At 45.1% G+C, this 115,343-nt stretch carries 93 protein-coding genes, 1 tRNA gene and 2 pseudogenes (2 of these 96 running past the window's edge); 26 read left to right on the forward strand and 70 right to left on the reverse strand.

Annotated features, from left to right (window positions below; all coding sequences use genetic code 11):
• From ACESPU_RS11820 to ACESPU_RS11830, 3 genes are all read left to right on the forward strand, one after another.
• Nucleotides 1-226, forward strand: partial view of a hypothetical protein gene (locus tag ACESPU_RS11820; protein ID WP_005866912.1) — the 3' end only. Its footprint begins 425 nt before the window's first position; 226 of the gene's 651 nt are visible here — the last part of the coding sequence; the start codon falls outside the window, past its left edge; its stop codon occupies nt 224-226.
• Nucleotides 227-395: 169 nt separating this feature from the next.
• Complete coding sequence (locus ACESPU_RS11825; RefSeq protein ID WP_158532571.1) at nt 396-3,566, forward strand: TonB-dependent receptor; 3,171 nt, start codon at nt 396-398, stop codon at nt 3,564-3,566.
• Nucleotides 3,567-3,604: 38 nt separating this feature from the next.
• On the forward strand, nt 3,605-5,023 hold the full coding sequence (locus ACESPU_RS11830) for a calcineurin-like phosphoesterase C-terminal domain-containing protein (protein ID WP_373133379.1): 1,419 nt from the start codon (nt 3,605-3,607) through the stop codon (nt 5,021-5,023).
• 1,074 nt (nt 5,024-6,097) lie between these two features.
• Here the strand turns inward: ACESPU_RS11830 and ACESPU_RS11835 are convergent.
• From ACESPU_RS11835 to alaS, 4 genes are all read right to left on the reverse strand, one after another.
• Nucleotides 6,098-9,019 carry a DUF6383 domain-containing protein gene (locus ACESPU_RS11835; protein WP_373133380.1) on the reverse strand — a complete coding sequence of 974 codons (2,922 nt, stop codon included), beginning with the start codon at nt 9,017-9,019 and terminating at the stop codon, nt 6,098-6,100.
• A gap of 866 nt (nt 9,020-9,885) precedes the next feature.
• Nucleotides 9,886-9,960: transfer RNA gene (locus ACESPU_RS11840), tRNA-Pro, on the reverse strand.
• Between the two features lie 36 nt (nt 9,961-9,996).
• Entirely contained in the window at nt 9,997-11,058 is a 1,062-nt protein-coding gene (aroB, locus tag ACESPU_RS11845) for a 3-dehydroquinate synthase (protein WP_005866899.1), read from the reverse strand.
• A 154-nt stretch (nt 11,059-11,212) separates the two neighbouring features.
• Nucleotides 11,213-13,834 (reverse strand): alanine--tRNA ligase, encoded by a 2,622-nt coding sequence (alaS, locus tag ACESPU_RS11850; RefSeq protein ID WP_036615111.1) that lies wholly within the window; start codon nt 13,832-13,834, stop codon nt 11,213-11,215.
• A 98-nt stretch (nt 13,835-13,932) separates the two neighbouring features.
• Here alaS and ACESPU_RS11855 point away from each other — a divergent pair, with 98 nt between their 5' ends.
• From ACESPU_RS11855 to ACESPU_RS11870, 4 genes are all read left to right on the forward strand, one after another.
• Nucleotides 13,933-14,916: a M23 family metallopeptidase gene (locus tag ACESPU_RS11855; RefSeq protein WP_005861279.1), complete on the forward strand. Its 984-nt coding sequence runs from the start codon at nt 13,933-13,935 to the stop codon at nt 14,914-14,916.
• Between the two features lie 14 nt (nt 14,917-14,930).
• Nucleotides 14,931-15,287: a MerR family transcriptional regulator gene (locus ACESPU_RS11860; RefSeq protein ID WP_005861277.1), complete on the forward strand. Its 357-nt coding sequence runs from the start codon at nt 14,931-14,933 to the stop codon at nt 15,285-15,287.
• Between the two features lie 79 nt (nt 15,288-15,366).
• Nucleotides 15,367-15,768, forward strand: coding sequence for a DUF3127 domain-containing protein (locus ACESPU_RS11865; RefSeq protein WP_005866893.1), 402 nt, complete (start codon nt 15,367-15,369; stop codon nt 15,766-15,768).
• A gap of 6 nt (nt 15,769-15,774) precedes the next feature.
• Entirely contained in the window at nt 15,775-16,725 is a 951-nt protein-coding gene (locus ACESPU_RS11870; RefSeq protein ID WP_005866891.1) for a calcium/sodium antiporter, read from the forward strand.
• A gap of 45 nt (nt 16,726-16,770) precedes the next feature.
• On the opposite strand, the gene ACESPU_RS11875 is transcribed toward ACESPU_RS11870, so the two are convergent.
• The 6 genes from ACESPU_RS11875 to ACESPU_RS11900 form a co-directional block, all read right to left on the reverse strand.
• Nucleotides 16,771-19,056: a bifunctional (p)ppGpp synthetase/guanosine-3',5'-bis(diphosphate) 3'-pyrophosphohydrolase gene (locus ACESPU_RS11875; protein ID WP_005861271.1), complete on the reverse strand. Its 2,286-nt coding sequence runs from the start codon at nt 19,054-19,056 to the stop codon at nt 16,771-16,773.
• A gap of 118 nt (nt 19,057-19,174) precedes the next feature.
• Nucleotides 19,175-20,140 (reverse strand): radical SAM protein, encoded by a 966-nt coding sequence (locus ACESPU_RS11880; protein WP_005866887.1) that lies wholly within the window; start codon nt 20,138-20,140, stop codon nt 19,175-19,177.
• A 119-nt stretch (nt 20,141-20,259) separates the two neighbouring features.
• Nucleotides 20,260-21,372 (reverse strand): GTP-binding protein, encoded by a 1,113-nt coding sequence (locus ACESPU_RS11885; protein ID WP_122144752.1) that lies wholly within the window; start codon nt 21,370-21,372, stop codon nt 20,260-20,262.
• 26 nt (nt 21,373-21,398) lie between these two features.
• Nucleotides 21,399-22,211, reverse strand: a complete 813-nt coding sequence (locus ACESPU_RS11890; RefSeq protein ID WP_005866878.1) for an MIP/aquaporin family protein — start codon at nt 22,209-22,211, stop codon at nt 21,399-21,401.
• Nucleotides 22,212-22,506: 295 nt separating this feature from the next.
• Nucleotides 22,507-22,842, reverse strand: coding sequence for a helix-turn-helix transcriptional regulator (locus tag ACESPU_RS11895; RefSeq protein WP_005866876.1), 336 nt, complete (start codon nt 22,840-22,842; stop codon nt 22,507-22,509).
• A 110-nt stretch (nt 22,843-22,952) separates the two neighbouring features.
• Nucleotides 22,953-23,414 (reverse strand): Lrp/AsnC family transcriptional regulator, encoded by a 462-nt coding sequence (locus ACESPU_RS11900; protein ID WP_005866874.1) that lies wholly within the window; start codon nt 23,412-23,414, stop codon nt 22,953-22,955.
• Between the two features lie 181 nt (nt 23,415-23,595).
• Between ACESPU_RS11900 and ACESPU_RS11905 the strand changes: the two genes are divergently transcribed.
• Nucleotides 23,596-24,882 (forward strand): O-acetylhomoserine aminocarboxypropyltransferase/cysteine synthase family protein, encoded by a 1,287-nt coding sequence (locus tag ACESPU_RS11905; RefSeq protein ID WP_005866872.1) that lies wholly within the window; start codon nt 23,596-23,598, stop codon nt 24,880-24,882.
• A 178-nt stretch (nt 24,883-25,060) separates the two neighbouring features.
• On the opposite strand, the gene ACESPU_RS11910 is transcribed toward ACESPU_RS11905, so the two are convergent.
• The 31 genes from ACESPU_RS11910 to ACESPU_RS12060 all read right to left on the reverse strand — a co-directional run bounded on the left by ACESPU_RS11910 (nt 25,061) and on the right by ACESPU_RS12060 (nt 63,464).
• Nucleotides 25,061-26,332: a PQQ-binding-like beta-propeller repeat protein gene (locus ACESPU_RS11910; protein ID WP_005866869.1), complete on the reverse strand. Its 1,272-nt coding sequence runs from the start codon at nt 26,330-26,332 to the stop codon at nt 25,061-25,063.
• 28 nt (nt 26,333-26,360) lie between these two features.
• Nucleotides 26,361-27,644, reverse strand: coding sequence for a PQQ-binding-like beta-propeller repeat protein (locus tag ACESPU_RS11915; protein ID WP_158532566.1), 1,284 nt, complete (start codon nt 27,642-27,644; stop codon nt 26,361-26,363).
• 11 nt (nt 27,645-27,655) lie between these two features.
• Nucleotides 27,656-28,918 carry a glycosyltransferase family 4 protein gene (locus ACESPU_RS11920; RefSeq protein ID WP_122378455.1) on the reverse strand — a complete coding sequence of 421 codons (1,263 nt, stop codon included), beginning with the start codon at nt 28,916-28,918 and terminating at the stop codon, nt 27,656-27,658.
• Between the two features lie 14 nt (nt 28,919-28,932).
• Complete coding sequence (locus ACESPU_RS11925; protein WP_309431157.1) at nt 28,933-32,037, reverse strand: FtsX-like permease family protein; 3,105 nt, start codon at nt 32,035-32,037, stop codon at nt 28,933-28,935.
• A gap of 14 nt (nt 32,038-32,051) precedes the next feature.
• Nucleotides 32,052-32,723 (reverse strand): ABC transporter ATP-binding protein, encoded by a 672-nt coding sequence (locus tag ACESPU_RS11930; RefSeq protein ID WP_122144747.1) that lies wholly within the window; start codon nt 32,721-32,723, stop codon nt 32,052-32,054.
• Nucleotides 32,724-32,740: 17 nt separating this feature from the next.
• Entirely contained in the window at nt 32,741-33,889 is a 1,149-nt protein-coding gene (locus ACESPU_RS11935; RefSeq protein ID WP_373133381.1) for a PQQ-binding-like beta-propeller repeat protein, read from the reverse strand.
• A 15-nt stretch (nt 33,890-33,904) separates the two neighbouring features.
• A complete protein-coding gene (locus ACESPU_RS11940; RefSeq protein ID WP_122382565.1) occupies nt 33,905-34,873 on the reverse strand; it encodes a 2Fe-2S iron-sulfur cluster-binding protein in 969 nt (322 codons plus the stop codon).
• Between the two features lie 4 nt (nt 34,874-34,877).
• Nucleotides 34,878-37,268, reverse strand: a complete 2,391-nt coding sequence (locus ACESPU_RS11945; RefSeq protein WP_122144745.1) for an NAD(P)H-dependent oxidoreductase subunit E — start codon at nt 37,266-37,268, stop codon at nt 34,878-34,880.
• A 1-nt stretch (nt 37,269) separates the two neighbouring features.
• A complete protein-coding gene (locus ACESPU_RS11950) occupies nt 37,270-39,066 on the reverse strand; it encodes a PQQ-like beta-propeller repeat protein (RefSeq protein WP_057326010.1) in 1,797 nt (598 codons plus the stop codon).
• Nucleotides 39,063-40,346 (reverse strand): 4Fe-4S binding protein, encoded by a 1,284-nt coding sequence (locus ACESPU_RS11955; RefSeq protein WP_158532564.1) that lies wholly within the window; start codon nt 40,344-40,346, stop codon nt 39,063-39,065. Before ACESPU_RS11955 ends, ACESPU_RS11950 begins: the two co-directional genes overlap by 4 nt.
• 4 nt (nt 40,347-40,350) lie before the next feature.
• A complete protein-coding gene (locus ACESPU_RS11960; protein ID WP_057326011.1) occupies nt 40,351-40,926 on the reverse strand; it encodes a ferredoxin in 576 nt (191 codons plus the stop codon).
• An 8-nt stretch (nt 40,927-40,934) separates the two neighbouring features.
• Entirely contained in the window at nt 40,935-41,978 is a 1,044-nt protein-coding gene (locus tag ACESPU_RS11965) for a hypothetical protein (RefSeq protein ID WP_158532563.1), read from the reverse strand.
• 39 nt (nt 41,979-42,017) lie between these two features.
• Nucleotides 42,018-43,439, reverse strand: a complete 1,422-nt coding sequence (locus tag ACESPU_RS11970) for a PQQ-binding-like beta-propeller repeat protein (RefSeq protein ID WP_057326013.1) — start codon at nt 43,437-43,439, stop codon at nt 42,018-42,020.
• Between the two features lie 8 nt (nt 43,440-43,447).
• Nucleotides 43,448-45,166 carry a prenyltransferase/squalene oxidase repeat-containing protein gene (locus ACESPU_RS11975; RefSeq protein WP_057326014.1) on the reverse strand — a complete coding sequence of 573 codons (1,719 nt, stop codon included), beginning with the start codon at nt 45,164-45,166 and terminating at the stop codon, nt 43,448-43,450.
• The gene (locus tag ACESPU_RS11980; RefSeq protein WP_158532562.1) at nt 45,163-46,035 is read right to left on the reverse strand and encodes a hypothetical protein; all 873 of its coding nucleotides are present in this window, start codon (nt 46,033-46,035) and stop codon (nt 45,163-45,165) included. Before ACESPU_RS11980 ends, ACESPU_RS11975 begins: the two co-directional genes overlap by 4 nt.
• 13 nt (nt 46,036-46,048) lie before the next feature.
• Nucleotides 46,049-47,605, reverse strand: coding sequence for a polyprenyl synthetase family protein (locus tag ACESPU_RS11985; RefSeq protein ID WP_158532561.1), 1,557 nt, complete (start codon nt 47,603-47,605; stop codon nt 46,049-46,051).
• Nucleotides 47,606-47,618: 13 nt separating this feature from the next.
• Complete coding sequence (locus tag ACESPU_RS11990; RefSeq protein WP_158532560.1) at nt 47,619-48,836, reverse strand: radical SAM protein; 1,218 nt, start codon at nt 48,834-48,836, stop codon at nt 47,619-47,621.
• Nucleotides 48,833-49,552, reverse strand: coding sequence for a ferredoxin family protein (locus ACESPU_RS11995; RefSeq protein ID WP_227154213.1), 720 nt, complete (start codon nt 49,550-49,552; stop codon nt 48,833-48,835). Before ACESPU_RS11995 ends, ACESPU_RS11990 begins: the two co-directional genes overlap by 4 nt.
• Before the next feature lie 169 nt (nt 49,553-49,721).
• On the reverse strand, nt 49,722-50,120 hold the full coding sequence (locus ACESPU_RS12000; RefSeq protein ID WP_005866829.1) for a hypothetical protein: 399 nt from the start codon (nt 50,118-50,120) through the stop codon (nt 49,722-49,724).
• Nucleotides 50,121-50,432: 312 nt separating this feature from the next.
• Nucleotides 50,433-51,188, reverse strand: a complete 756-nt coding sequence (locus ACESPU_RS12005) for a LytR/AlgR family response regulator transcription factor (protein WP_373133382.1) — start codon at nt 51,186-51,188, stop codon at nt 50,433-50,435.
• A 6-nt stretch (nt 51,189-51,194) separates the two neighbouring features.
• A complete protein-coding gene (locus ACESPU_RS12010) occupies nt 51,195-52,214 on the reverse strand; it encodes a sensor histidine kinase (protein WP_005866824.1) in 1,020 nt (339 codons plus the stop codon).
• A gap of 109 nt (nt 52,215-52,323) precedes the next feature.
• On the reverse strand, nt 52,324-53,871 hold the full coding sequence (locus ACESPU_RS12015) for a lytic transglycosylase domain-containing protein (RefSeq protein WP_005866823.1): 1,548 nt from the start codon (nt 53,869-53,871) through the stop codon (nt 52,324-52,326).
• Between the two features lie 5 nt (nt 53,872-53,876).
• Nucleotides 53,877-54,587, reverse strand: coding sequence for a DUF5683 domain-containing protein (locus tag ACESPU_RS12020; protein WP_005866821.1), 711 nt, complete (start codon nt 54,585-54,587; stop codon nt 53,877-53,879).
• Complete coding sequence (locus ACESPU_RS12025) at nt 54,584-55,471, reverse strand: ParB/RepB/Spo0J family partition protein (protein WP_008773872.1); 888 nt, start codon at nt 55,469-55,471, stop codon at nt 54,584-54,586. Before ACESPU_RS12025 ends, ACESPU_RS12020 begins: the two co-directional genes overlap by 4 nt.
• Nucleotides 55,459-56,238 carry a ParA family protein gene (locus ACESPU_RS12030; RefSeq protein ID WP_005861254.1) on the reverse strand — a complete coding sequence of 260 codons (780 nt, stop codon included), beginning with the start codon at nt 56,236-56,238 and terminating at the stop codon, nt 55,459-55,461. Before ACESPU_RS12030 ends, ACESPU_RS12025 begins: the two co-directional genes overlap by 13 nt.
• 196 nt (nt 56,239-56,434) lie before the next feature.
• Nucleotides 56,435-56,854 (reverse strand): DUF6575 domain-containing protein, encoded by a 420-nt coding sequence (locus tag ACESPU_RS12035; protein ID WP_005866817.1) that lies wholly within the window; start codon nt 56,852-56,854, stop codon nt 56,435-56,437.
• 78 nt (nt 56,855-56,932) lie between these two features.
• Complete coding sequence (locus ACESPU_RS12040) at nt 56,933-57,079, reverse strand: hypothetical protein (RefSeq protein WP_226766666.1); 147 nt, start codon at nt 57,077-57,079, stop codon at nt 56,933-56,935.
• Between the two features lie 855 nt (nt 57,080-57,934).
• Entirely contained in the window at nt 57,935-61,297 is a 3,363-nt protein-coding gene (locus ACESPU_RS12045) for a DUF6383 domain-containing protein (protein ID WP_057326018.1), read from the reverse strand.
• Between the two features lie 690 nt (nt 61,298-61,987).
• Entirely contained in the window at nt 61,988-62,740 is a 753-nt protein-coding gene (locus ACESPU_RS12050) for a biotin--[acetyl-CoA-carboxylase] ligase (RefSeq protein WP_158532559.1), read from the reverse strand.
• A complete protein-coding gene (locus ACESPU_RS12055) occupies nt 62,727-63,086 on the reverse strand; it encodes an MmcQ/YjbR family DNA-binding protein (RefSeq protein ID WP_005866809.1) in 360 nt (119 codons plus the stop codon). Before ACESPU_RS12055 ends, ACESPU_RS12050 begins: the two co-directional genes overlap by 14 nt.
• A gap of 12 nt (nt 63,087-63,098) precedes the next feature.
• Nucleotides 63,099-63,464 carry a YraN family protein gene (locus ACESPU_RS12060; RefSeq protein ID WP_008773876.1) on the reverse strand — a complete coding sequence of 122 codons (366 nt, stop codon included), beginning with the start codon at nt 63,462-63,464 and terminating at the stop codon, nt 63,099-63,101.
• Between the two features lie 69 nt (nt 63,465-63,533).
• On the opposite strand from ACESPU_RS12060, the gene ACESPU_RS12065 reads away from it, so the two are divergent.
• Nucleotides 63,534-63,761 carry a hypothetical protein gene (locus ACESPU_RS12065; protein WP_005861242.1) on the forward strand — a complete coding sequence of 76 codons (228 nt, stop codon included), beginning with the start codon at nt 63,534-63,536 and terminating at the stop codon, nt 63,759-63,761.
• Nucleotides 63,758-64,198, forward strand: a complete 441-nt coding sequence (locus ACESPU_RS12070; RefSeq protein WP_005866805.1) for a nucleoside deaminase — start codon at nt 63,758-63,760, stop codon at nt 64,196-64,198. Before ACESPU_RS12065 ends, ACESPU_RS12070 begins: the two co-directional genes overlap by 4 nt.
• Nucleotides 64,199-64,201: 3 nt before the next feature.
• On the opposite strand, the gene ACESPU_RS12075 is transcribed toward ACESPU_RS12070, so the two are convergent.
• The 5 genes from ACESPU_RS12075 to ACESPU_RS12095 form a co-directional block, all read right to left on the reverse strand.
• Entirely contained in the window at nt 64,202-64,480 is a 279-nt protein-coding gene (locus ACESPU_RS12075) for a DUF4834 family protein (protein ID WP_008773877.1), read from the reverse strand.
• 56 nt (nt 64,481-64,536) lie between these two features.
• Nucleotides 64,537-65,238: a phosphatidylcholine/phosphatidylserine synthase gene (locus ACESPU_RS12080; protein ID WP_048927943.1), complete on the reverse strand. Its 702-nt coding sequence runs from the start codon at nt 65,236-65,238 to the stop codon at nt 64,537-64,539.
• The gene (locus tag ACESPU_RS12085; RefSeq protein WP_005861238.1) at nt 65,235-65,897 is read right to left on the reverse strand and encodes a phosphatidylserine decarboxylase family protein; all 663 of its coding nucleotides are present in this window, start codon (nt 65,895-65,897) and stop codon (nt 65,235-65,237) included. Before ACESPU_RS12085 ends, ACESPU_RS12080 begins: the two co-directional genes overlap by 4 nt.
• A gap of 72 nt (nt 65,898-65,969) precedes the next feature.
• The gene (locus ACESPU_RS12090) at nt 65,970-69,137 is read right to left on the reverse strand and encodes an exodeoxyribonuclease V subunit beta (protein WP_005866800.1); all 3,168 of its coding nucleotides are present in this window, start codon (nt 69,135-69,137) and stop codon (nt 65,970-65,972) included.
• A gap of 12 nt (nt 69,138-69,149) precedes the next feature.
• Nucleotides 69,150-69,494 carry a translation initiation factor gene (locus ACESPU_RS12095; RefSeq protein WP_008773880.1) on the reverse strand — a complete coding sequence of 115 codons (345 nt, stop codon included), beginning with the start codon at nt 69,492-69,494 and terminating at the stop codon, nt 69,150-69,152.
• A 183-nt stretch (nt 69,495-69,677) separates the two neighbouring features.
• Here ACESPU_RS12095 and ACESPU_RS12100 point away from each other — a divergent pair, with 183 nt between their 5' ends.
• Nucleotides 69,678-70,811 (forward strand): 6-bladed beta-propeller, encoded by a 1,134-nt coding sequence (locus tag ACESPU_RS12100; protein ID WP_057326020.1) that lies wholly within the window; start codon nt 69,678-69,680, stop codon nt 70,809-70,811.
• A gap of 861 nt (nt 70,812-71,672) precedes the next feature.
• Nucleotides 71,673-73,979 carry a PAS domain-containing sensor histidine kinase gene (locus tag ACESPU_RS12105; protein WP_057326021.1) on the forward strand — a complete coding sequence of 769 codons (2,307 nt, stop codon included), beginning with the start codon at nt 71,673-71,675 and terminating at the stop codon, nt 73,977-73,979.
• Here ACESPU_RS12105 and ispF read toward each other — a convergent pair.
• The 5 genes from ispF to ACESPU_RS12130 all read right to left on the reverse strand — a co-directional run bounded on the left by ispF (nt 73,948) and on the right by ACESPU_RS12130 (nt 80,406).
• A complete protein-coding gene (ispF, locus tag ACESPU_RS12110; RefSeq protein WP_005866785.1) occupies nt 73,948-74,433 on the reverse strand; it encodes a 2-C-methyl-D-erythritol 2,4-cyclodiphosphate synthase in 486 nt (161 codons plus the stop codon). The genes ACESPU_RS12105 and ispF overlap by 32 nt on opposite strands.
• 6 nt (nt 74,434-74,439) lie before the next feature.
• Entirely contained in the window at nt 74,440-75,636 is a 1,197-nt protein-coding gene (porV, locus tag ACESPU_RS12115; protein ID WP_057326022.1) for a type IX secretion system outer membrane channel protein PorV, read from the reverse strand.
• A gap of 91 nt (nt 75,637-75,727) precedes the next feature.
• Nucleotides 75,728-79,141: a type IX secretion system sortase PorU gene (gene porU / locus ACESPU_RS12120; RefSeq protein ID WP_009018356.1), complete on the reverse strand. Its 3,414-nt coding sequence runs from the start codon at nt 79,139-79,141 to the stop codon at nt 75,728-75,730.
• Nucleotides 79,138-79,752: a fumarylacetoacetate hydrolase family protein gene (locus ACESPU_RS12125; RefSeq protein WP_005861219.1), complete on the reverse strand. Its 615-nt coding sequence runs from the start codon at nt 79,750-79,752 to the stop codon at nt 79,138-79,140. The genes porU and ACESPU_RS12125 overlap by 4 nt, the downstream gene beginning before the upstream one ends.
• 3 nt (nt 79,753-79,755) lie before the next feature.
• Nucleotides 79,756-80,406, reverse strand: coding sequence for a redox-sensing transcriptional repressor Rex (locus ACESPU_RS12130; protein ID WP_005866780.1), 651 nt, complete (start codon nt 80,404-80,406; stop codon nt 79,756-79,758).
• A 337-nt stretch (nt 80,407-80,743) separates the two neighbouring features.
• Between ACESPU_RS12130 and ACESPU_RS12135 the strand changes: the two genes are divergently transcribed.
• Nucleotides 80,744-81,583: a Bro-N domain-containing protein gene (locus ACESPU_RS12135; protein ID WP_057326026.1), complete on the forward strand. Its 840-nt coding sequence runs from the start codon at nt 80,744-80,746 to the stop codon at nt 81,581-81,583.
• A gap of 180 nt (nt 81,584-81,763) precedes the next feature.
• On the opposite strand, the gene ACESPU_RS12140 is transcribed toward ACESPU_RS12135, so the two are convergent.
• Nucleotides 81,764-85,336 carry a DUF6383 domain-containing protein gene (locus ACESPU_RS12140; RefSeq protein ID WP_057326027.1) on the reverse strand — a complete coding sequence of 1,191 codons (3,573 nt, stop codon included), beginning with the start codon at nt 85,334-85,336 and terminating at the stop codon, nt 81,764-81,766.
• Between the two features lie 1,301 nt (nt 85,337-86,637).
• On the opposite strand from ACESPU_RS12140, the gene ACESPU_RS12145 reads away from it, so the two are divergent.
• Nucleotides 86,638-87,459, forward strand: a complete 822-nt coding sequence (locus ACESPU_RS12145) for an Rpn family recombination-promoting nuclease/putative transposase (RefSeq protein ID WP_022192533.1) — start codon at nt 86,638-86,640, stop codon at nt 87,457-87,459.
• A 91-nt stretch (nt 87,460-87,550) separates the two neighbouring features.
• Here the strand turns inward: ACESPU_RS12145 and ACESPU_RS12150 are convergent, their stop codons facing one another.
• Together ACESPU_RS12150 and ACESPU_RS12155 are read right to left on the reverse strand one after the other, a co-directional pair.
• Nucleotides 87,551-89,005, reverse strand: coding sequence for an aminoacyl-histidine dipeptidase (locus ACESPU_RS12150; RefSeq protein WP_005866769.1), 1,455 nt, complete (start codon nt 89,003-89,005; stop codon nt 87,551-87,553).
• A gap of 50 nt (nt 89,006-89,055) precedes the next feature.
• Nucleotides 89,056-90,069, reverse strand: coding sequence for a lysylphosphatidylglycerol synthase transmembrane domain-containing protein (locus ACESPU_RS12155; RefSeq protein WP_057326028.1), 1,014 nt, complete (start codon nt 90,067-90,069; stop codon nt 89,056-89,058).
• A 95-nt stretch (nt 90,070-90,164) separates the two neighbouring features.
• On the opposite strand from ACESPU_RS12155, the gene rsmA reads away from it, so the two are divergent.
• The 8 genes from rsmA to ACESPU_RS12195 all read left to right on the forward strand — a co-directional run bounded on the left by rsmA (nt 90,165) and on the right by ACESPU_RS12195 (nt 96,110).
• A complete protein-coding gene (rsmA, locus tag ACESPU_RS12160; RefSeq protein ID WP_005861207.1) occupies nt 90,165-90,965 on the forward strand; it encodes a 16S rRNA (adenine(1518)-N(6)/adenine(1519)-N(6))-dimethyltransferase RsmA in 801 nt (266 codons plus the stop codon).
• Between the two features lie 15 nt (nt 90,966-90,980).
• A complete protein-coding gene (mgtE, locus tag ACESPU_RS12165; protein ID WP_005861206.1) occupies nt 90,981-92,327 on the forward strand; it encodes a magnesium transporter in 1,347 nt (448 codons plus the stop codon).
• A 111-nt stretch (nt 92,328-92,438) separates the two neighbouring features.
• Nucleotides 92,439-92,777, forward strand: coding sequence for a CidA/LrgA family protein (locus ACESPU_RS12170; RefSeq protein ID WP_005861203.1), 339 nt, complete (start codon nt 92,439-92,441; stop codon nt 92,775-92,777).
• A 3-nt stretch (nt 92,778-92,780) separates the two neighbouring features.
• Nucleotides 92,781-93,485 (forward strand): LrgB family protein, encoded by a 705-nt coding sequence (locus ACESPU_RS12175; RefSeq protein WP_005861201.1) that lies wholly within the window; start codon nt 92,781-92,783, stop codon nt 93,483-93,485.
• Nucleotides 93,486-93,585: 100 nt separating this feature from the next.
• Entirely contained in the window at nt 93,586-94,152 is a 567-nt protein-coding gene (gene efp / locus ACESPU_RS12180) for an elongation factor P (protein ID WP_005861200.1), read from the forward strand.
• Nucleotides 94,153-94,237: 85 nt separating this feature from the next.
• Entirely contained in the window at nt 94,238-94,945 is a 708-nt protein-coding gene (gene radC / locus ACESPU_RS12185; protein WP_005866762.1) for a DNA repair protein RadC, read from the forward strand.
• 71 nt (nt 94,946-95,016) lie between these two features.
• Nucleotides 95,017-95,334, forward strand: coding sequence for a metal-sulfur cluster assembly factor (locus tag ACESPU_RS12190; RefSeq protein ID WP_005861198.1), 318 nt, complete (start codon nt 95,017-95,019; stop codon nt 95,332-95,334).
• Nucleotides 95,331-96,110 (forward strand): UDP-2,3-diacylglucosamine diphosphatase, encoded by a 780-nt coding sequence (locus ACESPU_RS12195; RefSeq protein WP_373133386.1) that lies wholly within the window; start codon nt 95,331-95,333, stop codon nt 96,108-96,110. Before ACESPU_RS12190 ends, ACESPU_RS12195 begins: the two co-directional genes overlap by 4 nt.
• A gap of 47 nt (nt 96,111-96,157) precedes the next feature.
• On the opposite strand, the gene ACESPU_RS12200 is transcribed toward ACESPU_RS12195, so the two are convergent.
• Both ACESPU_RS12200 and ACESPU_RS12205 read right to left on the reverse strand, forming a co-directional pair.
• Complete coding sequence (locus tag ACESPU_RS12200) at nt 96,158-96,976, reverse strand: PstS family phosphate ABC transporter substrate-binding protein (protein ID WP_005861193.1); 819 nt, start codon at nt 96,974-96,976, stop codon at nt 96,158-96,160.
• Between the two features lie 85 nt (nt 96,977-97,061).
• On the reverse strand, nt 97,062-98,348 hold the full coding sequence (locus tag ACESPU_RS12205; RefSeq protein WP_129984396.1) for a hypothetical protein: 1,287 nt from the start codon (nt 98,346-98,348) through the stop codon (nt 97,062-97,064).
• A gap of 255 nt (nt 98,349-98,603) precedes the next feature.
• Between ACESPU_RS12205 and ACESPU_RS12210 the strand changes: the two genes are divergently transcribed.
• A complete protein-coding gene (locus ACESPU_RS12210) occupies nt 98,604-99,674 on the forward strand; it encodes a nitronate monooxygenase family protein (RefSeq protein ID WP_005861189.1) in 1,071 nt (356 codons plus the stop codon).
• 60 nt (nt 99,675-99,734) lie between these two features.
• Here the strand turns inward: ACESPU_RS12210 and ACESPU_RS12215 are convergent, their stop codons facing one another.
• The 10 genes from ACESPU_RS12215 to ACESPU_RS12260 all read right to left on the reverse strand — a co-directional run bounded on the left by ACESPU_RS12215 (nt 99,735) and on the right by ACESPU_RS12260 (nt 110,454).
• Nucleotides 99,735-101,183 (reverse strand): DUF3868 domain-containing protein, encoded by a 1,449-nt coding sequence (locus tag ACESPU_RS12215; RefSeq protein ID WP_217772372.1) that lies wholly within the window; start codon nt 101,181-101,183, stop codon nt 99,735-99,737.
• An 18-nt stretch (nt 101,184-101,201) separates the two neighbouring features.
• Nucleotides 101,202-101,768 (reverse strand): DUF3575 domain-containing protein, encoded by a 567-nt coding sequence (locus tag ACESPU_RS12220; RefSeq protein ID WP_005861186.1) that lies wholly within the window; start codon nt 101,766-101,768, stop codon nt 101,202-101,204.
• Nucleotides 101,769-101,939: 171 nt separating this feature from the next.
• On the reverse strand, nt 101,940-102,551 hold the full coding sequence (locus tag ACESPU_RS12225) for a response regulator transcription factor (RefSeq protein ID WP_005866756.1): 612 nt from the start codon (nt 102,549-102,551) through the stop codon (nt 101,940-101,942).
• Nucleotides 102,552-102,561: 10 nt separating this feature from the next.
• On the reverse strand, nt 102,562-103,251 hold the full coding sequence (locus ACESPU_RS12230) for a hemerythrin domain-containing protein (protein WP_010185248.1): 690 nt from the start codon (nt 103,249-103,251) through the stop codon (nt 102,562-102,564).
• 82 nt (nt 103,252-103,333) lie between these two features.
• Nucleotides 103,334-104,488 carry a Rid family hydrolase gene (locus ACESPU_RS12235; protein ID WP_008778471.1) on the reverse strand — a complete coding sequence of 385 codons (1,155 nt, stop codon included), beginning with the start codon at nt 104,486-104,488 and terminating at the stop codon, nt 103,334-103,336.
• A gap of 11 nt (nt 104,489-104,499) precedes the next feature.
• The gene (locus ACESPU_RS12240) at nt 104,500-105,207 is read right to left on the reverse strand and encodes a hypothetical protein (RefSeq protein WP_005866753.1); all 708 of its coding nucleotides are present in this window, start codon (nt 105,205-105,207) and stop codon (nt 104,500-104,502) included.
• Between the two features lie 9 nt (nt 105,208-105,216).
• Nucleotides 105,217-106,452: a porin gene (locus tag ACESPU_RS12245; protein WP_005866751.1), complete on the reverse strand. Its 1,236-nt coding sequence runs from the start codon at nt 106,450-106,452 to the stop codon at nt 105,217-105,219.
• Nucleotides 106,453-106,474: 22 nt separating this feature from the next.
• Nucleotides 106,475-107,881 carry a di-heme oxidoredictase family protein gene (locus ACESPU_RS12250; protein WP_005866749.1) on the reverse strand — a complete coding sequence of 469 codons (1,407 nt, stop codon included), beginning with the start codon at nt 107,879-107,881 and terminating at the stop codon, nt 106,475-106,477.
• A 17-nt stretch (nt 107,882-107,898) separates the two neighbouring features.
• A complete protein-coding gene (locus ACESPU_RS12255) occupies nt 107,899-109,110 on the reverse strand; it encodes an imelysin family protein (protein WP_008778472.1) in 1,212 nt (403 codons plus the stop codon).
• Nucleotides 109,111-109,140: 30 nt separating this feature from the next.
• The gene (locus tag ACESPU_RS12260) at nt 109,141-110,454 is read right to left on the reverse strand and encodes a porin (RefSeq protein WP_258919249.1); all 1,314 of its coding nucleotides are present in this window, start codon (nt 110,452-110,454) and stop codon (nt 109,141-109,143) included.
• Between the two features lie 329 nt (nt 110,455-110,783).
• On the opposite strand from ACESPU_RS12260, the gene ACESPU_RS12265 reads away from it, so the two are divergent.
• Both ACESPU_RS12265 and ACESPU_RS12270 read left to right on the forward strand, forming a co-directional pair.
• On the forward strand, nt 110,784-111,044 hold the full coding sequence (locus ACESPU_RS12265; RefSeq protein WP_036615281.1) for a type II toxin-antitoxin system HicA family toxin: 261 nt from the start codon (nt 110,784-110,786) through the stop codon (nt 111,042-111,044).
• 11 nt (nt 111,045-111,055) lie between these two features.
• A complete protein-coding gene (locus tag ACESPU_RS12270; protein ID WP_005866743.1) occupies nt 111,056-111,397 on the forward strand; it encodes a type II toxin-antitoxin system HicB family antitoxin in 342 nt (113 codons plus the stop codon).
• Between the two features lie 333 nt (nt 111,398-111,730).
• On the opposite strand, the gene ACESPU_RS12275 is transcribed toward ACESPU_RS12270, so the two are convergent.
• The 4 genes and pseudogenes from ACESPU_RS12275 to ACESPU_RS12290 all read right to left on the reverse strand — a co-directional run.
• Nucleotides 111,731-112,384: a transcriptional regulator gene (locus ACESPU_RS12275; protein ID WP_373133388.1), complete on the reverse strand. Its 654-nt coding sequence runs from the start codon at nt 112,382-112,384 to the stop codon at nt 111,731-111,733.
• 9 nt (nt 112,385-112,393) lie between these two features.
• Nucleotides 112,394-112,663 (reverse strand): hypothetical protein, encoded by a 270-nt coding sequence (locus tag ACESPU_RS12280; protein ID WP_195300763.1) that lies wholly within the window; start codon nt 112,661-112,663, stop codon nt 112,394-112,396.
• Between the two features lie 696 nt (nt 112,664-113,359).
• Nucleotides 113,360-113,633 (reverse strand): annotated as a pseudogene (locus tag ACESPU_RS12285) (transcriptional regulator); the annotation flags it as partial.
• Between the two features lie 8 nt (nt 113,634-113,641).
• Nucleotides 113,642-113,806 (reverse strand): annotated as a pseudogene (locus tag ACESPU_RS12290) (AAA family ATPase); the annotation flags it as partial.
• 367 nt (nt 113,807-114,173) lie between these two features.
• Here ACESPU_RS12290 and ACESPU_RS12295 point away from each other — a divergent pair.
• Nucleotides 114,174-115,343, forward strand: the 5' portion of a protein-coding gene (locus ACESPU_RS12295; protein ID WP_373133389.1) for an arylsulfatase. Its footprint extends 378 nt past the window's final position; the window shows 1,170 of its 1,548 coding nt (coding positions 1-1,170); it begins with the start codon at nt 114,174-114,176; the stop codon falls past the right edge of the window.

Genomic DNA, 115,343 nt, shown 5'->3' on the forward strand with positions numbered 1-115,343 from the left:
GCTGGTATTAAACCAGCATTATCTTAAATGGCAAGACCAACCGTTGCGCACACTTTTCCATATCGTCAGCTATACCCTATTCGATAAAGATAAAAACGAGGTATATCGGGGGAATAACTTCTTTACCTGTATGAATCTTGAGAATCCGGATAAACTCAGAAAGAGCAGCCGCAAGAGTTCATCCAAGATAGCATCTAGCATTATCAAAACGTTGGATGAGGACTAACCTTCTTCTTTATAGACACATTTATAATTTTCTCGTTGAGCCTAATGGATATCCTTCATTAGGCTTTTTTCTTTATTTAAACCTACACACGGATGTAATCTCTTTGCAAAACGGGACACTTACTTTTGCGCCGTAAAAGATATTTAGGTTTAATTTTAAAAAGATTGTTATGAGGATGTTTAACAAACGCATTACTTGCAGGTTACTTGCCTGTTTGTTATTTTTTAATTGCTTACCGGCTCTCCTATTCGCGCAAGGAACGCAAGCCATTATCACCGGTACGGTCGTGGATAATAAAGGGGAATCAGTGATCGGGGCCACGATCCAAGTCAAGAATGAATCTACCGGATTCTTCACGGGCTCTATCACGAACGATAAAGGAGAATACACCATCAAGCAGCTTCCGCTAGGTTCTCCTTATACCGTTACAGCTTCTTATATCGGTTATGGGGAACAGAAAAAGACAGGATACGCATTGAACCAAGGGGATATGCTTCGAGTGGATTTCAAGCTAGCGGAGGAATCGGTGGAGATCCAAGCTGTCGAGGTAGTCGCTAATTCCTTGAAGAACATGGTTCCGAAGATCGGCGCGGCAACATCTATCTCCGCTCAAAATATCACGAAGCTTCCGGTAAACGGCCGTAACTTCACATCCCTGATGGATCTCTCGCCATTGAGTAGCGGAGGAAATATCGCCGGGCAATTATCATCCTCAACGAATTACACCATCGACGGTATGACGGCTAAAGGAACCGTAGCGAGCGGAACGACTTCCGGCGCTTATACGATATCCATGGAAGCCGTCCGCGAGTTTGAGGTGGTAACCAATCAATATGACGTGACCAACGGACGTTCCGGGGGCGGTACCGTGAGCGCTGTTACGAAATCAGGAACCAATACTTTCACCGGAAGTGTATTCGGATTCGGTCGTGCCGATTGGTTATCCAGCTCCTATGATATACGGGGAAATAAATCGACTTCCGACTTCTCTACCTATCAATATGGTTTCTCTTTGGGAGGTCCGATCGTGAAAGACCGTGCGCATTTCTATGTCGTATGGGATCACCAACAGGATTCCCGTCCGATTTATATAGCGGATATCAAGACGGCGGTGGACGAGTCTCGCTATAATGTCACTCAATCTACGCTAGACCGTTATCTGGATATCGCCCGTACTAAATACGGAGTCTCAAATGACCCTCAATTCGGGGAGTTCGGTAAGAAGAAGCAGACGAACGCGGTCTTCGCACGTATCGACTGGCAGTTAAACGCAACCAACTTGTTAACCATTCGCAATAATTTCATCAACGAGGATAATAAACAGAGCGAGAGCGATAACTCCAGTATCAATCTTTACGAGGTTTGGATCGACCGCAAATCGCATAACAACAGCTTACTCGCTACCTTACGCTCGGTATTAAGCCCAAAGCTGACCAACGAGTTGAAGCTTCAACATTTCTTGGTTTACGAGGCCACGACTCCGAACAAGCAATTGCCAAGCTCTAATATCCCAAGAGCAATCGTAGAGAACGTGGAATCTATATCTGGTGACAAGAGCATGTACACTTCCATCCAACTTGGAGGTCAACGCTACGCTCCCGAACATTTCAAGGATAATGTACTTCAATTGGTAGACAATATGTATTATAATACGGACCGCATCAACTATACATTCGGAGCGGACTTCATGTACACCAATATGAAATCACTCTACGGCAGTGAGATGAACGGACGGTTTTATTTCACGGGACTGGATAATTTCGAGAATATGACTCCTTACCGCTATGCCCGGGAAATCGCCTTGGTAGATGATCCTACCGTAAAGATGAATACCTTGAACTCCGCTATCTACGGACAATTACAAACGAAGCTTTTCACCGGATTCGAGGTCATGGCCGGTATCCGTGCGGATTATACCCGCTATTTCAACCACGCGAACTTTAACCAGACCGTTTATGACGAACTAGGCTTACGTACGGACAACGTAATCTCCACCTTCCAGTTGCAACCCCGCGTTCAATTCACGTGGGACGTGAATGATAAACATCAAGATATTATCCGCCTTGGCGCCGGTATCTTCGGTTCGGATTTAAACAACTATTCGATGATCAACAATATGCTGTTCGATGGTACGAAGGTAGCGTCCGTGGATATACAAGGCAATTTGGTTCCGACACCGAATTTCCCGGCATACCGAAAAGACCCTTCTACCGCTCCGGGCGTTGATTTATTCAACAACCCGAATATCCAAAAGATCAGCACGATCAATATGAATAGTAAGGATGCCCGTGTACCGGTAGTATATAAGTTGAACGCCAGCTACACGCATTTCTTCTCCGATCGCTTGCGGGTAGGTATCAGTGCTTACGCCAACTGGGCACGCCATAATTATATGTACGTAGACCGTAATATGGTGGACGAGCCTTACTTCCGTATCGCTGCCGAGGGGAATCGTGGCGTGTTCGTCCCCGCCGAGAGTATCAATACCGAGAACGGAGCGACCGACTGGATGCAAGGACGTAAAAGTGATAAGGTAGGCCGTGTGCTGGAATTAATCAGCGATGGAAAAATCAACCAATACGCGTTCGTTGTAGATGGAACTTGGCGTTATTTCAAGGATGGCGAGCTTTCTTTCAGCTATACGTGGAACGATTCCAAGGATAACACCTCTTACAACGGTAACGTAGCGAATACAGCGACCCTAGCCTTGATGGTAAAAGATGATCCTCGTGATTTGAGTACCATGACTTACTCGGACAACCAATTCCGCCATAAGGTCGTATTCTACGGTACGGCTCCTTCTTTCTGGGGAATCAGCGTAGGCTTGCGTTTCTCCGGGATCGGTGGAACCCGCTACTCTTTAGCGGTTAGTGGTAATATGAACGGTGATTTCGTATCATCCAACGACTTGGCTTATATTTATGACCCGAACGATAGTAATACGCCTCAATATCTTCGTGAGGGTATCCAAGCGATCTTGGACAATCCGGAAGCGGAGAAGAGCGTAAAAGATTATATCCGTAAAAACTATGGGAAGGTTGCCGAGCGTAACGGTGGCGTAAATGGCTTCTACGGTACTTTCGATTTGCGCTTGAACAAGAACTTCAAGATCTATAAGACTCATTCCATCGAGGCCTCGATAGACTTTTTCAATTTCCTGAATATGCTGAACAAGGACTGGGGTGCCGGACATAATCTAGGCAAGCAGAATATCTACTCCATCAAGAGTTTTGACGCGGAGAAGAAGCAATACGTATATAACGTAAACAAAAACACGGGTGTATCCAATATGAACGGAAACCCTTGGCAGATTCAAATCGGCGTACGTTATAAATTCTAACTAACATATTCTATATTCAAATCATAAAAAAAATTACGATGAAGAGACAATTCTTATCATTCACGCTTTTACTTGCGTTATCCACTTGGATAGCGCAAGCCGCTACCGTAAGAGGCATCGTATCCGATACGGCAGGTAAACCGCTACAAGGCGTAGTCGTTACGGATGGTTATAATTTCACGCAAACAAATGAGCGGGGAGAATATAGCCTAGATTCGAATCTGGACAAAAGCCGCTTTGTCTACCTCTCCGTACCGGGTGACTACGAGATCGAGCAAACAAAAGGTATACCGGATCTTTTCTATCAGCAACTTGATAAAAGTAAGGAGATCAATGAACATGATTTTACGCTCACCCCTAGGAAACAGCCAATCGACGGGTTTGTCTACTTGGCAATCTCCGATCCTCAGACCATCGACGAACGGCAGATGAAACGTTTCCGTGAAGAGACCATCCCCGACTTGAAGCAGACTATAGAGCGCTACCAAGGAAAAGAGGTCTACGGTATGGCGCTGGGAGACATTACTTGGGATCGCATGGATTTATTCACTCCTTATAAGGAAGCGGTCTCGGTCTTAGGCATCCCGATGTTCTCCGTGATCGGCAATCACGACCACGACTTACGTTACCCGGCCTTATCCAATCAAAAGGTAACCGAGGAGAGCTATGCGGAGCGTATCTACGAGGATCATTTCGGCCCTTACAATTATTCGTTCAATGTCGGGGATGCACATATCATCACCTTAAAAGATATTGATTATTATAAAGACAAGAAATATGACGAACGCTTCGGAAAGGAACAACTGGAATGGCTGAAAAACGACCTGAGTTACGTTAAACCCGGAACACTTGTATTTATCAACGTACATGCCCCGGTATTCAACCAGACGGATAAAGGGGGAGGAAACGCCGAGGACGCTGAGAGCCTGAAAGAGATCGTCAGCCCTTATAATGTCCATATCTTCGCCGGGCATACGCATTTCTTCGAGAACAACCAAGTCACACCGAATCTGTACGAGCATAATATCGGAGCCGCTTGCGGAGCTTGGTGGGCCGGCCATGTAAATCGGTGCGGCGCCCCGAACGGTTATCTGGTCGTTGAGGTGAAAGGGAATGCCGCTACTTGGTATTATAAGGCAACCGGCCATGATTCGGATTATCAATTCAGGGTTTATAGGCCGAATGAGTTCAAATCGCAAGCGGATTACCTAGTGGTGAACGTATGGGATTGGGACCCGACCTACCAAGTTACATGGAGCGAAAACGGCATAGAGAAAGGTTGCATGGAGCAATTCGATGATGAAGACCAAGACTATATCGACATGCACGGAAAACCTTCCGGATATCATACATCGCACTTATTCCGTTGCCACCCTTCAGCCGGAGTCAAAGACGTACAGATCAAGGTTATCAACCGATTTGGCGAGACCTTTACTAAAAATGTAACACTCCCGTAATCAAATCGTAACAAGTGGCATTTACTTTTGTATCGATAAAATGTAGAAAACTCTCATTACATATTAATGTTAAAATCATTACAAAGGAACAAACCAAACCTTATTCCTAACTTTGAACGGCAACTCGGCTTTCGGCGGAAGGCGGTTGCCGTTATTTTTTTGAGGGTATATCCCATTCTTAACGGGAAAAGTTTCGAGTTCATTCGAAACTTTTGTACTTTTACGCAAAAGTTTCGAGTATGGACGATAGATTTAAGACATTAGAGAAGTATAACCTATGGGGTGGAAACGATTTTCCAACAGGCTATAAACGGCAAGATTATTTAGATAGGATATTATCCTACATCCTATAAACTCATAAACGGAGGCCTTGGCATTTTGTCAATTTGTAAACTCAACTGCCAGAGAATCACTTTTTTCGGGCAAACGTACAGCTTATCCCCAAATACGAGAAAAAATATTAGCAATCATTTGTCTTATACCGCATTAATTAAAAACAGCCTTTTATCCTAGCGAATTTAATTCATCCTAATTCATATCCTATAGCTTATCCGGGCTATCTCATTGAGTTACGACAGGGATATAACAGGGTTACGATGCCCATTCATGAGTACTAACAACCCTATTCATGACTGTTTACGATGCCCAACGGCACTACTGGCGTTGCCAAACACCACTAGTCGTGTTGCCTTTTACCGCCTGTCGTGTATAAAAAGCGGTCCTTTTGTATGAAAAAGGCTATTTATACCCCTCCGATCTCCCCTACTTTATACCTCTCTCAAAAATGGTGTGTCACGATATCTGCCTTATATCGATTAAAAAGATCGAATACCGTCCATTTCGCTAACAAAGCCCTTACCCATCCTTATCAACAAATAAGGGGAAACAGTGTAATACCGTCTCCCCTTGTCTTTTATCCGTTTCCATCCTCACGGAAGTACTTACGGATGAACTTTAATTTATTACTTTAGTATTAATATTAATCCATTCCCGCCTGTTCGCCCTCTCGGGGTACTTGGATAATCCGCACGGGAATGATTTTCGATTTATCTTTTCATTATTCCTTTACATGTCTTATTTAACGACAACCTTTACAGTCTCGTCGCCAACCGTTACAAGAACGATTCCAGCAGGAACAGCGATCGTAGCGTTATCGGAAGTGACAACTGTCTCTGCCAACGGCATACCCAACAAGTTGCGAACATAAGCAGTCTCGCCTTGAGCGCCTTGGATCGTTACGGAACCGGCGTTGCCTGTTACTACGATAGAAGAAGACGCAGAGTTATCGATAGACTCATTAGATGTAGGATTACCCTCACCTACTGTTACCGGCAACGCTTTAGAAGTATCAGTAGTAAAGCCTAACTTACCGTTCAACGCATACAAATATTTTGTAGGTTGATCTACCGGTCTCACCGAGTAAGCACCATCCAACTTCGTGATATAAAATTTGAAGTTATTTATACCTCCAAGGCAAACATCTTCCTTAGCTTCTGCCGCAACAACCACATTCTTTCCGTTTACAGTTGTATTGATCGTATCGACACCTGCTAAAGTGGCCGGACGGAAAATGGCTTTAACATCTGTATTCTCATCAGCTTCAGCTCCATAAGTACCTTCCAAACCATAGTTCTCATCATAAGTAAACTCAGCATGAGCCTCATTCCAATAACGTAATGAGTCTTGAGCGAAATACAAGAAATTTCTTACCGGAGCAACGGAGTCACCTTCAGCGATACCTTTAGAGATATAGAAAGAAGGAAGCTCTGCCTTACTATCTGCCGTATCCAACCAGAAAGTCAGACCTTCTGCGCCAATGATACCCTCAAGGATACCATTCTTATTTTCCTTCAAGGAGATTGAACCTTCCTCACTATCCAATGTCGCATGTCTCGGAACAGCATCCAAGCTAGCACCCATCTGGAAGAAATCTACCACTACTTTCGCATAATCCGCCTTTTCCGCACCAACTAGAACTTCATCGAAGCTAGGAGTATTCACATCCACTTTCAACATTTTAGCGTCAGCCTTGACAACGTCATTATAATTATCGGCAGCCTCGTCAGCGTTAAGAGCATCATCCAAGCAAATTACGGAATAAGTGCCGTCAACGTTCTTCTTGAATACCAAGCGAGAAAGATTGTCCGCTTTCTTATCGTTGTGATCAACCAACTTATAATCAGAATTCTCATGCTTCAAACCCTTCTTATCGTCAACCAAATAGTAAGCTTGAATAGTCAACATATCCGCTTTCTTCTTAGCCACCTCGTCATCCTTCAAATAGATGTACTCAACATTATTTTTAACAGCCTCTGCCTTCTCCAAGCTCCAAGCGTAGCTCTTAGCGGCATCACTTACCGGCTCAAATTTAGAATCATTGGTATTATAGTTCATATACACTTTCTCTACGGCAACAGAGGATTCGCCATTAAATACCAACTGAGCCTTTTGCTTCAATTGAGCGTCAGAAAGAGCCAAGAAGCCATCATTAGCGCTTACGGCAACTAATTTGATATTCTCGGCAGGAATATCACCAACCGAAGTCTTTACGGCTTGATAAATTCCAGCCTTGTCTGTCTTATACAAATTAGCATTAAACGTTTCATTCGTCTCAAGATTCTTAAACGTAACAGCACCGGACCCCTGCATACTTACAATTACCCATTGTGCAACAGGAGCCTTCAAGTCAACCTTAGCAGGAGCCAAAGCCTCCTTAGAGAAAGAAGCGGTAGCACGAGGCTCTTCAGTTTTCGCATACGTAGAAACCAAATATTTACCATACAAAGACTCACCTTCTTCACCATCGGCAGGTTTAGTTCCTGTGAAGTAGATATTATAGATAGCGGCACCGTCAGTCTTCAACAGATCAGAAGCCTTTGCCCATGTATTTCCTGTAGTCTGGGCCAAGGAAAGCTTATCAGTGGAACCCTTCGTAGTGATATAAGTCTTCAAACCACCAGTGGTCAAGGAATAAGCTCCTACATAAACAGCTAACTCTGAACCAAAGTTCTCATCTGTGCCCTTCGTTACCTTCACACCTGTCATCTTGATCGTATATTGACCAGCCTTGTTTGCCAAGTCATTTTCAGAAACACTATAGATAGCGTTCATGAAAGCGATTTTACCGTCTTTCTTAACATTGGTAGCGTTCAGTTTCTCGCCCTTTACGGTAGTGAAACCGAAACCCTCACCTTTAGCAGCATCCAAGCTCGTGATACCGAATGTAGCGTTCGGGTTCAATACGATGAAAGTAGCGGCTTTCAAGTTATCCGCGGTTACACCACCCTCTTTAGCCAACTTCAAACCGGCTGCGTTAGCTACAACGAAACACTCGCCGGAAACCTCAGTCTCACCTAACTCCAATGTAGAATTAACAGTAGAAGCGTCGATAGCGAACATCTGCTCTCCAAACGGATTCACGTCAGCCTCGGAAGCGGCGTTCGGGAATTTAAAAGAGAAACCCTTACCGGAAAGATTGCTGTTCAAATCACTAGAGGTTGTTCCTTTTTTAGCGATAAGCATTTTTGCTACATTTGCGGCAGTAGCCATATCATAAGCCAAAGTTTTACCTCCTAATGTAATTTTATCATCATTATAGTTATCAGAGGTATTATTGTCATCATAAGTAAACCAACAATAACCTTTCTTCACATCATCCTCGCCAGCGGCCTCAACAACCGTGGATCCTTCCTTACCATAAACCACCTTTCCAGCAGCGTCTACCAGTTTAAACATCAATTTACCATTCTCGGTCTTTACGCCTGTAACCGTGAAGACACCAGCTTCGCCTTCTGTAACGGTATTCGCAAACTTATAAGCAGCGTCCGTCACTTTCGCAGATTTCAAGAAAGATGTACCCTCTTCATTTCCCAAATAGACTTTCAGACCTTCTGTTGGCTTAGCTTCTTTCTGAGAATAAGTAGTTCCATCCGCAGCAAACGCCACACCTGCCATAAGCAAGAACGACGCAAACATAGTAGAAATTCTCTTGTTCATAATCTCTAATTTAAATATTAATAATAGTGTTAATTAAATATCTCTCAACTCTTTAATTATCCTTCGCCATACCAAAACGACTAGTCTAGACCATCGTCTAAATCTTGCGTTTTTCGAGGAGTAAAAAGAGAAGTTCGTTGAAGGAATCGGTTGTTTCGTAAAGGATAGGCTATCCTATTGATAAGAAAGAGAATAAGGGATGAAAAAAATAGCCCGGAAGGGTTGCAGGTATCAAAGAAACGCGTACCTTTGCAAATGACGAATTAAAACGATCGTTTATACTAGCCGTTTTATTAGATAAATCAGTCCTTGATATTATTGGTATGTATTACTAAAACCTATTCACATATATCATATTCTTTAATGTACGTGTACATATATAATATAATTTCCAAAAATCCTCCTCTAGGTTAGCGCATACTTGATTTCGCAGGCCGTAGAAGGCTTTCCAAGTGATCAGTTATTCACTTCCCGAGCCGTTAGTTAGCGGCTATATATAGCCGCTAGTTATTCATTCGACAAACCGTTAGTTATTCACTTCAGCAGCCAATGGCACTCTATCAAACAGCTAGGCCTCCCTACTCCGATAAACAATCGTGACCCAAAAGACTTTGAACTCACAGAGCATGCACCGATAAGTCGGCACTAAGCAACCATTAACAGAAATAATGGCTAAAATAGGCTGGAATGACCGCACTAAATTCAAAGGGAAATATATCAATTTTAATCTGTTGTCATGATTTAAGGCTATCCCCCATGAATATCGGATGAGTCGGAATTTCTACTGCCTCATTGTTTTAGGAAAGTGGTAGAGAGCAAAAAAAGGAGTTAAGCCATAGACTTAACTCCTTTTATCTCAGCTTTAGTCGGGATGACTGGATTCGAACCAGCGACCACACGCCCCCCAGACGCGTACTCTAACCGGGCTGAGCTACATCCCGCTTTTATTTTACGGGTGCAAAGGTAGTTTTTTTCCGTTAAATGCCAAAACTTTCACGATAAAAATCAAGAGACTCCAAGATTTTTTCCTTGGTGACCGATTGGTTGATACGGACATCTCCTACATTTTTCAGTAAAGTGAAGTTGATGATACCGCCCTCATTCTTTTTATCATGTGTCATTAACTCATATAAGGTATCGTAGTCCGTGCAGTCAAAGAAGAGCGCCGGATAATACTCTTTTATATAATAAACGACTTGACTCAATTTCTCCATCGGGAAGCCACACTGCTTATGCGAGAGGTAAAGCTCGCTCACGATACCCGCCGCTACCGCATGACCATGCAAGATCGGACGCATTTTCAGGAAAGACAAGCTCTCGAAAGCGTGGCCGATCGTATGACCGAAATTCAATGCCTTACGAATACCTTGTTCCTTGGGATCTTCCTCTACGATCCGCTCTTTCACGGCGACCGACTGGCCTACCAAACTATTCAAATACGAATAATTCATGGTGTCAATATCAAAAAGCATGACAGACGCATAATTCTCCATCGAACTAATCAACCCGTGCTTGATCATCTCCGCATAACCGGAAAGGATATTATCGCGATCCAACGTGCGCAAGAAATCGCAATCGATGAATACACACAAGGGGGGATAAAAAGAACCGACCTCGTTCTTCAACCCATTGAAGTTTATACCTGTCTTACCGCCAACCGCAGCATCGACGGACGCCATCAAGGTCGTAGGGATATTGATCGTACGGATGCCCCGCTTGAAAGTAGCGCCGGCAAAACCACCCATATCCGTAATCATACCGCCACCCAAATTCACCAGCAAGGAGTTACGGGAAGCCCCCTCATTCGACAAAGCTGTCCATATCTGGGCTAAAGAGACAAAACCCTTATTCATATCACCCGCTTCCATCACGAGAATCGGCGCCTTTTGAAAGGCCGGTATATCCTCTACCAAGGGAAAACATTTCTCTTTGGTATTCGTATCCATAAGGATGAACAACTTATCGTATTTTAGAGAGAAGAGAAAATCTTGCAGTTCCGATTTCAGGTCCTTGCAAATAACCACTTTTTGCTCTGACATATCTTTTTTATTTAAAACCTTAGACCACAAAGGTAAAACATGTATTCCGATTATCAAAACGACATAAAAAAATTCCTTCGGATGGAATTCTTATTCGATCCGAAGGAATCTATCATTGCGTCCGAAAGAAAAGTCAATTTCTTCCGAACCGATTTTATTGTACTCCAACAGCCTCTTTCACAGCGCCAACCGCAATAGAAAGGCCCTCCATGTTCTTACCGCCGGCCGTAGCGAAATGGGGTTGTCCACCACCACCGCCTTGGATATGCTTAGCGGCCTCTTTTACGATCTTACCGGCATGCAAGCCCTCTTTCACCAAATCATCGCTTAACATAAGCATGAGCGTGCATTTGTTATCGTCAATGATACCGGCAACAAAGACAAAGCTATCGGTTGTCTCCGCCTTGATCTGGAAAGCCACGTTCTTCATAGCGTCCGCATTTGCCTTACCAACGAACTGCATAACCTTGATACCATTGCTCTCCGAAGCTTTCGCCACGATCTCCTCTTTCAAACGCATAGACTTCTCACGAATATAATCCTCGATCTGTTTCTTCATCTCCGCGTTCTCCTCGATAGACTTTTTCATCGCTTGCGCCAAATTCGGCATATGGTTCATCAACGCACGCAACTCACGGATCAGATCTTGCTGGGCATATACGAATTGCTCGGCGCCCTCGGCCGTAACCGCCTCTATACGACGGACACCTGCGGCGATAGAGCTCTCTCCTATCACGTGCAAAGAACCGATCATACCGGTTGCCGGGATATGCGTACCACCACATAGCTCCACGGAGCTTCCGTATTTCACGACACGTACCTCATCGCCATATTTCTCACCGAACAAAGCCATAGCCCCTAGCGCCTTTGCTTCGGCGATTGGCATATTGCGATGCTCTTCCAACGGGAAGTTCGCACGGATCTTCTCTCCAACCAATATTTCCACCTTACGGATTTCCTCGTCCGTCACTTTTTGGAAATGAGAGAAGTCGAAACGTAAAGAATCAGGCGAAACATACGAACCTTTCTGCTCTACGTGCGTACCTAATACCTCACGCAACGCCTCATGCAAAAGGTGCGTGGCAGAGTGGTTACACTCACACTGGATACGCTTTTTCTCGTTGATCTTCGCAGTAAAAGTAGCTGTCACATCTTTCGGGAGTTTCGCTACCAAATGAACCGGCAAATTATTCTCTCGTTTCGTATCGATCACGTCGATCTTCTCGTCGTCGGCGATCAACCAACCCGTATCACCGACCTGTCCACCCATTTCCGCATAGAACGGGGTTTGATCCAGAACGATCTGGTATAATACTTTATTCTTTTGTTTGATCTGGCGATAACGCAAGATCTCTGCCTCGCATTCGAACAAATCATAACCCACGAACTTACATTCACCCTCTTTCAGCGTGATCCAGTCGCCTGTCTCGATAGCGGCGGCGTTACGGGCACGCTCTTTCTGCTTCTGCATAGCCTTATTGAACTCCTCGATATCGGCTTCCATGCCGTTCTCACGAAGAATCAATTCCGTCAAGTCCAACGGGAATCCGTAGGTATCATATAATGTAAAGGCATCTACGCCATTCAAGACTGTCTTGCCCGCAGCCTTCGTCTCCTCCATTTTCTTATCCAGCAAACGGATACCGGTTTCCAAGGTACGAAGGAAAGATTCTTCCTCCTCCTTGATAACCTTCTCAATCAAGGTTTTCTGAGCGATCAATTCCGGATAAGCGTCGCCCATCGTCTCGATCAATACGGGCAAAAGCTTATACATAAACGCTTCCTTGCGATCCAAGAACGTATAACCGTAACGAACGGCACGCCGCAAGATACGACGGATTACATAACCGGCCTTAGCGTTGGAAGGCAACTGTCCGTCCGTGATAGCGAAAGCGATCGTACGGATATGATCGGCGATCACACGCATAGCGATATCTTGCTGTTTATCCGTACCGTAAGTCGTACCCGCCATTCCCGCGATTACCTTGATAATCGGTTGGAATACGTCCGTATCATAATTTGAGGTCTTACCCTGCAATGCCATGCACAGACGCTCGAATCCCATACCGGTATCGATTACCTTAGCCGGCAGCGGTTCCAAAGAGCCGTCGGCCTTGCGGTTGAATTGCATGAACACAAGGTTCCAGATCTCGATTACCTGCGGATGATCCTTATTTACCATATCGGCGCCGCTGACCGCCGCACGCTCCTCGTCCGAACGAAGGTCGATATGGATCTCGGAACAGGGACCGCAAGGACCCGTGTCCCCCATTTCCCAGAAGTTATCATGTTTGTTACCGTTCAGAATATGATCTTTCGGTAAATATTGCTCCCAATAACCAGCAGCTTCGTTATCACGATCTAAGCCTTCGGCAGGGCTTCCCTCGAATACGGTGGCATATAAACGCTCCGGATTCAGCTTCAATACCTCTACCAAGTATTCCCAAGCCCAGTTGATCGCCTCTTTCTTAAAATAATCTCCGAACGACCAGTTTCCGAGCATCTCAAACATCGTATGATGATAGGTATCATGCCCTACCTCCTCTAAATCGTTATGCTTACCGCTAACACGAAGACATTTCTGAGAGTCCGCGACACGAGGATACTTACGGGGCACGTTGCCCAAGATAATATCTTTAAACTGATTCATTCCCGCGTTCGTAAACATCAACGTGGGGTCACCCTTTACCACCATTGGAGCGGAAGGCACGATCTGGTGTTCCTTAGAAGCGAAGAATTGCTTGAAGGATTCACGGATTTCTTTTGCTGTCAACATAATCTATTTATATAGTTCTCGTTAATATTCTGAAAAACAATTTGCAAAAGTACTGCAAATTATTATTTTTGCGTGCATTCAGATAACAAAAAATGTAGATGAAACTCTTTAAAAGTCGCAAAACATACTATTTATACAATCCGAATACACTCAATTATGAGCGTGTATACCCATCTAGCAAAGACCGGCTGTTCACCGTTCTCCGCCATTTAAGCACCGGAATAGCGTTCGGCGTAGCCACTTTTTTCGTCATGATGCATTTGGTGGACTCTCCGATGGAATCTCAGTTACGTAAAGAGAACCGCCTATTGCAAACTCAATACGAGGTACTTTCCCTTCGCTTAAATAACGCGTTGGACGTATTGGATGATATCCAACAGCGTGATGAGAATCTGTACCGGGCGATCTTCCAAGCCGAGTCCATCCCCGAGTCCGTTCGGAAAGCCGGGTTTGGAGGGACAAACCGTTACGAGCATTTGATGAGCCTGTCCAATCCGGAGCTTGTTGTCTCCACGACCCAAAAGATGGATATGCTACGTAAGCAATTATATATCCAATCCAATTCCTTGGAAGAACTGATCTCCCTAGGAAAGAACCAAGAAGAGAGAAGTAAATGTATCCCGGCTATCCAGCCGATTTCCAATAAGGATCTGCGTCGTACCGCTTCCGGCTATGGCGTGCGTATCGACCCGATTTACCGTACACCTCGTTTCCATTCTGGAATGGATTTCTCGGCTAAAGTGGGAACGGAGATCTATGCGACAGGTAATGGCGTTGTCACTTTCGCCGCTTGGAAACAGGGATACGGAAATTGTTTGATTATCGATCATGGCTACGGCTATCAGACTTTATACGGTCATATGAGTAAGTTCAAGAAACGTGTCGGACAAAAGGTTACTCGTGGAGAGGTGATTGGCGAGGTTGGAAATACCGGGAAATCTACCGGCCCTCACTTGCATTATGAGGTAATCGTACGAGGGAAGTATGATAACCCATCTAAATACTATTACATGGATCTCTCACCTGAGGAATATGACCGTATGATCCAGATTGCCGAGAATCATGGTCAGGTTATGGATTAAACTTCATTAGCAGTATGAGTCTAAAAAAGAATAAAGATCTCAAACTCTATTTTTCCATCAGCGAGGTGGCGCAGATGTTCGACGTGAACGAGTCCACCCTTCGCTTTTGGGAGAAGGAGTTCGATATCATCAATCCAAGGAAGACGAGCAAAGGTACCCGTTTTTATAAGCAGGAGGATATCGACGCGGTACGCCTCATCTACCACCTGGTTAAAGAGAGAGGGATGACCTTGGCCGGCGCACGGCAAAAACTGAAGGACAATAAAGAGACGACGATCCGGCAAGAAGAGATCGTAAACCGCCTGAAACAGATCAAAGAAGAGCTGTTAGCTATGAAAGACGCATTTGATGCTTTTGCCCCGAAAGTGTGATTATTCTGTTGATAAAACCAGAACAAAACCGTACCTTCGTCCCCAATTAAATAAAACATAAGCAAATAAAATACAAGACATGGAAATTACAGGAAAAATTATTCAAGTCCTACCGGAAGTAGGCGGTGTCAGCAAAGCCGGAAACGAATGGAAAAAACAAGAGTACGTATTAGAGACACACGATCAATATCCCAAGAAAGTATGCTTCCAGATATTCGGAGCGGATAAGATCGCTCAAGCGGCCATTCAGCCGGGCGAGGAATTGACAGTCTCTTTCGACATTGACAGCCGTGAGTACCAAGGCCGCTGGTTCACCAGTATCAACGCATGGAAAGTAGACCGTCCGATGGCGGCAGCTTCTCAAGCCGCTCCGATGGGAGTAACTCCGGATAATTTCGCTCCGGCTTCCGCTCCTACGGCTCCAGCCTCATCCGCTCCTGATTTCGGACCGGCCAATCCTATCGATGATTTGCCATTCTAAAGACTAATGGATATCGTATTACTAATTGGCGGTTTACTACTAATTTTAGTTGGGGCTAACGCCTTGACGGATGGTGCCGCCTCGGTAGCCAAACGCTTCAATATTTCCAGCTTAGTAATCGGGCTAACTATTGTGGCGTTTGGGACTTCCGCACCGGAATTAACGGTCAGTGTCGTATCTGCCTTGAAAGGAAGCTCAGATATCGCTATTGGTAATGTAGTAGGAAGCAATATATTTAACGCCTTGATGATTGTCGGCTGTACGGCCGCTATCGTACCGATCAGCGTCACGAAAGGTACGTTGAGCAAAGAGATCCCTCTTTGCGTGCTTGCCTCAATCGTATTATTTATTTGCGCGAATGACGTTTTGATCAACGGCGCATCGCAAAATAGTATCAGTAGTAGCGATGGAATGTTACTATTATGCTTCTTCGCCATTTTCCTTGGCTATACATTCGCGATCGCACATAATGGAGAGGAAAATGGAGAGAGCACGATTAAAATAATGCCCATTTGGAAAGCGAGTTTATTCATCATTGGTGGATTGGCTGGTTTGATTTACGGAGGACAATTTTTCGTGGATGGAGCTTCTGGTATCGCCCGTGGACTGGGTGTCAGCGAATCTATTATCGGTTTGACTTTAGTGGCCGGAGGAACCTCTCTTCCTGAGTTAGCGACTTCCGTCGTGGCCGCCTTAAAGAAGAACCCGGAGATGGCGATCGGAAATGTTATCGGTTCCAACCTCTTCAATATATTCTTCGTATTAGGTTGTAGCGCGACAATCACGCCGATGAACATACAAGGCATTACCAATCTGGATTTGGGCGTCATGATCGGTTCATGCGTATTGCTTTATATTTTTGGCCTTTTCTTCAAGAAACGGACCATCACTAGGCCGGAGGGAATCCTATTGATCGCTTGTTATATAGCTTATATAACTTATTTGATTGTCGGCTGATAAAGCTTTTATAAAACAAAAGTGTAGCGAAGCACTTCGCTACACTTAATCCGCTACACGTCCGACAGATTTAATATTCTGTATCTTCGACAAAGTCACGCACATTTTCTGGATATCTTCTACGTCATGAACTTTCATCTTTATCTTACCTTCGAACACGCCGTCTTTCGCCTCGATCAGCAAGCGCATGATGTTCACGTTGAAATCCTCGGAAATCGTTTTCGTGATCGTATTCAGTACGCCTATCGAGTCTATACCTTTCACCTCTAGCGTGGCCTCAAAAGAAGCGTTCATATGGCTGCTCCAAACCGTATTCAAGATACGTTCGCCAAAGCTACTTTTCAAGCGCATGGCGATCGGGCAGGAACGTTTATGAACCACTACGTTACCATCGTCATTGATAAAACCTAAAGAGTCATCTCCCGGAATCGGCTTACAACATTCGGCAATTACATAATTACGCTCAAAAGCCTCCTCTTTCAATAAATAAGGCTTTTTCTTATCATATTTAGGCTTCTCTTTCTTGGCTTCCTCCTCTTCGGGTTGTTTCACCTTCTTGGAAGCGACACCCAACGCCTGTTTCACATACTTAAACAAGACATTATCCGTCTTCTCCTTCAACAGCTTCTTTAAATTCTCGGGCAAAACCACATCCCCCTTCTCTACCGCATAAAAGAATTCCTCGCGTTTCGAGAATCCAAAGTACATACCTAATTTATCCAGATTGGATGTACTCGCCTCAAGCTCCGAACGCTTGAAGGCATCAAGAACTTTTATCTCTCCATACTTAGCGACCTCTTTACGGACACGCTTTAATACGGCATCGATCTTCGCACGAGCCTTAGCGGTAGTCACGAAGTTCAACCACTCCGGTTGCGGCTCCTGAGAACGGGAAGTCAAGACCTCCACCTGATCTCCACTGGACAGCGGATGACTCAATGGCACCAAACGATGGTTTACCTTAGCACCAATACATTTATTACCGATATCGGAGTGAAGCGCATAAGCGAAATCCAAGGCGGTAGCCCCTTGGGGCAATGTCTTTATATCTCCTTTCGGAGTGAAAACAAATATCTCGGAAGTAAATAAGTTCAGTTTGATCGTATCCAAGAAATCCAGCGCATTCGGGTCCGGACTCTCCAATATCTCGGTAATGGTTTGTATCCATTTATCCAATTCCGTATCCTCCTCCACGTTGGATTCCTTGTATTTCCAATGGGCAGCGAAGCCTTTCTCTGCGATATCATCCATACGGCGGCTACGGATCTGGATCTCTACCCATTGTCCATCCGGTCCCATAACGGTCAGATGAAGCGCTTGATAACCGTTCGCTTTCGGACGGCTCACCCAATCACGGATACGGTCGGGACGAATCCGGTAAATATCCGTAATAGCCGAGTAGATATCCCAACATTGATTTTTCTCGTCCACACCGGGAAGCGGGTCAAAAATAATGCGGACCGCATAAATATCATAAATATCCTCGAAAGCGACACCCTTGCTTTCCATCTTATTCCAAATGGAATAGACCGATTTCACACGGGCACGCATCTCATACTGAAGTCCCATCGATTTCAGCTTCTCGTCCACAGGGGCGGCGAAACGTTCGAATAATTTATTACGGCTCTCTTCTGTCGCTTTCAACTTAGCGCTGATGAAATCGTATTCTTGCGGATGCTCGTATTTAAAACTCAAATCCTCCAGTTCCGTCTTGATCGAGAAGAGACCCAGACGATGCGCCAGAGGAGCATACAAATAAAGAGTCTCACCTGCGATCTTAAATTGCTTGGCGGGAAGCATGGAACCCAAAGTCCTCATATTATGAAGACGGTCTGCGATCTTGATTAGAATCACCCGTATATCGTCACTCATAGTCAGCAGCAACTTACGGAAGTTCTCGGCTTGAGCCGAGGCCTGTTCCCCAAAAATGCCACCGGATATCTTCGTCAAGCCATCCACGATCTGGGCGATCTTGTCTCCGAACATATCCCGGATATCCTCCACCGTATACTCGGTATCTTCCACGACATCATGCAATAGCGCAGAGCAAATAGAGGTAGAGCCCAAACCCATCTCCCGGCACACGATACGAGCCACGGCGATAGGATGCATTATATAAGGTTCGCCGGAACGCCGTTTCACTCCGGCGTGCGCTTGATTAGCGAAATTAAAAGCTTTCGTGATTCGTTCGACCTTACGGCGGTGGTTTGACTTCAAATAATCGTTCAACAACGCATTGAACCCATCTTGTATCATCTGTTCGTCCGCAGAGAGAACGGACGCAGCCTCGCCCGTTTCTTTTATATCTTTTGTGTCCTTTGTATCGTCCATGGTTTTACACCTCCCATTTTTATACTGTATAGCCACAAATATATACAAATATTTGGAAGGAAACCCTAACAAAAGACAAAAATAGGATGCCTGCAACTTATTTACGCTTCTCCGGGAGTCAATAAGCAGATGAGACGTATCCAAACTCCCTCAATAAACTCCATGCTCCCTCCGGATTAAATCCCCGATTTTGTTCCGTATGGCTTTCTGTGTCACGAGGATTTGCCCCGACTTCAGCATACAATTGGTTCACGCCTGCCAGCATAGCTAATTTGATGGGTTCATGTACATTCATCGATCGAGATGGGTTGACTGCCAGATTGGATACAGCGACAATTTTCGTCAGCTCCAAGTCTGAAATTTGCCCTTTCTCATAAAGAGGAGTTCCTTTCACCGGAATCCGACGCATAGCGGCCATTACATCTATTTTCAAATCCTTGGCTCTTAGGATCTCTACTGCCAGCTCCTCATAAGAATGTTCCGGGCCTATGGGTTCTATACAATAATAAAGCTCCAGGCCAGCCTCTTTAATCGCTCGCATAGTCGCCTCCCGGTCTTCCGTTTTCGCCATCGTATCCTCACCCTCTCGCAAACGGTTGATATGATAGACACCAGTGAAACCGACCTCTTTCAATTTCAAGGCAGTATCCAAACCAAAATCACCGATATTAGCCACCATTTTTTGATCCTTTCTTAATAGTCCCCTCACAGACCGCCCCACAGAGATAAATTCCTCTATCGGATAGTTGGCTGTTGTCATCATGAAAAAGTCATCAAAATAAGACTTTTGCAGAAATTGCACTTCCTGACATATATCCTCCACCGATTTCTTCCATTTATCGTTCAATGAATAATGGGTAGCGGCCATAGAGCAAAAGTTACAATTAATCGGACAAGGCTCCGCATTAATCCCTATTTGCGTAAACACATATCCCCGGTTCCCGAACTTCCGCCGAGATAAGGCGTTCGAGGCCGCTAGCAAATCATAATATTCGCTACTAAAATTATTTATACGTAACAACTCTATGATCTCATCTTCCGATAAATCAATATTTCCAGCCTTAATCTTTTCTATCGCTTTCATTTATAATATATATTAAACAGACAATTAACACTCACCCCTATTTCCAATAAACACTTGTCAGAATAAACCTTCCATTCTATTTTCGTTCCTCCATAGATGTATACAACTTGAAGAAATCATCATTGATCTGATCGCAGATACGACGGAACTCGCTCATAACGATGGGTCGGGTTGGGACGACCGGGCTGCAAGAAACGCCAAGCCACGACCTCTTCCTCATACTTACCGTCTATCATACCGATCAACACCTCCCGGACCATCTGATCCAATAACTCAGGTGTAGTCTCAACCCGGGCATTAATGATCAACTTCAGATCTTCCCCCGCTCCGGCAGAGCCTCTCAACGATAAGGTATCCTGTTTCCCGGTCAGGTTGCCCACGGCGAAACGCTTACCATTCTCCGCGATCACTTTCACATGTCCTACGGCGCAACCCGCCTCATCGAACTTAACGGCAAAACCCTTCATCAGCGTTTTCAGGAAATCATCCCAATCATCACTCACGCCATGCAACTGAAGCGTCCCGTTCAACCAGCCCAACACAGCCTCGCCGTGGGCGTAGGTATCATAATCTATCTCCAATAAGCGCTTGCCCGCATCTTGGCGGCTCATCACGGCCTCGATCCATTTGTCCATGCCCTCACCGGTCTGGGCACTCGCCGATAAAACCGTCGCACCCGGAAACGCGTCCGATAAACGTTGTCTCAAGACCGCGGTCTCTTCCCGTTTCAACACATCCGACTTACTCAGCAAGATGATATCGCTTTCCTCCAATTGTTTCTTATAAATATAAGCGGCATCCGGATGCAACCCCCCATTCCCCCCATTCAAGATAGAAACCAAGCGATTCGGGTCCGCCAAGACCGTCAGCGGGGAAATCTTCAACTCCGTATTCCAATATTGCTTCAAAGGTTGCATGATCGTAGCCGACAAATCCGTGCAACTACCCACCGGCTCAGCGATAATCACGTCGGCCGAGGCTTCGGCACGAATCTCCTTGATCGCATCCGTGAATCCGTTAAAATTACAGCAGAAACAACTGCCACTTACCTCGGCAACCCGCAGATCCGACAACTTCAGCAACTCGCTGTCCACAAGTTCCGGAGCTTGGTCGTTCGTAATCAAACCTACACGCAGCCCTTTATTCATCAATCGCACGGCAGTTTCCCATAACAGTGTTGTTTTTCCCGCTCCCAAAAAACCTCCCACTAAGATCAATCTCGTTTGTTTCATATCCGTTTCGTTTATTATAATGATTACTATTTCTCGCACTCACACGAACCGTCTCCCTGCTTGATCAGCGGCTCTATCACATAGGTTAGCGCATAAGCCGCTACCGCCCCTCCCAAGATAGGGGCCAGAATATAGACAAAGAAGAAACCTCCGCAACAAGCATCCGGGAAAGCCACCTCACCCCAGCCCGCCAGCCAAGAGACCAAACGAGGACCAAAGTCGCGGGCAGGATTCAGCCCCGCCTGTGTCAATGGAGCGATCAAGCAAATGATGGAAGAGACCGACAGCCCGATAAACACCGGAGCCATCGTATCGCTCGGCCGTCCCACGTTACAACCTTCCGTCAAGGCGAAGATAAACATCACCAGCAAGAACGTGCCGAACCCCTCGGCAACCATCGCCAAAGGCATCGAGACAACCGCCATACTATCGCCGGGATTCGGATAGAACTCACCGAACATACGAGCTGTATCGATCGAGGCCTCCGTACCGCGCACGATGCCATGCGCCAGCTCATAAGCGGAAATTGTAGGCGCTAATAATCCATACAATACGGCTCCGGCGAGAAACGCCCCCGCAAACTGGGCCAATAGGTAAGAAAGCAGTTTATCGGCTTTCATCCGTTTACTCAGCACCATGGCCACTGTAACGGCCGGATTCAAATGCGCGCATGATAAATGCCGGGTTAAGTAAATAGCGAGCGTAACGCCAATCCCCCAAACCAACGCGATCTGGAATATGCTTCCATACTCTCCGAACAATACCGCTACGGCTACAGATCCGCAGCCAAATAGCGTCAAAACAAAAGTTCCAATCAGTTCTCCTACAAATGCTTTCATCTGGTATCTTATTTTTTCGTTAGATAATCGTGGTTTAAAAAATAAGTAACGCAAATATAAAAGACCTGTAGAAGCAAGAAACCTTAATGCTCCTTAAAACGAAAATAACGGGTATAATCACGAAATACACAAGAGAGGTTTTATGATCGTAAAACAACGAACAACTAATTCATAGTCAATAGATATAGTACTTGATTTTATTATATAATTCTAGACAAATAACGGTCTTCCCAGTATTGTTAAACGGTCATTAATTCGCAATAACACGAACAATAACACATAAGACATACCTCATTCAATCATCGCAGCACGTCTCCTTCTTTTTCACGCAATCCGCAAAGAAATTCGCGAACAACTGCCGGGCGATCTCCCAGTTTACCCGGTTGATACAATACTTCACCTTGGGAGTCTCTATCTCTCCTTGTATCAAGCCGGCATCTTTCAACTCCTTCAGATGCTGGGAAACGGTAGCCTTCGCTATCGGCAATTCCTCATGTATCGCCCCAAAATAACAGGCCTCCCGCTTTGCCAGAAAATGCAGGATAGCGACCCTAGCCGGATGTCCTAACGCCTTAGCGAAACGAGCGATCTGCTCCTCTTTAAGGGTATAATCATTCTTTTTATCTTCCATTTATCTCTTAATATTCATTTGTTGTACAAAGTACGGACATATTACCGGAAAAACAATCTTCGCAAGGAATCTTTAACAACATACGAAGACTTATCTGCCGGATCATCCCATCAGATATGGATGCCATACTCGTGTTTGACCTCATCCATCACGAAAGTGCTTCTCAGCGAGCCCAAGCTATCGATCGTTCCCAGCACGTTCAAGATAAATTCTTGATAGTGCTTCATATTGGGAGCGTGTATCTTGAGCAGATAGTCATAGTCGCCGGATATGTTATAGCACTCCGTGACCTCCGGGATATCTTGGATGATCCGGGTAAATTCCGACGCGATATCCTTGTTCAGCCGGGTCAGTCTCACGCTACAAAACACGACGAAACCTTGATTCAGCTTCTCCGCATCCAGTACGGCTATGTATTTTTTTATATAACCATTGCTCTCCAATCGTTTAAGCCGCTCAAACACGGGAGTCGACGATAGGCTTACCCGGGCGGCAAGTTCTTTGGTTGTCAGCCGGGAATTATCCTGCAAGATACGGAGGATCTGTAAATCTGTCTTATCCAAAGAGTCCATAGATAAATATTCTGTTACAAGGTTCTTTTTATCTTCCTTACAATCGTTACATTCTTATCAAGATCACAAAAATAGATTTATTTTCCATATTTTCAAAAGATATTGTTCGATATATCCCCATCATATACTTTTGCTGGAAAATAATTCAAGGACAAACAAACAATTAAAGCATAAGATCACAATGGAAACAAAGAATTTGCATTTCGAGACTTTACAACTTCATGTCGGACAAGAGCAAGCCGATCCAACAACAGATGCCCGTGCGGTACCCATCTACCAAACGACCTCCTACGTATTCCATAACTCGGCCCATGCCGCCGCTCGTTTCGGCCTGCAAGATCCGGGAAATATCTACGGACGGCTGACGAATCCCACGCAAAGCGTCTTCGAGCAACGCATTGCCGCCCTCGAAGGAGGCGTAGCCGCGTTAGCGGTAGCATCCGGGGCAGCGGCCATCACATACGCTTTCGAGAACATCACACGTGCGGGTGATCATATCGTAGCCGCCAAGACGATTTACGGAGGTAGCTATAATCTGCTGGCGCATACACTGCCGGCGTATGGCGTGACGACCACGTTCGTAGACCCGCACGATCTCTCGAACTTCGAGAATGCGATCCAAGGAAATACCAAAGCGGTCTTTATAGAGACCTTAGGCAATCCGAACTCGAATATCATCGATATAGAAGCGGTTGCAGCCATAGCGCATAAGCATCACATCCCATTGATCATAGATAATACCTTCGGAACGCCTTACCTGATCCGCCCGATCGAGCATGGAGCGGATATAGTGGTCCATTCGGCCACGAAGTTTATCGGTGGGCATGGAACCTCATTAGGGGGAGTTATCGTAGATTCCGGCAAGTTCGACTGGGCAGCTTCCGGCAAGTTCCCTCAACTGACCGAGCCAGACCCTAGCTATCACGGCATACGCTTCGTAGATGCCGCCGGCCCCGCCGCTTACGCCATCCGCATCCGTGCCGTATTGTTACGCGATACAGGAGCGGCAATCAGTCCGTTCAACACGTTTATATTACTGCAAGGCCTAGAGACACTTTCCTTGCGTGTGGAACGCCACGTGGCCAATGCTCTTAAGGTTGTGGGATTCCTGAAGAACCACCCGAAAGTAAAGAAGGTAAACCATCCGGCGCTAGCCGATCATCCGAACTACGATCTTTACCAGCGATATTTCCCGAACGGAGCAGGATCGATCTTCACGTTCGAGATACGGGGCGGGCAAGAGGAAGCGCACCGCTTTATCGATAATCTGGAGATATTCTCCCTGCTGGCGAACGTAGCGGACGTGAAATCGCTGGTTATCCATCCGGCTAGCACCACCCATTCGCAACTCAACGCCGAGGAACTGACGGAACAAGAAATCTATCCGGGCACGATTCGCCTTTCCGTCGGGACAGAACATATAGACGACCTGATCGCGGATCTGGAGCAAGCGCTCGCTAAAATATAGAGAAACCTTAGTCGTTTCCTCTAGGGAGTTTAACGTTTTTGTCTTGTCTCATCGATCATCCAACGGCTGTTAGAAGATCGTCCAACAGTTGGTGCATGATCATCCAACGGCTGGTGGACGATCATGCACCAGCCGTTAGAAGATCAACACATCAAGAAGAAAGCCCTAATACATTCTTTCATTTTACCTTATACGCCATCAAGGCGAACCCATGACGGATATATAGCACGCCATTCACGATAACCGGGTGCGCCCAATGCGGCCCCACGCCCTTCGTGATACGGAACTCGCTGACAATATCGAACTTCGCGGGATCGGGATTCACCAAAGCTACAGCCCCCCTACGCTCGTCATAGCAATACAGCATGCCATCGGCGGCGATGATAGAGCCTTTACCCTTGCCGCCCGTCCATGTGGTCTCATAGCCTTTAGCACCCGTATTCCAATCGATTGCGCACCAATTCCCTTGGTTGTTATTGATCCAGTTGGAGCCATAGATCGTGCCGTTCACCTCTACATAGCCGCCATGGTGCGTATCCAGCACATCGGTGCGCCAAACAACGGAGACACTCTTCAAGTCATCGCTCAATTGAAGCATAACGCCATTGATGTTATATCCATGGCAGAAAAAGATCTTCCCATCCTTATACAACGGGGTGTTCGGGGCGATGTTGGCCCATTTGCCCTCTTTAGGTCCCCAATCAGCAAACGACCATTCCACCGTCCCGTTATCCGGGTTCACGCCAATCACATGCTTCGCCGTAGAGCCGATAATCTGGCGTTTCCCTTTATAGGATATCAATATCGGAGAGACATAAGCGCCCGTATCGCCAAACGATTCGGTCTTCCAGATCAATTCCCCCGTGTCCTTGTTAAGAGCGACCATCGTCGTCTGGTCGCCCGCAGGCGTATAAATCACCTTATCATCATATACCAAAGGACACTCGGAGGTTCCCCAGTTGCCAGTCTTCCGTCCATAGATATTGCCACCGTCCACTTTCCAGACGATCTTGCCATCCTTGATATCCAAGCAAACGATCTCACCGGAACCGCTGATCACATAAGCCTTGTCTCCATCGATAGCCGGCGTGGTGCGTGTCTCCGGATAGGTATCGCCCCAAGGCGCGCTATAGGCCACCTCATACACTTTCTTCCCGTCCAAGGTATAAGCGGAAAAGATCTCTTGGGTCTCATCCTCGTTCATTCCCGTGAGATACAGGCGATCGCCTACGATCACCGGACTGGAGTATCCCTTGCCGGCATCCATCGTTTCCCATAACAACTTAGGGCCTCCGGCGGGCCATTCTTTCAGCAAACCCGTTTCCGGATAAGTACCGCTTCGCTCCGGTCCCCTCCATCCGTACGGCGTCTGGGCGGTCGCTCCTACCCACGCGAAACATGCGAAAGCGATCCCCAGACCATACAATCTCATCTTTTGTACTGTAATCATACTCATTCTTTTTTTAGGTGATATTTTGTCATTTAATTTTGAAAGCCATCAACGCGTTCCCATGACGTATATAAAGCACTCCCTCATGGATAACAGGATGCGCCCAATGCGGGCCTACTCCCTTCGTGATCCGGAACTCACTCACTACGTCGAACTTTTCGGGGTTAGGGCGAATCAAGCCTACCGTTCCACGGCGCTCGTCATAACAATAAAGCATATCGTCCGCAGCGATGATAGAGCCTTTTCCCTTACCCCCCGGCCAAGGCGTGTCAAATTTAGTCTCGCCCGTGTTCCAATCCACGGCCACCCAGTTCCCGGAACCGTTATTGATCCAATTAGAGCCATAAATCACGCCATCCACCAACACAAAACCGCCGTGATGCGTATCGAGATCGTCGTTCCTCCATACCAGATCCGCTTTCGTAGCATCTACGTTCAAGCGGAGCATAAAAGAACCCATGTTATAACCGTTACAGACGAAAAGGCGCCCGTTATCATAAAGCGGGGTATTGGGGGCGATCGATTCAAATCCTTTCGCCATATCTTCCGGAGACCGTCCCCAGTCACGGAAAGTCCACTCGATCTTGCCTGTTTCCGGATTCACCCCAAACACGCTCTTTCCGGTCACGCCCACGATCTTTATTTTACCGTTATTCATTACCAAGAGCGGAGAAGTATACGAACTGTGCTCACCCAAAGGCTCGCTTTTCCATACGGTCTCTCCCGTCTCCGCGTCCAAGGCCACCATTGTCGTCTGATTTCCACCCGGCGTATAAATAACCTTGTTATCGAAGACCAGCGGACACTCGGACGTGCCCCATTTTCCGGTCATACGCTCGAACTTCTTGCCTCCGTCCACTTTCCAGACGATCTTGCCGTCTGCCGTATCCAAGCAGACGATCTCGCCCGATCCGCTGATGACATAAGCCTTCCCGTTCTCGATCGTAGGCGTGGTACGGGTCTCCGGGTAGGTATCCGTCCAAGGTACACCATAAGCGGTTTGGTACAATTTCTTCCCGTCCAAGGAATAGGCGAAGAAAATCTCCTGCGTCCCTTCCTCATCCATACCCGTTATGTACAAACGGCCATCCACGATCACGGGGCTGGAATATCCCTTACCCAACTCCATGGTTTCCCATAATAACTCAGGTCCTTCCGAAGGCCACTCTTTCAACAAGCCATTCTCAAAATAAACGCCATCCCGCTCCGGTCCTCTCCAACCATAAGGAGATTGAGCATACAAAACCCCGGTGGCGACAAAGGCCATACAGACAGAGGCGCAAAGAAGTTTTATTAGCTTTAATGTTTTCATTTTTTATCGAATTAAATTAGACATTGATACATATTTGATAATCTCTCCCCCAAAACCCAGTCATTATACCGGGAAGAAGACAGTAGAAGCGCATTCTCACGGCACTGCCTCAGCAAGACCTTATCCGTCAGTAAAGTCTCCAAAGCGGTAGCAAGGCAATCGCTATCATTCCATTCGTAAAGAATGCCGGCTTTATCCACAATCTCCGGGAAAGACCCGGTAGCGGGCTCCACCGCAGGCCGCCCGGCGGCAAAAGCCTCACACAGATAAAGTCCGACTCCTTCCTCAAACCTCAATGGGACCGACAGGACACTAATCTCCCGATAGAACCGGGCGTGTTCTTCCATTCTGTACCCTTCATCTATCACCACATAATCTTGATAAGGATCGAGAATCTTCCTTATTTTTCGGAGAAAAGGCTTATCCTTTCCCGTATAGCCTCCTCCGATCCTCAAACGGAGATTCGGTACCGTATCCTTTTTCTTCAGCTTAACGAAAGCTTCCGCCAGCAGATCCAAACCGTTCTCCTCATTCATCCGGTAAAAAAAGCCGATAACCGGATCTTCCGGATAATCGAACGATCTATATTTATCCCAGTCTACTCCCGGATAAATCACCTCGATATCCCGCAATCCGGGAAGCCGCCGAATAAGAATCTCCTTATAGAAATGGCTGGTTGTCACGAAACGATCTATATAGCGGGAATTCTCCTCTATTCCCCGCCAAGCCTCCGGAATACAACGCTCGTCCAAATTATCAATCCATACCTCCTCATCTTGTACGGAACATACGATAGGCGTATCCAAATACCGCTTGATCTCTTTGGCGATACCAATCAACAAGGTGCTCGATAAATGAATGATATCCGGCTTCTCCCGATCTTTCACCCAGCAGATCAACTGATCCACCATATCCAAGAAAGCGGCATCCTTGCCGGTAATCATCGCTAACGTCATTTCTTCCAATCCTTCCGCCGAAGTGGAACCGGACAAGGAAGAAGCTACATTTAATAAGGTATCCGAACCAGTAATCCTTTTTAACCAATCCGGCATTTTCCGTTTACCAAAGAATTTTTGTGCCGTATAGAATGTCGTGGCAGGGAAAAACAAAGGAGTATCCGCTTGGAACGAGCGGTGTCTCAAAGGTAGATAAAGAGGCATCACGATCACCTCGTGACCGGCTTTCCGAAGAGCCGACGCCTGAAGGTTATCCCGGAAGCAGTTCCCGCAATAAAAAGAATCTCCCGAACCCGGAACTATAAACAATATCTTCATAAGCCTCTATCTATTTAAAGTTTGGAACTCCCGATTTCCCGCTTTACCAACCTGCGGACAAAAATCATCACACATCCGGTAAAGAATAACATGAAACCCAAGGCCAGCGACCAAGCTCCGGTTCCCGCATTCGAGAAATTAGCACTCACGCTTATCAAAGCCCCGATCACTCCGGTCAAGATCGCATATAACGGGACGAGGATATTCTCCTTATAGAAAATCCGTCCGATCTGCCCGTCCGTGAAACCTAGCACACGATACAGGCGAATCTCATCCCTTCGCATCGCTAGGTTCTTACGGATCACGATGATAAAGCTCAAGATTCCCAATAACAATCCCAGACCTCCTAAGGTCATGAAGATTGTGAGATACGTATCCGTTACCGTATTGAACTGTCTCAGACGATCATTCGTGGTCATCACCCGTACGCCATATTCACTCAAAGCTTGGGAAATAAGGTTTTTCACCTCCTCCCTCTCGGATTCTCCTGTTTTTAGCAAGAACACCTCGCTACCGGTCGTTTCCGTCCAGATCTCAGAGAACAGCGCTTGATCCACCAATATATTTCCTTGGAACACGGAGTTGGATAGGGTACCTACCAACCGTATTGCGATCGGTAGTCCTTGATCATTCTTATAATAAAGCGTATCTCCCAAGTTCATGCCGATACCCCAAGTCAATACCGTAGCATCCACCAAAGCCGGATATACGGAATTTGTACGTTCTCGCACTCGTTCGAAAACGACTTCCCGGTCTTCCCCATAAATCGTTTGCTCGATCTGGAAATCGCTATTTGACAACGCTTTCATATTTATCCCTAATACCGTAGGGGTCGTTACCTTATTCAAGTTTAGGCAACTGGCATCATCCGCGTTATAGCGCAAGCATTGCAGAACTTCCGTATCCTCCGGCAAATCGGAAAGAGATAACTTCGCTTTGCCTGAGGACGTAGACAAATCGTAATAAACAGGAACACTGCTTTCACACCAAAGACTGTATCCTCCCGTCCCAATGCGTATCTGTGAGCTATCCGCAAATCCTTTCCGGTTCAAACCGACCGAAAACACGATAAAGACCCCGATAGAGAGAGCGAAAAAAGATAATAAGGATTGTTTCCTGTTCGCATATATAGTAGCCCAAATCAATTGGCTTCGATTGAACAAAGAAGGATGCACCGAACCGTTCTTCGCAACCCGATAGTCACCCCATAATGCCGCCGTCACGATCCATGCGGCACCGATAACCATGAAAAGAGGCACTGAATGTAAAACCCATACATTCACGCCGATCATAGCTACCGTCATCATACCCGACACGATCATTCCGAGCCTTTTCTTCCGCAAAGAAGATCCAGACGAATAAACCTTATGGCTTTCTTCTCGTAATGCCCGTATAATCGCCCATCGAAGAAGCCCCAAGGAGAGTCCGACACTAACCAATGTACCGGCGATAAGCGTCCATGTACCCGGATAAACCCCAAAGCCATCCGTTTGCGTAGCCCCTTGCCACACTCCCCCTAAAAGCCACATGATAAGCCTCGTATATAATAGCCCCATAACGACTCCTACCACGGAAGCTCCCCCTACGACCGGGACAGATTCCATCCATAACATACCTTTGATACGTTTCCGGGTATAGCCCATCGATCTCAGTAAAGCGATCTCATGACGCCGTCGGTAAAACATCTCCGATAAGGGATTCAACATCAGCAACACGGCGGAGACAATAATAAAGAATCCCAAGGCAAGAAATAATCCCGCAAAATCCACCCCGTTCCGGGCGGCATAGATTCCAGCTTCCCGGGGATGAATCAGTTGGATACCAAACATCTCCGGTCTAAGTCCCGTCAAATCAGGCCTCGCATTTGGAATCCGGATCGCCGTCGCGCTTCCATAGGCGTTCCCCCAATCCCCGACTACGGCATCATAGGCTATGATCGCTTTCGGGGTACTACGAAACAAATCCCAATACCGCTCATCCTCATCGGTAATCAAGTCCATTTGAATCGGCAGGTCACTATCCCAATCCGTACATCTCTCCACGTTGGAAAGTCCCGGGAAATCAGCGCTTAAGGAGCCATCAGACACCCATTCAGACAAAGGAACGACCCGTCCTACCTTAAATTGACGGGCATCCGTATCCAGTCTCTTCAATCCTTCCGATTTATAATAGCTTACCCGAATAGTATCACCCACCCGTGCCCCCAAGCGATTAGCGGCATAATCGGAAAGCAGTATCTCATCTTTCCGAAGGATATGCCCTTTATATCTATCCATAGCGGTTATGAACGAATAAGGAATTGAATTTCCTTCTCGCTCAATGGAATTGACTAAATAGGAAAATAGCCGATCAGACGCTAAGTTATCCTGACAGATCGTCTCCACGACCTTCTCCTGCAAGAATACCCGCCCGGAGGTTATCTCCGTGAAATCCGCTTTCCGCCGTACCACCAAGCCGGACAACTCTTGATTCCATATATCGCCTAAATCCGTAGAAGAAATCTGTCTATCTGTCAATACCAAGTTAATCTTTCCCTCTACATTCAATGCCTCCGCTAAATCACTCCGGCGCACGAAAACATTAAAGGGAAGCACCTGCTCATTCTTTAGGTTTATGTTACCCCCACTATCCACCGGGACAAGCCCCTCATAGGACAGGCGCAAACCAACCGTATAATTCTTGGTCACGAAAAGAGAGCCGGAAGGCACCAGGCCTGTCGCCGGTAAACGTAGCACTATATCTTCCGAAGCCTCCAATCCGAGTTCCTCCGACAAAGCCGGGTTGATTTTGGCCGAACCTTCCGATAACGAAAGATCATCGACACCCCACACAAATACAGGAACCAGCTTACCATTCCGGGATATAAAGCCATCGGTCAACAAAACACCCCTAGCGGACTCTCCCAATAAAGAAACAGACAAAATCGAATCGGAAATAAAAGAACTCCGGGAAAAGATAATGGTCTCAGTATTTCCCAAACGCTCCGTAACCCGTCTCACCAATGTCATGCGAACCGAATCGCCTACGACCAAACTGCCCACAATTACGGCAACAGTGATTACCACCGCCATCGCCACCAACCGGTAGTAACGGGCGAAATACCGTATATTCCTATGCAAAAGCCACCTTATATTCACTCTAAGATCCCTCCATTAAGCTTAAGTATCCGGTGAGCGAAAGACGAGGTCTCATCCGAATGTGTCACCATCACGATCGTCGTTCGCATACGCAGGTTGATCTCGGAAAACAGCGAGGCTATATTCCGGGCGTTCTCCTTATCCAATTGTCCCGTAGGTTCATCAGCCAATACTAACAAAGGCTTCCGGATCAAGGCACGGCAAACTGCTACCCGGCTCGCCTCACCTCCGGATAACGTATGCGGATATTGCCCCGCCAATTTAGATATATGCGTCAACTCCATCAGTTGATGAGCATATTCTATTTCCTCTCGTGTACATCGGGAAGCTGTCGCCAAAGCCGGTAAAAGGATATTCTCAAGGACTGTATATTGCGGCATCAGACGATGATCTTGGAAGACAAAGCCTATTCGACTATTACGTATCGTAGCAAGATCGATGCCATCAGTCGTCATCTCCATACCATCCAGCAAATAAATTCCGCTATCCGGCCGGAGTATCGTTCCTAAGATCGACAATAAAGTGGTTTTTCCGGAACCGGAAGGTCCTTCGATCGCGATAAACTCTCCCTTCTCCACCTCCATATTTATTCCGCGGAGCACGTTGTTCTCACGGTCTTCCCCATCTTGAAAACTCTTCTCTATATTTGATAATCTAATTAATGCCATATTCCTCTATGATTTGTCTACCGTCCTTTCCCAAAACAAAAAAGCGTACCTTTCGCGGTAAGAATAAAGAAATGATCTTTTATAACAGCCGGCGAACCGACGATCTGCTCTCCCGTATCGTACTCCCATTTCAAATCCCCACTCTCCGTATCCAGAATCGAGACAATACCCGTCTTCGTACAAACAATCACCTTATCGAAACAAACAACCGGAGAACTCTCTCCAACCTTTCCTTTCAACATATACTTCCATTTTATCGTCCCGTCAATACGATCGATCGAATACAAATAACGGTCATTAGACAAGACAAACAGCCTGTTATCCGTGATGGCGGGAACGGATACGAATGAACCTCCCTCATCCGTGGCCGCCAAAATCTTCCGTTGCCGGACGATCTTTCCTCCTTCCAGATATAACTCATAAATATTTCCGGCATAATCCCCCACATATACATAATCCCCCATAATAGCAGGCGAAGCAGGTACATAGGAATCCATCAACAATGAATCCGTCTGCAAACCCGTCTTACAATTAATGACCCGTATCCAAGAGTCGCACCCGCCAAACAAAACGTGCTTTTTCCACAAGGCCACAGCCCCATTCAGATAATAGCCGGACTCAAACCGGTTAATCTCCTGCCCGGTGCGCTCGTCCACGCAATAAAGATAATTATCATAACTACCGAACACGATCGCCTTCCGCCCCTCAAAACCAACCCGGTTCGGCGAGGCGGAGATTTGTCCCATCGTCTCGAAATTCCAAAGCGTATCTCTGGATTCCAAGGAAATAGCGCTCATCCAACCATCTAACCTACCTATATATAATACTGAATCATAAACCATCGGGATAGCCTCTACGGGCGTGTCCAAGTCATATCCGAAAACAGGCTCCCCTTTTAGGTCAATCCCCCATATATGACCTTTCTTGTCACACCAGTAAGTAGTTCCTAGATGGACGATTGGAGAAGAAACCGTACGTACGCCACTTTTATAGCTCCACAATAAGGAAGGTTTCTTCGGTAAAGACCGGTCCGTATATCCACTCAAAGAGGCATCTCCCCGGAACAACGACCAGTTCAGGCTATTCCCATCGTCCACCGTATCCTCATTTCCCTCACAGCCAACCAATAGACCGACCATGCACATAAATAAGCTCACCCATTTCATAATTCCAGATTTTTCTTAGTCTACTAAATACAAAGCTCCTGTAGGACAAAGTCCGGCCAGTTCCTCCTTTACATTCGTCTTACTCTCCTCGGGAATTACGACCTGCATGCCAAATCCCCTGTTCTTAAAGGTAAAACCATTCTCACTATTGTAAACACATAAGCCGCAACGGATACACTTAGCCGGTTCAAACCACATCCGGCCTTTCACATGTATCTTCTCCTTTACCGGTAACATGGAAGAAACCTCATACCGGGGACGTTTGATACCAGCCTCTGTAGCGTATAGGCGTAACTTGCAATCCGCTTTCCCTCCACAGGCGCAATGCAAGCAACCGGAAGGAGCGGACGTAGTCTCTTTTAACCACTCTTTTTCCTTCATGGTAAAACGCCCCAAGCGGGAAATAAACACATTCTTATCACGTTTATCCACCACATGATAATCATCCCCGACAGGTAAGTCTACCCTCCCGGCCAATTCTTTGATTATGGCGCGGATCTCAACGGCCTTATCGACCGTACCCCTACGGCAAGCTTTCTCGCAAGGAGCCTTACAGGTATCACAACCTACCGCAGGCAAGGGGAATACAGCCGCCAACAACGAACGGGCTTCCCCATAACGTCCCGCATCATATAAATACAACATACGTTCCACATCCAAGCCTTGAGTACAAACCAAGGTACACGGAGCCTCGCAATCAGCCCGATGATCACTTAACAAAAGTTCCAATGATAACGCACGAAGCCGAGATACCTCCTCGCTATCCGTCTCTATACGCATCCCTTCCACCGGATACGTGGAGCAGGAAGGGATCATTTGCCCGGAGACACTATTCCTCACGACACATACCATACAAGACGATTTATGCTTTGCTTCTTTCGCATAGCACATGGAAGGGACCCGAAAACCTGCCCGGCGAGCTACCTCAATCAAGGTTTCTCCCTCCAATACCTCTATTTCTTTATTATTGATTGTTATCACCATAGCCTTAAGATTTTAAAGAGACCTTCCGTATAGCGTCAAAACTACATTCATCTATACATAAACCACACAAAACACATTTCTCTATATCTATCGAATGTTTCTCATACGGGGTATAAGGGATCGCATCCGAAGGACAAGCTTTGGAGCACTTCGTACATCCCACGCAGTCATCCGTGATCATCAGTCGCACCATATCCTTGCAAGTACCGGTGCGGCAAATGCCCCTTACATGTTCCTCATATTCTTCCCTAAAATATTTCAAGGTAGCCAACACGGGATTCGGCGCCGTCTTCCCCAATCCGCAAAGAGCCGCTTTCTTCACGCTCAAGGCCAACTCCTCCAGCTTATCAATATCCGCCATCTCCGCTTTCCCGGTACATAATTTATCCAGTATATCCAACATCCTACGAATGCCGACACGGCAGAATGTACATTTCCCGCAAGACTCATTACAAGTAAACGCCAAGAAATAACGAGCCACATCCACCATACAATTGCTCTCGCTCAATACGACCATTCCCCCGGAACCCATAATCGCTCCCATTTGGGTAAGTGCGTCAAAATCCACCTTCGCGTCACATAGATGAGCGGGGATACAACCACCCGAAGGGCCACCGATCTGTACGGCCCTCAATTTCTCGCCGCCTTCCACACCACCGCCTATATCCTCGATGATTTGGTTCAAGGTCGTCCCCATCGGCACCTCTATCAAACCACCATGACGAACCTTACCCGCCAAGGCGAATACTTTCGTACCCTTGCTATTCTCAGTACCGATCTTCCGATATTCATCAGCCCCATGATTGACTATATACGAAACTTGGCTCAAGGTTTCTACATTATTGATCAAGGTAGGACGCTTGTTCAATCCCTCCACGGCCGGATAGGGCGGCCGTTGCCGCGGAAAACCTCGCTCCCCTTCAATGGAGGCGATCAAAGCGGTTTCCTCTCCACAGACAAAAGCGCCCGCTCCCTCAAATATCGAAATCTCAAAAGAAAAGTCACTTCCAAAGATATGATCTCCCACCCAATTTCTCTCCCGACACAACTCTATCGCTTTCCGGGTACGGATAACAGCTTGCGGATATTCCGCACGGATATAGAATATTCCTTCCTTCGCACCTACGGCATATCCGGCTATAATCATACCCTCTATAACCCTTAATGGATAAGATTCCAGAAGTATACGATCCATAAACGCACCCGGATCACCTTCGTCTCCATTACAGATCACGTATTTTTTAGGCTGATCCGAAGCCGCCACGAGTTCCCATTTACGACCGGTCAAGAAACCGCCGCCGCCCCGTCCACGAAGACCACTCCGTAAAATCGTATCGATAATCTCTTGACGACTTTTCGACGTAATCGCCTTTTTCAATGCCTCAAAACCTCCTCGTGCGATATACTCATCAATATCCAACGGCGACATCAGTCCATATCCTTCCGTAGAGACCCGTTTTTGTCCAGACAAGAACGTGTTGATCGCACCAGTCCGTTCCTGTTCTGATTTCCAGAGAATATTATCCCAAGTCGTATCCGTATGAAACATGTCTATATGATTCAAGATCGAATTCTTTAAACGCCTCAAACGGCTTGCCGGTTGGAAATGGTGTAATAAGATTTCTTTGATCTCCTCCGGCCTTACGTTCGGATAACGTTCGATAGAACCATCCGGATGAGCTACATCGATCAAAGGCACTTGGTTGCAGGCTCCAACACAAGATACCGGCTTGATATTGACCTCGATCCCCAACTCATCGGAGGCCTTGATAACCGCCTGATAAATCTCTGATGTCCCACTTGCCTGACAGCAGTTCTCCATCCCTAAACGGATCTCCCCCACGATCTGACGAGTAGCATTTCCTTCCTCTTCCCGCTCATGTTCTTGGTTATATATCCGGAACTCATCGAGCACCTCATTGACCCTACCCGGTTGTACATGCCCGTAAATCTTCTCGTCGATCTGCACGACCGGAGCCAAGGCGCAACATCCTAAACACGCGATCTTTTCTATCGAATATTCCTGATCGGCTGTCGTTATACGATCCTCTTCCATCTTCAATTCCCGACGGAAAGCGTCATATACATTATTCGCACCCTTTACATGGCAAGCCGTACCGGTACAAACCTTAATGATATGTTTCCCATAAGGGACATGGCGAAACTGGGAATAGAAGGTAGAGACGCTTATCAACTGGGCACGATCGATCTCCGTCCGTTCATATACACGCAATAATGCATCTGAAGGCAGGTAACTAAACTCATCCTGCAAAGCCTGCAATAGTGGTATAATATCCCGTCGTGACGTACCGATCCGGTCGATGATCGCATCTACCCGGGCTGTCATCGCCTCTTTTGTCCGGATCCCGTTATTTTTACAATTATCACATGCCATATTAATTCATCGCTACACAATAAATACTCTTTTCCGTACGCACCACGATCTTTCCATCCGTAAAAGCAGGAGTAGCCATCGTACGTTCTCCGGTCTCAAAAGAACTCAACAGGTTAAATTCATTATCCGTGGAGAAAATATGCATCTTCCCGTCATTACTGAAAAGATAAAGCTTGCCTTCCACGATCATCGGGGAAGAGTAAAACTCTACATTCAACTCATGTTCTTTAGCCAACGCACCGGTCTTTGTATCATAAGCCGCAAGGACGCCATAACTCGTCGCCACATACAAATGATCTTTTGTCGCTACCGGGCTGGATACCTCTGGCAGATAATCCGAGCTTTCCCACAGAACCTTTCCGTCCGCGCCATTAATCGCCACTAGCTTGGCGTATTCGTTAGCTCCGAATATCACCCCGTCGATACTACACGGACAGGAACATACCTCGCCTCCCATACAATCCACCTGCCACAATTGCTCACCGGAATTCGGGTCGTATGCGGTTATCGCTGGGTTACCCATTAGAATCAACTGGGGCTTCCGATTCACGTAAGCGATAGAGGGAGAGCTCCAACAGATTTTTCCCGGCCGGTTCTTCACCCAACGCTGGTTACCGTTAGCTACATCCAACGCGATCAGTTTCGGATCTTTATTATTATCGTATTGTATGAAAAGCGTATTGCCGAAAATAAGGAGAGAGGATACGAAACCATAATGATTATCCGGAACCCCCAGATTCTTAGCCCATAACTGTTTACCATCCATATCCGCACAAACCACATCACCGGTAGCGAAGATAGCGCATACCCGATTTCCATCGGTCGCTACGGAAGAGGAAGCCAAGCCCGTGTCTTCCGTCACCTTCGGCATCACGGAGGGCGAACCCGGAATATTCGTAGCCGCCAAACTCCATCGCTGCTCACCGGTTGTCAGATCATAGCAATACAGCTCACGAGCTTGCTCGTCCGCTCCTGTAAAAAACACATGATTACCGTTAATGACTGGCGAGTTATGGCCGGGTCTGGGTATTTCCTTTTTCCAAGCGATATTGGTACCACTACTCAAATCCCATTTCACCGGTATCCCCTTAGCCGCAGACACACCGTTTGAATAATTCCCCCTAAACGCATTATGCGTAATTTTAGGGACTACCGGCTGAGGCTCTTCACTGGTTGCGGGAAAAGCCTCTTCTACCGGAGTCACATCATTAGTGGTATCTATAATTACTTCATTCATCGGCTCTTCGATATCTATAGCCGGTTCTATCACCTCACTATCAGGCTCAACTTGCGTACTCTCGGCTATTAGTGTTTCCTCCGCCACACTCTCGGTCTTCTCCGTTGCTAAGAAAGGAGATGATAAGAACACGAAAAATAAAGAGACTCCGACCAACCCGAACATACTCCATGTTATATATTTACGGGATTTAGACTTCAGCATCCATTCGTCGATCGGATCGATTTCCTTATCCGGGATATGCATCTCCCCCTTAAAATAAAAACGCAAGCAGACAACGAACACGGCTACCATGCCCAATAAGATATAAACACCCAACTTCAAATGATCCTCTTGTATAAAATAAGCCCTGCGAGCTAATAAATCCAATTGGCGTATCTGTTCTTGCAATTCCGGATTATCCGGATTCGTATCGTTCAGTAGCTTCAAGGTCTCCACCACCTCGGTCTGAAGCGGCGTAACGCCCCTCACTTGAAAATAATTCGTGATCAACATGACCGACAACGAAATAATAAAGATAGCCGTAACCGCAGCTATATTTCTGTAAATATCCTTATTCATGATTCTGATGATTTACGCAGTTCAACACTATTCTTATTCTGAGGGCAATAACTGAAACACAGGGCACAAGCCACGCAAGCCGCATGATTGATCTCATATTGCTTACGGGTACGCTTTACGGACAAGCGGATCAAGGCCAAACCTATTACCAAACCGATCAAACCTCCCGCTATCGTGGAATAAAAACGAAATTCGTCCAATTTCGCCTCATACGCACTCGTCAGCTCTTCCAAGGTACGCCCTTGTCCGTAAAAAGCCTCCAATTCTAAAGAAAGCTCCTCTTCCGGATTCGCCTCATGCCGTTCCACCATATCATACAAACGCACATCCTTATTTGCCCGACTCAAATCCGAGCTTGCCGAACGCATCAAGAAAGCCCCCGCCGCGATCATCAACGGCAATACGACCAAATAACCTAAAAGTCTCCGTACACCTTCTTTCCGGCTCTCTTTTACCTTGTTCGCATAAGGAGAGCGGATCGCATCCACAGGACACGAATTATGGCAAAGTTCGCAATTGATACATGCTTTTCGGGAAAGACGAATTTTCCAGATAGACACCGAAGAGAAAAGACTTAATAACGCTCCGTAAGGACATAAGAAACGACAAAACGGCCTCCCTGTGAAAACAGATAAAATCAGCAACAAGGCCCCGAACAAAAGAAGTCCCACATCTCCTCCTAAACGGAAGATACCAATAAACGGGTCGAACTGACAGATGATAAAACGGCTTCTCGTCACAGCGTATAAAACGGCGAATATAAGATATAACCAAGGGATTATTCCCAACGCAGCCGTAACTGCTTTCGAGATTCGGTAGTTCTTGACGTTCACCAATTCTTGTAGGGCCCCAAACGGACATACACCCGCACAGAATACCCGCCCGAACAAAAAAGCAAATAATATTGGCAAGATAAAAAATAACAATACCGTCAACGGTAAATGATAAGTAGAATCCACCATGGCCAACGCTATATTCTGTATCGAGCCGATGCTACAGACACAGCCACTCCGGAAAAAACCAAAATAAGCTACCGAGATAACCGAAACCCAGAAAATAGGCTTACGGGTATGTTTCTTATATACCGCCCATACCACGATACTCATCAAAAGTACCAACATAAATAGATCCAATACCACCCACAAGGTCTCATTGGGTATGGCATAATGTAATTCCGGATATTGGTAACCAGACTCAAAATCCGGTTTCGGAAACCGGTTTTGTGCCTGAAGCATCACCCACGAAAAGAGTAGGGTCCCTATTGATAAAAGCTTTTTCATCCGATTAACCTTTTAATTTATAAGCCGTCGCATACGGAACTCTCGTTATAGCACCCGATGCGCATACGGTAGATATTTGACATTCATTACAATTCAGGCACAAATCCTGTTTAATCTGTAAATAGAGCGAGCCATTTCCAAAAGAGCTACATCCTTTCACACATTTGCCGCAGCCATTGCAAAGATCCTCATCGATCGTATATTCAAAATAGGGGTCTTCCACGAATTTACGCAGGATGGCACCCGTCGGGCACATCATATTCTCAGCGGCAGTATTCAGCTCTTTCACGTTCGTTCGGTAATAGCCTCCGCACAAATCACAATAACCGCATACCTTATTCGCATGAATACATTTTACGGCCGAGACAGGTAACACGCAATGTGTCTCGCAACGTCCGCATTGCGTACATACATTCGGATCGATTTGCCAGAATAAACTAGCCTCCGTTCCTTCCACCTTCCGGGCCATACCGCCGGCAACCGCTAGGATCGTTCCTCCGGCAACCACCGAACCGCAAAGCTTGAAAAACTCTCGCCGTTTAATCGGACTATTTTTCGGATGATCTTTCTTCTGTTCCATATTCTTCCTTAAATCGTAACACCTATCTTCAAAGGACAATCAATACCACAAGTTGAACATGCGGTCTGTACCGCCAGCTTTTTATCATATTGAAATATCGATAACGCATCTTTACCGGCAACCACCAACTTGTCATCCCAAACTCTCACCTCATAAGCGGCATGGCCACCTCCCAATGCTTTTTCATCCAATAATACACTATGGAACTCGCCATTCTTTCCGTAACAACTGATTCGAGGAATCCCCTTTTCAGATGTGATAACCTCTCCTGTGGGTGTACCCGCTAAATAGACTGGGTTACAGCATCCGCTAAATAGGCCGGCAGCACCGCCCGGTTTGCCAAATGAGGAGATATACTCGCCTTCCGGTGAATAACTTTCCACTAGGTGTCTTCCCGGATTCGAACAGTAAACCACTCCATCTATATTCGTAATACCAAAAGAATAGCTGGGCACAATAAAACCGGACGGACTTTGAATAAACTTCACAAAACCTCCTTCAATCGTATACATACAAATATTTTTATTAGCCGCATCCGTAACAAAGACATTCCCTGATAAAACCGTCAACGAACAATAATCAGACTCCTCGCTGCAAGCCTCCCAATCCCGTATCCATCCGCCTTCCAGATCATAGACTTCCACCCTCGTAGGATACAAAAGATAAACACGATCATCATCCACCGTAACATCCCGTACAGAACTCCCGACCGGAAAGTTACTCACCAATGCCCCGGAGGGTTCATACACATAAATATTGTTTGGCGCAGCAACAATCAACCGGCCTTCATACAAATCAAAAGCGTCGATCTGGTCTGATATCTTAAATGCGGAAACCTTCCTATAAGGGGATACAATATTATTCACATGACTACGATTTATGGTAGTACTCTTTTTATCCACCCCATAAAAAATATCATCCGGCCTCGTAAACATCTTCCATAACAGGTTACCGGTAACCCCCAATATACTTCCACCCGCTATGACAGAACCACAAATACGCAAAAAACTCTTGCGCGATATTCTATTTCCATTATCTTGATTCGGTTCCATACCTTTTATCTTTTAGAATTGATTATCTTATTTACTTGATCATACGATTTTTAGACATTTAACCGTATGAGCATCCCGCAGTACAAGCATCCCATCCGCATAGGCCATCGGCCCCCAAGCATCTACACCGTCCATGACTCGTTGTTTTTTCAAGAGTTTCATCGCTTTAGACTGTATCTCATATACATATAATTCACCATCATCCTTGAAAGCAAACAGATGCTTATTGATAACTAAATAAGGACCAAGTCCAAAACGTTCATCCGCAGCGGAACTCCAAATTGGATTATGCAAATCCGTAGGCGAGAAACAGACCAGTTTACCACGTAATCCCCCACCGTCTTTCGGCATCACGCTAATGATCATATCATTATATAGGATAGGCGTCTGCTGCTCGCTAGATAAGCCCTTATCCGCTTTATACTGGTCCAAAACCGTAGCGGTCCACTTCGATCCTGCCTTATCCACTTGTAAGAGAGCCCCTCCCGTCCCATAGCCCGCCACAAGGAATATCCGGCTTGATGACAAACGTAATGGAGACGGAGCGATCACGGAAGGTTGCCATTTTTTTGTATCCCATAAGAGAGTACCCCGATCCGCTTTTTCCGCCGATACGCCGCAAACACCTCCCACTCCGGCATAAACATACGTTCTCTTATTACTCAAACTCATCGGCATTACAGAAGAATGCGACATTTTATAACCCAATGTATTCGGAGTACTCCACACGATCTCACCCGTAAGACAATCCACACCCGCCAACAGAGTCTCTTCACCGGCCGGAGCCAAAACCAAAACATCATCATCTACGCAAGGACACTGCCCGGTATACCAGAAAGGGACTTCCGTCTTAAACTGCTTTTGCATATCAATACCCCATTTCAAGTCACCAGTCACCGGATCGCAACACATTACATGCCCTTGAGGACCGATCGTTATCACATACTCGTCACGTATAACCGGAACCGTACGCGAAAAGCCATGATTACGTTTCATAGGAACCCTATACCATCTCCGCCATAGCTCTTTACCACTTTCCAAGGAAAAACAACGCAAAGCATCAGAGTTCAAGGACTCATTATAATCCAATACATATACCCTGCCCTTATAGATCACAGGGGCCGCATGTCCTTCACCTGTCTCAAAGCTCCATACTACGGGGTAATCTCCCGCCTCGGTATTGATCTTGTCCGGAGTCTCAACTACATTATCAAAACGCTCCCCTCTAAATCCAATCCATTCCCCCGTAAGTCCGGAAGGAGGCTCCTCCTCATATTTCATGAAATATTCACCGATCACGACATCATTCGCTTTACGAGCCAATCCCTCCGGGCGATTATCCGCTCCGGGAACCTGAATCGTAAGATTCTCACGAGGGACATACAAATGCCACCCTACAAGGATAGCGGTATAAATACATACCGTAGCAACCGTTATTAATAAGGTCTTTCTCTCTTTCACGATCTATCTTATTTTATTCGTTGTTTCAACTTCTTCAGCGCATTCAGCACAAATGTGTGATTATACAATTCCTCCGAATACCAAAGACGGGCAAAATAAAGCCCTATAGGTTCGGGACGGAACAATAGCCCGCTTTGATACATACCATATAAATAATCAAAGCCTCGTTCCATCGATTTAAGATCACTTTCGGGATAAGAAGCCAAGGCACTTAACGCACGGGCTGTCAAAGTGATTTTTGAGGCAACCTTGGGAGCACCTCCCCATCCCCCATCCTCATCCTGAGAAGCTAAAAGATACCGGAGACCATTCTCCGCCAACTTCCGAGCCAATGGATTCCGGGAAGTCGACAAATATTCCACCGCCATCGCCGTACCATAAACAGGAGAACGCTCATCCTTCGCATCTTGGTCTCCAAACCATAAAGGAGTCCATGAACCATCCGATGACTGAATCTTCCACATCCAACCCAATAACCGACGGATACTCCTCCGGCATTTAACCCTCAATTCCTTAGGGAGCGCATCCAGCCAAAGCTCGAAAGCCAAAAGTGAATGCGCAGAGATATCGGGACTACTCCGGTCGAAAGGGAGTTTTCCCCAACCTTTACAAAAAGTAGGCATTCCCCCATCCTCATTTTGCAAAGCTAAAAGCCACTCCACACCTTTACCTACTTCCTCGCTATAAGTCCCGCCAGTTAAGACATGCAAAGCGACCAGCGCACCGGAAGTATCATCCGCATCAGGCACAGACCCGGGAAGATCACTCCATCCCCAACCACCTTCCTTGGCACCCGTAAAAGGATGCCTAAACGCAAAAGCATTCCGCTTTATCCGTTCAATAAAAAAAGTTTTATCCTCCAAGTCTTCCCCTAATGCTTTTATACTTAAAGAGGTAACCCAGCAAGACAAATCCGTATCAATCGGCCAAGTGCCATCCGGACGAACCGTTTTTATCAAGAACTGAGCGGCCTTTTGTGTTACCGCATGTTCCCGGAAACCGGCCCCACTCATACACATACTAACAAAAGCGGTCAATGGGGCAGCTTCCAGAAAACCACCATGACTGGGTTGCAACTTCTCTAATACACGTAAGGATTTCCCTATAAACGACTCTCGAACAGATGATAAAAAATCCCGTTTTCCCTTTTCATAACGAAGGATTCCCACCGCTATTAAGGCAGGTATCGCATAACTAACGACCGGTAATCGCAGAAAGCGAAACAGCCGTTGAGGTAACACGGAAAGCTCGAAAGGCAATTGCGGGATACGATCCCAATGTGTAATAACTCCCGCCAACGCACACATAACTAAAATAGGAACGGAGAAAGTCAAGTCTTTTCCATAATAAGAGAGAACCCCCTGTACGATATCCTCATCCGTATTCCCTCCTAAACGTTCCTTCAAATAGGTTTCTGTCTCATGAGGCGGTATATCCACCGCATATAAAGAAGCATACGAAAGCAGGGTAGCTGTCATATTAGAAGGGCTTTCCACGCTATCCCCCCAAGAACCATCCGCACGCATCGTTTTCTTCAACCATCCGGCTCCCTTCCTTATATATGGCTCATACGTATCCGAGTCGATTTGATATAAAGCAAAAATAGCGACAGATGTCGAGATTGCGCTTGAAGATAAACACCCCCTCCAGATTCCATCGGACGACCGTTTCTGTAAAAGTTGCCGGGTAATGTCCGCTATCATTTCATTTACCTGTTCTGTTCTCATAACGCTCCTAATGCCAATAATCCATAAAACACATACTCCACATCACTACTATCTTCCAGCAGTGTCGCCGAGAAACCACCCGAATCCAACCAATGAGCCTCAATAAAATCATGAACTGGCCTAACGGGTCGTATATCATAGCATCCCATAAGAAAAAGGGTCGTAGCCGTAGAAAGAAGATCCGGAACAGGAGCTCCTCGTCCAGCTTTGAAACCACCGGTCTCATCCTGCGTATCCCGTAAATAAAAAAGATCGTCGATCGGCTTATAGCCCTCCAATTGCCCGATAATCGCAAGGGCTGCGACCGTAGCGTTTGTCGTAGCGACCTCCCGATCCCGCAAATTCGAGTAGCCTCCTCCTTTTACACGATAAGACCTTAGCTTTTCCAAGACGGCCTTTTTTTCGTTTTCCTTATTTTGTGTATCTTCCAATAAAGACATCCAAATAAACCGGGTATAAGGAGACCATATGTCATCATGAGGCAGGTCCATAAAAGAAGTAAAACTCCTAATCGGCATCGGACGCATTGCCCCCAATAGAAAACGGAACTTTCCCTCTTTCATCAACCGATGTAGCAATACACAACGCATATAGGCTGCGTAATGAACCAAATCCAACGACATTACAGGCTGCTTTTCCAAATAAGATCTCCTTTTCTCCATACTCAAATCAATGCCCAATACGTATGACAGAAGCCAGCCGAACGAAGTATAGTACAAATCAACCTCTCCACTTTTGTTTACGAAAGTATCCCCCTCGGTCTTCTGGGATTCGACAAAGCACGATAAACGCAGAAGGGCCTCACTTCCCAACCGCTTTTTCCCTCCGTAAAGGGTATGCATCAATCTTGTTGATATTGTAGTTTTCATCTCAAACAGTCATTTATTTCAAGATTCGTTCGGTTACCCGGAAAAGAAGTCGTTTTAACTCCACATTCTTGATCTCATGCAAAGCTGTCAACGCAGCTTGATGATATGTATCTGCCATCTGCCCGACCCGTTCAAGAGTCGTTCGCAAAAGCGGCTTATTCTCCGAACGGCCTAAGAAAGCCTTCAAATTCTCACATTCCAAAAGGGAATGCGTAAATACAGGTTCCGGATTTTGCTCACAAAGCACGGCTAATACGGCAGAGGGCCTTAACGCTACCGGCCGGTCATCCTTAAAATCCTCTATATCATCCAATAACTGATATGCGATACCCAATGCCCGGGAATACTGATGAAAGATCCGACGAAGCACCTCGTCATCACCTGCGCAGATCAATCCTAATACCAAGGATACCTCGAAGGCAGGGACCGTCTTATTACAGAATATTTCCAATACCCAATCCAATGTCAAAGGGCGAGGGGAAACGCTCCATTCCAGTTCCATTCCTTGTCCTTTACAAAGCGCTATATGCGCATCAGCAGCCACCGCTGTTAGTGCTCTCGCATCACACTGAGATAAAAGCCGATAGCCTTCACCCAATAAGATATCACCGACATTAATCGCTATAGGCACACCATACAAAGCATTTATCGTTGGTTTACCGTACCGCTCCTTATCATTATCTTGTATGTCATCATGCACTAAAGAGGCTTTATGGAAACATTCCACCGCAATAGCGGCCCGCTGTACATCGTCCGGAACCTCAGCCTCCCCGGTCAAAGCCAGATAAGTAGCCGCCAATAAATAAGGACGCCATCGCTTGCCTTCACCGCCCATCCATTCTAAGGCGACCGAAGAGGTTTGGTCTTTAGCCGGAGAGAAATGGCCTGCTAAATTCTCTTTCGAGAACCATCTTTTCAAATCCGCTCGTAATCCATCATAATCCAACAGCCTAGCCTTATTATCCGAGCGCATCCCCATCATACGAATCACATATTCATAATCAACATGGGTATCCTTACATCCGGACGTATTTAGGGGTATAGCCAAGCCCGGAACAGCATTACTGATAAGCAAGGGAAAAGCTTTTTCCAAGGAATCCAAGCAACTTACCCCGATCACTGAATCAACTACCCGATTCTGTATCAAGCCTACCACGGAAGTAAAACCTTCTGCGACAATACTCATTATGCCCAGACTTTCCGCTTTATCTTGAAGATCGGGAATCGAACAATGACTACATCGATGGCATAAAAGACCTAATTCATCAATTTCCGCCTGGCATTTAGCAGAATTACTCAAACACTTAGGTAGTAGTAATACACGTCTCTCATAGGGAATGGAAGCGACCGTTTCCTTCCATACTTGATTATGGATCTCTACCATCAGCCACCCTCTTACCTCTACGTCTAGTGCATACTCACGAATCAATTGATCCGCGAAGTTCGACAAATCGTCCAAGGACAGTGGGGGCTGGATCGTTAAATCGTCCACAAATGCTTGAATTCGATTACGCAATTCATCCCGTTCAGCATAAGATGCCGGTATGTTATGTATCAGTTTGTTTTCCATGCGTACTCAAAGATTAACCGTAAGCTCCAAATCCAAAAAAGTATTTCTTCTTCAAGAGTCTGTAAAAAACATTCTGCTCAGGAATCTCCTCCCCTTCCATATCATGACCGGGAACCGGGTTCATTTTCTGATATTCCTCCCTTACCGTACCCCGAGTCGTAGTATCTATCGCACCCTGTTGTTCCAAGAATCTCCACATTTTTCCGGGATCTTCCAAAAGGATACAGCCCCTGGATGTCTCGGCTGTCATTTTCCGCAGATCCGCCAAAAACCTTGAATCACGGAATAGCTCCACCAAGTTTGAGGCATCCCCATTAATAAAGTCCCTAGCCATCTGTAAAGGCGGGCAAAACTCGACCGCCCCCGACGGAGATATATGATGGCTCATACCCGTCGCCGCCGGACATAGGGCTTTTCCCTTATCATCCCAATAAGTATCGATAATAAACAAGGGCGCATCCCTCCGTTGCTCGACAATAAACCGACGGAAATCCCTAATTTGCTCCTTAGTCAACGCATTCTCCACATTAGGAACCGCTCCCACCGGACGATAGATATAATACCACAAATAGAGCGCACCCTCCCTAGCCATCCGTTCGATATGGGCCCGACTCACCAAATCCTCATAATTACTCCGGCATATACTGGCAGCTACACCGAAAATCAAACGGGCTTTCCGACAGGCACGCACTCCACGGATCGTACGATCCAATACACCATCTTTCCCACGGCGGATATCGCTCTCGTCTTTCAATCCTTCGATACTGATCAGAGGAGTAACATTTCCCATCTTTTTTAAGCGAAAGGCCACCTCTTCTGTCAGCAAAGTAGCGTTGGTAAACAATTGGAAGTAGCAGTCCGAATGTTTCTCCATGGTTTCCAACAGACCTTTATACATCAAAGGCTCTCCTCCCAGTATCCCGAAAAAATAAGAACCTTGTCTTTTACTTTCGGTTATAATACCATTCAATTGGGTTATAGAGAGGGCTTTCCTGCCACCGGCAGAGACCCAACAACCGCTACAACTCAAATTACAACTCTCCGTGATGGATATCATCACGAATGCGGGGAAAAACGGAGCGCCTAATGCTTGTCGCTTCTCAAATGCGGCCATGTTCCGAAAATTACGCCAACCGAAATTGTACATGAACTTCCATATCAGACGAGGCGAACATTCCTTGAATATCCGTGAAGAGGTCCTTGCAGTCGCTATGTATTCGTTAAATCTCATTGATTATCTTTTTTCAAGAAAGAGACACCGGCTCTTCGTTGTGCCAAACGTGCCCGAAGTGTATCCGCATAAACCGTTTTCGCATCGATGGAAACCGCCAATTCCTCATCCTTCAAACCCCCATTGATCGGAGATTTCTCATATTTGGGAAATATAATCGCTTTATTCGGGCACATCCGGGCACAAGCCGGACAATTATTCTTACAATTCTGGGGCTGTTTTACAGTTACGACACCGTCTTCTATCGTATAAACACCGAACAGGCAGAAGTCATGGCATTTACCGCAGTCCGTACAACGTTCTTTATCCAATGTAGGATACCAAGCATCGACACCAATCTTGACCGGAAAAGAAGATACCGACTGGCGAATAACCTCCTCTTCCTCCATTTCTACGGGACTAACCTCATATGCGAATCCGAAAGAATCCAAAATCGCTTCCATACCCTCATTCCGGATATCCAATACACGAGAAGTTTCCATTCCCACGGAAGCGAAAAGGGAACGGATCGCCCTCGGATAGCAAGCGATAATCGTGGATGAGGCGACATCCGGCAAATCCGATGTTCTCTCCCTCACTTTCTCACATAGATCAGGCTCTACTACCACATCATATCCTTCTTGCCTTAAAAAGGCCGCCACCTTTACCACTTTCTCCTTATCTATAAAAGAGCGGGAGGCACAAGTACAAATCGTAACTCTATTATTATATAGCATTTCCATCAAGTATTATTATTCGTCTTTCGCAATATTACAAACAATATCCAAACACTAGTACAGCATCCGGCGCAAGGCGAAAAATTGAGTACTTATCACGAAAAAAGGCGATTTCCGTACCATACAGAAACCGCCTTCTTGTCAACATCACATCAAGCTAAGGTTACACTCATTTATTATCAGCCAAGTAAATATCCGTAAATGTCACAGCGCCAGTTAATCGGTTATTATTATTAGTAACATTCAACAATGTGACATACTTACGATACTGATTATCGCTCAAAGCACTTTTCATCAATTTCAGATTTCCATAAACAGCTTTCTGCAATCGCTCCTCCTGACGTTTCGTGTCTCTACTCAAGCTTTCCTTTTGTTGTCCTTTAAAATATTCATTAATGTCATATACCTCATCCATCTGAGATGGGGTCAAATCCAAGTAAGAACTTAATTTGCCGAACTCTACCGCAAACGGTTCTTTATTACCATTTTCATTCACACATTGCGCTTTCGCAAAACTTACTGTAGCACTAATACCTAAAATCGCTACTGCCATAAATAACTTTCTCATAATACCTAAAATTTACCTATTAAAAAATCAATAACATAACAAAACAACCAACCAATCCTAATCAAGATAGCCTAAACATTCTTTCGACTTCAGACCAATCCTTTTACCAAACCATTAACCTATTCTATAGTATGATAACTTTGAGAAATATCAACTTACATATCATCAATACATCTCTTTGTTTCTGTTACAAAGATGGTGAATTATATAATAGATAGTTTCTAGTTTATGACGAAAGGGAAAAAAACGGGATTCAACACGAAAACAGCAAAAAAATGCCGATTCTTAATGAACCGGCATTGATATTAAGTACTATTCTTGACTGACTATCCAAGACTTAAACTCGGATGCTTTATTTTTACTAATATAAATTCGCTCAGGGACTTCTATATCGAGAGTGACTAATAAACGGCTATCAAACCAAATCGTAATATCCTTTACACTGTCACGGGAAATTATAAACTGTTTATTCGCACGAATAAACTCCGCCGGATTCAACGAAGATATAATTTGTTCCAATGTTTTAGCATACGGATACGAACCTCCATTCCTTAAATAAATATAAGTATTCTTATCCGCCGTATAGAAACAAGATACCTCATTCAAACCAATAGGCAATAGTTTATCCTTGACAGGTATCAACAATTTATCCTTATATTTCGGGCTTAAAGACAATTGCGTTAATTGAGATAAATAGTGTAAGACATCCTGTTGGTTCCATCTACTGAATTTCTCTAATGAGTGGTTTAGTTCCTCTGGTTTTACGGGTTTTAATAGATAGTCTATACTATTCACCTTAAACGCATCAATCGCATACTGGTCGTACGCTGTCGTAAAAATAATCGGAGTCTCCACCTCTATCTGATCAAAGATCGCGAAAGCGGAACCATCCGACAAATGAATATCCATAAATAGCAAATCCGGTTTCGGATTGGCTTGCAGCCAACGAACCGTTTGCCGGACACTCTCCGTATTCCCCATTATCTCTATGGAAGAATCCAAGCTCAGTATCATATCTGCCAAATTCTCATAGGCGGCAGTCTCGTCTTCTACGATCAATATTTTCATATAGCATTATTTTAAAGGAAGATAGACCTTGAACATTTGTTCATCTGATTCTACCCTTATTTGTTTATCCATTAACAGTAAAAAACGGTTTTCCAAATTCTTTAGTCCAGTCCCATTTGTATCGGGAGGTGTCAACTTTGGATAAATAGGGTTCGTAACGACTAATTCCATTCGCTCATTCAACTCTATCCGTATATCCATTCGATGATCACTATCAATAATATTATGTACGGTAGCATTCTCCACCAAAGGAAGCAAAGAAAGAACCGGTATCCGCAAATTCCACTTATCTTCGGGAATGTCGATCGTAAAAGTCAGCTTATTGGCAAAACGCACCTCCATCACATGGCGGAAAGCCTCAATGAACATCAATTCCTCTTTCAAGGCAACCAACCCTCTTTTATCACTCTGTAAGATATAACGGAAAATATCAGATAACTTTGTCACATAAGATAACGTATGCTCATCGTTCTTTTTCCGGATCAAGGAGGAGATCCCATTCAAGGCATTGAAAAAGAAATGAGGATTTATTTGGTTAGCCAAAGCATCGCACCGACTCTGCAAACTCTCGATGCGCAACTTCTCTATCTCTTGCTCTTTTTCCCGTTGCTTGGTGAAAAGCATCGATATATATCCGATAAAGGTACACAACAGACAAGTAACAAAGAACTGGAAAATCAAGATACTTCCCATGCAATCCGTCTTACGAGTACAAAATGAGATCCCGAAAGATATCGTCGCATAAAACAGATAAGCGATAAAGGAAAACAAGAAATTCTTCCATAACCGTTTCGTAAACAATGATGTCTGGAGCTTACCCAGATTATAGCGAAGCAACAGATAGATGAACGTCAAGAAAAATAGAAAACGATACGTGAAAAACGCAAAGAACCCAAAGTACTCGGACTTGCTCAGAAAACTCAACTCCCAAGGTATCCACGCAATATTCGTATAGATAATAAAGATTGCGCTAATCAAGCTGACCAGCGGGAGCTTACGTGAAATAGATGTCTCAAATGAACTCATAAATATCCTATAGTTTTTCAAAATACAAAGTAACATCAATTTTTCACGACTTCTCTCATTGTTTGAAGCAAAACGAAAAAAAGAAGATTGAAAACGAAAAAGCAACCTACTATCCGACAGGAATCTTTAATACCTGACCCGGACGTATATCAGGACTGGACAAACCATTCGCTTTCTGTAAAGCCGCCGTACTAACCCCCGGATACTTTTTCGAGATAGAATACAAGGAATCTCCGGATCGTACCTTGTAAGACACAAAGCCTTTCTGGTCCGTGGCAGATGAGGGCTGGGTTATCTTTTTAGCCGAGGCTGAAGCGGTAGAAGACCTCTCCGCAGGTTTCGCTGTCGTTTTAGTCGAAGCCGAGGCAAAAGCGACACCCCCATTATCTACATATAATCTTAACCGTTTTCCTTTCGCTACCCGGTTGGAGCCTAGCCCGTTCCATTTACGGATATCTTTCGCTGTCACTCCATAGCGATTAGCGATCGTATAAAGATTCTCACCACTCAATACCACGTGGGTGATTTTTTCCCGGGTCGCACCACTTGGTAAAGAGCCATTAGAGTTATTCGCGGAAATGCAATTCGCCAACAGTTCCTCGATCCGATGCGTATAGACCGTATCTTCTTTATCAATAAAAGCATAGGTTTCTGCCGCAGGTAGTTTCAAGACCGAAGGGCGGGTATTACCCGGAACGATGTCTCTTTTATATTGTGGATTTAACGCACGCAACGTCTCAATATCTACTTGCAATAGATCCGATACTTGCTGCAAATGTAGGGCATTATTCACCATGACCGTATCCGTGGCTAGCGGCAAGCTGGTTTGCATCGGACAGATGTTATGCTCGCAATAATAATTCATGACGTAATTGGCGGCGATAAATAAGGGGACGTATGAACGAGTCTCTTTCGGTAAATAAGGGAAGATATCCCAGAAGTCCGTCTTGCCCCCCGAACGACGAATCGCTTTATTCACGTTGCCCGGCCCACAGTTATAAGATGCCAACACTAAATTCCAATCCCCATAGATAGCGTACATATCCTTGAAATACTTACAAGCGGCCTCGGTCGCTTTCAAGGGGTCCCGGCGCTCGTCCACCAAGCTATTAATCTCCAAGCCATAGCTCTTACCCGTAGGAAGCATGAATTGCCATAAACCACAAGCGCCCACTCGAGAGAGGGCTACCGGATTCAAGGCACTTTCCACGACGGCGAGATATTTCAATTCAATAGGCAGGCCATGCTCATCCAACACCTGCTCGATTATCGGAAAATAAAAGTCCGCCATCCCCAGCATATAACGCACTAAATTTCGTTTACGCTCCGCATATAAGTCAATACAATCACGCACTATATTATTATAGGGCAAAGCGATCACGCTGGGAAGCCTAGACAGGCGGTCGATATAGACCGAATCCGGGAAATAGACATTCTCGTCGTCATCATGGCAAAAGTCCTCTCTTTTTGAGAAATATTGCACATGCCAAGTACGGAGCAAACTATCCACGTTCGCATCCAAGCTTTCCGGAATCAATCCGACCTCAGACTCCAGCGAGCTTAAGGTATCTTTTTCCTCAATTCGGGTCTCTTCCTGCGCATAGACCAATGAGACCAAACAATTTAAACAAATGAGTGCTAGCAGGTATCTTTTCATGTATATCAGAATTTTAGACTGCAATTCAATCCGTAAGTACGAGGCGTGACACTCGTCTTCGGACTAACAACCGGCTCCAAATGCAAGGATAAATCCGGTGATATATCAAAATCGAATAACTGGGCATCCACGTAGGCATCCACGATACTCAACGCATACACCCCGACCGTAATAATTATACTCAAGTCTCTATATCGACGAAAATAATCCTTCTGTCTTTTCAATTGATCCTTGAAATTTGAATTATTAATCGCATCCTCAGGAGCCATGGAAGTCAAGTCTTGCCAACTTTTACTCCAAGCATCCGGATTTTCCAGATTCTTAGCGGCATCATACATGATATCCTTATAAGCCGTCGAATAATCCTTATAGTTCTTGTTGTTCCAAGTCACGGCATACATACATCCCATCAAGCCACCGTAAACGATCGGTAATTTCCAATATTTCCGGTTATAGATCTGTCCCAGACCCGGAACCAAGGCGAACAAGACCGCTTTTGTCGGATTCGGCTTAAAAGCCAGCTTCATCTTCACTTCCGGTACGCCCACCGAATCGGCCGCCATCAAGACGGCTTGCACGGTAGAATCCGGGGCAGCTACCTCCACGGAATCGGAAACTATAGCAGGAACGGCTTTCTCCGTCTTATCCTCCTGTGCGTTACCCATCCCGGCATAGCACATGAATCCGATCAAAAGGAGTATGATTCGATTTCTCATTTCAATTTATCCAGTAACCCGATCAATTGCTCCAACTCTTCTTCCGTGGCGAAAGGAATCGTAATTTTACCTTTTCCCTTCTCATTGCAAGTCAACTGGACTTTCGTATTGAAGTAACGGGACAAATGATCTTTCAGCAATTTAAACTCTTCCGGAAGTATCGGCTTACGATCCGATTTTTTCTTTTCCGGCAATTCCGGTTGTATTCCCTCGGCTATATTACGCACCATCTCCTCCACGTTACGAACGGAGAGTCCTTGAGCCAATATCTGCTCATATAAAGCTAATTGAACCTCCGGATCATCCACCGGGATCAATGCCCGGGCATGTCCCATATCGATCTTCTTGTCCTTCAATCCTACTTGGATCTCGGCGGGAAGTTTCAACAAACGAAGGTAATTGGCGATCGTTGCACGCTTCTTTCCAACCCTTTCGCTCAACCCCTCTTGGGTCAAGCCGTAATTATCGATTAATTTTTGATAAGCTAACGCAATTTCGATAGAGTTCAAGTCCTCTCGTTGGATATTCTCTATCAAAGCCATCTCCACCACGTTCTCGTCGGCCGCCGTCTTAATATAAGCGGGAATACGCTCCAAACCTGCTTTAAGCGACGCACGATAACGGCGTTCACCAGAGATGATCATATATTGCTCGGGGCCGATTTCCTTCAACGTAATCGGCTGTATCACGCCTAACGAGCGGATAGAGGTAGCCAACTCCTCCAAGGTCTCTTCCTCAAAGACAGATCGAGGTTGCTCCGGATTAGGCTGGATCTTGCTTAACTCGATCTCACTAATAGACGATGAACCACCTGTCTTCAGGTCATCCATCGTAATTAACGCGTCTAATCCACGGCCTAACGCCGATCTTTTTAATGCTGCCATAATCCTTTATTTTTTTCAACAATCTCCTGTGCCAACTGCATATGGTTGATAGATCCTTTCGAATCCGCGTCATACAATAAGACAGGTTTACCGTAACTGGAAGCCTCGCTCAACTTCACGTTTCGTTGGATCACGGTAGTAAATACCAAATCGCGGAACGGACGTTTCACTTCCTCATAAATCTGGTTCGCCAAACGCAGGCGGGAATCATACATAGTCAAGAGGAATCCCTCTATCTCCAGCGCCGGGTTCAGCTTTGATTTGATAATCTTGATCGTGTTCAACAGCTTACTGATACCTTCCAAGGCGAAATACTCGCATTGTACCGGGATAATCACCGAATCGGCGGCTGTCAAGGCATTCACGGTTATCAATCCCAAAGAAGGAGAGCAGTCGATCAGGATAAAATCGTACTTCTCTTTCAGCGGTGTTAATATCTGCTTCAATATCCGTTCACGATTCTCCAAGTTTAGCATCTCGATCTCCGCTCCCACCAAATCGATATGAGAGGGGATGATATCCAGTCCTTCCACTTCAGTCTGTGTGATAGCGCCACTCGCGTCCTCACCGTTCACCAGACATTCATAGATAGAAAGTTCTACATTACGTATGTCCACACCCAGACCGGATGAGGCATTCGCCTGCGGATCAGCGTCTACGACCAGCACCTTTTTCTCAAGAGCGGCCAATGACGCAGCCAGATTAATCGTGGTGGTTGTCTTCCCGACTCCACCTTTCTGATTTGCTAAAGCGATAATCTTTCCCATACTATACCTAATTAATTCGAGGGCAAAACTAAACATTAAAAACTGAACCAAACAGGGTTCAATCAAAACAATGCTTGTTTTGTTGATAAATCGCCCTAACTGTTGATAACTCGCAAATATAAGCAGAATAAATCAAATAGAGGGTTATAAGGCTGGTATATAGGTGTTTTTTTGGAAATGATAACGAAGTTTTAAGTTACATACAGACCCATCCCATCCTTCGGGCAATGTCTTGGAATATATTTTTATCGCAGGAAGGAACCTTTATCGTATAGATCTCAGACCGTGATTCCACATGAAAATATCCCTTTTCCGGAAGCCTTTCCTCCGGCAAGGCCTTTCCCTCAAAAGACTGTAGCTCATAATGATTATCATTATAAGACACATTGAAATATTCATTGTCATTCTCCGGATTCAGATAAAGAGTCCTTAAATCGATCCTTCCTCCCAAATAATCATCCAGCCTAGAGGATGAAATCTTAATACCCGTATACCTGCATCCAGCCCCATCATCGAAAAGCAGGCATAAGTATTGCGTACCAAAAGAATCTTTAGCCACAAGGATTTGAGGCACACCATAAAACTCTAGGATCCTATCTAAAAACAAATTAGTCATAACATCATTACCTTTGCCTTATTTACATCAAAACAATAAGATCGCCACCAAGAATAATGAGCCACACCGAATGTCTTTTTAATCATGCCATCTTCTTTGCGAGAAGAAATCCAATGATTTCACAGGATCTCCTTCCGCAATTCTATAAAATACCCCACTACACGCCATAGCATCCGAAGGTGGACATAAGTCCGGTAGCTCCTCAAACCATTTCCTTTCTTCCATGATATCGCAAATATAAGCAGAATAAACAATATACCATATCAAGAATCCCATAAATATGACTAACGAGAAACCATAGCTAAACCACGTTTACCATTTTGACAATTTGTAATATCAAGTCCCGGAGAATCGATTTTTCCGGGCTGATGGACAGTTCATTCTCAAATACGAGAAAAAATTTCAGCAATCATTTACATGACAGCGTCTTATCGAAAAACGGCCTTTCATTCTAGCGGAATTCATTCATTGTAATTCATATTTAGTGGGTTGCTTGAGGGGGGTTATGGGGTTAGAACTGGGTCGTAACAAGGTTATGATGCCCATCCACAAGTATCAACAACCCTATTCTTGACTATTCACGATGCCCATCGGCACTACCGGCGTTGCCCAACGCGACCTATCGCATAGGCTTTCACCACTTATCACGTACAAAAAGGGGGCTTTTTCAATGAAAAATGCCGTTTACAGTCATCCAGCCTCTGCTATTTTACGCTCTCCACCGAAAAGGGATGTCACACATATAGACATTTATCTATCAAAAAGAAAGAATAACAGGGCAGTAGAGCCTAGAACCTGCACGAGTAGTCCTTACAATCCACGCCGGTAGTCGCATATGACAACACCGATACTCACACAAGGTGCTCATGAGAAAAGTATCTTAGTTTCATCGCCCCATACGCCTAAGATACTTCGCCAATGAACTTAGGATACTTGCTCAATGAAACTAAGATACCTTGTTTTTGTATTTAAATATGAAACACTCGTAGGGGAACGCACAAAAGCCCCGCCGAAGTACATCGACGGGGCTCTATCTTATGAACTGTGTCTTTCCTTACGGAAATTCGATCAGTTTTCTACTTATTTAACGATTGTCTTAACAGCCTCTTCACCCTCAACAGCTACAGCTACGATACCAGCAGGTACAGCGATAGTTGCGTTGTCTGAAGTAAGAACTGTCTCAGCAACAACCTTACCTAAGATGTTAGTGATAACTACTGACTTACCAGCAGCGCCTTGAACAGTTACAGTACCGTTGCCAGCTACTACAGATACACCTTCTACAGCTACTTCGTCGTTAGAAGTTACCATATCTCCCTTAGAAGCCTCTGGGTCTACATTGAATACCAACGCTGCATCACCACCGGTCTTAGAAGAGTTGAAATCAGAATCGCCGCGAGTTAATACCAAGCAACCATTTTGCATCTTCAACCAAGCTGCATACTTAGGAGCGATCGCATTTTCCAAGCCATGAACATTTCCTAAAGGAACATTTCCATTTACAGAGGTCTCAGGGCTATCTGAGTAAACATTCGACTCAAACATGAACGCATTAGCTTCGCCCTCTTCTGTCACACTCGCTGCCTTGTCCGGATCTACATAACGGAAAGACCACGTTACATTCTTGTGTTGATCACCTTGTAAGTTTACGATATAAGCACCATCGATCTTAGCAGCTTTGTAAGACTTAATAATCTCATCAATATTCAAATCCGCCGGTTTCATATTCTTGAACTCGTTCACCAAGATATACAAGCTATCACCGGAATGAATTGCCTTAACGAAACCTACGCGAGTATAACCATTCTTAATATCCATGTATGGTTTATCCTTATCTGCTCTAGCTGAGTCCGCAAAGCTTACCAAGTATTTACCATAAGCGAAACCTGCACGTCCCGGCTTAGCATGCTGGCAATGCCATTTATCAGTCTTATGAGCGTTGCCATTCTCATCGATATAGAAGTGTTTGTCATCAGCCTCATCACAAGGAATCGTCTCAATAGCACCTTGATCATCACGTGCTACAGAAATCAAGTATTGAGGCTTAACATTGCCTGCGCCACGGTTCAACCATGCGGTATCAATACGCATAGCCAACTTACCATTCGCTTTATCCTTGTTCCAGATACCTAAATAATCAACAACGCCATTTTTATCCTCAAAGTTAGCATTGGTCTCATCCATCAAGTATTCATGACGATATCTCTCCACGAATGCCAAGCTATCTGCGCCATCATTCACGTTCTCGCCAAGAACCGCCTTATTGAAACGACGATATAAAGGAGCATCGCTAGGCTCTACCGTGAATGAAGAAGTTCTGGACTCATTCAATAATTGAACTTTCAAACCAGCAGTCATACCATCATCAGCGATACCAACTTTTGCTGTTGTTGTATTCAAATCATTAATATAAGCTTTTGTTCCATTCCAATTAGACTCTAGGATCGCATAATAATGCTTTCCGCTAAAGTGGTTATTCTCTTTGAAGAAGAATGTATCAACCTCGGCTGTAGTTCCTACATTCTTAGCACCCATCGCATACTTGCTACCATAAGCCTTAACTAATTTAGCATCTTTATTTTTAGCGATCACATAGTTTGTTCTCTCCAATTGAGCCAATCCCGGGATCTTCTTCAACAAAGCTGCATCTACATCAATACCATACTTAGCTGTAGAGCCTTCAGTCAAGGTATATTCGTTAGCAGCCTCCTTCACGTAAATCAAAGAATCTTTGTCTGCACCGTTAGCGATCCAATAATCTTGAGTGAACGGATTCAAATAGTTGAACTTATACTTATTAACGATCAACTCGTTCTTAGCAAGATACTTATAACCCAACTTCTTATCCTTGATTATGGCAGAGTCCGTGATCTGGACAAAAGTAACCCCATCCAAAAGATCATAAGAAGCATCGATCTCATTTTTGTCATTCAATCTCAATTGAACATTGTTATAAGTCTCTAAGAACTCACGGTTAACCACCTTAATCGGAGATGTAGCCTGAGAAGCTTCCGAGTTCAAAGTCTTCGTGATTACCCATTGATAAGCTGGCATGTGCATAGGATCTTGCTCATCCAAAGTAACCCACTCAACCTTGTTGTTACCTACGTTATCATTCTCATGAATAGGAGCAGCCAGAACTTGTCCCTTAGCGTTCTTAATGATATACAAACCGTTAGCAATAGATGTCTTGTCACTTGCAGCATTGCAACCCTTCAAGCCAAAACCGATATGTGTATTGATTGGTCTAGCACCGATTGTCGCAATTCTGTCAGCTACCGTAAAGTTCTGCAACTTAACGAACAATTGAGAAGGAGCAACTGCATCACCAGGCATCTCAGCTACAGCGTTATTATCTAAATTAACGTCAGTATCAGAAACTCCTACATACTTAGAACCATAGTTCTTAATATCTGTTACATCTTTCCAATATTTTTCGGCATTCTTTTCATTCTTATAACGAACCTGCTTTACTTGGATAAACAAGCTATCTGTAGAAGGTTTGTAAGAGAACAAGAACTTATGTTGATTAGCCAACGTTGAATTCTCTACATCTTTGTTCGGCTCTTTTTCAGCATTTGTCCAGCCAAACTTCAAGAATTGGATACCTACACCATTAGCAGCGGTATCAACTTTCAAATAAGAGTTCTCATTCTCTTTATCTGTCACATAAACGAAATTGTGATCAGCAGCAAGACCACCCTTTAGTTCTTTTGCGACAAACGCTTTAGTCGTAAACGGGTTTACGTCAGCATTAGCATCCTGATTGAAATTAAGAACATTCTTATTATCTTTCAAATAAGCGTTAATCTCATCTGCACTCAACACGTAAGTACCTGCGTCGTACACAGTAAACTTTACAGCATCAGTTAAACCTCTAGCTTCACTAGCTAAAACTTTCTTAGCTTTTAACACACCATTATCTTCCAACAAGATAAGAACATAGTCAGCCTCTTGATAAGTAAACATCGGTTGATTTTTCTCCAACACTTCCTTGTAAGTTCTAGCAAAAGCCCAACCGCCGTAAGTTTCACCAACTTGAAGAGCCCCAGAAGTAGCGTTTACCGCCAAGCCCTGAACATCAGCCTCATTGATCGCCAAAAATTCACCTGTAGCTTTGTTCACGAAGTCATAGATAGGCTCTTTACCTTGACCTTGCTCCGTAATCGTAATACACCACAATGAATTCAGTAAATTGTAATTGGAAGCTTTGACAACATACTTGCCATTCTCTATAGCAAGGACACCGTTTGTCGTGTTGCCTGTAGCGGTGCTGGTTACTCTTAATTGATACAAACCGCTTAACGCAGCTTTATCCAATTTTGATACCATAAAAGCATCCGCACCATTGTTAACGCCAGTCAAATCTGCCGCATTCGCAGTAGTGAATGCTGAAGCTAAAAGTAAGCTAGCGCACAAAAAAGTAGAAAACTTTTTGTTCATAATTAAATAATTTAATATTAATACTAAAGTGTAATAAGCTCATTCATTGGGCTGCCTTCACAAAACCATAATACTGACAGCCGACTTTATCTATCATTTGCAAAGGTACGCGTTTCTTCGATTCGCGCAAATCTTCCCTATTATTTTTTTGTCATCCTACACGCTTTCTTATCAATCAAATAGGCTATTCATTACGAAATAGCGGATTATAACCACGAACTACCCATCCCTTACCTATATCCCCCACTCCATAAAAGCCATTCTCGAACCAAGGCCAAGCATAATAATCCCTCAACCACCAATCAATATAAATTAATGTACACGTACATTATTATTCATGTTATAAAGATTACTTCCACTGGAATTACCGTATCTTGAAAGGATACAAAGTACTATTTACCTCCCCATAGGATATATAATAAGTGCCAAAGGATATATACTTCCCCAACCAAGTAAGTATAACTGCTCCCAAAATCCTCGCCCGTTACCGAGCCTTCCTCACACACCCAATCCCAATACACATCATCCCAATCAGACCTACGTCAAAAGCCTCATCCTTCAAATTCGTTCATTTTTTGTGATCACTCAAACGACTAACATGAAAAGAGATTCTATAAACGAGCTACTTAGAAGGAAAGAAGAACGTAGGAGAAAGCCCTCGCAAAAATCCCAGATTCGCGCCCGAAGAGGTCACTTACAATAAGAAACCTCCTTAAAAGCATAGCGACGGATGCTTCCATCCCGTAACACTAGCAAAAGATGCCCGGTTGATTCAATATCATGGATACAGGCCTCGAATTCTCCCGCCTCATCCCTATAGGCATGATAGCCCTCCCTTCTATACAACGCAGATTGATAGCGGATACGAATATCCTCGTATTCCTCTTGGAGAAGAGATAAATAATAGCGATAGAATACAGAGAGGAAACGGTCCAAAACCTCTTCTCGATCTACTTCCTTACCGATTATTTGAAACAAAGAAACAGGATTCGGAGCATCTCCCCGAAACACCGCTTGATTCAAGTTTATGCCGATCCCGATGATGGAGCAATATAGATTATGCCCTGATAGATCGTTCTCGATCAACATTCCGCAAATCTTCTTATCTTTCCAATAAATATCATTCGGCCATTTCACTGTGACATGATCCGTATATAAGTCTAACGTCTCTTTCACGCTCAAGGCCGCTATTTGAGAAATCAAGAATTGGCGATTTGCCGGGATGCACGTAGGGTACAGGACTGTACTAAACATCAAGTTCTTTCCCGCCTCAGACTCCCAGACATTCCCGATCTGCCCACGTCCGGCTGTCTGGAAATCAGCGACAACTACACTTCCTTCCGGAAGAGATTCTTTGATGATCAACTCACGAAGCAGGCTATTCGTAGAAGTGGTTTCCACCACACGCAAGATGCGGGGAGATTCATTATCAGTGCTCATCATTATAAATCTCCCTTATATTTTTTGGTAGTTTAGCGATCACCTCCCGGTAAGAGTGGAAGATCCAACGTTTAACCTCCTCGTCCTCCATATCCCGATCCAGATAAATGCTATTCCAGTATTTCTTATTAAAATGATAAGCCGGCTCAACCGCCGTATACCGTTCCCGTAACTCTTCCACATAGTCTGTACTGCATTTCAAGGAGACATGAGGCTCCTCCGCATCCAAAGGAAGCAGCAGGAACATCTTATTCTCTACCTTAAAGACCAGCGATACCTCATCGAACGGGAAACACTCGATGGTATTCTTCAAGGAAAGGCAGTATTCACGTACTTCTTCTATATTCATAACTTTTATCTTTTAACGGCAAGGAGCATAGAAAGCATCTTCGATATGGTCGATCAGGAAACCCGTCTCTTTCTTGATCAATGTCACGATATCAAAACGGACTGGTAAGTCTATATTAAAATAACGGACATAGGCATCCGCAGCGGCGACAATCCTCCGAATCTTCTTGGTGTCTACCGCATCTTCCGGTGAAAGCAAAAAATCCTCAGAGCGTGTCTTCACCTCCACCACGATTAACTCATCTTCCTTGACAGCGATAATATCCAGTTCATAATGATGCCAATGCCAATTGGTATGCAACACGTTATATCCATGTTTTACCAGATAGGCACGAGCCTCAGACTCACCTTCCCGACCCATATCGTTCTGTCTTGCCATCGCATTAATTTGCACAAATATAGCCATTTTCTTTGTTATTCGGCTATTCACTCGTACATTTGCAAATGTATGAAAGAAGAACGTAAATATTCATCGGCTCACCCCAATCATCCGAGGGTACACAAAGTGACCTTTATGCTGAATGACGAAGAGCATAAAGCGGTAAAACGTTACCTTTCACGCTACAAGATCGAGAATAAGTCCCGTTGGTACCGAGAGACGATCCTTTCTCACATCCTCAAGACCTTGGAGGAGGATTATCCGACTCTTTTCAACGAAAATGAGATGAGAAGATGAATCCTTTCAATGACGAATATTTCATGAAGCAAGCGTTGGTGGAAGCTCGTGCGGCAGCGTCCGAGGGTGAGGTTCCCGTAGGAGCTGTTATCATCTGCAACAACCAGATCATAGCGAGGGCGCATAATCAAACCGAATGCTTGAACGACGTGACCGCACATGCCGAGATGTTGGCGATTACGGCCGCCGCCGGAGTCTTAGGAGCGAAATACCTAACAAATTGTAGTCTATACGTAACCGTGGAACCCTGCATAATGTGTGCCGGCGCGATCGGATGGGCACAATTAAGCACGATCGTATACGGGGCATCCGATGATAAAAGAGGTTTCTCCAAATTCGCCCCTCAAGCCTTCCATCCGAAAGCGATTATCAAAAAAGGTATCCTTGAAAAAGAGTGCGCGGAAGAAATGCAGCGTTTCTTCAAGCAAAGACGCTAAGCTCTATTTAACTTCCTCGTAATCCACATACTCCCCTTCATCCTTGGCGAATATCTTCTTACGGTGCACATAAGGTGTACGATCATCATCATCGTCCCGGGCGGTAGTAGTCGTAGAACGATGTCCGGAAGTATTGCTATTTGTTTGACGACGTTGTTCTCCCTTACGAGTGTTGTTTCCGCTACCAAAAAAGATGTTCTTAAAGGTACGCAAGATGGAGAAACCCATCAGAAACACCAACAGGATAAAGAAAAAGAATATTACAAACAAAAACTTAAACATAATCCGATACTTAAATGATTCTTTACTATCACAAACACAAAGATAAGAATTCTTGTTTATCCCTTTTTGTTAAAAATAGACAAGACTATATATAACAGGATGGTTCCAGAGATTCCCAAGAATCCCCATAACGCCACGAAAATAATGGCACAAGCGATCAATATATAGCGAAGCTCATTACCCTTCCACGCTAAGGATTTCACCTTCAGCGAGAACATCGGTATCTCAGACACCAACAGCAAGGAGGTAATAAACGCCAAGATAACAGTCACCAACACGAACAAGCCTTCATTCGCATGGACAACCGGTAAAACAGAATACCCCGCCGAAGCCCAAAATAAAGCATGCGCCGGAACCGGCAAGCCGATAAACGAGGTAGTTTGCCGTTCATCAATATTGAACTTAGCCAAACGCAAACCTGAAAACGTTGGGATCACGAACGCCAGATAAGGGATATACGTATTCAATGAGCCAAAAGGCAAAGCCGTAGAAGCCTCTCCCAACAACCAATAGACCACCATGCCCGGAGCGAAGCCGAAACTTACCATATCTGACAAGGAATCCAATTCCTTTCCCATCGGCGAGTAAGCCTTCAATAAACGAGCGGCAAAGCCATCGCAGAAATCAAAGACCGCGGCTATAATAATCCAAATCAACGCAGATAAAAGATTTCCGTGCAAGGCCATAACACTGGCGACACAACCGGACAGAAGGCTCAGACACGTAATTGTATTAGGAATATGTTTTCTTATACTCATTTTGACAAACGGGCTATAGGCGTTTGATTGCCTGTTACTTTTTGATCCATCTCTATTAACACCTCTGTTCCTACCGGCAGGTAGACATCCACGCGAGAACCGAATTTAATAAACCCCATTTGCTCGTCCACATGACATTTCTCTCCCGGCTTGGCATACGTAACGATGCGGCGTGCCATCGCCCCGGCTATCTGACGAGCCAAGACATCCACCCCGTTCCTCGTGGTGATAACGACCGCCGAACGTTCGTTCTCCGTACTACTCTTCGGCAGATAAGCCGCCATAAAACGCCCGTTCTGGTGGGAAACATGCTTAACGGTACCGTTTACGGGAAACCAATTGGCATGTACGTTGAAGATAGACATAAAGATAGATATCTGTAGGCACTTCTTATGAAGGATCTCGTTCTCCATCACTTCCTCGATGGCAACGATCGTACCATCGGCGGGAGCGATCACCAAGCCTTCCGAATCATAAGGAAACCGACGGAAAGGACTACGGAAGAAGTTTAATACCAATAGGAACAATACGGTAGAAACAAAAGCGACAGAATAAAACAGCATACCCTTACCTACCGTATGGTACAAAGTTATATTCACAATAAATAATATTGTAAACAACGTAAGCAGTAAACCGGTTCCTTCTTTATGTACTTTCATTCTTCTTTGACTGTATCGTTTTATACTAAGAATCTGCAAAAATATTCATTTTTACCGAATATCAAAAATATATCACTTATTCACTGCCTCTATTTTGCCTAACTCTACGTACCAAAGGTATCCATCGACCCGCTCGAAACCCATTTTACGAATTAATTGCAGGTAATTTCTTACCTGATTAGGATGGCGCTTATCTTGCCGTTCGCCAAATTTATAATCCACGACAATTACCTTGTTATCTTTTATCATCACCCGGTCCGGGCGTTTAGACAAGCCTTTACCGAACAGGATATCCACTTCATTCAAGACACGGGCGGAACCATCATACCAAGCCTTTACCTCCTCCGCTTGCAATAATTCTTCCAGACGGCTGATCAACTCCGCCGCTTCCTCCCGGTTAATCACCCCGGCTAACCGATAACTTTCGACCGAAGCGGGAATATCTTTCGGCGTACGTATCCGGCTCAATACCTCATGCATCAAGGTACCGTGCTTCCGCCTGGCATTATCGAAAAAGAATCCTTTCCCATGCAGGCGTAATTGTAAACGATCATCCGGGGAAACGGAATACAGGCGGCTCATGGGGATTTCCTCCAGGGTATCTTCTGCCGTTCTACCCGAAGCTGGATGCCACCATTCGCCCCTTTCAAAGGTATCATCCTCGATATCCGTCTCCACCCCCGCCCACAATAGATCGGCGATGGAAGTTATCTTCTCAACCTTACCTTCCTTGTTGATCTTCCTCGGACGGGGGGAGAATACGATCAGTTCTTCTTTCGAACGGGTAAAAGCGACGTATAAGGTGTTCAAGTTATCGATGAAAGCATGCAAGCGCTCCTTGAAATAATCCTTGGCGAAAATCGTGCTACTCAGGATCTGTCCGTAACGGACAGGAACTAAGTGCAGGCGGTCAAACGGCTTCTTCTCCGGGTGGCACCAAAGGATAACGGGCTTTGTCGGCTTATGGTCGATCTCCCAGTCCCCGAAAGGAATGATAACGACCTTAAAACCTAAGCCCTTGGATTTATGTACGGTCAAGATGCGGATAGCGTTTTGCCCATCCGGGGTAGCGATCGTCTTTCGATAACCGGTCTCGTCCCACCATCTCAAGAAACGGTTCAAATCCGCGCTTTCTTTTTGGGCGTACTCGGAAACCATATCCAGAAAGGCTTGCACGAATACCTGTTCCGTTTCCGGGAAGTAAGCGGAGAAGTTACGGAAGAGCCCTTCGGTTACCTCGTACAAGGATTGCCGGGAAATAGACTGAAGGTTTTGAGAAACAGACTTATCCGCCTCGCTCTCCCCGAATTTTCCGGTTAATACTTGATAGGCATACATCGCCAATTTCCTGTTCGTCTGGTCCTCCGGATTTCGCAAATAGCGCAATACGGCGATCAGGAAACGGACCGCCGGAGAACTACCCACAAACAGAGCATCATCGGAGATGATATCGTAATTGTACCGGTCGGACGGATGCTCTTCCTTATAGGCTAGCAACGTATCAGCCACTAAAGCGCCTTCTTGATTGGTACGCACGAGTATGGCGATGTCTTTTAGCGCGTAACCGTTATCCTGCAAGCGCTCCAAGGTAGCCGGCAAGCGCTCCATCGCCTCTTGCTCCCACTTCTTCTCCTCATCGCCGGACAAGAAATCGATCCGTACATGTCCGTCCTTCTTCTGGAAAGGGGGAGGGACACGCTGAATGCTCTTATCATAAGCGGTCATGATCTTCGTGAAAAAGGCCGTGCGTTCTTCCTCGTTTAATGAGGAGGTTTTCAACGCTTCATTATATAGATCTTGCAGGATTGCCGGAGCGGTGGTGAAGAACCCGTTATTAAACTCCACGATATGGCGGCAGCTTCGCCAATTATCCATCAGGGTTTCCTCACGGACCTGTTCCTCCTCGAAATCCCTGCGGACTTGCTCGTCCAATAGCTTCCAATCCGAGTTACGGAAACGATAAATACTTTGCTTCACATCGCCAACGATCAAGTTCGCCCTACCATTCGCCAGACTCTCCTCCACCAAGGGCCGGAAATTATTCCACTGCATGCCGCTGGTATCTTGGAACTCATCGATCATATAATGATCTACGTGCGTACCCGTCTTCTCGTAGATAAAGGGGGCGTCGCTGCCACTGATGACCTTATTCAGCAACTCGGTCGTATCGGCGATCAGCATCACATTCTTTTCTTCCCGGTAAGAGGCGATTTGCCGGGAGATATCGGTTAAGATCCCTAACGTATAATAATAACGCACGATCTCCCGGGCCGTGTTATAGGCCGTCAGGTTGGCGAACAGGGATACGATATTCTTTACGCAGGCATTCAACCCTTCCTCATATACACACCCGATGATCTGCCGGAGGCCCGGTGGAGTCGTCTTGGTCGTATAGGCCTCCGGATTATCCGGCAAAGTTTGGAATGTGGCAGTCGGCTCTTTCATCTCACCTCTCGCCAGCTTCTCGAAATAGAAAAACGGGGAACGGCTTCCCCCCTTAAAATCCGAGGGTTGTAACGCGAACTGTTTCAGCAACGCCACTCCCTCCTCTCCTAAACGTTTCGCCTCCGCCTCTACGGAGCGGATAATGGCGTATAGCTCATTCTTATAGGCATCTAGGGCCTGCTTATCCGCAATATCTTTACCGACCTCCTCGCTAAATGCCTTATAACTCTCCTTAAAGACCTCCCGGCTGAGCGACATGATATCCTTCCGCAAGCTCCAGCCGCCACCATCCTCGATCTTGTCCTCGGCGAAACGCAGCAGCCAACCTAGCAAATCCTTGCTCTCCGGCTTCTCCAGATCGGCCAGCAGGTTATCGATCGCCTCGGTCAAGACCAGTTCTTGGTCCATCTCGATGCCATAGCCGCCTTGCAAACCGATCTCGCGGGTAAAGGCACGCATCGTTTGCTGGAAAAAGCGGTCGATCGTACTGATATTAAAGGCGGAGTAATCGTGCAGGATAGCGACCAGAATCTTCCGGGCCTGCTCCCTCACCTGCCGCTCCGTCAAGGAATAGGCGGAAGAGAGTAGCTGGATATAATCGGACGCGCGGCCGGAAGCGAGGTGATAAAGTTCTTGAACGATACGGGTTTTCATCTCATCCGTCGCCTTATTCGTAAACGTCACGGCCAAGATCCGGCGGTAAGCGCCCGGCTGGGAGAAGAGTAACATCAGGTACTCCCCTGTCAATTTATGCGTCTTGCCCGCCCCGGCAGAAGCCCTATAGATTGTTAGCATAGCGATCGGGGATTAGATCGTACGGCTTTTCGAATAGCCCTCTTTCCGGAGGATATCCAACACCTTGGCACGCAGGTCCCCTTGGATGATTATCTCCCCGTCCTTCGCGGAGCCGCCTACGCCGCATTTCACTTTCAAGAGTTTCCCCAAGGCGGTCAGATCCTCGGAAGTACCCCGGAACCCGGTGATCAAGGTAACCATCTTCCCTCCCCGGTTCCGTTTGTCCAAGGATATGCGCAAAGCTTGTTTCTCCTTCGGCAACGTATCTTCCTCCTCCGTATCTCCCGTATTATATTGAAAATCGGGATTCGTGGAGTACATCACGCCTAATCGATCTTTCCAGTCGTTATCCTTCATATATACTATTGTTTTTAATGGTTCAAAGCTACGGATTTATCCCGAAATAGGCAAACAAGCATTTCTTTTCTCCCAATGATGTTTTTCGGGGAAATAAAACACGTCTTTTTGTGACCCAATATTATAATTTATTTCTTACGTTTACATATTCTAATTTTGGTTTCACTTAAATCTAGCAATAAGATGAAGAGTAGTTTGATTTACTATTCAGCGATATCCATATTTTTCTTTCTTTCTTGTACGGGATCTAAAGAAAAGAGAAATATGGAATCAGATATCATCACCGTGAATCTGGAAAGGAGAGATAAGATCTCCACAAAAGACCTATTCTCCGATATCCAAGTCATCCCACTGGAGACAACGCCGGAATCGCTGATCCGTGATATAACCCAGATCAAGTTTTTTGAGGACCGATATTATATCCATGATTATCGAAGATCCCAAATCTTCGTTTTCGACCGGGAGGGACGTTTCCAATTCGCGCTTAACGAAAAAGGAGACGGCCCGGGGCAGTACCTAAATCTATCTGATTTCGCGATCGATACAGTCCGCAGGAATCTTGTAGTACTCTGCGCCGTCAGCAACGCTCTCTTTTTCTATGACCTAGGGGGTAAATTCATCGAGAAAAAGAGACTTCCGGATATTACTGGAACCTACAATTCTTTCCAGTTCCAAAACAAGGATACGATCGCTTTCTTCACCTATGATAATGACAATCGCCTGAAGTTCTATTCCCTATCAAGAAATAAGATAATCGATGAATACTTCCCGGAAGAGAGAAAAGATATATTTTGCAGGGGTGTATTTCCATTCCCACACGCTCTCCGCAGATCTTTGACTAACACGATTTATTCACTTTCAGGAGCGACCTTGACTGAGCTTTATCGCTGGGATTTCGGAGATTTAAACAATGACATTGAGAATTTAAAGTTTCGTCCCAATATGAGCAAGCAAGAACAAATCCAATACGTAAAGGACGCCTATTCCTCCAAGAGCGTAAATTATGTAATAGATTCACAAGGGCAAAACAGGAGATACCGATATGCCATGGTTGTCCGTAAAAACAAATACATCCACTTGTTCTATAATAGGGAAAAACATGATTTGCTTCAATTCGAGCGAACCAAGGAAGGCTTGCAACTTTACCCGATCTACTTCGGAGAAGACTTCATCCTTTGTACCCCGGAAGGAGGGCTTCCACTAAATGATCTATTTCCCGAGAAGCTAAGAAATGAGGATCAGCAAAGAATCATTCAATCGCACTCGGAAGAAGAGAATCCAATCTTAGTAAAATATGTTTTCAAAAATGAAGAGTAACCAGAATACTTCTTCCTTCCACCCACAAAAAAAACTCTGCCGGATCAGCGCCTCAAACACTCGATCTGGCAGAGTAAACCTCAAATTCAATTATCTCTTAGCGAAATCAATAATCATTTTTCTTTTATACTTAAAATTCAAGTCTCCATCATCCGCATGTACAATCCAATCCCCCCCAACAAGATAATTAGAATAGATACACATTTTTTCATTTTCTTGTGTTTTTAGATTGATATAATAAGATTATGCTCACAATTCAGCGGAAATAGACTTAGAAAAAGTACGGTTGCAAGTTCGTGAAAAAAATATTAATACAGCAAAATAAATCAATCATATTCAAGAATAATTTCCATTTTCAAAACTCATCATAAAGATTTATCGAATGAACCTTTAATATCTAACACACTAGAACACCATATGCCGCTATCCAGAGATATGGAATATCTTTTGTTATTGTACACATTATATGTTTCCTTAGAATAGATACCCTAATAATCATGATTACTATCTATAGTAAACCCGATCTACTATACATAGTAATTCAAAATACTATGGATAGAAATTCGAAGAGACCAAGTCTCGTTTACATAAATAGTTAAATATCAATATTATGCAATTATAACAGGTAAAAAACAGACTTATTGTATATTTTTTCGAAATAAAATTCAGTACGATTGTCCAGCGCAAAAATATTATACGCCACCAAACATCATATGTCTCAACGAGGAGTCGCACACGTATCCGTATCAAAACCATTATTTTATGAAGATGACAGACAAAGCCTTTGCTTTATAAAAGCGGATTCACTACATTTGCTACAAAATTTTCTATTGATGCTTATATCGCTTAGAATCATCGACCATGAAAAATACAATTCCTCTCATATTACTTTTATTTTGTATCCATTTGGGCGTGGGCGCACGACCCTCAGAAGGCAAGTCGATCGTCGTACTGCACTCCATCAACTTCGAGGAAAGCTGGACGAAACAGACCTATCTTGATATAGAAAATAAATTCGGGAAGGAAGGGTTTACCGTAAAGGCGATTCCCTTACAGATCCCCGGAATCCGCACGATGGAAGGTTTTCAAGAGAAGAGAAAAATGATCCTAGAGAGAGTACCTGTGCCACCCACCTTAGTCGTATGCATAGGAGATCCCTCTTGGCTTATCACCCGCCCGTTGTTTGACAAGGAATGGAAAGATGTTCCCTCTATCATCTGCTATGCCAGAGATAATATGTACCCGAAAGAAGAATATCTGATAGATCTGGATACCAACGCGCTCGAGACCTTAACCCCCATCACGGACGTAGTAAAAGGCTATAACGCCACTTTTATAAAATACTCAGTCTATATCAAGCAGACGATCGAGCTAATCAAAAAGCTACAACCGGGATTAACCAAGCTGGCCTTTATTTTCGACCATCGTTATATAAGTCAGCAAACGAAAGCGGATGTGGAGGCCGTGCTACGGAAAGATTTCCCGGGCATCCAATTCGAGCCGCTGTCTACGACTTCCATTTCCACCGAGAACTTATTGGACAGGTTGGCCCCTTTCGACAATAAGACCGGCGTCCTTTATTACTCATGGTACAGGACCCAGAAGGACAACGAGAATCGTTACCTAGTCGATAACGTCCAGAAAATGATTAACAGCTTCTCAGTTCCCCCCGTCTTTACCTTGCAAGACGTACAAACAAAAAACGGGAATTTCGCCGGGGGATATTATGTTTCTCCGGAGGATTACGCGCAGGTGACGGCCAACACGATCGAAATGATCCTCTCGGGAAAAGATAGCAAAGAAATCTCTACCCTGACTTCGGGAACCCCGAAGACTTACCTGAATTACCAACACCTATTGCTTCACCAAATCGATCCCGGCTTATATCCCCCAAACGCCACTTATTTCCAAGAGCCTCCCGGTTTCTTTCAGAAATACAAGGTCCATATCATAAGCCTACTCGTCATTCTGGTGTTATTGATAACGATAGGGATATTACGGGTACACCTCTTTATCCAAAAGCAAAAGGGCAAAGACAAGGAACTACGAATCGCACGCCAAGCGCAGGACTTAAACCAGAAATATCAACTCGTCTTGAAAGCCAGCAACATGATGACATGGACGTGGGACGTAAGAGCCGAGATCATAGAGTGCAATAATGTCTACCTCACCCAAAGATCCGCCCGTGACAAAGGCGTAAACGGGATATTCAAGATGTCGCCCGATGAGTTCTATAGCGGCGTGTACCCGGATGACCTAGACCGGCTCCGTGATAAGATGGAAGCACTTGCCTCCGGCGAGGGCCAACCGGTAGATGAGGAAATCCGCTACCTAGACGATACGGGGGAAAACTATATATGGATAGAAATTTACGCCATCACCGGCAAGACCGATCCCGTCGGTAAACCTATCTACCTGATCGGGGGAACTGCCCTGATCCACCAACGCAAGCTGATGGAGCAGGAATTGAGGGACAAAGCGAAGGTAGAGGAATCCAACCGGTTGAAATCCGCCTTCCTAGCGAACATGAGCCACGAGATACGTACCCCGCTGAACGCTATCGTAGGGTTCTCGAACCTGCTCGCCCAAACAAACCCCTCCGAGGAGACAAAAGAATTTTGCGAGATCATCGAGACGAACAACGAACTTCTCCTTCAACTCGTGAACGATATTCTGGATCTATCAAAGATTGAGGCCGGGCAAATGGATTTCATCTATTCCGAGTTCAACGTATCCACGCTATTCCGGAGCTTATACCAGACCTTCCAAAGCCGGGTGAAAGACGGTGTCACTCTCTATTGCGAGATACCCGAACAGGATTGTGTTATCTATTCCGAGAAGAATCGCTTGACCCAAGTGATCACCAACTTCCTCACAAACGCCTGTAAGTTCACGTTCCAAGGGTCTATCCGCATGGGATACAAGGAGAGGGAAGATGGATTATACTTTTACGTAAAAGATACCGGAAAAGGTATTGAGCGGAAGAACCTCCCGCACGTATTCGAGCGTTTCGCCAAATTCGATTCCTTTATCCAAGGAACCGGACTCGGGCTATCCATTTGCCAAACGATCCTAGAGAATCTTCACGGGAAGATCGGCGTAGAGTCGGAAGAAGGAAAAGGGAGTACTTTTTGGTTTACGATCCCATGCGCTGTATCAACACCGTAGCGTAAGCCGAGATCCCTTCCTGCCGTCCGGTGAAGCCCAGCTTCTCCGTGGTGGTGGCCTTGATAGAAATATCCTCCTCGTCCACGTTCATGACCTCGGCCAGCGTTTTCTTCATCAGAGGGATATGGGGATTCAATTTAGGGCGTTCGGCGGCTACGGTGGCATCGATATTACCCAACTCATAGCCCGCGTCTCTCAAAAGCTTCATGGTGTCACGAAGCAATATCTTGCTATCAATGTTCTTATATTCACCTGCCGTATCCGGGAAATGATAACCGATATCCCGCATATTGGCCGCTCCCAGTAAAGCGTCACAGACCGCATGGATCAGCACGTCCGCATCGCTATGTCCCAATAGGCCCAACGTATGCTCGATCTTAATCCCGCCCAGCCATAATTCCCGGTCCGGCACCAAGGCGTGGACGTCATAACCAAAACCTACACGTATCTTCATACCCATTTATCTGAAAAGGTTCTTGATTCCATCCATATCGAACGACAAGGAGAAGCGCAATGTCTGGTCCAACGGGTTACTCTGTACCGTACTGATCAGATAAGCGGCATCCAACTGGAAAACACTCATGCGGAAACCGGCACCGACCGAGAAATACTGACGGTTTCCCTGATATTTATTCTCATAGTAATAACCGCCACGAACAAAGAACTGCTGATTGTAATTATACTCCAGACCGATAGAGGCCATAATCTCCTCCAGCTCGCCCTTGAAGCCATTCGGCGAGTCACCGAATGATTTGAAGATACCGGTGATGGGCGACATGTTGTTGTAATCCTCTTTCCTCTTATTGAAATCGGCCTCATCCTCCCCGCTATCCTGCCGAGGCTCGACAGGAACCAAGTACTTACTCAAATCCACGTAGATACCGATCTGGTTATAATCATCGATCGGGTAGAGCAAGCCGGTACCTACCTTCAGCGTCGTAGGCAAGAACTGGTTCGTATTTCCACCATCGTAAGAGACCTTCGTACCGATATTGGAGACATTAAAACCAAAGCTCCACAGGCACTCGCTATTCCCTAAGATCACGTATTTCTCCAGATAACCGGCGATATCGGCGGCAAAAGCGTTATCCGGAACCATATCCGCATCCGACGAGGCACCCATGTCCGAACGAATATAGCGCAAGGCGACCGCCATAGAGAACACATCCGATAATTTACGGCTATAACTTACATCAAAAGCCATCTCATAAGGATTCAATATGAGCTGATTACCCATTCCTCCATCCCGGCTTTCCTGTACTTCTCCTAAAGAGAAATAACGCAAAGAAGCTCCGATCGCCTGCATATCGCTATCGCCTAATTTATAATAACCGGCCAGATACGCTAAAGCCACATCATTCACCAATTTACGTAACCAAGGCGTATAGGACAAGGCGACTCCGGCCTTACTATAGCTAAAAGCATACTTAGCCGGGTTCCAGTATTGGGAATTCACATCCGGCGTAGTAGCCACACCGTTATCACCCATAGCACCTCCGCGAGCGTCGGGCGCGATAGACAAAGACGGTATCGCCGTATTAATCGGGGCGAATTTATGTTTAACATCGTCTGCGCCTCCTTGGGCATATAAAGCCGTAAATGCCGTCAAAAAGCTGAAAACCGCTAGTAACAGACTGAATCTTGAAACTCTTACCATATATTCTATTCTAAAAATACATTTACATTTATCATTCCTAGAGGGTAATAAACATACCCCCATGCTTATTATAAACTAATTACCCGATACTTTATTGTGCGAGAATGATTAATTTATTCGCTTTCGTCGCCTCTTTCGAGTTATTCGTACTAATCGCCGCCCGATACAGATAAACTCCCGGGCGCAACCGCCTGCCACCGTTATCCGTCAAGTTCCAAGTTACGATATAAGCCTTAAACAACTCGGAGGAACCGCTCTTCTCGGTACTCCATAGGAACTTACCGGTCATATCATAAACCATAACCGTCACCTTTAAGTTCGACTCCGGACGATTGTGATGCAGAAAGAATTCCACTTGATCCCGTGCCGGATTCGGGGTGGCATACATCTCGATCAGATTAGGTTTCAACCCTTCCGCCACCTCAAAAGTAAAGGTATAGGTCGTGGAGTTATTTAAGATATCCCACACCTTAAACTCGGCCGTATGCATTCCCGGCTCCAGCTCGGGGATGGAGAACTGGACAAGTCCTTCCCCTTCTTTATCGGGTAATAGTGCATAGTAATTATTCAAGTTATAACTCATGGAAGGCATACTGTCGACCGTCAGCATGATATCATGCCCTACACTACTACCTGTTATATTCACACCGCTCTTGTCCCACAGCCTAGCGACAAAATAAGGAGTCGTATTCACTTGATCACCCTCTACAAAACTAGAATCATTCAAGTAAATCTGCCGGATCTCAGGGCCGATCGTATCTGCCTCCGCATTATCAGCGGTACCGCCAACGATATAATTCAAGAAAGATCCTTGTGCCTCATGCTTGTTCACCTCATCCGAGGCGTAGAGATTCAGTTTTCCCTGCTTATTCGAATAAGAGATATCTTTCGGTACCATAAATGTAAAACTAAATTTTCCTTGCCGTACCGAATCTTGCCCGATATAGATCGTATTCGGGTAATCTGTGTAAGAGAAGCGGACCGTATCTCCTTTTTCATTCGTATTATTGCCCAAGGTGGTCAATGAAGCTTTACTATCCAGCACCGTAGCATTTAGGATACCGGTAAAATCGTTAGCCAAGCCCTCTTTCGTATCTAAGATCTCTCCCTCCACCGTTATTTTCTCCAAAGCCTTAAACGTAAAAGGCTCATCTGATATGGCCTTGCCGTTCACGGCTGTCACTTGCGCCTTATACTCCGGATAGGAGATTCTCAAAGCAGGGTCACCTATCAAAATAAAATTAAGTTTATTGATACCAGACAGTTTCCGCTTGGTCTCCATCATGGCCTCGCCCAAGGTACGGGCCCGTCCGTCACTCTCCCTCTCAAAGAGATTGCGGTAAAGTTCCTTATTCAGTGCCGAGTTACCGCTAGATACAACCACACGGGTTGTCGTAAACAATGCGATCCCTCCACTTTTCGCATTCAAGAAAACAGATTCTCCCGCCGAGGTATTCACGTCATCGAAACGGGTAAAATCGCAAGTCGCCGTCACCCAAATGGGTAGTTTCGTATAAGTAGATTGTAAGATATCCGTCTGTGTCCACACGTATTCGTCAGACCAAGCGGTCGTATTACCATGCCCCGTATAGTTAATCAACAGTTGCCCTTTCTTCAATAATTCAGAGATCCGCTTACGTACATCCGGATACGTTCCGCTATTATCTCGCTTAAACGCATCGAAATAAACTTTATTCGTTAGGAAAGCCCCATGATTTTCCTCTATAAACCGGGCCAGCTCATCAGCTTGTTCCGCATGACTACTCGTATAGTGATCCGCATTGTTACCATCATCCGCCACGAAGGTGATTTGGTTTTTCCAGCCGCCTCTGTCCTCGTTCCGCATATAACCGATTACCTTATCTACCATTTGGGTAGCCTCCGTTACCGTCCGCACGGGGAAACGTCCTACACCTATGCAAATACTGTTCGGCTTATCAAGTGCCTCCTCGGATACATTATCCAATAGCCCATAATAATCATCCGTTACATACGAGAAATTAGAATTATAGAACAATCCTGAATATTCAAACAAGGACGCTCTCGACTGATAGGTCAGCAACATATTATCCCTTGCTATATTTTTCACGTCCGAGCAAATTCCCCGGTTGTCGTAAATACCATCGCCAAACAATAACAGGTATTTTGGAGCGTTACCGGCAGACACGCTACGATCGTAGAACATTTTCATGAACCGGCGGTAAGCGGTAGCGTCAGGCGCACCGCTTGAGAACTCATTATAAATCGACTGAGGATCCACGACTTCCACGGTCAATCCGTCTGTTGCCCGGTGTTCCTCCGCCAACCGTTCCGCTTGCGTTTGGAAAGCTTTAGCCGCTATGATGATCATGTCTTTTTGCTCCAAGGCATGTAGGTTTTGATTCTCCACCTCACCGACAACCTCCGGAGAGATAAAGCTCTGATCCGTCCGTACCAAAACGAACTCCCGTAAGGTACCGGCAGGAATAGAGAAAGTAAGTTCGGAGCCATTCAATTCCGTCTCCATCAGTCTTACCCGCTGAGCATCCGTCACATCAAAGACCAAGGTATTCGCGTTTGCGCCCTGTACCACGAACCGGGAAACATTTCCGATAGAAGCTATACTACGAAAAAAAGTATAGGCCCCATACGGCTGCAAAGTCCTCTTAAAATGTAACCGAACGTAATTTAACCGTACATTGTTATGAGAAGCCGAATTATAAGACACGACCACACTGTTTTTCTCACTCTTCTCGCCTTTCCATACCGCCGTGCTTACCCCTTCTAGCGCCTTCACATATTCCTCTCTATTCGAGCGGATCGAAACGTCCAGAACATTAGACTGATTAATACTCAAAGAAGCGACTCCCGTACCGGAAGTGACTTTGGATACAAAGCTCATGGTTACCTTAGCGTCTTCATTCGTGATTCCCGGAATTGAAGAGAATGTTGATAGGGTTCGGGGGGTAGCTCCGCTAAAATCTTCCCCATACAGCTCCCTACCCGATTTCGCCAACGATACTAATTCTTGCTCATGCACCAAATAATCATCGTAAGTCGTGATCCGATTAGTCGCGCCACTCGCTTGAGCCACGGAAGTCATATCATTCGTCGGAGTGGCATCGGTCACAAAATAATAGCCATACAATGAATAAGGATTATTCGTATGCACGAATGTCTGGCTCGACGAGTCATACTCCCATTTAACCGGCCCTTTCCCGTAGAATAACAGGTAATCACTCCCACGCCAAACCGGTGTAGAAGGGACATCATCGATATATTCCTTACTGAAATCCTCATCCAAGGGCCATCCTCCATAGCCATGGACAGAGACTTTCGATGGGTCCGAGAAACCCATATTCTTCAAATCCGCATAGGATAATTTGTAGATTCCGGTCTTATCCACCCGGATCTTCACCCATTTCCCCTCCGATAACAGGGATTTAGAAGCATAACGGCTACCATCCGCCCATGTATATGAGCAAAGTAATAAACCTATAATGAATATATATATTAATCTTCTCATCTCACATAAAAATCCAGAAGCTTCCGCTCGCCAAGATATCCCTCCAGATGATCGTCGATCTTCACGGGACCTACGCCAGCAGGTGTTCCGGTATAAATCAAATCGCCTATTTTCAGCGTAAAGAAGCGACTTACGTACGCAATAATCTTATCTACCGAAAACAGCATATTCGAGGTATTGCCTTCCTGTACCTTCGAGCCATTAATATCCAGATGGAACGGAAGCCGGTTTACATCCCCCGCTTGCTCCAGCGGAATAAAGGTCCCGATCACAGCCGAATTATCAAACGCCTTACTAATCTCCCACGGTAATCCTTGCGCACGCAATTTATTTTGCAAATCCCGTGCCGTGAAATCAATACCGACCGTAACCTCATTGTAATAACGATGAGCGAAACGCTCGGCTATATTTTTCCCCAAACGGTCTATCCGTACCACGATCTCCGTCTCATAATGAACTTCCGATGAAAAATCCGGAATAAAAAACGGTTTCCCATCTTTCAACAAAGAGGAGTCCGACTTCATAAAAATAGTAGGCTCTGATAATTCTAACGAATGATGCAGCTCTTTATTGTGAGCGGCATAGTTCATTCCAACGGCGATAATCTTCATATTTTAGTGATTCATTGAGTTCAATCGATTAAACATAACAGCTAAATGCGCATACATAGAAGTATTCTGGACTACGATATGTTCCGGCACCCGTATACGGAAGGGGGTAAAATTCCAAAGAGCCTTGATTCCTCCCTCGATAATCCGGTCTGTCACCTCCTGCGCTTTCTCCACCGGCACGGTGATCACCCCGATCGTCGCGCCATATTCTTTCTGCTTGGCAGGAAAATCATCCATATGAAAAACGGGAATGCCATTAATCATGCTCCCGTCCAAATCCTCACGAACATCAAAGCCCGCCACGATCTCCAATCCATATTGACTCAGTCCGGTGTCATGCAACAAAGAAGCGCCCAGACTCCCTACCCCAAACAGAAATGCCTTATGCTGGGATGTAAAACCGAGGAAATCCTCCAGTACGTCAACCAATGCGTTAATATCGTATCCCACTCTCGTCTTCCCGGAGATATTCACAAAAGAGAGATCTTTAGCGACCTGACTAGGATCTACATTTATCTCCTTAGCGATCTGGGTGGATGAGATAAACGTTTCCCCTTTTCCTTTCATCAACTTTACAAACGCAAGATACCACGGCAACCTCCTTAACGTAGGTTCCGGCACTTTCCATGCCTGTTTTATATCATCGCTGGCCATTGTCTAATTTTCCTATTCATGTATAACATTCGTGCAAGCTTGCAAAAGTACAAAATTAAAAAGATTCACCAAAAAAGCCCCGATCGAGAAACTGTATTTAACTACCACCTTAACAGTGGTCTCACATTCAACAATCACGGCTTCGATACCGGCAAGTATGACGATCCTAGCGTTGTCGGTAATAAAAACTGTCTCTACGATCCTTTTTCCCGTATAAACCTGGGAGGCATTCGAATCTTTTGTATTTTTACGCAAAAGTTTCGAGATATCCAAAACCATAGCACAGATTTAGGTATCATCCACTTTTAACTAAAGTGTTCACACAAAAACTTCAATTATGACAAAGAAAGAAGCTATCAAGATTTTCGAAGAGAAAAAAGTACGTACAGTCTGGGACGATGAAACAGAGGAATGGTTTTTCTCTATAGTAGACGTTGTAAGTATCCTCACCGAAAGTGTGGATGGAAGGAAATATTGGAATAAACTCAAACAAAGGCTAAAAGCTGAAGGTAGTGAGTTGGTGACAAATTGTCACCAACTGAAATTACCTTCTACCGACGGGAAATACTACAAAACCGACGTAGCTACGACAGAACAGCTGTTCCGGCTTATCCAATCCATCCCGTCTCCTAAAGCAGAACCTTTCAAGTTATGGATGGCCCAAGTGGCAAAAGAGCGATTGGATGAAATGCAAGACCCCGAGTTAACGATAGATCGAGCCATGAGGGAATATAAAGCGTTGGGGTACTCGGATAATTGGATTAATCAACGCCTTAAAAGCATCGAGATACGCAAGGACCTAACCGATGAATGGAAACGGCACGGACTACAAGAGGGTATTCAGTTCGCTACCCTTACAGATATCATCTATCAAACGTGGGCCGGTAAAACTTCCAAAGAATATAAACAATTCAAAGGTCTGAAAAAAGAGAGCTTACGAGACAATATGACCAATACGGAACTTGCTCTTAATATGCTTGCCGAAGCAGCTACCACTGAATTGTCCAAAGAAAAGAATCCGCAACATCTCGAAGAACACGAAGTTATCGCCAAACAAGGAGGAAAAGCAGCAGAGGCCGCCCGCAAACAACTTGAAAGCGATTTAGGCCACTCGGTAATCTCTCCCCTCAACGCTAGAACCGGATTGAGACTTAAAGATAAAAACGACAAAGAATAGGCAAAAAGCCCCGATCGAGAAACCGACCGGGGCTTATTCTTTTTCCGCTTTCTTGCCTCACGGAAATACTGACGGAGAGCTTTAATTTTTTACTTTAGTATTAATATCCCCGCATGTTCAACCTCTCGGTTTACTTGAAGACGAATCTCCGCACGGGAATTTTAGAATTATATATCTTTATTATTTAACTACCACCTTAACAGCTTCCTCACCATCAACAGCTACGGCTACGATACCAGCAGGTACGGCGATTGTAGCGTTATCAGATGTAAGAATAGTCTCAGCAACTACCTTACCTAAGATATTGGTGATTACTACAGACTTACCAGCTGCGCCTTGGATAGTCACGGCACCGTTAGTAGCTACTACAGATACGCCTTCTACGGATACCTCATCATTAGAAGTTACCATATCATCCTTTTCTGTCGGGCGAACAGCATTGAAGATCAAAGCACCGTCAGAACCAGTCTTAGCCGCATCAAATTTAGAATCACCACGAGTCAATACCAAGCAACCATTCTGCATCTTCAACCATGCGGCATATTCAGGAGCGATTGAGCCAGACTGAGCCTCTTGGAAGCCCTTTGTTGCTTTTCCGTCAGTAGAAACACCTGCTACTGTTGCATTTGTAGACTTATAGCCTGTTTTCTCATAGATGTTAGATTCGAACAAGAACTCATTGTTCACACCTTCACCTTCGCCTCCTTCAATATAAGCCTTGGCAGCCTCTAACGGATTTACATAACGGAATGACCAAGTTACGTTCTTGTGATTATCACCAGTTAAGTCAACAATGAAGCGCTCGCACTTCGTTGCCTTATAGTTAGCGAAGATCTCAGCGGTATCAATCTTAGCTGGTTCAACTTTCTCGAAACCATTCGTTAATACGACTAAAGAATCGCCAACCTTAATAGCTCTCACGAATCCTACGCGAGTGTAACCACCCTTGATATCCATGTATGGAGCTTCCATGTCATTAACCATAGCGGAGTCACCGAAACTTACCAAATACTTACCATACGTGAAGCCTAAGGTCTTGTGAGTAGCATGAACACATTCGTATGGATCCGTTGTCGGAGTTCCGTCCGGCTTGATGTGAGGACCAGCCTCAGTACAAGGATGAGTCACGATGTTCAAATCTTGATCTTGACGATCAACAGAGATCAAGTATTGTGGTTTGATATAACCTTTACCACGATTTACCCAAGCCGTATCAATATTGAACACCAACTTACCTTTTGCTTTATCCCGGTTCCAGATACCTGCGTAATCAACGGTTTCTGAAGTCAAGTTAGGATTCCACTCATCCATCAAGTATTCTTGACGGATCTTCTCAACGAAAATCAAGCTATCAGCAGCATCGTCGGCCTTCTCACCTATGACGGCATTGTTGAAACGGCGATACAACGGGGTCTTATCTGCTTCTACCGTGAAGGCAGATGTACGAGTCTCGTTCAAGATCTGAACTTTCAATACGGCGCTCTTACCGTCATCAGCAGTACCAACCTTATGAGTTGCCTTGTCAAACTCAGCACTTACGCTTTGGATGATAGCACCAGCCCACTTATAATTAGAAACTGAAACGTCTTGGCCTTGCGCATCTACATATTTCACAACTTCGCCTTTGTCATTCTTTACCTCGTAGGCATAGATAACTTTTCCATCAGAAGCTACCCATTTCGGAGCAGACTCTACAATCGCATAGAAATGTTTAGCATTATAATGATTATTTTCCTTGAAGAAGAATGTATCAACAACATAAGGAGTTACCTTATAATTATTAACACCCATAGAGTACTTCTCACCGTAAGCCTCAACCAAAGACTTCGCACCGTCTACAGTCTTGACTACATAGTTCGTTCTCTCCAAACGTGCGATGCCTAAACGAGCCAATGCTTTACCTTCCGGAGTATCCTTATCTTTACCGTAACCATAACCGTATCCGGCAGTAGAACCTTCTTCCAACATGTAGCGGCTTGCCGTTTCTTTCACATAGTTTACAGAATCCTTATCTGCTCCGTTGGCCATCCAATAGCTATCCGTAAACGGATTCAAATAGTTAAATACATACTTATTAACCAATAAAGAATCTGTCGGGATATAACGATAGCCTAATTTCTTATCACCTAAGATATTCTTATCCGTGATACGAGTGAAAGTAGCTTTATTCAAGACTTTATCAATAGTAGTACCCACTGCCGTACCTATGATATCACCATCCTCATTTAAAGTTAATTGAACAGAATTCGCATACAATTCGGGGAACTCACGGTTAACGAACTTTACAGGAGAAGTAGCCTTTGCCTTATCTGCCGTATAAACCTTTGTTACAACCCATTGATAAGCTGGCATGTGCATCGGATCTTGCTCATCCAAAGTAATCCATTGAGCCTCGTTCGCAGCATTGTTATCATTTAAGTGGATAGGAGCGGCCAAAACTTGTCCCTTATCATTCTTGATAATATACAAACCCTCGTCCAAGGATGTCTTGTTATTAGATGCGACACAACCATTAATACCGAAACTAATCTGTGTATTGATAGCCTTGGTACCGATCGTGACAATACGATCGGCTACCGTATAGTTTTGTAACTTAACGAATAATTGATCCGCATCGGAGTTTGCGTCTGCCGCCTGTTTGCCATCGCAATAAATATCATGGTAGTTTGAACCATATTTCACTTTGGTGGCATCTTTCCAATACCCTCTTTCAGCGGTAGGTTTCTGCGTATCCCTAACACGAGCTTCTTTTACTTGAATAAACAAGCTATCAGCAGAAGGACGATAAGTGAATAGGAACTTATGTTGCTGTGAAATATCATCCGCATCACCCGTTACCGTAAGCGCATCTGCATATTTCTCAACATTCGTATCAGACCATCCGAATTTCAAGAACTCGATACCCACACCGTTAGCGGCTGTATCGACCTTCAAGTAAGTCTTCTTATCTTTCTCGTCTTTCTTAACGACATAAACGAAATTCTTTCCATCAGCGGTTACACCATCGGCCACCTTTGCTTCAATTTGAGAAGCAGAGAATGGGTTGACATCCGCATTAGCATCCAAATGGAAATTCAATACGTCTTTGTTGTTTTTCAAATAAGCGTTGATCTCATTAGCGCTCAATACATAAGTACCGGCGTTCCAAACAGTAAATTTCAATGCACCTTGAGCGTCACCTGTTTTGTCCTCGGCATCAGAAGCCATTACTTTTTTAGCTTTAACCTCATCGCCTTCACCAAACAAAATATAAGCATAATCGGAATCGATGTAAGTAAACAACTCCTTATCGGGTCTTAAACCACCCTTAGTTGGATCTTTCTCGTAACTACTCTTTGTCCAAGTTGAAGAAAAAGCCCAACCACCGAAAGAAGAACCTACATTGCTTGTCTCTGTATCAAATGCCAAAATAGCGCCAGTCTTCTTATTGATGAAATCGAAGATAGGGTTCTTTCCTTGGCTCTCTGTCTCAGTGATAGAGATACACCATAAAGAAGATTCAACATCCGTAAGATCAGAAGGAGCAACCAATTTGTACTTATCATTTTCCACGATAAGGACTTTGTCGTTTGCTTTCAATTGGAACATTCCTTTAGGAGTGGCAGACTCAAAATAGGGTACTGCCGCCGCCCCCACTCCTGAAATAGAAGTAAGAGCATCAATATGCTGAGCCTGTGCAGGAGTTTGAGCATTCAATGTGAATGCGGAAACCAGCAGACCAGCACACAAAAGTGTAGAAAACTTTTTGTTCATAATACTGAAATTAATATTAATACTAGTGTTTATTAAGATAATCAAATACTTAGTCCTATTAAACCGACCCCTAAACCATACAAAACGACTAGTCTAAACGATCGATTAAATCTTGCGTTTTTTTGATGCCTAAACGCACAGTTCGTTGAAGGAATCGCTTGTTTCGTAAAGGATAACCTATCCTATTGATAAGAAAGAGAATAAGCGGTAAAAAAATAGCCCGGAAGGGTTGTAAGTATCGAAGAAACGCGTACCTTTGCAAATGACTAAAAGAATCGATCGTTTAGACTAGTCGTTTTCATACTCCAAATATCATTTCAATCTATTATTCATCAACTTTTATAGTATAGCATTAATTAATGTACAGGCGTACATTAATATTATATTAAACAAGTCATCCGGAATTTACGGATTGTCATTGTGACACTTTGAAAATTAAAGCCCTTGAGAATCGAATTTTCCGGGAGATTATACATACAGTTCCGTAAAACGAGAAAAAATATTCGCAAGTAGTTATTCCATAACAAGATAACGGAATATGCCCTTTCTTTCTAGCGAAAATTATTCATCCTAATTCATATTCTTAAGGCTAAAACCTGTAATTCACCCGTATGTGAAGGCTATTTCTATCGTATGCGATGGGGATTACTACCGTATGTATCACCTAACGCATACGGTTGCGTCGGCTAACGCATATATTCGCGTGGGCAAACACCACCTTTCTCACCGGAAAAGCGACCTTTTACCTATAAATAAGAGACAAAAAGGCCCTTTTCACCTATTACTTCTCTCTGGTTAGACTTCTCCAAAGAAGAGGTATGTCACACAAACAGCCTTGTTTCGCACAAACTGTCATGATTATCGCCGCTTCGCTTACCATCCATCCGCAAGGGCTACAATAGAATAATCGACATAGAAAAGCCCCGCAGGATAACTGAAGCGCACCCCAAAAGTCGCTGAGAAGACCTTGTTGGTTCCGGTATAAAAAGGCTTTCCAAGTGATTAGTTATTCACTTCCCAAGCCGTCAGTTAGCGGCTAGGTATAGCCGCCAGTTATTCACTCGACAAGCCGTCAGTTATTCACTTCAGCAGCCAATGAGAGGGCCCGTTTCTTGGTTATCAGGGCCTGTAAAGCACATGTTTCCCGTATTTTCAAAAAACACTCAAATCTCACAAAAGTGAAACTTTTGGCACACCAGCCCTGCCTCCTTTTAAAAAAAAGCGTATCTTTACCGCAAAGGATGAGATAGGATCATCCGTTTAATCATTTAATCATTTAATCATTTAAACCTATAAGCACTATGGGAAAATTTATCAATCCCTTCACCGATTTCGGCTTTCACCGGATATTCGGGCAGGAGGTACACAAGGAGTTACTAATCGATTTCCTGAACCAGTTGTTCTTCGGAGAGCACTACATTGAGGATATCACGTTCCTTAACCCGATTCAGACCCCCGAGACGCTGGATGACAGGGGAATCGTTTTTGACGTGCATTGCAAGGACAGCAACGGAAACCTATTCGTCGTTGAGATGCAAACCGGGGCACAACCCTATTTCCACGACAGGGGACTGTACTATCTGGCGAGGGCCATCAGTAACCAAGGACAAAAAGGGAAGGACTGGAAATTCGTGTTACAACCCGTATACGGGGTATTCCTACTTAATTACAAGATGGACGTGAACTCAAAGTTCCGGACCGATGTTATATTGGCGGACCGGGAAACCGGAAGGATGTTTAGCGACAGGATACGGCAAGTCTATCTCGAGCTGCCTTACTTCCAAAAAGAACCGGACGAGTGCGAGAATGATTTTGAACGTTGGATTTATTTATTGAAGCATATGGACACTTTAGAGAGAATGCCGTTCAAGGCGAAAAAGGCGGTCTTCGATAAGTTGCTGGAAGTAGCCGACGTGGCAAACCTCAGCAAGGAAGAACGCATACAATACGACGAGGCTCTGAAACGATACAGGGATTATAAGAATACGATCGATTACGCAGAGGAGAAAGGGATATTGAAAGGGAAAGAATCTACGGCCCGCAACATGAAAGCGGATGGATTATCCCACTCAATTATCCAAAAATACACTGGGCTCTCTCTTGAGGATATAGAGAAACTATAAAAATAAACTCTCCAGTCCTATTCTCGCTAACCGAATGGTTAGAAGAACAAAGGCTGGAGGGCTTGTTTAATATCTATAAGGAAAGAGATCCTTAGATTCTCTCCAATGTAGCTGTAATAAACTCCCAGATCTTCTGTACGGAATGAATATTCACTCGCTCGTCCGGTGAGTGCGGATATTCCAAATCCGGTCCGATAGAAACCATATCCATATCCGGATAAGCACCTTGGATGATACCGCATTCCAATCCGGCATGCATCACCTTCACCTCAGGTTCCTTACCAAATAAATCCAGATAGGTAGATTTCATCAAGTTCAAGATCGGGGAATTGATATTAGGCTGCCAGCCATTATAATGACCGGACTCCTCCACCTTAGCCCCTGCCAAAGCGAATACACTTTCCAGACTTGAGCAAACAGAATCCCTGCGAGACTCGGATGAGCTACGCACCAAGATTTTCACCTCGATCAACTCATCAGATGTCTTCACGATCGCCAAGTTAGAGGAAGACTCAACCGTACCCGGGAAATCATGCAACATGCTAATCACACCATTCTGGCAACCCTCGATCGCATTGATCAAATCATCCTGTATCTCCTCCGGAATCAACGTAGACGGCAATTCAACCATCTCCGCGACGAAATCGATCTTATCCTCCACACCCATATACTCCGTACGGAACATATCTTGGTAATCAGCCACTAGCTCCCAAAGAGACTCCACGTTATCACCCGGAATCGTTATCACGGCAAAAGCCTCACGAGGGATTGCGTTAGGCAAGGAACCACCCGCCACAGAAGACAAACGAGCGCCATAATCGCATACCGCCTCTTTCAAGAAACGGAAGATCAACTTATTCGCGTTCGCACGCCCTAAATGAATATCCACACCGGAATGACCACCTTTCAAGCCAGCCAAGCTAACCTTGACAGCCACGTCACCTTCCGGAATATAAGTATCCTCCTTAAATTGGAAAGAGACATTCACGTTAGCGCCACCTGCGCAACCTACGAACAACTCCCCTTCCTTCTCGGAATCACAATTCAATAAAATATCACCCTTTAAGAAATGCGGCTTCAAGCCGAAAGCGCCGTCCATTCCCTGTTCCTCATCAATCGTAAACAGGGCCTCGATCGGTCCGTGACGCAAGCTATTGTCCGCCAACACGGCCATCGCCAGAGCGGCGCCCATGCCATTGTCCGCCCCCAAAGTCGTCTCACGGGCCGTCACCCAATCACCGTCTATGTAAGCGTCGATCGGATCTTTCTCGAAATCATGCTTTACGGAAGAGTTTTTTTGGGGAACCATATCCAGATGAGACTGCAATGTCACGGTCTTACGACCTTCCATTCCGGGCGTAGCCGGCTTACGGATCAATACGTTACCCACCTCATCTTGCAGGGTTTCCAGTCCCAATCCTTTACCAAAGGATATCATAAAACGGGTTACTGCCTCCATATGTCCGGTCGGACGGGGGATTTGCGTAAGGTCATAAAAATAACCCCATACATGCTTCGGAGATAGATCTTTGATTTCTGCTGACATAGATGTTAATAATTTAGTTCAGTTCATATTTAATACATATCTTGTATTCATCACGAAACAACGACCGGAGCCTCTTTGTTCTCCCGGTTGGTGAGCGGCAAAGCCACCACGCCGAATAATCCGCACAATCCAGTCCATACCGTCTGTACCGTATGAACGACCAAGGCGAACGCCGCCGCGTCATTCTCGTTCACGCCAAAACAAACCAAGGTAGCGATCACCATGAAATGCCATGGTCCGATACCACCTTGAACAGGCACCGCCACGCCGATACTACTCATCGTAAACGTGATCAGCCCGACCACGATACCCAAGTCCTTGGTAAAGTCGAAAGCATAGAACGTAATATAAAAGTAACAGAAATAACCTCCCCAAATCAATAACGTCTCTATCACGAAACGCATCTTATGCTCCATGTACCAGATACTCTTCATACCGGTCCATACATTCTTCAACATGCCTTTGGCTTTCTGTACCAGCGTAAAGTTACTCATATAAGTGAATACAAACCAAATTACAGCGACAAAAATTATCACCGCCACGTAAATCCATATCGAATTAAACATGGATTGGAACCCTTCGAGCAAAGCCGGGTTCTTAGCGAAGAAACTCGTAAAGAAGCTTATATTAAATATGAATATCATCAAGGTTATCAAACCGACCATGATCGTATCGCTCACACGGTCGATCAATAAGGTACCTAAAAGCTTGGTAAACGAGATCTTATCGTATTTCGTGATCATGCCGCAACGCCATACCTCGCCGACACGGGGCAACACCAGATTCACGGCGTAATTACCCAGCACAGCGTAAATCACGTTACTCATCTTGAAGCGCTCGCCCAAGGAACTGATCAGCAACCCCCACCGTAAGCCACGGACGATATTGGCGAACAAGCCGAACAGTAAAGAAACCAGAATAATATCATAACGAACCCCCTCCTTGACTACTCGCCAAATCTCAGTGATATCCATTTTCCGATACAAAAACCAAAGGAGTAAACAGCCGAAGGCTAAAGGTAGAATTATCTTCAGAAACGTACGTAGAATGCTCTTAAAATCCATTAGGTATAGGGAACTTTAAATTATTTATTGTACTTTTGTGCATCCGCAAAGATAAGCATAATATTTAAAAACAAACACATTACACCGAAAAGTGGATGAGATTAGTTAAGCCAAAAAAAGCATTAGGGCAACATTTCCTAAAGGATCTGCAAATAGCACAGCGCATTGCGGACACACTCGATACTTTCAAATCCTTGCCGGTCTTGGAAATCGGACCGGGAATGGGAGTCCTTACCCAGTTCTTGCTGGAGGCGGGACATGATTTAACCGTTGTCGAGTTGGACATGGAATCCGTAGATTACCTGAACCAGAATTTCCCCGATCTGAAAGGACGTATCATCGCCGAGGATTTCCTGAAATTGGATCTCTCGAAGCTATTTCCGGGGCAGTTTTGTGTGATCGGTAATTATCCCTATAATATCTCCAGCCAGATATTCTTCAAGGTCCTCGATTATAAGGACCAGATTCCCTGCTGCTCGGGGATGTTACAAAAAGAGGTAGCGGAACGCCTAGCGGCGGGTCCCGGTAGCAAGACGTACGGAATCTTGAGCGTATTGCTCCAAGCTTGGTACGACGTGGAATACCTCTTTACCGTCAGTGAGAAAGTATTCGATCCGCCTCCAAAAGTGAAAAGCGCCGTATTGAAAATGACTCGTAACGACCGCAAGGAGCTGGGATGCGACGAGAAGTTATTCAAGACCGTAGTAAAGACCTCATTCAACCAACGAAGGAAAACGCTTCGTAATTCCATGAAACCCCTATTGGGTAAAGATTGCCCGGATTACGCCTTGCCGATATTCGACAAGCGCCCGGAACAGTTATCCGTGGAGCAATTCGTGGAACTGACCTTGATCAGCCAAAAGCATCTGGAGAAGCAGGCTGGTGATGTCCTATAATAATATAAGAGTCCAATGATCGAACTGACGAAAGATTACATCGAGAACCTGAAAAGCATCATCGAGGCCAAAGATGATGCGAAGGCACAGGAGGTACTTCATGAACTATATCCTGCCGATATAGCCGAGCTTTATCAAGAACTGAACTTGCAAGAGGCCATTTATCTCTATCTATTGATGGATGGCGACAAAGCGGCGGATGTCTTGATGGAGCTGGATGAGGAAGACCGTCATAAATTATTGAAGGAACTTCCCAATGAGCTTATCGCCAAGCGTTTCGTCGATAACATGGAAACGGATGATGCCGTTGACTTGATGCGTGAGTTGGACGAGGATACCCAAGAGGAGATCCTTTCGCATATCGAGGACGTAGAGCAGGCCGGTGATATCGTGGACTTGTTGAAATACGACGAGGACACCGCCGGCGGTTTGATGGGTACCGAGATGATCGTGGTGAACGAGAATTGGAGTATGCCCAAATGTATCGACGAGATGCGCAAGCAAGCGGAGGAGATGAGCGAGATCTATTATGTATATGTAGTGGATGACGACGAGCGCTTGAAAGGTGTGCTCCCCTTGCAGAAACTGATCACCCACCCATCTGTCTCCAAGATCAAGCACGTCATGAAAAAAGACCCGATCTCCGTTCGCGACAGCGACAGTATCGAGGAGGTTACGGAGACGATCGAGAAATACGACTTGGTAGCCTTGCCCGTAGTCGATAGTATCGGACGTCTGGTAGGACGTATCACGATCGATGACGTTATGGATGAGGTACGCGAGCAACACGAGCGTGATTACCAGTTGGCATCCGGTATCTCGCAAGACGTGGAAACCTCGGATAATGTATTCACCCAAACCGCCGCCCGCCTACCTTGGCTGCTGATCGGCATGATCGGAGGATTGGGAAACTCCGTTATCCTCGGTGGTTTCGAGAGCAGTTTCGCCACTAACCCGAAGATGGCGCTATTTATCCCGCTGATCGGTGGTACCGGTGGAAACGTAGGCATACAATCTTCCGCTATCGTGGTACAAGGCTTGGCAAACAATACCTTGAAGGAAGGGAATATCGTACCGCAAATCCTAAAAGAGTCCGTAGTCTCGTTAATCAATGCCAGCATTATCAGTCTGGTCGTGTTCATTTACAACTTCTTCATGCTGGGAGACCGGGGGATTACGGCCTCCGTATCTTTAAGCCTATTCGCCGTCGTAATGTTCGCCAGTATATTCGGCACGTTAGTTCCCATGACCTTAGATAAGATGAAGATAGATCCGGCCTTGGCGACCGGACCGTTTATCACCATTACCAACGATATTATCGGTATGATGATTTATATGTTCATTACTTCCGCGTTAGCTTGATGCCACGGGTGGGCGAACCCCGCCCCTATTATGTTAAAATAATATGTTATAGAACATATCTACGAAATAGCTGTTATCTTTGTAGCGGTTATCAAAAAAGGTAGAAAAACTATGCTAACAGAAGCATTTTACATTCTCTTCTTCTATTTCACGGGAGAGTTTATCAGCTACTTTATCGACGGTTTCATACCGGGTAGCGTAATTGGGATGGTGCTATTATTTTTAGCCCTCGCGTTCAAGAAAGTAAAACCTGAAAAGGTGAAACGTCTTTCCACGGTTCTTACCCAAAACATGGGATTATTCTTCGTTCCAGCTGGTGTAGGGCTTATGAATTCCTTCGGGATCATCTCCGAGTATTGGGCAGTCCTGCTGATCGCTTCCGTAGTAAGTACAATTTTAGTCATCGCCAGCGTAGCGTTGGTGCAACAAAAACTGGAAAAGGGAAAATAGACCATGGATAATCTGGCGCATTCCGAGATTTTCGCTCTTACCTTGGTAATTGGTACCTACCTGACTTCCTTGGCTCTTTACAAGAAAGTCCATATCAGTCTTTTGCATCCTTTGCTTACGACCATCTTCGTGATTATCGTGGTACTGGAAGTCCTAGGCATTCAATATGAGTCGTTCCAGCAAAGCAGTCATTTGATCCATTTTATGCTGGGGCCTTCCGTAGTGGCCCTTGGCTATGTGTTATATGAGCAAATCCAATATCTAAAGGGAAATGTCGTTTCGATCTTGACTTCCGTATTTGTCGGGGCCATTGTCGGAATCGTAAGCGTAATCATCATCGGTAAATTGATGGGAGCCGACCAAGCGTTGATCGCCACGCTCCAGCCGAAATCCGTCACCACCCCGATCGCTATGGGGATAGCGGAGAAAGCGGGCGGCATACCTTCACTTACCGCCGTCATCGTCGTAGCGGTAGGAATCTTTGGCAGTATAGTGGGCCCTATCGTGATGAGGGTACTGGGAATAGATAGCCATATCGCTAAAGGACTGGCGTTAGGGGCTTCCTCCCATGGAGTAGGAACAGCAGCGGCCATTCAAATCGGGGCCATCGAAGGAGCATTAAGCGGACTGGCGATTGGCTTGATGGGTATCATGACAGCGGTCTTGGTTCCGGTTATTCGGTTGATTTGCAACTATTTTTCCATATAAATACGCAAAACTTTTTGCTACTTTAGCAGGAATGTACTACTTTTGCACCCGAAAAACGTTACGGATTACTCTATAACATATATAAATAAAGAAAATAAATATGATCAATTCACAAGACATTAAGAAAGGAACTTGTATCCGTTTGGACGGAAAACTCTATTTCTGCGTCGATTTCCTTCACGTAAAACCGGGTAAAGGTAATACCATCATGCGTACCACATTGAAAGATGTTGTAAAAGGCGGTCAGATCGAGCGTCGTTTCAATATCGGTGAGAAGTTGGAAGATGTACGCGTAGAACGTCGCCCGTATCAGTTCACTTATACGGAAGGCGAGCATTATCATTTCATGAACCAAGAGACATTCGATGACGTGATCATCGACAAAAACTTGATCAACGGCGTTGATTTCATGAAAGAGGGAGAAATTGTAGACGTTGTTTCTGATGCATCTACCGATACGGTTCTTTTCGCCGACATGCCTACAAAAGTTCAATTAAAAGTTACTTATACAGAACCGGGTATTAAAGGTGACACTGCTACTAACACCTTGAAACCGGCAACCGTAGAGACTGGTGCGGAAGTTCGCGTTCCGTTGTTCATCAACGAGGGCGAGGTTATCGAGATCAATACGACTGATGGTTCTTACGTAGGCCGTATCCGCGAGTAATCCGGGTCTTGTCAAAATATACGGTTCCCGCTTGATAAGCAGGCGGGAACTATTTTTTTAACCAAATCATAAACCTTTCCCGACTATGAAAGAAAAGACAGGAAAACTTTCCATCAAGGAATGGGCCGAAGAAGACAGGCCCCGTGAGAAAATGCTTCAAAAAGGCGCTTCCGTATTAAGCGATGCCGAATTGATCGCCATACTGATCGGATCCGGCAACAATGAGGAGACGGCCGTACAACTCTCTCAACGGATACTTCACTCCGTAAACAACAATCTGAATACATTGGGTAAACGTTCCATCAAAGAATTAACTTCCGGCTTTAAAGGTATCGGAGAGGCGAAGGCGGTCACGATCTGCGCCGCTATGGAACTAGGGAAACGGCGGGAAACCTCAGAGGCGTCTCCTCAAGATGCTATCCGAAGCAGCAAAGACTCCTATCTCCTATTCCGTACCCAACTATGCGATTTACCTTATGAGGAACTCTGGATCGCTCTAACCAATCCCTTAAATAAGGTGATACAAAAGGTAAAAATCAGTCAGGGCGGAGTAAACCAGACTTCCGTGGATATCCGTTTGGTATTAAAAGCGGCGATCAACGCCTTGGCCTCCGGTATAATCCTATGCCATAATCATCCATCCGGCAGCCTCCGCCCCAGTACGCACGACGATGCCTTGACCGAGCGTATCCAAAAGGCGGCGAAGCTGATGGATATTAGGATACTGGACCATATCATCCTGTCCGATAGCGGTTATTATAGCTATGCGGATGAAGGAAGGCTGGTCCGGTGAAACAAATTCTCTTTTCCCCCGGTTTAGTATATAGAAGTATTAATGTATATTCGCGTATAAAACAAAAGAAGATGAACAACGAATTTCTCCAAACAGAAGAAGCGATCGTCGCTATGCTGAAGACGGTATACGACCCGGAAATACCCGTAAACGTATACGATCTTGGGCTTATATATAAGGTAGATATCGATGAGGAAAAAAATGTACGCATCGATATGACCCTCACCGCCCCGAACTGTCCGGCGGCCGATTTCATATTGGAAGATGTCCGTATGAAGGTAGAAGCGGTCGATGGGGTGAACAATGTAGAGGTAAACCTCGTCTTCGAGCCGGAATGGGACAAGGACATGATGACGGAGGAGGCTAAACTGGAATTAGGTTTTCTATGAAAATATATTTCGCCTCAGACGCACATCTGGGAGCCCGTTTCCACAAGGACCCTTTAGCCATCGAAAAGAAACTGGTACGTTGGCTGGATAGCATCAAGGAAGACGCTTCCGCCATTTGGTTTCTGGGAGATCTATTCGACTATTGGTACGAATACAAATACGTCGTGCCGAAAGGCCATGTACGTTTTCTGGGGAAATTGGCCGAGTTAGTGGACAGAGGCATAGAAATACATATCTTTATCGGTAACCATGACATCTGGATGTTCGACTACTTGCCGAAAGAGATAGGCGCCATCATCCATCGGGATACCTTGACAGTCGATTTATTGGGGAAACGTTTCTTCCTCGGGCATGGCGATGAGGTAGATTTCCGGAGTAAGGCATTCCGTCTGATCAGGGCCATTTTCCGAAACAAGTTCTGCCAATGGCTATACGCGGGAATACATCCCCGCTGGACGTTCGGGTTCGCTTTAGGTTGGTCGCTCAACAGCCGGAAGAGTGGACTGGAAAAGCAAGAGGCTAAAAAGTATCAAGGGGAAGACGCTGAATATATGGTTGTTTTCGCCAAGGAATATCTAAAGACGCATCCCGATATAAACTTCTTCATTTTCGGCCATCGCCACATCATGTTGGACTTGATGTTAAGCCGTACCTCCCGTATTCTCATAGCCGGGGATTGGATGCAATTCTTCTCTTATATCGTATGGGATGGCGAGAATCTGTATATGGATCAGTTTCTGGAAGAGACGGACGGACAATCTTATCCCAACACATAAGACAGCGTTGTATGATGTGCTCATACAACGCTGTCCGGATTCTCCGCTTACTTTACCGGGATATAACCAACCTTCTTCACCGTAGCTTGTCCTTCGGCAGACATCACATAATCGATGAACGGTCGCACCTTTGAGGCATTCTTCGTCTCATAGTAGTAGAACAACGGACGGACAACCGGATAGGTCTTATTCCTTGCGTTCTCCAACGAAGGCTCCACGTAGGATTTTCCGGCATCATACGATACATGGATCGGCTTCACTTCTTTATTCAAATAAGCAAGACCTACATAGCCAATGGCTCCTTTCGTCTGGCTTACGCTTTGGATAATGGCACCTGTAGCCGGCATGCTCAAGATACCGTTCATATAGTTCTTATTTTTCAACACGCTCTCCTTGAAGAACTCGTAGGTTCCGGAAGAAGTCTCGCGGGAATAGGCCACGATCTTCATATCCGCACCACCCACTTCTTTCCAATTCTTGATCTTGCCGGTAAAAATGCCTTCCAATTGCTCCCGGGTCAGATTGGATACCTTGTTGGAAGGATGCACGACAACAGCCAGAGCGTCATAGGCGATCACCTCCTCTTTCGTCTTCTTTCCGGCTTCTTGCAACTTCATGCGCTCGTCGAATTTCATCTTACGGGAAGCCATCGCTATATCCGTAGTGCCTTCCATCAAAGCGGAGATCCCCACGCCGGAGCCACCACCCGTCACCGTTATCTTAGCAGCTTTGTTCTTATTCATGAAATTCTCGGCTTCAGTCTGGGTAAGAGGCAAACAAGTATCGCTACCCTTTATCTTCTGGGCAAACACATTCGTAGCAAACAAACACGCTGCCATGGCAGCTAATAAAATCGTCTTCTTCATTACTTTGTATTTATCTTTTATTTACGATACAAAATAAATACTTCGGTATTTCAATGGGATGAAACAGATATTACAATCCTATGAATTAAAACTTATATTGAAGACGGACTGTCAATACATTATCCTTCCGGTCGTTCTCGTAGCCCTTCACGAGGTTACTTTTCTCATTGAAGTTAAACTCGTAGTAAGCTTGTAGACGGATATGTTTATTGAAATTATAGATACCGCCGATACCTATCGTGCTTTGAGCCAAATCGGTTTTTGAGGTGAAGCTATTTTCCGCCCCGACCTCATTTCCACTCACCTTCGTATTCGGATCGTAAACGTCATATTTCAATACGGCGGAGAAAGGAGAGGCACCTATATCCTGTACCAAATAAAAGAAGTAACCAAGGAAAGGGCGCTTGAACAAAGAATTTTCCGGCAAATTCTCCGGTCGGGTACTGTAGTTAGGGCTTTTACTGCTTCCGGCAATACCGGGTTGGGTACCGATCAAACCTTCCGCACGGAGAGTGGTCTTTCCTAAAGATGAAAGAAAACTAAACTGTCCATCCAAACCTAAATACTGGCGCTTCATATAAGTACCCGTCTCTCCCATATCCCTCTTAACGAAATGATTGCCACGCATCTCATACGCCTCGGTAGTCGGGTTGTAGACAAAACCATGGTAATAGGAGAAACCGGCTCCCCATTTTCCCCAGTCGCCTATCGCCTTCTCGGCACCCAGACGCCCGATGAAATCTTTCCGGCTATCCGTCTCCCGGTTGATACTGTTTCCGGCAAACAGACCGGCATCCAATCGCAAGAAACTCAATGGGCTGGTAGTCTTGGTACGTAAGGTAAGCATCGCTCCCAAGTCACGCTCATCCGGGAAGAAATACTGGATAATAGTCGCTCTCTCCGGAGATTCGAGAGAACTCGTGGAATAACAGACCTCATAACCGAAAGGACGGTTGAACACACCAGCCATCAACTGGCTACGCTTCGTCCAAGGGTCCTTGATACCGATATACAGATCACGGAAACTTACTCCCTTATCATTCACCTCGATCTGGACAGCACCTGTTCCGATCCCATCATTGTACTCGAACTTCATACGGCCCCGGCGGATACCGATCCGGTTAAACCCTTTATCCAAGTTCTCGTTCTTATCGCCCACCTTCAAGGTAGCGTCCTCCTGTCCATATTGGTATTGTCCTTGGATATAAGCGGAAACATTGAATTTGCTTAGCTTCTGGACTACCTTATCCAAGGTAGTCACTTCCGTAGCCAAGGAATCGATACGTTTTTCCACCGACTGATCCACCTCCTGCGCTCCCATACTGAATGGAAGCAGCACTAACATGAGCGCTATAACTTTTCCTAATTTCATTCCTAACTATAAAAACTATATTTGCGTCGCAAAGTTACAACGCTCCTGTTTCACACCCGTTTCACATACATTACAATCCTGTTACAGACGTCTTGCCTAATTATTCAGGGACGAATTTACATAAAATAATCGGTTCGTTCCATACATTGCACATGACTAGAATATTTGCGCGATAATTCTGGTCCATTTCGCACATTTATTGGGATATTGTGCTACCTTTGCCTCGATTATTGAAACACTATATTTATTTTTTTAATGAAGACATTAACAATCGGAGACCTAAAGGCTCGTATTCCAATCATCCAAGGTGGAATGGGCGTAGGCATCTCTCTTTCCGGCTTAGCCTCGGCCGTCGCAAATGAAGGTGGGATCGGCGTTATCTCCGCAGCCGGTCTCGGACTTTTATATAAGAAATTGTCACCCAGCAATTATACGGAAGCTGGGAATCTTGGGTTAGCGGAAGAGATCCGCAAGGCCCGGGAAAAAGCGAAAGGTATCATCGGCGTAAACGTAATGGTAGCTCTTTCCGACTTCGCTGAACTGGTGAAGACCAGTATAGCGGAAAAGGTAGACATCATTTTCAGCGGTGCTGGACTGCCTTTGGACTTGCCTTCTTTCCTCAAGAAAGATAGCGTCACCAAGCTGGTTCCCATCGTTTCCAGCGCACGTGCCGTACGTATCATCTGCGAGAAATGGAAGAATAACTATGATTATCTTCCGGATGCGGTGGTACTAGAAGGCCCGAAAGCGGGTGGACATCTGGGATATAAGGAAAACCAGTTGGAAGACCAGCATTTCTCATTGGAAGAATTATTACCTCAAGTCGTAGAGGAAGTCTCTCATTTCGAGCAGAAATACGACAAAAAGATCCCGGTAATCGCGGCAGGAGGCATTTATACGGGTGAAGATATCAAACGCATGATAGACCTTGGAGCATCAGGCGTTCAGTTAGGAACCCGGTTCGTTACCACCACGGAATGCGATGCCTCGGAAGCCTTCAAACAGACCTATATACAGGCCGAGGAGAAGGACATAGAGATCATCAAAAGTCCCGTCGGCATGCCCGGACGAGCCATCCATTGCAGTTTCCTTGAGAAAGTAAAGGCGGGAATCAAGCAACCGAAAGCTTGTCCCTTCAACTGTATCAAGACGTGCGATATATCACGCAGCCCGTATTGTATCGTCACCGCCTTATACAACGCCTTCAAAGGGAATTTCGAGAATGGATACGCTTTCGCCGGCAGTAACGCTTGGCGAGCGAATAAGATCACTTCGGTACGAGAAACCATTACCGAGTTGATGAATGAATGGAAAGCGAAATTATAAGCACAAAAAAAGCCTCCGGGAACGGGGGCTTTTTTTTATATTCGAAGGTAAGTATCTCCATTATTGCTCGGCTAACCAAGCAGCCAGCTCATCCCGGTTCGCAGCGGCATCTTGCACGCCGGCTTGGGCAGCTTGATCGAAATATTGCATAGCGGTCGTATAATCCTTCTTCATCGCATAAGCGACACCTAGGTTATTCCATGCTTCCGGCAAATTAATACCTTGCAAACGATTGATGGCCGGATCGTAAGCACCAGTCTCAATCTCAAGGGCCGCCGTATTTAATTGAGCGATCGGGTCGGTCGGATAAAGACGAACGGCAATATCGAATACCTCCTTGAACTGATCGCTACCTTTATCATAAGAATTGGCTACCAAGAACATCTCATTCAAACTTAAATATTGAGGTTTCGTCTTGATCACTTGCTTGGCCTCGTTCACGTCGAACGGACGTGCGATATAAGCCAAGGTATAATCAATACGTCTTAAAGGAGGATAGTATTTATCCAATAATATCTTATACGTCCGACCTCCGTTCAAGGCATGTAGTTTAGCCTTGCGCTTGTTTATATCTTGAATATCCAAGATCTCCAGAATCTCCTTCTTATTCGCCAAATCCGATTTCGTAACCTCTTGACGCAATCCGATCCAATCCTCACCCATCCAATTTACTTTCATCAAGGAAGGGTCCATCTTCTCCTTATCTTTCATGTAAGCGACAAAAGCCTTGGCACGACTCTCGGACAATCTCATATTATAATCGTAGCCACCTTCCGGGGAAGCGTATCCGGTAACCTTAAATTCGGTAAAGCTAAGATTCTTATCGTTACGGACTTCCGTTACAATCTTATTCACCTCATTCAGCACGGTAGCGTTATCCTTGAAATCACGTAACAATACGGACTTGCCTACCTCAAAGTTTAAATAAGCGGAATGCGTCTCGCTCCGTTGTTTCACTGGCTCTACCGGAGGAGTAACATAGCTAAGCTCATAAACGGGAGGGGCTAACGGAGGCAATACACGGCTCATCACCCCATAGATGTCATTTGAGACCTCACAAGAAGCGCATCCCGTGGTATTCTCATCCACCATCAAGGTAGCGTTTCGCATCCATCCCGCATAGGGTACGGACAATTCCACCGGAATCAATTCCGGCCCCTTCTTCGTCTGACGGATAATCAAGCTAGGAGTTTGGGGAAATTCATAACTATTGAAACCCAACTCACGGTTCAACGCCTTCATACGTGCCCGCCCGGTAATCACGATCGGGTTAAACTGGTAAGACTGCGATTTATCCACCGATTGCAATACCGGTGTCAGGATGACCATCTCTTGGGATTTCAAACGCAGATTGCTCAGATTGGTCGTAAAATTCATCATAAGCTGGCTTCCGTCCTTCTTTGCGCTTACATTCTCGAAACTAACAGTTCCTCGCACACCGTTCTGTGCCTGTAGGCTCACACCTCCGAGGAACAATAAAGCGATACATATACTCAATAAATGTCTCATATCTCTCTAGATCGTTTTTTAGTGGATAAAATAAATGATAGAAAGGGCCGCTTTCGTTACACCCCAATAGTTCGAGTTCTTGGTCTCGATCTTGGAGCCACATTCCCCGCAATTATACTTATCATAATGTACACGGGCATAACCGGCGCCGATAGCGGCTTCTATACTCCAACGCTTATTCAGTATCCATTGATGTCCCAACGTAAGTCCGCCACCGTACAAATAACCATCATAACGATGGTCCTTCAAATTAGGGAATATGCCAAAGGGTAATTTAATCCCAGCGATATTATACTGTCCGCCCAACGCATGCACGCCAATAAACGTACCGTTGAATTTCTCGCAAGTCCAATAACGCACTTCCGGCATGACAAGCCAATGCTTCAGTTTCTTACCGTCATTGAACTTGAAAGGATTATATCCCGCCGAGACATCCAATGTAACCTTTTTGCTTAAGCCCACCTCGAATCCTAAGTTCGGAGTCGTAGTCGCATCGTAGAGAAGATTGTTCTTCAACGCGAAATGCTGTGCGCTCATAGATAAGGAAAATAACAATGCTAATCCAAGTAAAAATGCTTTCTTCATTTCTTATAAGCTTAATGATTTGAAGAAGAAACAGGAATAAACGGGTTTTAGTTTTCGATAAGCGTTAATAAGATATGATCATTAAATTTAATTATATTAATAGTAAAGGGAATGCGGAAGGCGCTTTTATCGCTTATCCACATTCCCTTTAACTTACTTATAAATATACGATTACTGCTTGATGTCGCCTAATTCGACCAGCTTATTGACAATCGCATAGATCGTAAGACCGCTAGCACTATGAATTTGAAGTTTCCGAGCGATATTACGGCGGTGGGTGATGACCGTATGCGTAGAAAGAAACAAACGATCCGCTATCTCCCGGTTTGTCATTCCCTTCACGACGCAGACTACGATCTCTTTTTCCCTCGAGCTTAACGATTGTTGCTCGTCATCCCCTTCCGGCTCGTCATCCGGAAGTACCTCGGCGTTCAACCGTTCCAATTTGTGCTTGATCTCATCAGCGCTATCGTATATGTTAATTTGTTCATCATAAGAACGCAATAACACACTGTCTGAGACAGAATATAATAAAGCGATACATTTCATCTCGGCACAGCCGCTTTCCTCCTTCAAATGCTGCAACGTGAAATAGCCGGGCAAAGCCGGATTCACGATCAACACATCCGGTTTGTGCATACGAAGCGAGTCGAAAAGAGATTCCACCGAATGAATCTCCACCATCTGGATACGGAAACCCGGTAACCGTTTCAACAGGTTCTCCAGTCCGCTCCTTATGATAACAGAAGGTTCGGCTATCGCAATCTTTAGATTTGTACTCATCGATTCATGCTTATAATTGTTTTTCCAAAGCCAATATGGCCGGTACAAACAAATAATCCTCCACACGGGTATGTGAAGCCAAGTCTTCCTCCGTGGCAAAAATATCGAACAAGACACTATTCAGCATATTCGTACCCGCTCCCGGATAGTATTTGATCAGGATATTTTTCAACTCCGTGATCTTCATCTCGATCTGATCATGACGCTTGCGGAAGATCGTAATATTGTATTTCGGATCTCTCTTTCCTTCCAACAAATTACGGACATAAGGGAAAACAGCACGTTCCTCATAAGACATATGTTTATTTACCTCCTCCGCATACTCATCGAAAAACTTCGTGATCACAAAAGCGACATCCTCCGGGCACCCGGATATAGCGTCTACCAATTTACGACGGATATGTGGCAAGCGGAAGTTCAAGAAGTAATCATGGGCATTATGCAAATAGCGGATCAAGTTCTCGATCGACAGGCATTTGCTGATATTCTCGACAGGCGTATTCACTTCCTCGACCAAGAAATTCACGACCGTCAGGAAAGTACAAGCATCCACCCCATTCTGCCGGCAAACCTCCCCGATATTCTTCTCTCCGAACCCGAGCGCTATACCAAAACGGCTCATGACTAAAACCATCGGATAGTTCTCGCAGATCAGATCACTCATTTTATCGGTTTCCCGGTACATTCCATTTTTATACATAGGCTTCTTTCTAACTTGTCTTGGTGTTTGAATAGCCAAATATACTCCTTTTTCTTCCATATCTCGTACATTTATTATTATTTCACAAAGGCTTAAAGGACGACTCCGTCGGCACGACCGCTATACACTCAGTCTCTATCAACCATCCGGGACGGCAAACGGGGGCCAAGACTATCAAATGTGGCAAATCCGGGTAATGCGCCTCAAAATACTTCTTAACCACCGCATAATCAGCCATATCTCTCAAATAGGTGATCGCCTGCGTAATATCACGAGTAGTAGCGTCCGCCTCTTTCAGCAACACGCTGATATTTTCCATCATCCGCTCGGTTTGTTTTACGATATCGCCCGGATAGACAATCTCTCCCCGGTTATCTATACTCGCCGTACCCGAGATGAAGACCTGTTTACGATCCCCATACGTAACAGCCGTACCCCGCTCGAAGGTTACTCCATATTCATAAGTAGGATTCAAGTGCGTGGGAGCGTAAAGGAACTGAATCTGTCCCGGCTCCAACCCATCCACCGCATAACTGTCCATCTGTACCAACACCGAGGGATCGGCATGACGTCCCTCGATACCCGTACTAGCGATATAATGCGTCTTCTCCGTAAGATTCTGCGTGATAAAAACTTCTTTCCGGGCTTTCACCACACCGGCGTAATTCACGTCTACGTTTTGCACAAAGAACCAAGTACGGACACAATGAGAGGCCAACGTACAACGCTGCCCCATCAATTGCATCACATAGTCATTCAATAAAAGCCGGATCTGGTATTCCGAATTGGCCGCCTTATTGAAGGCACCTCCCCCCCAGAGGTGCCTATAACCGTTATGCGACGCTTCCAGTAAACCGGAATCGTACGTTTGTACCGACATGCCCGTTTGCAAATAAGTCCACATAGCGATCTTTGTTCCATTCAAAGGCGGTTGCTGCACGATAGAGAGCGGACAAAAGGCGCTCTCGCACTCCCACTCCATCACGCTATCCGTCTGATTAGCCGCGTCACTTAAAAAATAACGGCGGAAAACGGCGGTAGCGTCATTCGATAGCTCTTCCTTCACGACAGTCACATAAACCCGCAAAAGGTTTTGCAATTGCTCCACGAAAGACAAACAAGGGTCTGTAATCGATACCATCACCTGATATTCCGTTGTTCCACCTTTGCCCGTGAATGAAGAGATCTGAACCTCTACCGCTTTATCCGTATCTATTTTTCTCGTATAATTCATCATTTTCTTTCTTATCAATTATCCAATGCCCCTCCTAAGATCCAACCTTGGATCAAAGCAAGGACCTCCTGTTTCCCGGAACTATTGAACATATCCTTATGTACCGGATTATCCTCCAATATATCCAGCAAGAAACTATCGTTTATATCACCCGGGGTCACGTAGTTCTTACCCTCTTCCGAAAGGGGCGCCTTGACATTCACTAAGGATTTATAGGCTACATCGTCCCTAAGATCCAGCTGACCGGCCAATCCCGATCCCCCGCCATGACAAGACAGGCAATTCAAGTCGAACACCTGCGCTTGTACACGTTTGAAGCTCGCTAAATCCAATTCGCCCACAGACAAATCAAGCGGTTCGTCCGAATCATCCACCGGAGACGTATAATAGGAGTAAACCAACCGCAATCCCCTACTAATCACAGCGACCTCTATACTCCTCGTATCCGGAGTGACATTATTCAATCGGAGTTTTAGTCTTTTGCCGTCTTCCGCCGGCTTACTGATACGCTGGGTTTGCAAAGGTTTCGACTTATCCTCGCCAAAAGCGCATAACGAGAGCATATTCTCCTTCGGCCAAGCTTTCAGGCCAGTGAAAGAAAGTGACACGGTAGCGGTTCGCCCGGAATCAACCGTCTCATCCGGATAAATCTTACCCTCATCACAACCCAGCCCGAATAACAGGAATAAGGCATACATTATATATAGACTATATAGTTTCATACCCAAAGATTAGAACGTGAACTGCAACATAGCCGTAGCGGAGTGACGAGCCAATCCAATAGCGTCCTCATCCCGGTCATTCTGCGTAGCATGACCGCTACGACCTAAATATTGATACATAACCTGTAGTTTCAAATTATTATTAAAGAAATAATAATTCAAACCAGCGGCGGGCATATTTAACAAACCACCCTCATCCGTAGCGTTTCGATCATAGAAATCATATCGCAAAGCACCCTGTAATTTCGGAGTGATGAAATAGCCCAATTGAGCGTAAGCTCCCCAGAAATTCTTATCCGGCTTTTGCATGATCTTGGTAAAATGCATATTCATATAATAACCTTCGGCTGCTACATACCAGCGGTTCTTGATCCATGCGAACTCAACGCCCACACGGGTGTCGCTACTGGTCAAGAACTCAGCCTCCGCATTATAAGAGGCAGATACGGCGATAGACATCTTATCGTCGTTCAGATTCTCCGGCGAGCCTTGAGACGTTGGCATCTCCCCCTTCGGCATAAAGGCCAGACGACCCGCATATAACAGCGAAGGCAACCATTTATGATCATCGCAGTTTGTCTTAGTCGCCAAATTCACGTCGATACCCGTACCATTAAAAATACCGACTTGATAATTCCATTTATCATGGATCAAACCATGTACCTGTACACCCAAGTCGAATCCCGTGGACATATTCGGTATAACATAATTCACGTCGTAAGGAAGCAATACGGATTGGGAAGCGGAATAAGGCAGTACCGGAAACAACGTCTCCCCCAAAGTACTTAAATAGCCATGCATAAACGGTGTCTTGAACTTACCGACACGGATACGAAACGATTCCTTGATCGCTACGTCGAACCAAGCCTGTTGCAATAAGGCCCCTCCACTCTTAGCGGCATTCAGCGATAAATTGAAAGTAACCCGTCCAAAAGCCTTACCCGTAAAACCGAGAATAGCGTTAGGGATCGCGAAACCAGAGTTCGCTACGCTCTTGGCATAATGGCTTTCCAGCCCTTGGTCGTCATACCGGTTGTAGCAAGCGCTTGCCTGTACCAACGCATAGGGCTTAAACAAAAAGTCACCAGCCTTGGTAGAAAAGGAAAAGCCCTTCTTTCCCGCTAGTGAAACCACATCGTTCTCTACATATTTATCATCCATCTCTTTCTTTGTATCTTGAGCTTTCACGGAGAAAACACCCGCTGATAGAAGCACCACAAGCAACGTCCTATATATTTTTTTCATTTCGATTCTATGCGTTATTTATTCATAAACTTTGTAGGAATTTAATCAAAGCGGCCCGCTCGTCTTTTGTCATGCGAGAGAATAGGGTACGCGACGCAGCCCCTTCCCCACCATGCCACATAATAGCCTCCGTCAGGTTCCGGGCACGGCCATCATGTAAATAATAGGTATGGCCGTTTACGACCTCTTGTAATCCCAATCCCCATAACGGGGTAGTCCTCCATTCATTACCGTTGGCCAAGCCACTGGGATAATCATCCCCTAGCTCAACCCCCATATCATGCAATAAAAAGTCCGAATAAGGATGGATCACCTGATTACCTAATTGAGGCAATTCCGTATTATTCAAAAGGACAGATCCGCGAGGGCGTGTCTTCAAGGAAGTCACATGGCATAAATGACATTTCGCTTGATAGAAAAGTTGCTCTCCTTGAAGAACCGTAGGATCATCCACATTCCGACGGGCGGGTACCCCCAAGGTCTGGAGGTATAAATCCACATCTTCCATATCTTCCGTAGAGACCTGCGCCCCGGTCATGGCAAAACCCATCATATTACTCTGTCCTTCTCCTACCTCATGCGGGAAACGATCGTTCGTTACACCGAGGTCGGAAGAGAATCCCAATTCCACCGTTAAGTCGGCATGATTCGCCTTATTACCAGAGATACCGATCTGCTTCTTTCCCTTTTCCGTCACATAGTTTATACGTCCACTAATACCATATTCCGGATAATTGCTTTTAGCAGCGATCTGCTTTAGCATATCCAAGTCGAGCGCCATCATCTGCCCCATTCCGACATGCCGTAAGGGTTGACGTACGGAAATCCGTAAATCCGACATCGGGATACTATCAGCATACCATTCCTTTATCTCATAATGAGGGGTGACCAACTCATATTCCTCCCCATCGGGGAACGTATATTTTTGGGAAGTAGTAGTAATCTTAACCCTTCCCTCCGGTTTCGTTCCGTATATCGCTTGATCATGTAGTACCCGGCCGTAATCTTGAAAATAGCCGCCACTTTTACGTGATATATAAATAAGCATGGATGAGAAGCCGGGGCCGGAACCTCCATCGGCTATAGCCGGACGGGTCCGCCCGGTACTTTTATGACAGGAACCGCAAGAATATCCGGCATAAAGCGGCCCTAGTCCTCCACCATCCACATTCTCAACACCGCGAGCATCGTCGTACAATCCATCACCACGATTAAATCGCGTCTCTAATTCGCCCGTAACCCAGTTTGCCTGCGTATCGTACGCATCCGGGGCATTGGAGAAAATGGTTGAGATACCCGCGGACAATTCCTTCTCGGAAGCTACCTGCCCATTGGGTTTCTTAACCTGCCAATTTTCCAAGTCCTCGGATTCGCAACTACACAGCAGACTACCGGATAAAGCGAATAATAGAAGTAATCTTCGTTTCATCGTATCGGCTTGTCCGATTAGTTCGTGAACTTAGACTTAACAACGCCCAAACCTGTCGTTAAATCAGCGCAAGCTTCTGTAGCTGTATTGATATGCTCCGTATCCCCTAGATTGTTACGGAAAGGATAGCCGATCGCATTGATAGCGTCGATTGTCTTATCAATTTGAACTACCATCAAACTATCCAACGTAGGATTAATCATTTTAGTCAACGCATGCAAGCTACTCTCGGAAGCGGATTTCTCATCCAAATCACGACCGCCGAAATAAGCGTTCTTGATACTTACGATATTGTTCTTATAGTCGTCCAAGGAATTCCAGCTATACCAAGACTCTACAGCCAAGACACCGGGGTTATTCGGGTCAGTAGCGTCTTTATTACTTCCATTCCATGCGGTCACCGGGTCAGTTATCTTAGCGGAACCTACTTCATTGGAGATTCCAGCCATACCATTATTTCCATTCAGCATAAGCTCAATCGCCTGATACACATTACCAATGGAATAGGCAGAACCGTCATGTTTCTTCATAGCCTCCGCATAAGAAGAAGGAACATCCGAAGTTCCTAAGCCTTTCAACCAACCATTGTATAAGTCTTGAGTATCAGATAACATACGTTCGGACACTAACTTCAAATACTCCAATTCATTCTTTGCGAACGGGCTTGTTTCCAGATCACGAGGCTCGCCGTCTAAGAATAACATCTTTTCCGCCGTATGGAATCCACGTAAATTTTGAGGACCATCTTCCGCATCTTCGTCTACAGCTCCTGAAATCTTGCTGAATTCTCCTGTAGCTATAATCTCCTCTATACCGTTCTTATCCAAAGGCCAGCTATCCAAGCTCGGGTCGAGCTGTGCCAAATCCGCCACACCGAACAAGAATGCCTCACTTTGTTCCCAAGGTACACGAACCGCACGCCAAGCGTCGCAGGCATCCGCTAAATCATTCTTAGAACCAGACGCGATGAACTTGTCTACCGCATTTTTATAGGCGGTCATCTTTGTCAACATGTCCTTATAGGTAGGCAAAGCTACCTCATCAACGAAAGTAGCGACAACCGCACTCATCTGATCTTCTGTTGGTTTTGCACCCGAATCCGCAGGAAGATTCTTAAAGTCATAAGTTACAACATCGGGGTCCTTGCCCGGATCATCGTTGTCTCCACAAGAAGTGAAGCTCAAAGCCACACCCATCAACATCATGGGTAATAAAAGTACTTTTTTCATATTCTTACATATATATTTGTTAATAGTCTATTATCTTGATAAGAACCAGCCGATATAAGCGATACCGACAGAAACCATATTCTGGCTATTATAATCACCCTTACCTACAATACGGTGCGCATAATCCGCCTTTATGACCAGATTAGGCAATGCGTAATAGTTAAGGCCAGCCGTAATCACGCTCTTTTGAAGACGTCTATCCGCCAGTTTATTACTGCCTTTCTCCACGGATTGCATCGGATTATAATATTCGTAGCGAACGAAAGGATAAATTCTAGGGGCTTTCCGACTAAAGAAGGAACCTACATTATAGCCAACCTCAGCCGCATAACTGACAGCGGTCTCCGCCACGGTTGAATTAGGATATCCGGAAGCTGAAGATGAGTTATTGTTTACCTTTGTCAAAGCGTTGCTGTTGCCCAGATGGCCGTAAACGATATTACCTCTGGCGATCAAATTATTGTTCGGACTTTTATATTGAGCGTCCGCCGTCACGATAGTAAGCGGATATTTCTCACCTTGGTTACGCAGCGGTTTGCTACTATTCTTAGAGGGTTGGTTATAATAAAAAGAAGCGCCCACACGTAAGCCTTTAAATTTCTTCACTCCATTATAGTTGACACGAGCCACAAAGGCAGGATGCGTAAATTGAGTTTCCTCGAAAGCGCCTTGCGTACCTTTGCCAACCCAGTTCTCCATACGGAAACCTTGTGGGTCCAGACCGGAAACGACTTGTAACTCGTAATCGAAATTTCCTAAATCACCAAATAGAGCCACACCCGTCTCATGCCAAGTAGAAGGTAATATGGTAGTCTCTCCTTCCGGACGATATACACCGAAAAAGTTCAAGGGTTCATGATGTGCGTTGGTCAAGCCTACCGGTACGATCATATGTCCAAAACGGAAGTTTAAATGCTTGTTCATCAGATAAGAGATATGGAACTGCTCCAAGGCAACCTCGCCACCTTTCTCGATCTCGGTCTCATATTCTCCATTCTCCTCGTACCACTCCACTTCCCGTGCGGCGCCTGTTCCTCCATACTCAAACTCAATCTCGGAACTCAGTACCCATTTGGGAGAGAACTTATAATCAAAAGCTAAAATAAAACGAGGGATAGAGACAGTAGCCCGATTCATATGTGATGTACCTTGAGGTGTCACCCAATTCCAGTCATAATCCATATAACTGGCAGCCATCTCACCATATCCTCCAAAACGGAATTTAGAAAAACCGTCGGCATACATCTCCGATGCCTTTACGGTAGAGCTCATATTACTCTCTTGAGCATGTAGAGCGGTAAAGGAAAGTAATCCAATCGCTAATAAATTTGTTAACGTTCTCATTGCGTTTTATAATTTTTGGCAAAATTACAGGGGCTGAGAATTTGCTACAATCGCCCGAAGTAGGTAAAATGAGACCCTAATTACCTACTCATAGGTATCCCGGAAGAATATTTTCAGGACGTCACACCGAATAGGCCCCATTATTGACCCGCAAGACAACTTGATAGTTAATTTTGGAAAATACGGTTTTGTATTATTTCAGAGGTAAGCGTTAGTTATTACAAGCGAGAAGATCATTAAATGATTAACACTGTAATGTCGGGAAGTTTTCCTCCATATTCTTTTGTTTTGCAACTAATATTAGTTACATTTGCAGAAAGAACAAGGATATGGGTTCTAAAGAAAAGTTGATCGAGCATTTTTGTAAACTACCTAAAGATTTCACCTACGAGGAAACTTTAAAATTGCTTTCTTCTTATGGCTATAACGAGCATAATAAAGGTGCAACGTCAGGTTCTCGCGTGAGATTTAAAAATGAACAGACGGGACAATATATTGATATTCATAAACCGCATCCGGGTAGTATTATGAAGGAGTGGATGATGAAAGCGATATATCAGCATTTAAAAAGTAATGGTTTAATTAAATGAAATGATTCAATATGGACTATTTGGAATACAAAGGTTATAAAGGTTCTGTTGAGTACAGTAAGGCTGATAACTGTCTTTGCGGAAAGGTACTTGGTATGAGTAAAGATTTAATTCTTTATGAAGGTAATACTATCGATGAACTTCGTGCGGATTTTGAAGCCGGAGTAGAAAGCTATCTTGCCGGCTGTTTGGCTGATGGCGTGGAACCTCGTAAACCTTATAGTGGCACGTTAAATATCCGTATTTCACCAGAAATACATAGCCGAATCGCAGCATTGGCGCAAGAGGCGGGAACTACGATTAACGGGTATATAAAACAGGCTTTGGAGAATCAGTTGAAGCTTGCCCATTAAAAATAAAGGCATAGATAGATTTAGGCGTGATTCCACTTGGTTTCACGCCTTTTTTACGCCATATTTCACTGGCCATGAAGAAGAATATAGCAATTAATAGGTACGAACTCTCCTTTTTTACATATATATAGGTATTGCGCACCCTTATAGGCCGACGTATCTTTGCAATGTCAAAAAGAATGTAACACTATTAGTATATCGCAAACCAAAGCCTTCTGCTAATTTTATGTAAGCATATAAGATGATTAACACCGTAGTGTCGGGAAGTTTTTATTGGTTATTTCCGGCATCACATAAAAAGGGCCTCCCTGTGAAGAGAGGCTCTTTTTGTGTTCAGCTATCCGGCTCATTGATGATGTATTGATAGAGATCCGAGTCTCCGGCCTTATTCATGATCTTATGCTTTTCCAGCTGAAATTTTAACTGGTCTAAACCGAGAGGGCCGAATCCCGAAATCTTCAACAAAGAATCGAGCCCTTTCTTCCTAGCGTAGCGCAATAGGTCCTCCATAGTCTCCAGTTCCAATTTTTGGAGGCATTTACGGATGTAGGGAGACAGGGTTAGGCTTGTGACCGGTAGGGAGATCCGTTTGGCTACGTCCAGTATTTTTGCCCCAGAGGTTATTTCCGTGAATATATACCGATCTTGCTTATCATCTATAAATGTGGATAGTTCGGCGATGATTTGTTTAAGTAGGGGAGAGATGTTCTTTAAGGATCGTAGGCAGAAAAGGTAATCGTCGTACTGGGCGATAATCTCGTCGGCTTCCTCCTCCTTGTCTTGAATGACCAGTTGCAAGTATAGTTTTTGAATCCCTAGATGTTCGATATGGGCAATGAAATCACGTAGGTTCTCAGGATCTACCATACGTGTACCGGTTCTCGTATGGAAAGAGGTTATCTTTCGGGATTTTACCCAATCTTCAATCTCCTCGTACGGGAAACCGGTAATACGGGCGGCTTCTTCTATGGATATGAGTTCTGGCATAAGATCGTATTACGAATAAAGTTGTTTTTGTTTAGTTAAAATGCGGAATTTGGAACCAACCAATAACGGTAAGTAGATCAGGTATTCTTTTCGCATCTCAATTAAGAAATAAGAGCCATCATGGGACACTCCCGTGACGTCACTATATCTCCGCACGATACCATGTATCTGGAATTCCCTCTCATTACAATAAAACCCTAACTCTGGAAAATACTTGCTGAAACAAGCGGAGTAGTAAATAAAGAGATTCTGGATCTCATCAATATTACAAGCGTCCATAAGCCATTCACTTTACATAATTAATTATTAGATTTACAAGATCCGGACATGTTTTAGAAAAGATGTCCTTCGTAAAGACGAGCGCTATATGGCTTTTGTTAAGTAGTGGTCCTTTCATTAAGATATAAGGAAAGGGCGCAGACTGAACATTTACATGATTGAAGGTTCGGCAAAGACCCAACTCCCAGTAAAGTCAGCCACACGCCCCCTTTATCTATATACAATAACATACCTCTACTACCTACGGCAGCATAGATAACACGTATAGTCGGTAAAGGGTTGCGGGGCCTTCTTTGTCCATTGGGAATTGTAAGAAAATTTTGCCGATTTTCAATCAATGGAACAAATATCACTCGCAACACGAGGCTCTTAACTTAAAAGCCTTTTCTTGTCGCAAATATACGTATTAATAATATTTCAACCTAAGATAATCCATATGTTTTTTAGTTTATCATTGTTTGATACCTATTATTTGCTTTGACTTATCCAGTCATGCAAATGTATAATATTTTATTTGATTTCCACCCCCCAATGCCTCACTTTCAAAGTAAGCTAGCTTCGTTGGCAAAGTAAGTTAATTAAAATACCGAAGTAAGTTAACTTACTTTGCCAACGAAGTTAACTTACTTTTTTCGCCCAATTTTGTCTCCAGTTGTAGAGACGCAGCGTGCTGCGTCTCATCCCCTCAAAATGGTAACTTAAAATAATACGCCAATAACCACCAAAGTCTGCGCCTTCACGAGACAATATACCCATAGAACGCAATTTTGCGATTTGTTTTTCTACAGCACGGGAACTTATACCTAATTTTATAAGCCATAGCTTCGGCTGACATAGAAAGGTCGGAAATGACAAGGTCGATGATCTTCTGTGCTGTTCTACCTATATTTTTAGGCTTATCCGCAGTGTCTCCGAACTCACTCTCCGAACTTTTATGGGGCTCTCCGAACCTTCTCTCCGAACTTTTCTTCATTTACAAGAATGTTTGCTGGCATCCACTTGGGTAGGAAGTGAATCCCATGTCATGTGCATACCCTTCAATATCAATGAAAGAAGTTGTTGAGAATTACATTCTACACTTTCATTACCCACTCTTGTATAGGCAGTGCGTGTTCCGTCTTGGTAATAATAATATACAATAAGGTATACAAATGGCACGAATATATAAATTGCTTAATATCAACACCTTAAAAACACGATTGTGATTTTTGAAAAACACGTACGTGTTTCTGTAAAAAGTCGTACATGTTTTTCGGGAAACACGTACGACTTTTTACAGCATTATACGATAAGGAGCAAGAGCGTACATGAAAATATACGATAAGCCCCCCTTTTAACCAGAGCCAAAAAGCATTTCTTCCTAAGCTCCATCTCATAGATATTTTGGTGTGGTTACCCTTATTCTGAAATAATTTGGTTATTTTTGTATATAATTCAATTAATGTCCATAGAACATGCCATGAATAAGAAATCGCAGATACACAACAAGAACATCTAAATAATAAACAACATGAAATCAACACTTATCGTAGGGATCGGTGCCTCGCTTCTTACAGCCGGTATCGCAAAAGCCCAACAGAGACAAGACATTACACCTAGAACGCCAAACATATTGTTCATCTATGCGGATGACTTGGGATATGGAGACTTGGAATGCTACGACGGCACGCAAGTGAAAACCCCGAATATCAACCGGCTCGCCAAGAACGGTATCCGCTTCACCAACGCTCACGCGACCGCCTCTACCAGTACGCCCTCCCGATATTCCATGCTAACCGGAGAGTACGCATGGCGCCGCCCGGGAACGGACATCGCCGCGGGAAACGCCGGAATGATCATACGACCGGAACGTTATACGATAGCCGATATGTTCAAGAACGCGGGATACGCCACGGCCGCTATCGGCAAATGGCATCTTGGCCTAGGAGACAAAGCGGGAGAGCAAGACTGGAACGCCCCACTCCCCACCGCCCTTGGCGATCTGGGATTTGATTATTCCTATATCATGGCGGCGACGGCAGACCGCGTCCCCTGCGTATTCATCGAGAACGGGCAGGTGGCGAACTACGATCCGGACGCCCCGATCTATGTCAGTTACCAGCAGAACTTTCCCGGAGAGCCGACCGGAAAAGATAATCCGGAATTATTATACAACCAGAAGCCTAGTTTCGGGCACGACCAATCCATCGTAAACGGAATCAGCCGTATCGGTTACATGAAAGGTGGCGGCAAGGCGCTTTGGAAAGACGAGAATATCGCCGATTCTATCGTGACACACGCCATCGATTTTATCAAGGAGAATAAAGAGAAGCCTTTCTTCATGTATTTCGCCACGAACGACGTGCATGTACCCCGCTTCCCGCACGACCGTTTCCGGGGAAAGAACCCGATGGGCGTGAGGGGCGACGCTATCGAGCAATTCGACTGGAGCGTAGGCCAATTGATGAAAACATTGGATGAGATGGGATTGACGGAAAATACCTTGATCATCTTGTCAAGCGATAACGGACCTGTCGTAGATGATGGTTACGCGGACCGGGCCGTGGAGCTACTAGGCGATCATAAACCCGCCGGACCGCTTAGAGGTAATAAATACAGTGCCTTCGAAGGGGGAACCCGTATCCCGGCTATCGTACATTGGCCAAAGGAGATCAAGCAAGCCGCCGTATCAGATGCGCTA

The organism is Parabacteroides sp. 20_3 (assembly GCF_964238835.1).
Lineage (GTDB): Bacteria > Bacteroidota > Bacteroidia > Bacteroidales > Tannerellaceae > Parabacteroides > Parabacteroides distasonis.

Bases quoted from the DNA above. Each gene is read 5' to 3' on its own strand.
- ACESPU_RS11825 (WP_158532571.1), top strand. From the start codon at position 396: ATGAGGATGTTTAACAAACGCATTACTTGCAGGTTACTTGCCTGTTTG.
- ACESPU_RS11830 (WP_373133379.1), top strand. From the start codon at position 3,605: ATGAAGAGACAATTCTTATCATTCACGCTTTTACTTGCGTTATCCACT.
- ACESPU_RS11835 (WP_373133380.1), bottom strand. From the start codon at position 9,019: ATGAACAAGAGAATTTCTACTATGTTTGCGTCGTTCTTGCTTATGGCA.
- aroB (WP_005866899.1), bottom strand. From the start codon at position 11,058: ATGTCAGAGCAAAAAGTGGTTATTTGCAAGGACCTGAAATCGGAACTG.
- alaS (WP_036615111.1), bottom strand. From the start codon at position 13,834: ATGTTGACAGCAAAAGAAATCCGTGAATCCTTCAAGCAATTCTTCGCT.
- ACESPU_RS11855 (WP_005861279.1), top strand. From the start codon at position 13,933: ATGAAACTCTTTAAAAGTCGCAAAACATACTATTTATACAATCCGAAT.
- ACESPU_RS11860 (WP_005861277.1), top strand. From the start codon at position 14,931: ATGAGTCTAAAAAAGAATAAAGATCTCAAACTCTATTTTTCCATCAGC.
- ACESPU_RS11865 (WP_005866893.1), top strand. From the start codon at position 15,367: ATGGAAATTACAGGAAAAATTATTCAAGTCCTACCGGAAGTAGGCGGT.
- ACESPU_RS11870 (WP_005866891.1), top strand. From the start codon at position 15,775: ATGGATATCGTATTACTAATTGGCGGTTTACTACTAATTTTAGTTGGG.
- ACESPU_RS11875 (WP_005861271.1), bottom strand. From the start codon at position 19,056: ATGGACGATACAAAGGACACAAAAGATATAAAAGAAACGGGCGAGGCT.
- ACESPU_RS11880 (WP_005866887.1), bottom strand. From the start codon at position 20,140: ATGAAAGCGATAGAAAAGATTAAGGCTGGAAATATTGATTTATCGGAA.
- ACESPU_RS11885 (WP_122144752.1), bottom strand. From the start codon at position 21,372: ATGAAACAAACGAGATTGATCTTAGTGGGAGGTTTTTTGGGAGCGGGA.
- ACESPU_RS11890 (WP_005866878.1), bottom strand. From the start codon at position 22,211: ATGAAAGCATTTGTAGGAGAACTGATTGGAACTTTTGTTTTGACGCTA.
- ACESPU_RS11895 (WP_005866876.1), bottom strand. From the start codon at position 22,842: ATGGAAGATAAAAAGAATGATTATACCCTTAAAGAGGAGCAGATCGCT.
- ACESPU_RS11900 (WP_005866874.1), bottom strand. From the start codon at position 23,414: ATGGACTCTTTGGATAAGACAGATTTACAGATCCTCCGTATCTTGCAG.
- ACESPU_RS11905 (WP_005866872.1), top strand. From the start codon at position 23,596: ATGGAAACAAAGAATTTGCATTTCGAGACTTTACAACTTCATGTCGGA.
- ACESPU_RS11910 (WP_005866869.1), bottom strand. From the start codon at position 26,332: ATGATTACAGTACAAAAGATGAGATTGTATGGTCTGGGGATCGCTTTC.
- ACESPU_RS11915 (WP_158532566.1), bottom strand. From the start codon at position 27,644: ATGAAAACATTAAAGCTAATAAAACTTCTTTGCGCCTCTGTCTGTATG.
- ACESPU_RS11920 (WP_122378455.1), bottom strand. From the start codon at position 28,918: ATGAAGATATTGTTTATAGTTCCGGGTTCGGGAGATTCTTTTTATTGC.
- ACESPU_RS11930 (WP_122144747.1), bottom strand. From the start codon at position 32,723: ATGGCATTAATTAGATTATCAAATATAGAGAAGAGTTTTCAAGATGGG.
- ACESPU_RS11935 (WP_373133381.1), bottom strand. From the start codon at position 33,889: ATGAAATGGGTGAGCTTATTTATGTGCATGGTCGGTCTATTGGTTGGC.
- ACESPU_RS11940 (WP_122382565.1), bottom strand. From the start codon at position 34,873: ATGGTGATAACAATCAATAATAAAGAAATAGAGGTATTGGAGGGAGAA.
- ACESPU_RS11945 (WP_122144745.1), bottom strand. From the start codon at position 37,268: ATGGCATGTGATAATTGTAAAAATAACGGGATCCGGACAAAAGAGGCG.
- ACESPU_RS11950 (WP_057326010.1), bottom strand. From the start codon at position 39,066: ATGAATAAGGATATTTACAGAAATATAGCTGCGGTTACGGCTATCTTT.
- ACESPU_RS11955 (WP_158532564.1), bottom strand. From the start codon at position 40,346: ATGAAAAAGCTTTTATCAATAGGGACCCTACTCTTTTCGTGGGTGATG.
- ACESPU_RS11960 (WP_057326011.1), bottom strand. From the start codon at position 40,926: ATGGAACAGAAGAAAGATCATCCGAAAAATAGTCCGATTAAACGGCGA.
- ACESPU_RS11965 (WP_158532563.1), bottom strand. From the start codon at position 41,978: ATGGAACCGAATCAAGATAATGGAAATAGAATATCGCGCAAGAGTTTT.
- ACESPU_RS11975 (WP_057326014.1), bottom strand. From the start codon at position 45,166: ATGAGAACAGAACAGGTAAATGAAATGATAGCGGACATTACCCGGCAA.
- ACESPU_RS11980 (WP_158532562.1), bottom strand. From the start codon at position 46,035: ATGAAAACTACAATATCAACAAGATTGATGCATACCCTTTACGGAGGG.
- ACESPU_RS11985 (WP_158532561.1), bottom strand. From the start codon at position 47,605: ATGGAAAACAAACTGATACATAACATACCGGCATCTTATGCTGAACGG.
- ACESPU_RS11990 (WP_158532560.1), bottom strand. From the start codon at position 48,836: ATGAGATTTAACGAATACATAGCGACTGCAAGGACCTCTTCACGGATA.
- ACESPU_RS11995 (WP_227154213.1), bottom strand. From the start codon at position 49,552: ATGCTATATAATAATAGAGTTACGATTTGTACTTGTGCCTCCCGCTCT.
- ACESPU_RS12000 (WP_005866829.1), bottom strand. From the start codon at position 50,120: ATGAGAAAGTTATTTATGGCAGTAGCGATTTTAGGTATTAGTGCTACA.
- ACESPU_RS12005 (WP_373133382.1), bottom strand. From the start codon at position 51,188: ATGAAAATATTGATCGTAGAAGACGAGACTGCCGCCTATGAGAATTTG.
- ACESPU_RS12010 (WP_005866824.1), bottom strand. From the start codon at position 52,214: ATGAGTTCATTTGAGACATCTATTTCACGTAAGCTCCCGCTGGTCAGC.
- ACESPU_RS12015 (WP_005866823.1), bottom strand. From the start codon at position 53,871: ATGAAAAGATACCTGCTAGCACTCATTTGTTTAAATTGTTTGGTCTCA.
- ACESPU_RS12020 (WP_005866821.1), bottom strand. From the start codon at position 54,587: ATGAGAAATCGAATCATACTCCTTTTGATCGGATTCATGTGCTATGCC.
- ACESPU_RS12025 (WP_008773872.1), bottom strand. From the start codon at position 55,471: ATGGCAGCATTAAAAAGATCGGCGTTAGGCCGTGGATTAGACGCGTTA.
- ACESPU_RS12030 (WP_005861254.1), bottom strand. From the start codon at position 56,238: ATGGGAAAGATTATCGCTTTAGCAAATCAGAAAGGTGGAGTCGGGAAG.
- ACESPU_RS12035 (WP_005866817.1), bottom strand. From the start codon at position 56,854: ATGACTAATTTGTTTTTAGATAGGATCCTAGAGTTTTATGGTGTGCCT.
- ACESPU_RS12040 (WP_226766666.1), bottom strand. From the start codon at position 57,079: ATGGAAGAAAGGAAATGGTTTGAGGAGCTACCGGACTTATGTCCACCT.
- ACESPU_RS12045 (WP_057326018.1), bottom strand. From the start codon at position 61,297: ATGAACAAAAAGTTTTCTACTTTTTTGTGCGCTAGCTTACTTTTAGCT.
- ACESPU_RS12050 (WP_158532559.1), bottom strand. From the start codon at position 62,740: ATGATGAGCACTGATAATGAATCTCCCCGCATCTTGCGTGTGGTGGAA.
- ACESPU_RS12055 (WP_005866809.1), bottom strand. From the start codon at position 63,086: ATGAATATAGAAGAAGTACGTGAATACTGCCTTTCCTTGAAGAATACC.
- ACESPU_RS12060 (WP_008773876.1), bottom strand. From the start codon at position 63,464: ATGGCAAGACAGAACGATATGGGTCGGGAAGGTGAGTCTGAGGCTCGT.
- ACESPU_RS12065 (WP_005861242.1), top strand. From the start codon at position 63,534: ATGAAAGAAGAACGTAAATATTCATCGGCTCACCCCAATCATCCGAGG.
- ACESPU_RS12070 (WP_005866805.1), top strand. From the start codon at position 63,758: ATGAATCCTTTCAATGACGAATATTTCATGAAGCAAGCGTTGGTGGAA.
- ACESPU_RS12075 (WP_008773877.1), bottom strand. From the start codon at position 64,480: ATGTTTAAGTTTTTGTTTGTAATATTCTTTTTCTTTATCCTGTTGGTG.
- ACESPU_RS12080 (WP_048927943.1), bottom strand. From the start codon at position 65,238: ATGAGTATAAGAAAACATATTCCTAATACAATTACGTGTCTGAGCCTT.
- ACESPU_RS12085 (WP_005861238.1), bottom strand. From the start codon at position 65,897: ATGAAAGTACATAAAGAAGGAACCGGTTTACTGCTTACGTTGTTTACA.
- ACESPU_RS12090 (WP_005866800.1), bottom strand. From the start codon at position 69,137: ATGCTAACAATCTATAGGGCTTCTGCCGGGGCGGGCAAGACGCATAAA.
- ACESPU_RS12095 (WP_008773880.1), bottom strand. From the start codon at position 69,494: ATGAAGGATAACGACTGGAAAGATCGATTAGGCGTGATGTACTCCACG.
- ACESPU_RS12100 (WP_057326020.1), top strand. From the start codon at position 69,678: ATGAAGAGTAGTTTGATTTACTATTCAGCGATATCCATATTTTTCTTT.
- ACESPU_RS12105 (WP_057326021.1), top strand. From the start codon at position 71,673: ATGAAAAATACAATTCCTCTCATATTACTTTTATTTTGTATCCATTTG.
- ispF (WP_005866785.1), bottom strand. From the start codon at position 74,433: ATGAAGATACGTGTAGGTTTTGGTTATGACGTCCACGCCTTGGTGCCG.
- porV (WP_057326022.1), bottom strand. From the start codon at position 75,636: ATGGTAAGAGTTTCAAGATTCAGTCTGTTACTAGCGGTTTTCAGCTTT.
- porU (WP_009018356.1), bottom strand. From the start codon at position 79,141: ATGAGAAGATTAATATATATATTCATTATAGGTTTATTACTTTGCTCA.
- ACESPU_RS12125 (WP_005861219.1), bottom strand. From the start codon at position 79,752: ATGAAGATTATCGCCGTTGGAATGAACTATGCCGCTCACAATAAAGAG.
- ACESPU_RS12130 (WP_005866780.1), bottom strand. From the start codon at position 80,406: ATGGCCAGCGATGATATAAAACAGGCATGGAAAGTGCCGGAACCTACG.
- ACESPU_RS12135 (WP_057326026.1), top strand. From the start codon at position 80,744: ATGACAAAGAAAGAAGCTATCAAGATTTTCGAAGAGAAAAAAGTACGT.
- ACESPU_RS12140 (WP_057326027.1), bottom strand. From the start codon at position 85,336: ATGAACAAAAAGTTTTCTACACTTTTGTGTGCTGGTCTGCTGGTTTCC.
- ACESPU_RS12145 (WP_022192533.1), top strand. From the start codon at position 86,638: ATGGGAAAATTTATCAATCCCTTCACCGATTTCGGCTTTCACCGGATA.
- ACESPU_RS12150 (WP_005866769.1), bottom strand. From the start codon at position 89,005: ATGTCAGCAGAAATCAAAGATCTATCTCCGAAGCATGTATGGGGTTAT.
- ACESPU_RS12155 (WP_057326028.1), bottom strand. From the start codon at position 90,069: ATGGATTTTAAGAGCATTCTACGTACGTTTCTGAAGATAATTCTACCT.
- rsmA (WP_005861207.1), top strand. From the start codon at position 90,165: ATGAGATTAGTTAAGCCAAAAAAAGCATTAGGGCAACATTTCCTAAAG.
- mgtE (WP_005861206.1), top strand. From the start codon at position 90,981: ATGATCGAACTGACGAAAGATTACATCGAGAACCTGAAAAGCATCATC.
- ACESPU_RS12170 (WP_005861203.1), top strand. From the start codon at position 92,439: ATGCTAACAGAAGCATTTTACATTCTCTTCTTCTATTTCACGGGAGAG.
- ACESPU_RS12175 (WP_005861201.1), top strand. From the start codon at position 92,781: ATGGATAATCTGGCGCATTCCGAGATTTTCGCTCTTACCTTGGTAATT.
- efp (WP_005861200.1), top strand. From the start codon at position 93,586: ATGATCAATTCACAAGACATTAAGAAAGGAACTTGTATCCGTTTGGAC.
- radC (WP_005866762.1), top strand. From the start codon at position 94,238: ATGAAAGAAAAGACAGGAAAACTTTCCATCAAGGAATGGGCCGAAGAA.
- ACESPU_RS12190 (WP_005861198.1), top strand. From the start codon at position 95,017: ATGAACAACGAATTTCTCCAAACAGAAGAAGCGATCGTCGCTATGCTG.
- ACESPU_RS12195 (WP_373133386.1), top strand. From the start codon at position 95,331: ATGAAAATATATTTCGCCTCAGACGCACATCTGGGAGCCCGTTTCCAC.
- ACESPU_RS12200 (WP_005861193.1), bottom strand. From the start codon at position 96,976: ATGAAGAAGACGATTTTATTAGCTGCCATGGCAGCGTGTTTGTTTGCT.
- ACESPU_RS12205 (WP_129984396.1), bottom strand. From the start codon at position 98,348: ATGAAATTAGGAAAAGTTATAGCGCTCATGTTAGTGCTGCTTCCATTC.
- ACESPU_RS12210 (WP_005861189.1), top strand. From the start codon at position 98,604: ATGAAGACATTAACAATCGGAGACCTAAAGGCTCGTATTCCAATCATC.
- ACESPU_RS12215 (WP_217772372.1), bottom strand. From the start codon at position 101,183: ATGAGACATTTATTGAGTATATGTATCGCTTTATTGTTCCTCGGAGGT.
- ACESPU_RS12220 (WP_005861186.1), bottom strand. From the start codon at position 101,768: ATGAAGAAAGCATTTTTACTTGGATTAGCATTGTTATTTTCCTTATCT.
- ACESPU_RS12225 (WP_005866756.1), bottom strand. From the start codon at position 102,551: ATGAGTACAAATCTAAAGATTGCGATAGCCGAACCTTCTGTTATCATA.
- ACESPU_RS12230 (WP_010185248.1), bottom strand. From the start codon at position 103,251: ATGTATAAAAATGGAATGTACCGGGAAACCGATAAAATGAGTGATCTG.
- ACESPU_RS12235 (WP_008778471.1), bottom strand. From the start codon at position 104,488: ATGATGAATTATACGAGAAAAATAGATACGGATAAAGCGGTAGAGGTT.
- ACESPU_RS12240 (WP_005866753.1), bottom strand. From the start codon at position 105,207: ATGAAACTATATAGTCTATATATAATGTATGCCTTATTCCTGTTATTC.
- ACESPU_RS12245 (WP_005866751.1), bottom strand. From the start codon at position 106,452: ATGAAAAAAATATATAGGACGTTGCTTGTGGTGCTTCTATCAGCGGGT.
- ACESPU_RS12250 (WP_005866749.1), bottom strand. From the start codon at position 107,881: ATGAAACGAAGATTACTTCTATTATTCGCTTTATCCGGTAGTCTGCTG.
- ACESPU_RS12255 (WP_008778472.1), bottom strand. From the start codon at position 109,110: ATGAAAAAAGTACTTTTATTACCCATGATGTTGATGGGTGTGGCTTTG.
- ACESPU_RS12260 (WP_258919249.1), bottom strand. From the start codon at position 110,454: ATGAGAACGTTAACAAATTTATTAGCGATTGGATTACTTTCCTTTACC.
- ACESPU_RS12265 (WP_036615281.1), top strand. From the start codon at position 110,784: ATGGGTTCTAAAGAAAAGTTGATCGAGCATTTTTGTAAACTACCTAAA.
- ACESPU_RS12270 (WP_005866743.1), top strand. From the start codon at position 111,056: ATGGACTATTTGGAATACAAAGGTTATAAAGGTTCTGTTGAGTACAGT.
- ACESPU_RS12275 (WP_373133388.1), bottom strand. From the start codon at position 112,384: ATGCCAGAACTCATATCCATAGAAGAAGCCGCCCGTATTACCGGTTTC.
- ACESPU_RS12280 (WP_195300763.1), bottom strand. From the start codon at position 112,663: ATGGACGCTTGTAATATTGATGAGATCCAGAATCTCTTTATTTACTAC.